We start from the raw sequence: 113,255 nt of genomic DNA, 5'->3' as shown, positions 1-113,255 counted from the left end.
GGACCTCTTCGGGGCCGGGATCAGCAGCGTAGGCGGTTCGCGCGCCGGCTCTATCGGTCACAGCGCCGGCCTGGCCGCCGACTTCATGATCAAGGATTATTCCTCGGCCGCCGGCATCGAGGCGGGCGACCGGATGGCCAAGTACTTGGTGGAAAACCACAAACGGCTGGGCATCAGTTACCTGATCTGGCGCGATGAGCTGTGGCTGGCCGAGGACGGCCAATGGGGACCATATTCAACCAGTGGCTGGGGCAAGCACCTGGAATCCTCGCGCGGATGGAACGACACCACGCGGCACATGGACCACATCCACGCTGAGATCTCTGCCTCCCGGGCCAACAAGTAATTTGTCGGAGCCCAGGTTGGCCTCGGGGCAGGGACAAGGCCTGCTTCACGGGCGATGAAAACCCTGCTCGGCACCGGTCCTTCGCCCCGGCAACCGCCGACGTTGTGCGACCGGGCCGAGGCGCCGCCGCAATTGGCGACCGCTTGGCCCTGCGCGTAGCGGGGGGAGGGCTGCCGTGGATTCGCCAAGTGCGGTGCGCTTCGATACGTTCGAGAGAGGACCCCCCAAGCCCACCTTCCGCCATGGCAGGCCTTCGCCTATCCGTACGCCACGTCACGACGGGGGAGGAGGCCCCAATCCGGAAGGAACCGGTGTCTCGAACATGACGGATACACCCGCAACACCCGCCAAGGCCAAGCTGCCGTGGTTCTGGATCCTGCCGATTCCGGTCGCCCTGGTCCTGGGCATTGTCATCGGCATGCAAATAGCGGGGTCCGGAGGTGCCGGGCCGGCACCGGCCGCCGCGGTTGCCCCTGAAAGCCCCAGTGAACCGGAGCCATCGGCCACCGGGCAACGAATCAACGTGGAGCGGCTCGACCCCGGCGACCCCACGGCGGTCGGCGCACTCGATGCGCCGGTTGTGATGGTGACCTATTCCGACTACCAGTGCGGCTATTGCGCCAAATGGGCGTCGGAATCCCTGCCGGAGCTGCTGGAGGCGTACGTGGATGGCGGCCGACTGCGCATCGAGTATCGCGACATCATGTTCTTTGGCGAGAACTCGCGGCAAAGCGCCGAACTTGCCGTCGCGGCCGGAAAGCAAGGAAAGTACCAGGCCTTCCACGACGCGATCTTCGCCAAGGGCGCCACCGCGAAGGACGCCGACTACTCCGAAGAGGGAATCAAGAAGCTGGCCCAACGCATTGGGGTCGACGCGAAGCGGTTCGTTGCAGATGCGGAGCACGCGGATACTGCCGCGCTGGTCCAAAAGAACCACGACGAGGCCAGCGCCCTGGGCGTCACCGGCACCCCGACCTTCATCGTCAATGGTCGCCCGATCATCGGTGCCCAGCCGCTGGATGTCTTCGTGCGGGCCATCGACGAAGAACTGGGCCGCTGAGCGCCGTGGAAATCGGGTTCGCCTATGCATTGATCGGTGGAATGCTTGGCGTACTCAGCCCCTGCAATGCATTGTTGCTGCCGGCGTTCTTCGCCAACATCGCGACCTCGCGTGCCAGGCTCCTGAGCCTTGGTTCCGTGTTCCTGGCGGGCCTGCTAGCCACCCTGGTCCCGCTCGGACTGGGTATGGGATGGCTGGGCGGAACCTTCACCATTGACCGCGGCGTCTTGCTCGGCGGAGCCGGATGGGTGCTTGTTGCCCTGGGGCTGCTCTCGGCGTTTGGCGGAGGGATAGATTTTTTCCGTCTGGTTCCGGGCCGGCCCCGGCCCGTCGCCGGATCGCTCGCCGGCACATTTGCCCTGGGTGCCGTTTCCGGCGTGGCTGGATTCTGCACGGGCCCGGTGTTGGGCGCGATCCTTACCCTCGCACTGTCTTCCGCGTCCCCGGCCCGCGGCGGAACGCTGTTGGGGCTTTACGGCCTAGGCATGGTGCTGCCGATCATGTTCATTGCCCTACTGGTCCGCAAACTCGGCCACCGTTCCCTTTCATGGATGCGAGGGCGGCGATTCCGTGTGGGCAGGTTGCGCCTGCACACGACCTCCTTGGCGATGGGGGCGGTCACCGTGCTCGTTGGTTGGATCCTCATCTTCACCAATGGCATGGCCGCCGTGCCCGAGCTGTTGCCCTCGAACTGGATCGCCGCATTTGAAAACCTGGGAAGGCAAGTTGACGCAGCCGTTCCGTCGTGGGCCTGGACGGCACTGGTCGGCGCATTGTTGCTGATCGGGTGGCTTCGTGCCGCCGTCCGCAGGACCAGCGGAACGGGTGGCGCCGACGCCTCGAGAGACCCGTCGGCAGGCAGGTCCGACCCCGATGAAGGCGTCCCGGAATTCCGCTAGCGATGCCCTCCGCGAGCATTTCCGCTGATAAGCTGGAGTATCGAATCTATGTTCTAGGAAGGGCGGGGTCTATGTTCGGAATGGACCAGCCGCAGCCGCCGCCCCCGCAGCCGGAATCCCAGGGGCCCGTTGGAGCCGTTGAGGCCATGGGGTTTCCCTCGCCGGCCAGGGACTACTACAGCGGAGGAATCGACCTGAACCGCCTCTTGATTCGGGACAGGACGTCGACATTCCTGATGCGGGTCTCCGGGAATGCCATGGCCTCTTCCGGAATCAGCCACGGAGACGAAGTCATCGTGGACCGGGCCTTGGCCCCACGCGACGGATCGGTGGTCATCGCCGTCCAGGACGGCGAGCTGGTCATCCGCCGCCTCGTGTCCACCCGCGGCACTATGGTCTTATGCAGCGACGAGCAGCCGCAGGAGCGGGCCGAGGCCGTGACCGAGGAAACCACCATTTGGGGCGTGGTCACCAGATGCCTGCACCATGTTTGAGTCGTCGGCGACCGAACCGAGAGGGGCGCGCGCCACGTCACCTGGAGCGCATCGACGTGCGTAGCCACACCGCTGCCAAATGCCCTGTGCCGGGTGAGCGGCATTGGTCCCGGAGCGAACCTTCGGCAGGGGAGGCCCGATGACCGACCGGATCGCGCTCGTGGACGTCAACAATTTCTATGTTTCCTGCGAGCGGGCCTTCGACCCCAAACTCAACGGCAGGCCGGTTGTGGTGCTTTCAAACAACGACGGCTGCGTTGTCGCGCGCTCGCAGGAGGCCAAGGACCTGGGCATCACCACGGGCGCACCGTTCTTCCAGGTCAAGCAATTCATCCAAAGCCATGGCATGGCCGTGCGCTCGAGCAACTACGAACTGTATGGGGACATGAGCGCCCGGGTCATGGAGGTCCTCTCGCGGTTTGGCACCTGGCAAGAGGTCTACTCCATCGACGAGTCCTTCCTGGGCATCCAAGGCAATCCCGACCAGCTCGGTGAGCTGGCCACACGCATCCGCGCGGCCGTGGGACGAGGGGTAGGGGTTCCTGTCTGCGTGGGAGTGGCCCCGACCAAGACCCTGGCGAAGTTCGCCAACCACGTGGCCAAGCACAATACGCATCTGGGCGGTGTGTGCTCCATGGACTCCATGGATCCGGGCCTCATCGAGAACATCCAGTCCCGCGTCCCCGTCACCGACCTGTGGGGAGTCGGAGCCCGCACCGGTACCAAACTTGCCGGGATGGGCATCGCCAGCATCGCGGACCTCAAGGCAGCGGATGTCACCGAGATCCGCAAGAAGTTCTCCGTGGTCCTCCAACGCACGGTCCTGGAACTCAACGGAACCCCGTGCATTCCCCACAACGAAGAACGCGCCGACAAGCAGCAGATCATGTACTCGCGGTCCTTCTCCAGCCCGGTGAGCACCATCGAGGACATGGTCGAGGTCATGTCGATCTATGCCCAGCGGGGTGCGGCCCGGCTGATGTCTGATGGGCTTTGGGCCACGCTACTCACCGTCACCGCAGGGACCAGCCGCTTTGCCGGAGGGGAAGCCTCGTTTCCGTCGGTGACGCTCAAGCTTCCCTCACCGACCCAGGACCCAATCCTGCTGACCCGCCTGGCCGTTGGAGCCATGCGCGAAATCATGCGGCCCGGCGCCGCATACGTGCGCGGAGGAGTCGTGCTTTCCGCCTTGCAGCCCGACCCCGGGCAGGCCGCCTTCGGAATCTTTGAACAGGACATTTCGACAAAGCATGTCGGCGACGTACTGGGTGCCGTCAAGGCCAAATTCGGGAACAAATCCATCGGACTCGGTTCCGGGGGACTGGCAGTGGAACCGGGCTGGTCGATGAAGCGGGAGTTCTCCTCGCCCAAGTTCACTACCGATTGGGCGGAAATCCCCGTGGTGAAGGCCTAGCTGTCTCGGTCTCGGACGGAGGCACAGATTTCCTCCGGGCAGCCCTGCCAAGTCTTGGAAAAGAACGCCACGATTTCCAGTCCGCGTTCGAAGCGGTACTTCACTGCCGGTCCGCCGTTCACAGCGCTCGCCGAGCGCCGGATACCCATGAGGAAGAACTCGCACACCGACACGTAGTTCCACAGGTCCATGGCTGTATCAATGACTTCGTCGTGGGTCATCCATTCCCGGTCTTCGACTACGGCTTCTGCAAAGTCGAGCACGATTTTCCGGTCAACGGCATGGTGCTGTCCGCAATCGCACCATTCAATACCGCGGGACGGCATCTGCCAGACATCTGGAACCAGCTCGGTGTCGGACGGTTCTTCCGGGGCATGCCGGCGGGAAATACCCGACTGCAGCGTGCCCTCAGTGGTCGTCGTTCTGAGGAGTGCGCTCGGTGCCAATTGGTTCCTCCTTGAAATGTCCTGTGCCCAGCATAGGCTTGCCCTCCGACAGCTTGGCCGGGTGCCGGGGAAACTGCGTCAGGCGGCAACAAGAACTTTCCATGAAATCGACCCGGTTGAAATCCCCGTGGCAATCCCTGGACGGGGAAGACGTCGAGAACAATGAGTGTCTCGTCACGATTGGTGGGTCTGGGTGCCACCGTCCGCGCATTTTTCTGGCACGCTGAAGGTGGTTGAGAAAAGAGGCTGCGCACCATGAGCATTTCACGAGCAAAAATTTCCCTGCGGTGCAGGATATTGCCACTGGTGGTCCTTACAGCACTGGTGTTGGCCGGTTGCACCCCTTCCCCGGCACCGGCACCGACAGACAGCGCCGGTACGTCGGCGCCCGGGAACACCGCCCCTTCTTCCAGCCCGACCCCATCGACGGACCCGAACCAGAGCCAGACAACACCCGGCAACGGACCCACGTCCGCCCCGCAGCAAAGCGCCGCCGAAAAGACCCTCGATTCCATGGGCCTGGAAGAAAAAATCGGGCAGGTTCTCATGGTCGGCGTCCCGGCCACCGGAAGCAGCTCGGCCGACCGGGCGGTCATTGCGGAGCATGCCCTGGGGAATTTCTTCCTGAAGGGCAGAAGCGGCGCCGGCAACACGACAACGGCCGCAGTGGTCGACAAGGTCGAATCCACCATCTCCAAAACCCTGTCGGCGGATATCGACCCGTTTGTGGCAACCGACCAGGAAGGCGGCTCGGTCCAGGTCCTGAAGGGCAGTGGCTTTTCAACCTTGCCGGCCGCACTGACCCAGGGCGGCTGGGCCACCCAAACGCTACGTGAGGAGGCCTCTGACTGGGGCCAAGAACTTGCTGAGGCGGGAATCAACGTCAACCTTGCACCGGTCGCGGACACTGTCACTTCGGCCGCGTTCGCCCCCTCCAATGCGCCCATCGGATACTGGAAACGTGAATACGGGTACGACCCAGATACCGTCTCGGCGGCTTCCCGCGCATTTTCCGCCGGGATGCTGGCGGCTGGTGTGGACCCGGTGATCAAGCATTTCCCCGGCCTTGGCCGCGTCACCAAGAACACCGACACCACAAGGAATGTCACCGACACCCGGACCACCCGGCACGACGCCTACCTCAAGCCATTCAAGGACGGAATCGCCGCCGGCAACGACTGGGTAATGGTCTCGAATGCCTACTATGCCAAGATCGACGCCAAGAACATCGCTCCGTTCTCCTCGACCGTCATGCGCGGGATGCTGCGCGAGGACCTTGGGTTCGACGGAATCATCGTTTCCGACGACATGTGCGAGGCCGCGCAGCTGGATCCTTGGGCCCCCAGTGCCCGTGCCTTGCGCTTCTTCGAGGCAGGAGGCACCATGATGCTCTGCGTCAATGCCGGCAACATGCCGGCCATAGCCAAGGCGTTGCATGCCAAGGCGAGCAAGGACCCGGCTTTTGCCCGCATCATCGACTCCGCGGCACTGCGGGTGCTCGAGGTCAAGGAACGCCGCTAGGGGCGGCCCTCCCGGCCTCGATCCTGCGCCCACGTGCGGGTGTCGTCAACCATGGGATCCGAGCAACGAAAGCAGGGCGGACTCCGGCCTGAAATCCGTCTGGCCGGGACAAATGAGCGCGGCCGCGGCACCGGTGGCCGGGGAGGTGAAGACGGCGCTCCTGTAGCCGGGCCCGGATCCTCCATGCCCCCAGAGCCCCAGCCCGGCGTCGATCATGACACCGGCGCCGTAGCGCGGTTCTTTCCAGGGTGCCGGCGCCTGCACGGGAACCGAATCCATGAACGCCGCGCGCGCGGCGTTGGACAGTGCCGACGGGAAGAGCGGGTTGGATTCCGCGAAGAGATCCCCGAACCCCAGTAGATCCGCGGGTGTGGAGAAGGCCGCGCCGGCTGGTCCCGCCCACAGGGTCGAGTATCCGGAAGGGGTCAGCGAGGTTTCGGGTTTCGGGTTCCGGGTAGCGGGTCGAGGTCATGTCCGCGGGCTCGAAGATCTCCCGATGCAGGTATTGGCCCAGGGACATGCCCGTGATTCCCTCCAGCATGGCTCCCAGGTACCAGTATCCCGTGTTGCCATAGGAGAATGTGCCAGGCGTCTCCCGGGTGCTGGCTGCGGAAATTTCCTCCAGCTCCCAGGGTTCGCCGGGATCCGCGCTGATGGCGCGCTGGTAATCCGGGTTGGCGGTGTAGTTGCCCAGCCCCGCGGTGTGCGTCAGCACTTGGGCGATCGTGCAGCCCGTTGGGGCACCGGGCAATCGCGAGGCCAGGGGATCGGCGAGTGTGAGCAGCCCGGCATCGACGGCACGCAGGACGCCGGCGGCAACGAACATCTTGGTCACGCTGAAGACCGGCAACGGCTCGGCGGGACCGGAAACCTGTATGCGGGCCCCGTCCCGGGGGCCGCGATAGGCCGCCACCGAACCGGTGGGAAGCTGCCGGAGAAGGACCTCGAAGGCCAACGCGTCGTCCATGGCTCCGAGCCTAGTCCCGAAGGCCGTCGGTATAGCGGAAAAGGCGCGGCCCGGGGCCGGGACAGCGAATGGAATTCCACTGTCCAGGCCCCGGGCCGCGTCCTTGGGTGCCGATCGTTCATTCGGCACCGTTGGTCCGTGCTACTTGCGAACCTCCACATCCACCAGCTGGGCGCGATTGCCAGAGGCGTTGTGCAGGTGCAGGAACAGGGCCTTGGCATCGGTGGCTTCCGGGGCGACGGTGGCGGTCAGCTTGTTCTTGTCCAAGTCGGCAAACACGGTTCCGGCACCGGCGAAGGACAAGGCCGGGGCGATCGCATTGAAGTCGATCCAATCGGTCTCGTCCACCGGGGCCAGGGCACCGGATTCATCGGAGTTGTAGAAGGAGTACGTGCTCACGCGGTAGGAAATCGGGGCACTGGATCCGTCCAGTCCCAGCGCCGCCAGCGACACCGGGAAGCCTGCCACGTTGGTGTCGAAGGTGTTGGAGTCCACGTCACCGGTCAGGCCGTTGAGCAGCTGCAGGTCCACCTGTTCGAAGGACTGCAGGCTGTAGGTGGCCACCAGGTCCGCGTCCAGTTCGTCAGCGTAGGTGTTGAAGGTGACGAAGTCGGCCACCGAGTCGCCGTTGGTGTCGATCTCGATGTTGACCTCGGTGGCGCCGGCCAGGTGGGCCCAGTTGCCCCAGGTGCTGACACCGAAGTTCAGCAGGCCGTCGGCTGCTCCCGTGGTGGGGGCGGTGGACGCCGCTCCGACGTGCTGCAGGTCCATCTCACGGGCCCCGGGAACATCGTCGGTGCTGTCGGGCAGGCGGTCCGAGGAGGCGCCGTGCTCGAAGGCAGAGACCAGCGAAACCACCTGGGTGTCTCCGGAACCTGCGCGGATGTCGTCGCCGGCCATGTCGATGGTGCCGGAAGTCGCGCCCTTGGCGAACTTGACCTTCTTGGCCGCCATGTCGGAGACCAGCTTCGGTGCTGCATGCACCGGGACGCGCAGCGTCGGGGCCGTGGAGCTGGAAAGCTCCACGCGGCCCGAGACATCGGCGACCCAGGCCCGCGGCAGGCCAAGCTGGGCCCGGTCCATGGTCGGATCGATGGTCTTGGCGTACTTGCGTGCGTCGACGTTCAGGGTGACGTTGACCTTGGTGCTGGCCCCGGCCTTGAGCGTGACCGTGTTCCGGTCCAGGCTGTAGCTTGCGCCGGGGATCTTGGTGGCCGGCACGTACTTCACGTTATAGGTCTGGGTCTCATCGGACTTGTTGACCACGGTGATGGACTTGGTGGCTTTGTACTTGTTCTTGTCCACCTCGATGACCCCGAAGACCACGGTGGTCAGGTCCGGATCGTCAGTGGCGTAGGCATAGGCCGGGGTGCTGATCGCGGCGTCCGCCACGACGCGGCCGGAGCCCACGCGGTTGGGCCCGTAGGCCTGGCCGTTGGCGGCGAGGATGTCCACCGTCGCGGTGTTCATCACGATGGACTTGACCTCAAGTGCGGTGTAGTCGCCGCTGCCGGCCACGAGGGCGGCAATGCCCGCGGTGTGCGGGGTCGCCATGGAGGTGCCGGACTTGACGGCCGGGCCGGTGCCGGTTCCGACACCGACGGAGCCGATGAGCGTGCCGGGGGCCGCGACGTCGGGCTTCACCACGCCCTCCGAGCCGTGCACTCCGCGTGAGGAGGACGAGTTCAGGGTGTCCCCGAGTCCGGACTCGCTCGATGCGGTTCCGACCATGGCCGGGTCAAGGGTGACGTTCAGCGTTCCGGCCTGGGCCGCGGGACGCAGCTGGTCGGAGTAGGCCTTGGTGAACTGCGCTCCGGGGATCGTGGAATTGCCGGCGATGCCTGCCTCGAAGACCGAGACCTCGGCGTCCAGGATGACGCCGGTGGCACCAGCGGCCTCGGCGTTGTTGAAGCGGGTACCCGAGCCACAGGGGAACTCGAGGTTTTCGCTCCACTGCAGCCAGACCCACTTGCCGGTCAGGGAACCGGGCTCAAAGGCGGTGCAGCCGAAGGCGTTGGCGGCCGGGGCCATGATGACCTCGCCGGTGAGCGTGGCCGGGTCGGCGGTGGTGTAGTTGAAGTTGGCCGAGTATTGCCCGGCCGCGGTTCCGGCGACGTCGGCAGGGGCATTGACGGTGATGCCATCGAGGGTGACCCTGGAGGCCACGGAATTGGCGACGGTGAGCGAGGAGCGGGCGTTGCCCGGCGAGCCGCCGACGTCGGTGACGTCCCCGGCGTTTCCGGAGGCCACGACCGAGAGGATGCCCAGGTCGGTCAGTGCGTTGACGATGTCGTTTTCCGGGTCGTCCGCGGGTGCATGGTCCGAACCGAGCGACATGTTTACGACCTGGGCGCGGTCATCGAAGTTGCCGTCGTTGTTGGGATCCAGGACGTAGTCAAGGGCCTGGCCGACCACGGCGGAGGAGCCGCCGCAGCCAAAGACGCGGATACCGACCAAGGCGGCTTCCGGTGCGCTGCCCGGGCCGATGCGCATGCCCGCCACCTCATCGGCGGTGAGCTTGGTGTAGTCCCCGGTGAACGTGCTCCCGTCGGCATTCACGCCGTTCCCGGCGGCAGACCCTGCGACATGGGTGCCGTGGCCTGAGGCTGCGCAATCCAGCGGGTTGGAATCGGGACGGGGAACCGGCTGGTAGTCCGGTGCGCTCGGGTCGGCGTTGTAGTCATCGCCCACCAGGTCCCAGCCGCCGATGAACTTGGCCGGGTCATACAGCCCGGAGTCCCTGGCCGGCAGGACATCGGAGGACTTCGCCTCGGAGTAGGCCTGGAGTGTGCCCGGGCCGCCGAAGCCGGCATGCGTGTAGTCGATGCCGGTATCCAGCACCGCGATCCTGATGCCCTCGCCTGTTTCCTTCAGCGCTGTCCACGCCTCGAGGGCGCGGGTGTCGATGTCGGCGTTCTTGTTCTCCTGCGTCTTGGGCACGATCGCGGTGATCTTCTTGACGTCGGGACGCGCGGCCAGGGCGCGCAATGCCTCGGCGTCCCCGCGCAGTGCCACGCCCGGAAGCGAATTGGTGGTCGTGTAGATGACATCGGCCTTGGCGGCCTTGGCCGCAGACTTGCCCTTGGCCTTGATGCCGTCGCGGATTTCCTTGACCTTGGCGGGGTTCTTGACCGACTTGCCCCGCGGGGCTTTGGCGCTTTCCGGCTGGGTCGCTTCGAAGGCGCCTTCGCCCTCGAACTGCACATAGACAGAGACTTCTCCCTTGGCCACGGACAGGGGGCCGGAGACCTTCAGGTCCTTCAATGCCTTGGGGGCGAGTCCCCCCAGGGATGGTGAATCCGACCCTGGTGCCGGGTCGATCGTGGGTGGTGCCGCAAGGGAAGGGACGGACATGGTGACGGCCAGGGCAAGCCCCGAGGCCGAAGCCAGGATCGTCCGCGCAAGTCTGTGACGACGCGGGTTGGACATGGTTCTCCTTGTATCCGAAGGGAGTGACGCGGGAGGAAACCCATGGCTGCTTATCGGTGTCCGTCCCACGCATATCTTATGTGAGCCGAGGCACATATCAAGGGGTTGTTTGAGATTTCCCCGAATGTGTCCCGGCAAAGTGTCGGCGGGGATCGATAACCTGTGGTCAGTCGGCGAACCTCTTGGGGAGGTTGGCCGCCCGGAGCGCCGGCACTGCGTCCGGAAACGTGCAGATGGCATCGGGCAAGGACGCCGTCGAAACGGTTTTCGGGCTGGATGCCGGTGTTCCGCGGGCGTTTTTTGGGGAAACGCAAAAGCGCTGGTCCCGTGCATGCACGGGACCAGCGCTTCAACCAACCTGCGGTGTGTGAAATTCCTAGCGCGAGCCGCCCTGCCACAAGGCATCGAAGGGGGCTGCGGAGGAAACGCGGTTCTTGATGCCCTCGGTGACAAAGGCCTTGGCGTTGCGTGCCGCCTGCAATGGCGACTCGCCCTTGGCCAGCTCGGCGGTGATGGCCGCTGCCAGCGAGCAACCGGCACCCGACACGGCGACTTCCCCCACCTTCGGGGCGGACAACACCTCGAGGGTCTCGCCGTCGTAGAACACGTCCACGGCATCGCTGCCGGAGAGTCGGACACCGCCCTTGGCCAGCACCGCCGCACCGGAGAGCGCATGGATCTTCTTGGCGGCCTCGGTCAGGTCCTCGACGTTGTTGATGCTCATCCCGGAAAGGGACTCGGCCTCGAAGTGGTTCGGCGTGACGAACGTTGCAAGCGGCAGCAGGGTCGACTTGAGCGCTTCGTCGGTGTCCAGGGCGTGGCCCGGTTCCTGGCCCTTGCAAATCAACACCGGATCCAGCACGACGTTGTCCCATGCCTGGTCCTTGAGCGCGGCCGCAACCGTGTTGATGGTGGCAGGGCAACCCATCATGCCCAGCTTGACGGTCTTCAGGTCCCCGGCATAGCAAGTCTGGATCGCCTCGAGCTGGTCGGCAATCACCTGCGTCTCCACCGGCACGAAACGGTGGTTCCAGTTGTCCTTCGGGTTGAAGGACACAATGCAGGTCAGGGCAACGATCCCGTAGGTGCCCAATTCCTGGAACGTCTTCAGGTCGGCCTGGGCGCCGGCGCCGCCGGTTGCTTCGGAGCCGGCGATGGTCAGGGTAACGGCGGGACGGATCCCGGTGGAGGCAGAAGTCATGCATTCATTTTAGGCGGTTTCCCGCGGGGCCCACACGCACGGGGTTGTCCGGTGCCGCGCCGGGCACAGTAAACGGGAACTAAGACCTGGTGAAGGTGGTCAGCTGGGTCGCATTTGACCATCCGGCGCCTCGTTCGGAACGCGTGCCGGCGGCGGTGTCGGCTGCGGTGACCATGAAAAGCACCGGCAGCCCCTGGCGTGCCGCCGTGGCGGCAAGGTTCGCAAGGATCGCGGCGCGGAACTGCTCGACATTGGAAGTGGCGGTGATGCTTGGGTCGCACAGGAGCGCGAACCCCTCGGCGAAGCGGATCCGGCCTCGGCCGACAGGAGCGTCGAAATCCGCGATTTCGACCACGTCGTAGTCGTTCATGGGGGCCTCGAATAGGCTTGCCGTTTCCGGCAGCACAGCCACCTGCTCCACGTCGTTGGCAAGCGCCACCAGCAGGACGCGCCGATCGCTCAGGCTCCAGCCCCGTGCGGCAAGTTCCCGGCTCGCGACCCCGTCCGGGGAACCCAGGAACGTCAGCCTGGTCTGTCCCTGATGCCCCGAAAGCCCTGGATCTCCCAGCAGGGTGGGCAGTTCCTCGGGAACGGGCCAGGTGCTGATGATTTCGTAGTCGCTTCCGTCTTCGGCGATGCTATGCAGTCGTCCGGCTTCGTCGCGGACCACCGTGCGGTCGCGAATCAGGGCAAAAGCATGGACCCAGGGAGGAAGGTTTGAGGACTCGAATGGCATCTGGCGGCTCCTGTTCCATGGACGGGCAACGGAATGGCGACTCGGGACACAAAATGAGCGCTGATCTGTGGCGACCGTTGCGTTTCGCGCCCCGTGCGAGGCTTCACCTCCGACTCTACGCCTGAAGCTGCCGAATCCGGGGTTGCCCGTTCGGCAGGGCAGGGAATTGGAAGAGGGAGAGGCCTAGGTTGCGGTGCGCACCAGAGAGAGCACGTCGTCGAGGATGCTGCGGACCACGGGCATTCGCGAGAGCACTACCAAGCGCGCGACCACCGGGGCAACGTTCTTGATGAGCCGCAGGCTGCGTGCGGCACCCGGGGACGAGTCGTAGGCCCAGAAAAGGAGAATGCCCCGTTGAACCAGCCACAGCAATTGGGGCAGTTCCGTTCGAATGGCCAACGGGGGCAGGGGCCTGCTGGCCGTCACCACCTGGCGCCACAATCCGAGTTCCATGGCTCGCTGGACATTGCCGAGCTCTGCGTTGGAACCGGAAAAGGCCGTCCGAATAAACGCGGGTCCGAACTCGCGGAAGGGCGTCATGATGTCCAGGCCTTTGCCCAACGCAATGCGCAGGTTCGTCTCGAGGTTGTTCCCTGGCACCAACAATGGCCAAGTAGCCGTCCGGTGCTCCTCGATTAGCTGGCGGAACAACTCATGGACGATGGCGTCCTTGGAATCGAAATAGTAGTAGGCATTGCCCAGGGAAAGCCCGGATTCCTGGGCAATCGAGCGCATTGTGGTCCCTGCGAATCCCTTGGCGGCGAAGAGCCCAATGGCCGTGTCCAGCAGCAGCTGGCGCGTATGGGCGCTCTTGGCGGTCGGCTTTCCCACGGAGCTCCTTTCCACGCTGGGCATTGGTCTCAATCATAGCCAGTTTTGAACGCGTTCAAAACCAAGATCTCCGGTATGCAGGCCTTGAAAGGCCCAATGCGATGGCTCTATGGGGCCCCGGGATCGCGAAAGCGCCAAATCGGAGGCAGCGAAGGCATGGGATACTTGAAGCTCAAGTGCTAATACAGCGAGTGGTCCCCACGACCCCGATTTCCTTGGCTGCGTCGATCGCGGCGGGAGTCGTTGCGCCGGGACCGGCTTGGCGAACCACTTCTTCGATTGGGAATCACCATGGGCGAAAACACCGCCTCAACAACACAACGTCCGAAGGCCCCGCGTGCCATTTTTGCGTCCGCGGGAAGCCCCTACTTTTCGACAGTGCTTGCACTGATGGCCGTCGTGGTCATCCTTTCCAACGTCGGTGCCGCCAAGGGCGTCACCTTCGGCCCCATCGTCACCGACGGAGGGTTCTTCCTCTTCCCCTTGGCCTACATCCTCGGTGACGTCATTTCCGAGGTCTACGGATTCAAGGTCGCCCGCCGCGCCATCATCACCACCTTTGCACTGGCGGCCTTCTCCACCCTGTGCTTCTGGATCATGATCCAGCTGCCCGCGGCCGAATGGTACGACGGGCAGGAAGCCCTCGAACGCACGCTGGGCCCGGTCTGGCTCATCGTGCTGGCCTCGCTGCTCGGCTTCCTGGTCGGGCAGACCCTGAACTCCTGGGTGCTGGTGAAGATGAAGGAACGCTTCGGCGAACGCGGGCTGGTGGGCCGCCTGATGAGCTCCACCGGGGTGGGCGAATTCGCCGACACCCTGATCTTCTGCTCGATTGCCGCCACCGTCATCGGAATCACCGACATTCCCACGTTCATCAATTACGTGGTGGTCGGGTTCGTCTACAAGACTGCTGTGGAGTTCCTCTTTGTCCCGGTGACCACGCTGGTGATCCGCTGGTTCAAGCGCCGTGAACCCAGCTACGAGCTGCATGCCCCCGTGTCGGACGGCGTCGCGTAGGCAAACCGCAACACGAATACGGAGGCGGTGGCCTCTTCGCTTTCACTTGGCGAAGGAGCCATCGCCTTTTCGATGCTCCCGGGGCATGGCACGCGCGGTATTGGATGATCAGGGTGTTTGGCCGTTGGACAATGGCGGCACCGGCACGTTGCGGTGATTGCGTCCCCGGCTGCGCCTATTCTGGGCACATGGAACTACTCACGGCCGCCGGGCTGAGCTCGGCCGCGGGACTGAACGCGTATATTCCCCTGCTCGTGCTGGGGTTGCTGAACCGCTTCACCTCATGGGTGGCGCTGCCCGAGGGATGGGGCTGGCTTTCCAACGGCTGGGCGCTGGGAATACTGGCGGTGCTGCTGGTCATCGAGGTCGTGGCAGATAAGATTCCGGTGGTTGACTCGGTCAACGACGCACTGCAAACGGTGGTGCGCCCGGCCTCCGGCGGACTCGTCTTTGCCTCCGGCGTCGGATCCGAGACCGTTGCCGTGGCCGACCCCGGCGACACCTTCGGCTCGGCCCAGTGGGTGCCGCTGCTCATAGGCGCGGCGATCGCACTGGCGTTCCACCTGCTCAAGTCAGGGTCGAGACCGCTGTTGAACCTGGGCACGGCCGGGGTTGCCGCCCCGGTGGCGAGCACCGCCGAGGACGGGGCATCGCTGGGCCTGAGCCTGCTGGCCATCGCCTTGCCCGTGCTGGTCCTGCTGGTAGCCGTGGGGCTGGCCGTGCTGTTGCTTATTGGCGTTCGCAGGCTGCGGCCAAGAAAGGGCAGCCCCGCGGGCTAGGCCCGCTTCGGCGGCTTAGGCGGAGACGGTTTCCAGGCCCTGCGGGTCCGGAGCGCCGGCGTAGTAGCGGGAGTGGACACGTTCCTTAAGCTCGTAGAAGGTGCCGTCCTCGATGGCCGCACGGGCGTCGTCGACCATCTTCACCACGAAGCGCTCGTTGTGGATGGAAATCAGCGTGTGGCTGAGAAGCTCCTTGGCCTTGAAAAGGTGGTGGATGTAGGCGCGCGTGTAGTGCTGGCAGGTGTAGCAGTCGCACTCCTCGGACAGGGGAGTGAAGTCAGTCTTGTATCGCTGGCCCGAAAGGTTGAACCGGCCGTGGGGAGTGTAGAACGCCGAGTTGCGGGCCACCCGGGTGGGGGAAACACAGTCAAAGGTGTCCGCGCCGTTCTCGATGGCCGTGAAGAGGTCGTCGGGCTCGGAGATCCCCAGCAGGTGGCGCGGCTTGTTCTCCGGAAGTTCCTCGGCGCACCAACCCACGATGGTGCCCAGGTTTTCCTTTTCCAGCGCGCCCCCGATCCCGAAACCGTCAAAAGCCATGGCGCCGAGGTCCCGGCAGGCCTGGCGGCGCAGGTCTTCGTACTGGGCGCCCTGGATCACGCCAAAGAGCGCCTGGTAGTCCTTGCCCACGCGGGAATCGGTGAGGTTGAAGTGCTCTGCCACGCAACGCTCGGCCCACAGGCGGGTGCGTTCGAGCGACTCGACCTGGTAGCCGCGGGAATTCTGCAGCGTGGTCAGCTCATCGAAGGCGAACATGATGTCGGCGCCGATCTTGTGCTGCACGTTCATCGACACCTCCGGGCTGAAGCGGTGCTTGTTGCCGTCGATGTGGCTCTTGAACCAGACGCCGTCGTCATCCACGTTGGCCAGGCGTTCCTTGCCCGGGGCCACCGCGTCGTCGGGACCGGACTGGTCCACCGATTTCATGTCGATCACCTTCTTGAATCCCGAGCCCAGGCTCATGACCTGGAATCCGCCCGAATCGGTGAAGGTGGGTCCGGACCAGTTCATGAACTTTCCCAGCCCGCCGGCGGTGTCAAGGATGTCGGCCCCGGGCTGAAGGTAAAGGTGGTAGGCGTTGGCCAGCACCGCCTGCGCCCCAAGTTCGGCCACGGATTCGGGCAGCAGGGCCTTGACCGTCGCCTTGGTACCAACGGCAATGAATGCCGGTGTCTTGATCTGCCCGTGCGGGGTGGTGATCACGCCCGTGCGTCCGTTGGACACCGAACCGTCGGTGCGGGTCAGCCGGGTTCCGACGTCGAAGGAGAACTCGTCCTGGCGCGGATGGGGGGCAGTGGCATCAAAAGAATCGTTCGGCACCTACCTAGTGTGCCGCATGCCCCCGGCATGGCGGCAAAAACCGGCGCGTGCGGTGGCTCACCCCGCGCTATTCCTTCCCTCACAAGAGCCGCCTTCGAGGGGATTCGCGGCGTAGCGTTGGACGAAGGTGTAAGGAAATGCAGGACCGAGAGAACGGCGACGAACCACACGCATGGGCAAGAACTTTGATGGATTGCTGACCCTGGGGCCGGCACACAACGACCACTGGATCGCGTTGCGCACGGCCGTGGGGATCTTTGTTCCGCTCTTTGCCCTGCTGGCCATCGACCGTCTGGACCTGATGGTCTTCGTGATCTTTGGCGCCTTCACAGGTGTTTACGGCCGGGTTCCTGGCTACGCAAACCGGCTAGTGGCCCAGTCAAAGGCCGGCGGCCTGTTCCTGGCGGTGATCCTTGCCGCCGCGCTGGCCTCGCACTACCTCGTAAACCACGACGACCCTGCGGCAAGTGCCTGGATGATCGTCGGGCTTACGACAGTGGTTTCCGGGATTTGCTCGGTCCTCACCGGGTTCCTGCAATTGCGCCCCGGCGGGTCGCTCTTCCATATCTTTGCCTTCGCTGCCATCGCCTCGATGCCGCACCAGCCACCGCTGGCCGAATCAATGGCCGCCGCGCTGGGCGCGGTACTGTTCGCGATAGTCCTGGGATTCTCCGGGTCGCTCTTCGCCAAGGGGACATCCTGGGGCCCGTACCTCGCCCCGGCCCCGCTGTCGCGGCCCGTTCGCCTGGCGATCTGGAACGAGGCGCTGCTGTACCTGCTCGCTGCGGGGCTGGCCGGATCCATCGCCAACCTGCTGGCCCCGGCGCTGTCCACCGGTCACAGCTACTGGGCCATGGTGGCGGCTGTCGTGCCGCTGGTGGGCCACACCACCAGGCACCGCGTGCGTCGCGGCGTCCACCGTATCCTTGGCACGCTCACCGGGTTGGTGTTGATGGCGGCCATCATCGCCTTCGCGCCGCCCGTCTGGGTGCTGCTGGCCATGATCGGGCTGCTGCAGTTCGCTGCCGAGATGTTCATAGCGCGCAACTATTTTCTGGCCCAGATCTTCGTCACGCCGCTGGCCCTGGTGGGTGTCTCCTTCGGGACGGGGTTGAACAACGTGTTGCTCTACGACCGGATGCTCGAAACCATCATCGGAGCCCTCGTGGGCATGCTGGTGGTGCTGCTCGGATCGCTTTACGGGGCCTGGTTCCGCCGCCGCCTGCTGCCCGAAATCGGTTAGCAGGCGGCGCCGTTCAGCATGTTAGCGGACGTAGCCGACGTGGGCGAGCGCCTGGCGAACCAAATTCTCCCGGCCGCCGGCGAACTCCTCCTGGATGCTCGGGCTCAGCGCCTCCTCGGGCGTCAGCCAGGTTAGTTCAAGCGCGTCCTGGCGCGGGGAGCATTCGCCGCGCACCGGCACGATGTAAGCCAGCGCAACGGCGTGCTGCCGTTCGTCGGTCAACCCGGTTTCCGAGGGGGACGGGAAATACTCCGCCACGGTGAAGGGTGCCGGGGACGGCGGCAACTGTGGCATGGCCATCGGCCCCAGGTCCTTCTCGATGTGGCGGGTCAGCGCCGCACGGATGGTCTCTCGGTACATCACACGGCCCGAAACGAAGGTGCGCAGCATCCGCCCTTCGGGATCGGCCGTCAGCAGCAGGCCGATCTCGGTGACATAACCGAGCGGATCCAGGCGCACCGGGATGGCTTCGATGTAGAGCATGGGCAGCCGGGCGCGGGCCTCGTAGAGGTCTTCGTCGGACAGCCAGCCGGGATAGGGATCCGGAGTGCGAACGTTCATGTCTCCATCTTGTCCCATCCGGGGGTCGGCGGGCCACGTCGCGGACCGTGTTGTGTGATTCCGGGGATGTTTTTCACTTTCGGGAATCAACCGTCGCCCCCCGACGCTAGAATGAAATGTTCCGCAAAAGCCCACCCCCCACTTTTCATGGAAGAGGCCACCGACCGTGACCGAGACCGGCACCAAACTCAACCCCAAGGATCTGGCCACCATCACGGTGCTGATCGTTTCCGCGTTCGTGGTGATCCTCAACGAAACCATCATGAACGTGGCGCTGCCGGTGCTCATGCACGAGTTCAAGGTCAGCGAGGAGGCCATCCAGTGGCTTGCGACGATCTTCATGCTCACCATGGCCGTGGTCATCCCGGCCACAGGTTTCCTGCTCCAGCGCTTCAGCACCCGCGGGGTGTTCATGCTGGCGATGGGATTGTTCTCCCTGGGCACGCTGCTGGCCGCCGCGGCCCCGGGCTTCGGCCTGCTCTTGGTTGCCCGTGTCATCCAGGCTTCCGGCACGGCGATCATGATGCCGCTGCTGATGACCACGATCCTGGACCTGGTGCCCGCCCACAGGCGCGGGGTCATCATGGGCAACGTGTCGATCGTGATTTCCGTGGCCCCGGCCATCGGCCCGACCATCTCGGGTCTCATCCTGCATTCGCTGTCGTGGCGCTTCATGTTCCTGATCGTCGCGCCGATCGCCTTGGCGGCACTGTTCATTGGTGCACCGCGTCTGAACAAGGTCGCCGAGGCCTCCACGATGCCGCTGTCAATCCCCTCGGTGTTGTTGTCCATCCCGGCCTTTGGCGGACTGGTCTTCGGACTCAGCCGACTCTCGGCCAACGGGCTGGACGGGCAGACGCTGTCCATCTTGGTGGTTGCAGTGCTCTCGCTGGTGGCCTTCACCATGCTGCAGCTGCGCCTGCAGAAGAAGAACCATGCGCTGCTTGACCTGCGCACCTTCACCTACCGCCCCTTCACCCTGTCGCTCTCGCTGATGGTGCTGGCCATGGTGGCGCTCTTCGGCGTGATCATCCTGCTGCCGCTGTACCTGCAAAACGTGCGCGGCCTGGACACCCTGGCCACCGGCCTGATGCTGTTGCCCGGCGGGCTGCTCATGGGTCTGCTGGCCCCGTTCGTCGGTCGGCTCTTCGACCGGGTTGGCCCGCGCCCGCTGATGATCCCGGGAACCGTGATCCTGGTGCTGGTGCTCTTCGGCTATTCGCGCCTGCTGGGCGCCGAGACCGCCCTCGGCGTGATCATCGCGCTGCACCTGACCATGTCGCTGGCGCTGGCGCTGATCTTCACCCCGGCGTTCACCACGGCACTGAACCCGCTGCCGCATTCCCTGCATTCCCACGGCTCCGCGGTGCTCTCCACCCTGCAGCAGCTGGGCGGCGCTGCCGGAACCGCATTGCTGGTCGGCGTCCTGGCCTCGCGGATCGGCGCAGGTGCCGCGGCCGGAACCGACCCCATCCAGGCCCAGATCAACGGCTTCTCCGCCGGCTTCCTGGTGGCCTCGATCTGCGCCGTGGGCATGGTGGTCATCGCCCTGTTCCTGACGAAGGCCAAGGTGCCGGCCACGGACGCCGCCGAGCAGCACGCGCACTAGGAACCAGCGCCCGGGTACCGGGTTTCCGTTGGACGGTTCCCCTGTCATTCCCCCCTTTTTTGCGGGGGATGGCGGGGGAAGCGTTGTTTAAGCCGTGCCTTCCCGTGACGGATCAGGTCACGACCTCCCCGGTGGGGCGCCCCTCCGGATCAAGCATCCAGCCCATGCGCTTGAAGGAATGCACACCCACGCATGCCTCGATGATGTCCACTCCGGGGACCCGGTCGGCCAGCCTGGCCTCGAGGTCGGCAATGTCAGCCGGGGTGCGCAGCTGCATCGTGAACGTCATGTTCGATGCGCCCGTCGTTGAGGCACAGAGCCGCAGGGTCCGATGCTCCATCAGGAATGCCGCCACGGCATCGGCCTTGCCGGCGGGAATTTTCGCGAACCATTGCACGGTCAGCGGGTAGCCCGTGTAGTGGCTCGCCAGCTCGCAGCGCAGCGTCACCATGCCGGTGTCCAGTGCGGTCTTCAGTGCCCTCCCGGTGGTCGAGGGGTGCTGGCCGGTGGCCTGCGCGATCTCCGAGGCGGTGGCCCGGCCATCGTGCATCAACACGCGCAGCATGGGCCACAACGTGTCCGGGATGATGGTCGGCTGCGCCAGGGGCGGGTGGTTGAGGCGTTGCAGCTGGGCTTGTTGGGCGCGGGAGAGCACATCCAGCCGCCACACATTTCCCGTGGCGTAAAGCTTGGTGCACAGTGAGACCTTGGTGCGCTGGACGCCGCGGGCCGCCTTGATGCGCGGGAGGATTTCGCGGGCCATGGTCAACCAGTCGGCGGCCAGGCAGGTGAGCCGGAAATCGGCGCTGCTGGTGGCGTCGTCAACCGTCAGCACCTCCGTGATTGCGCACAGGTCCACGCGCGCCTCATCGACCAGCGCCGGGTCCGCCACGATCTCGACGAATGCCGTGCAATGCTGCTCGGGGTGGCCGCCGAGGTGTCCCAGGATCCAGGCCATGCGGTCCTCGCGCAGCCGATTCCAGCGGGCGGAGAGGGTTGCCGGGTGCCGTCCGAGGATCGACCCCAGTTCGGCCCAATTGGCCCGCGGCGCGATTTGCAGCGCATGCACGAGCTGCAGGTCCTCGGCCGGTAACTCCATAGGATCCCCTTTTCCTCATGCGCAAAAAATCGTGGTTTCAAGACCGGTTTGTGCAATTATCCGTGAATCTTTCTCCATTATCCACGGCATGCCCCACGCTCGATAGTGATGTAGCTCACCGGCTCGGTGGGCTCGGAATCCCAGGAAGAGACCACACGGCATGAGCACCGCCACCACCGCAATCCTGCAGGACGCACGCGAACTCGAACCCGAGATCGTCCGCCTGCGCCACGCGCTGCACCGCGAGCCCGAAACCGGCCTGCAGCTGCCACGCACCCAGGAGCGCGTGCTGCAATGGCTCGAGCCACTGGGATACGAGATTTCCCTGGGCACCGACCTCACCTCGGTGACCGCCGTGTTGCGCGGCGGAGCCGTCGATGCAACTGCCGGCGAGCGCCCAGCGGTGTTGTTGCGCGGGGACATGGACGGGTTGCCGCTGCGGGAGAAGTCGGGCGTCGAGTTCGCCTCGCAGACCGGCGACACCATGCATGCCTGTGGACACGATCTGCACACCGCGATGCTGGCCGGCGCCGCCACGCTGTTGGCCGAACGCCGCGACTCCCTGGCCGGGGACGTGGTGCTGATGTTCCAACCCGGCGAGGAAGGCTGGGACGGGGCAGGGCACATGGTGCGCGAGGGCGTGCTGGAGGCCAGCGGCAGGAAGGTCGATGCGGCCTTCGGCCTGCACGTGATGAGCTCGATGGGATCCACCGGCGTCTTCACCGCCAAGCCCGGCGCAGTGATGAGTGCGTCCGACGGCTTGTTCGTGACGGTGCGCGGCGCCGGCGGGCACGGCTCGGCGCCCTTCGCCGCGAAGGACCCGGTCACCGCCGCCGCGGAAATGGTCACCGCCCTGCAGGTCATGGTCACCCGTCAATTCGACGTCTTCGATCCCGTGGTGATCTCCGTGGGAGTGCTCCGGGCCGGGACGGTGCGCAACATCATCCCCGAAACCGCCTACTTCGAGGCGACCATCCGCTCCTTCAGCAACGCGGCGCACGATGCGCTCCAGGCCTCGGTCCCCGCGTTGCTGCAGGGCATCGCCCGGGCCCACGGGCTGGAGGTCGATGTCGAATACCGCACCGAATACCCCACCACGATCAACACCGAGGCCGAGACCCATTTTGCATCTGCCGCGGTGCGCGAGCTCTTCGGCACCGATTCCTTCGCCACGATGGCCAGCCCGCTGGCCGGGTCCGAGGACTTCTCCCGGGTGCTCAACGAGGTTCCCGGCGCCTTTGTCTTCCTCTCCGCGCTGACCCCCGGCGTGGATGCCGCGTTGGCCCAATACAACCACTCCCCGTATGCACGTTTTGACGATTCGGTGTTGGGTCGCGGTACCGCGCTCTACACGCAGCTGGCCACCGCCAAGCTCGCTTCCCTGGCTTCAAACTAACTCCCGCCACACTCCCACACAGATCTAGGATCCAACGCCCATGAGCATCAAGGAACAGCTGGCCCCGGCCGGCAGCACGCAGAGCACCGGACAGGCCACGCACGGCGTCTCCGGCCAGTCCACCCGCAAGACCCTGCTGGGCATTGGCGCCGGCAACGCCGTGGAATGGTTCGACTGGGCCATCTACGCCACGTTCGCCTCCTTCATTTCCGGCCAGCTCTTCTCCAAGGCCGACCCGACCTCCGCGTTCCTGGCCACCATGGCGATCTTCGCCGTCGGCTTCGTCGCCCGCCCCTTCGGCGGTGCCTTCTTCGGCCTGATCGGCGACAAGGTCGGCCGCAAGTCCGCCATGACCATGGCCGTGGGCCTGGCCTCGGTCGGTTCGCTAATCATCGCGATCACCCCGACCTACGCCAGCATCGGGGCCGGCGCCTCGCTGATCCTGCTGGTGGCCCGGCTGCTGCAGGGCCTGGCGCACGGCGGTGAGATGCCCAGCGCACAGACCTACCTCGCCGAGGTGGCCCCTGCCCCGAGGCGCGGGTTCTACTCCACGCTCATGTACTTCTCCGGGACCGCCGGCATTGTTGCCGGAACGCTGCTCGGGGCCATCCTGACAGTCGTGCTGACCAAGGAACAGATGGGTGCCTTCGGCTGGCGCATCCCCTTTGCCGTCGGTGCGTTGATGGGCCTGTACACGCTGATCATGCGCTCGCGACTGAAGGAAACCGAGCAGTTCGAGGAGCAGAAGTCGGCCAAGGCCGCCGCCGCCAACAAGGGACCCTCGGTCATCTCGCAGATCATGGCCAACTGGCGCCAGGCGCTGCGCGTCATCGGACTGACCGTCGGGCTGACCGTGGTCTACTACATCTGGTCCGTTTCGACCCCTGCCTACGCGATCGCCAACCTGAAGATGGATCCGGCCACCGCGCTGTGGACCGGCGTCGCCGCCAACCTGGTGTTCATGGCCGCCCTGCCGTTCTGGGGCAAGCTTTCGGACCGCATCGGCCGTCGTCCGGTCCTGCTGATCTCGGCACTGGGTGCCGCGGTGCTGCAGTTCCCGATGTCCTCCCTGGTGCGCGGTGAGGCCTGGCAGCTGTTCATCGCGATGTCGGTGATGCTCATCTTCATCGCCGCCTCCGCCTCGATCGTTCCGGCCGTCTACGCCGAGCTGTTCCCCACCGCGATCCGCACCATCGGCGTGGCCATCCCCTACGCCATCGCCGTGGCGGCCTTCGGCGGCACCGCTGCCTTCCTGCAGGCCGGGTTCAACGCCTGGTTCGGCATCCCCACCGGCGGAACGGTCTTCGCGATCTACTCCATCGTCCTACTGCTCATCAGCGCGCTCACCATCTACAAGATGCCCGAGTCCGTGGGCAAGGACCTGCGCGGCTAGCAACCGCGCCGCGACGCTGAAGAACCCCCCTCATCTAGGTGCGGGCCACCCGGGAATCCCCCTCCCGGATGGCCCGCACCGTCTGCGTGGGCGGGAAATGGCGGTCCTGTCGGTGACGCGCGTGCCGGCGCAGCCGGCCGAATGCCCCGCACCGGTGTGACTACCAGTGGGCGCGCCAGTACTGGGCGGCGAAGGGCACCTGTTCGCGCGGTGCACCCAGCTCGGCGGCGGCAACCGCCGGCCAGTTCGGGTTCTTCAGGGCAGCACGGCCGATAGACACCCCGTCGGCGGAACCGGTGACCAGCACCTGTTCGGCCTGCGAGGGGTCCTTGATCATGCCCACGGCGCTCACGAAGGCCGCCGGGACCGCCTGCTTCACGGCGGTGGCCAGCGGCACCTGGAAGCCCGGGCCGCTGGGCCCGTGGTACTTGCCGATCCCCGCGCTGGACAGGTCGAAGGCCGTGACGCCCAATTCGAAGGCCTCGGCGGCGAAGCGCGCGGTGTCCTGGATCCGCCACCCTCCATCGACCCAGTCATCCCCGGAGAAGCGGATCGCCAGCGGTTTGTGGGCCGGCCACGTCGCACGCACCGCGGTGATCACCTCGCGCGCATACCGGGTGCGGTTCCCGAAGCTTCCGCCGTATTCATCCGTGCGGGTGTTGGTCAGCGGCGAAAGGAACTGGTGGATCAGGTAGCCGTGCGCCGCATGGATCTGGACGACATCGAACCCCGCTTCGTCGGCCCGGCGCGCTGCCTCGGCCCAGTCCCGGATCGATGCGGCAATCTGCTCACCGCTCATGGCGACGGGGGAGTCGAGCCCGAAGACATCGGTTTCCGAAGGGGCGGCGGTTTCCCACCCGCCGTTCTCCTCGCCGAGGCTGCCGACCTCTCCGGCGGCAGCGTGGTGCGGCAGCCAGGCATGCGTCGAGGCCTTGGCACCGGCATGGGCCAGCTGGATGCCGGCTGCCGCGCCCTGGGAGTGGATGAAGTCGACAATGGGGGCCCACGCCCGGGACTGGTCATCGTTCCAGATGCCGGCATCCCTATCGCTGATGCGTCCCTGGGCGGTGACCGCGGCGGCCTCGGTGAAAACCAGGCCGAAGCCGCCGGCGGCGCGGGCACCCAGGTGGGCCAGGTGCCAGGTGTGCGGCACGCCGTCGCGATTGGCGACCGAGTATTGGCACATGGGTGCCAGCACGGTGCGGTTCCGAAGCGTCAGGCCCGGGCCCGTCGGCGCGGCAAGGTCGACCGGAGTAAAGAGTTTGCTCATGCCCGGTGGCAACAGGTGCGCCGTCCGGGCTATTCCCGCGGTGCCGGGCTTTGGGCATGGTGGTGGCGTTCGGCGACCCGCAGGTCCCCGCCATCCGGGTGCGCTACCAGCAGTGTCCGGCCGTGGGTCCCCGTGGCGAAGCGCGGGCGCAGTCCGGCGGCCTCCAACCGCGCGGCCAGGTGCCCGGCGTCGCCGTCGATGCCGAATTCCAGGTCGACCCGGGTGGCTGCGGCGGGACGCAGGTCCACGTACCCGCCATGTTTGGCCCTGAAGTGCGCTCCCGATGCTCCTTGCCCACCGGGGGATTGAATCGCGCCGATGTTTCGCAGCGTCTGCGCGGAGCCCGGCACGTCGGGAGTGTTCCATACAGCCAGCACGCCGAGCGAACCCGGCGTGGACTGAAGCCCCGAGCCGGCGGTGACATTGGTGTCCACCGGGGTGGCCGTGAATTCCAGCCGGTCATCGGCGGTGATCTGCCCGATGGGTCCGGCGTCCGTGGTGCGCAGAAGCACCTCGGTGCCGTCGCTGCGGGTCCACCGCGCAAACTTGTCCAGGTCTCGCACCTCAAAGCCCAGTGTGACAGTGAAGGCCGGTGCCGGGCGGATGAGAACGCGTCCCGAGCCGGCGGCAAGGCACCGTTCGCCGGAAATACCGTGCTGCAATTCCGCAAGGCCAAGGGCCAGGAGCAGCTCGGCCCAGGCCCCTGCATGCGGGGTGCCCACCACGGGCCTGACACGCAACATCAGTGCCGTTCCAGGTACTCGGCCAGGGCTTTTTCGACAAAGGCCGACAGGCTGCTGCCGTCGTCTACGGCGGCGTGCTTCACTCGGCGCACCAAGGGGGCCGGAAGATAGACGTTGAATTGGATTTTGTCTGTGTGCTCGTCCCTGCTCGGTGCCATGTAACGGATGCTAGCAATATAGCCCTCATTGCCACAAGGGCCCCCGCCGCTTGCCCCCAGTGGGGGTGGAATGATGGGTCCATGGCGATCCCATTGGAAGAACTGTTGGTGCCCGATGCCCCCGCGTGGCGCGCCTGGCTGCAGGAGCACCACGCCAGCCATCCGGGCGTGAACCTGGTGCTGCACAAGAAAGGCGGAACCACTACAAGCCTGACCTACGCGCAGGCGCTGGACGAGGCCCTGTGCTTCGGCTGGATCGACGGCCAGCGCAACGCGCGCGACGAGCACAGCTTCACCAACAGATTCACCCCGCGCACCGCGCGCAGCAAGTGGTCCGCCAGGAACGTGGAACACGTCCAGCGGCTGGAGGCTGTCGGCCTGATTCAGCCGGCGGGGGCCGCCGCGGTCCAGGCGGCCAAAGCCGACGGGAGGTGGGACGAAGCCTATGCGGGGCAGGCATCTGCGCAGCTTCCCGCCGATTTCCTCGAGGCGGTTTCCGGATTTCCGCGGGCGCAGGAAACGCTGGCAGCCCTCGGCGCCAGCGAGCGATTCGCCATCTACTACCGATTGCACATCGTCAAGGGGGATGAGACCCGGCGGAGGAAGATCGCCGACTACGTGGCCCGGCTCGATGCCGGGCAAGGGATCTTCTAGCTTTCGGCCCCATAGCGCCGCACGAAGTTGCGCAGGATCAGTGCCGGCCACTCCACGAGTGCGGCCATCGCCTCGTCGTGCAGCCGCTGGGCATCCTGCGGGGGGAAATAGCCCGCATCGCGGTAGATCAGGATGCGCTGGGCCAGCCCGATGGGATCGAGCTCCGGGTGGAACTGGGTGGCATAGAGATTGCTCTTGACCCGGAACATCTGCACGGGACAGGCAGCCGAATTCGCAAGCAACACCGCCGTCGCCGGCAACTGGGTGACCGCCTCCTTGTGTCCCACGAAGGCATCGAATTCCTCCGGCAGCCCGGCCAGCAGCGGATCGCGGCGTCCCTGGCCGGTGAGCCTGATGCGCGAGGTGCCCACCGGCTCGCCAAAGTGCGTATCGATTCTCCCTCCCTGGTGGGTGCCGAGGGTGCCAACGCCGTAGCAGGCGCCCAGGAACGGGAAGTCCTCGGCCACCAGCACATCGAGCAGCCGGGAAAGGTCAGCCTCGCAGCGCAGCTGCGTCGCTGATTTCGTTGACGGATGGTCCGAGGCATTGAAGGGGCTGCCGCCCAGGATGATGCCCGGGCAGTCCTCCAATCCCAGCCGGTCAAGGGAACCCAGTGGTTCGCGCTCCAAGCGGATGACGCGCAGCGCATCGGCATGGAGCCCGCTGGCGTCCAAGACGCCGCGCACCTCGTCGGACGCGGCAAGGTCGTGTTCCCTCGTCGAAATCAAGATAAAGCGGCCCATGGCTGCAGTCTACGTGCCGCATTCGACTTGACGAGCCGGTGGCACCCTTCTATCCCGGCGCTTCCCCGTCTAGTCTGAAGTGAGTTAATGGCCACTAACCCAGCGGAGGTCGGCGCCGAGCGCCGGCCGGCAGCAGGGGGGCTGGTCCACAGCAGCGCAGACGAAGGGAATCGCACCATGCTCATTACCGACTCAGTCGCCTTGGTCACCGGGGGAGCCTCCGGCCTCGGGGCCGCCACCGCACGGGTGCTCTACGACGCGGGCGCCCAGGTGGTGCTGGTTGACCTGCCCTCCCCGAAGGGCGAGGAAGCAGCGACGGCACTGGGGCAGCGGGCCAGGTTTGTGGCCGCAGACGTCACCGACGAAGCGCAGGTCAAAGCCGCCATTGCCGCAGCCGCGGACATGGGAAACCTGCGCATCGTGGTCAACTGCGCCGGAGTTGCCACCCCGGGCAAGGTGCTGGGGCGCGAGGGCGTGCTGCCGCTGGCCAATTTCGAGAAGGTCATTGCCATCAACCTCACCGGCACCTTCAATGTGGTCCGGCTGGCGGCCGAGGCCATGGCGGCAACCGACCCGGTCATCGACCCGGCCACCGGAACCCCCGAGCGCGGGGTCATCGTCAACACCGCCTCGGTCGCCGCCTTCGACGGGCAGATCGGCCAGCCCGCCTACTCTGCCTCCAAGGGCGCCGTCGCCGCGATGACGCTGCCGCTGGCCCGCGAACTGGCCCGCCACTACATCCGGGTCATGACCATTGCCCCGGGCATCTTCGAGACCCCGATGATGTCCTCGCTCTCCGCCGAGGCGCAGGCATCGCTCGGTGCCCAGGTGCCGCACCCGGCACGTCTGGGCAAGCCGGCCGAATACGCTGCCCTGGTGGAGCACATCGTGGCCAACCAGATGCTCAACGGCGAAACCATCCGCCTGGACGGGGCCATCCGCATGGGACCGAAGTAGCCGGACCGCGGAGCAAACCCCTCAGCGGGGCATGAGCTCCCCGGCGCGCACCGGAACCTCGAGCCGGTTACCCGGCACCGGCGCCGGGCACACCGCATGGGGTGAGAATGCCATGGGGTAGTTCAAGGTGCGGTTGAAATCAATGGCGACATCCCCGTCCGTGCCGGGGTCCTTGACCGTGACAAAGCGCCTGGGAGCCGTCTGCACCCCGTTCGTTTGGTCCCGGAATGCCAGGGTCAGTGAACCATCGGCGTTCCGGGAAGCAGCCAGGGACGCGCGGTGCCCGGCCAGCTCGAATTCGACCTCGCCGACCAGTTCTGTCCTGAGCCTGGTGTCGGAACGGAAACTGTCGATCGGCACCACCTTCGGGGCGTGGAATGCGGTGTAGCGCCCGGGGACGATGAAGGTCGGGTCGTGGTCGAAGACCGGCACCCCGGTGAAGGCCTTCAGCCGGGGATGGGTGCGCTCGCGGGTGCGGATCATGTACCTGCCCCCGCGCACGCCCAGTTCCACCAGGGTGTCACCGTGGCGGATGAAATGCATGGACTCGCCCTCGTGCAGGGACTTGGCCAACGTACCGTGAACCGGGTCGCCATCCGGGGTGGTGATGGAGTCCCATACCTCGAAGCCCGCGGTCGCCCCGCTGGCATCGGCGCTCCAAACTCCCGGAACCAGGTCCAACGGGCGTGGAACCTCGGGCAGCCACTGGTAGCTGCTCAGTGATAGCCACCCGAACGGGACCGCCAGGCCTTCGTCGCGCATCCTGCGCCATTGCGTGAATTCCTCCGCTGCATCCATGGAACCAGTCTCCCACCTTGTCCGGCCGCAGCTAGGCTGGTCAAGCGTTGGCAATTTCCCCTGCAGTCGTTGGCACTTCTCGACAGCGGCAGGCGGCCGCCAAACGCCCGGGGGATTTCGGCCGGCGGATGGGGAACCGGTTGCCCGTCCGGGGACCGGGCTCCGGGATTCGACCCAGGTACGTGCCCCGCACCCCAATGTCGTGCGCAAGACATGGGCGGGGCTCTCCCGGCGCCGCCGGTGGCCTGCGCAGATTCCGTCAGCCGCCGGCAGCATGTTTTCCCTGGCCTTCCACGGCCGTCCACACCCCTGTGTCGGCGGGTCCGAAGTGTCGGTGGCCGAGCGCAGCATAGGGGATATGGACGAGTCCTCATCCACGACCATGCGGGATTCCGGTTCCCCGGAACCCGGGAGCGGTGGCGCCCCGTGACCATCTCCGGCGTGAGCGTGAACGTCCCGATGCCCCCGGGCCTGGCCCGCCTGTTCACCCTCGCCGACACCGCCGCCACCCATCTGGTGGACCGGGGCTTCACCGCGGCCACCTTGGACCGGCTCGCCGCAGGCCTGGATGACACCGGGCGGCGGCTGCCGGCCAGCGCCCACGTGGCCGCTGTCCGCCTCGGCTTGGTGCCGGTGCACCGGAAGGGCGTGCATGTGCCCTCCCGGGTGGACCGGATGATCCAGGTCGACGTCGTCGCCGTCCTGCGGACCCTGGCCGAGCGGGACACCGCTCTCCAACGTCTCATCGCCACCGGGCACATGGCCGCCACCCACCCGAAGGTCCGCGCCGGGGTTGCCAAGAACCTGGGCCGCCAGGTGGCGCGGCATCTGAAGCACCACCCCGGCGCCGCGATCGCATCCCTGCGCCTGCCGACACTCCAGGACGCCCCTGCGCCCGGGCACCGGCTGGACCTCGGCGCAGTGGACAGGCAATTCGCGACGATGAGCCTGGACGCTTCGGGCGCCTCGCTGGTATTGGTCCTGCGGCTGCCCACCCGGGCCCGGCCGACCGGCCGCGGGCACTGGGTCGCGACCGAGATCGTCCTGCCGATCCCGCGGCACCTGCGTGACCGGCCAATCACCAAATGGCACCTGCCCACCATCACCATCCACCCCACCAAGCCAGGGATGGCCCGCTTCCATCTCGCCTATACCGAACCGGATGCCCCGATGCGCGAGAAATCGACGCCGATCACCTCCGTGGTGGGTATCGACTGGTCGCCGACGGCCCTGGGCATTATGTCCCACGTCGTTGCCGGCTCCGACGGCTTGGTCTCCGCGTTCGAGGGCCACCGGTACGGGGACCGCGGCCTGGGCACCAAGCTCCTCCGGCTCCAGACCGAGGGCGACATCCTGACCGGGAAGATCGCCCGCACCGGGCACCTGGCCGGCGGGCTCGAGGATTCCTCGCCCCTCCGCGCCAGGCTGGAGGCGAAGGTTGCCACCTGGAAGCAGCTGCGCACCAATCTCGGGGCCAAGCGTGCCCGGGTCAACCGGGAGCTGGCCTTCCACTTCGCCGGCTGGGCCACCGGATACGCGGCCGAGGCCGGGGCCAGCAGCATCGCCATCGAGGACCTCTCCACCCTGGGAGCCGGCGGCATCGGGCGCAGAAACAACAACCGCGTCGCCCAGTCCGCACGCCGCAGGGCCGTGCAGGCCACCACCCACCTCGGCACCCGGGCCGGCCTGGAGGTCATCGAGGTCCCGGCCCGGGGCACCAGCGCCCACTGTCCCGGCTGCGATGCGGAGCTGACGCGCCCCGGCGGCTACCACCGCGCACGCTGCCGGCCCTGCGGGCTGGAGGGAAACCGGGACCAGGTCGCCGCGGTGAACATCGCCAAGCGCGCCATCGCGGGCCAGGACGGGATCACGGTTGATCGTAAGACCGGGCGCAAGCGCATCCGCAAGGCCGCCCACCAGCCGGTGAAGCGCGTGCGGCGCCCCAAGAACGCCCCCACCCCCAGGAGGACCCGCCACAAGCCGGTCAGGCACAAGCTGGTGCGGAACGCCGTGGCACCGAAGGCGGTGAAAACGGCCACAATCATTTTTCCTGCACCCCCAGCGTCGGTGTGGGACACGGAGAAGCCCCCGGGCACCCGTGAGCCACGGTTCCCTGCCCCCGATGCCCTAGTATCAGGGAATGACAGAGACCCGTAGACGCTTGTTTCCATGCCTTCCTATCGCGCCCAGCTGAACATCATGGGGCTCCGTCCCGGGCACGCGCCCGAAGCCGTTATGGACACCGCCGTGGCATCGCTGGCCGGCGGCCACCATGTGGATGCGAACCAGCTCGACGTGGTTGCCGGGGTACCGCGGATCACCGTGCGCTACACCGTGGAGGACGACGGGAACCCGGACATGCGCGCCGTTGCATCGGCCGCTGCCATGCGCGCGGCGGTGGAAAGGGTGGCGGTGAGCGAAAAGCTCGTGGTGTTGCGCCGCACCCGTGGACGCTGGATGACGCTGCGGCGCTAGGCGTGCGGCAGGATCTCGCTTCCTAGGAAAAGTCAGTCGGCTTGCCGCGGGCGGCGCGGTGCTCGGCATGATGGATTTGGTAGCGCCGATTCTCGGTTGCCAACAGCACCACGAAACCGGCCATTCCCGCGAGGATGGCGATCCAGATGGAGTTGTTGGTTCCCAACACCCGTGGCACGAGCAGCCAGAACATGCCCCAGCCAAATCCCATGGCCATGATGATGCGCCCGCGCTCGGTCATGGACAGGCTCGCGGCGGCGTAGGCCAGGACCGGAACCAGGAGCGTGGAGATCCAGATGCCCGCTCCGCCGGCACCCCAGGACTGCAGCATGTTCATGAAGGCGGACGCCAACACAATCATGCTGAAACCGGTCATCAGGCTGACGGGGGCGTCGGTGAACATCCGTTCGCGCTTGGTACGGGCGGTTTTCAGGTTCAGCTCGCGCACTGAGGTGTACAGGAACCAACAGCTCGCCGCGGCAAAACCGAACGCGGGGAAAAGCCAGTCGTTCACGGCGCTGAGCATCCACAGCACATTGCCCGCGCAGGCAAGCGCGAACCTATTGCCGACGGCGCGTTGGCGCACCGCGGAGCGCTGCGAGGGCGCCCACGAGTAGGCTGCACCCGCCACCGCCCAGAGCAGGATGACTGGCCAGATCAGGTGCGCACTGGGAGCCAGCGACAACAAGGAGTAATTGGATCCCAGCGACTCGACAGTGCCGGAGGACAAGGTTTCCAGGCTGGCCAGCGACACGGCCGCCGCCGCCACGGTGGCAGCGCTGCCAAGGATTCGACGGCGCATGTCCGATCGTTCCTCGACAGGGTTGGGGCCGGTCTCCGGCAGGACGTAAGGTGCCTCGTAGACCGGTTCGGCCGTGGCCTGTTGCTGGTCTATTGCGGCCTTGGCGCTGGCAACCAGGGCCGCAAGATGCTCCGGATCCATTGGCGGGGCCGGAGTGGCGGCCACCGAGGTCCCGGAGCCGGAAACCACAATGTCTTCACCGGGAGCGGCGTCCTCCGCTGGATACCAGTCTGTGGCAGGACCGGGAACCAGGTTTCCGGCATGCAATTCCGGCTCTTCGTGCACCGGGGACTCGACGGCTTGCGCATCATCGGTTTGGAGGGGGTCGGAGGCATGGAACCTCGCCGCTTCGGCACCCCTGGCGCGGTCCTCGGACTGTGTCTGGGCTGCCAGCCGTGCCTCGTCGGCCTGCCGGGCGGCGGCATCCAGCTTGGCCTGGTGGGCAAGGCGCGCGGCGTCACGCTTGGCGGCTTCCGCCTTCGCCTCGGCCCGGGCGACCTCCACCAACCGTTCTTGTTCCTTGAGCTCTGCGGCCTTGGCCCGTTCGACGCGCAACCGATGCCACCGCCTCTTGAAGGTGGCAGGGGCTGCGTAGATCCTGTCGCCCAGGCGTTCAAGATTTGGCGCGGGCAGGGAATCCAGCCAATTGTTCAGTCCGCTGAAACCGCCAGCGATCGTCTTGGCGGGAACAACGGTTGCGTCCTTGTCCTTCGAAGATTGCCCGTCTGTCAGGTGGCGCAACGGAGACTCACCGGGTGCCTGTTCCGTGGGCTTCTTGAGGACTTCATCCACGGTGTCGGGTTCGGGGACGGAGCGATGCGGCACGGGCTTGGAAATGCGATTCGAGAGTTGTTCCTTGGCTTCTGCGGGTTTAACCGGGGCGGTCTCCCCGGCTTCACGGACCAGATCGGTGGGGCCAGACGGCGTGGGGGCGATGTTGCTTTTGGCACCCGACTTCGGTGTTTGGCCCGAGGCTGACGGACCTGCAGCCTTGGGCGGCTTCGTTGGCTTCGTTGGCTTCGTCGGTCCGGTCTTGGCCGGATCTGCTTCGCTGGCTTCGGGGGTCTTGGCCTGTTCGGGCTCCGTCGGTCCGGTTTTGGCCGGATGCCCCTTGTCGGAAGTCGAGCCCGGGTTCTGCGATTTGCTTGACGCGGCGGAGGTCTTGGTATTGGAATTGTTCATGTTCAGCTCCTTCATCGCCGCGATGCATTTGGCGCATCTGCTCATCGGATGGCTTCCAGCGTACCCAACATCCCGCAGGTGATGCCCACTTCCCACGCCCGGCCGCTCGACCGGCAAAGGTGAGCTACGCCATGGCCGCTGGCAGAGCCTCGGAGACCAACCCTTCCGGTCCTGCTCAGGAGGGAGATTCGGAGAGTTCCAGTTTTGAGGTGTAACGCGACCGTGTCCCGGAGAGAGGGTCGATGAACGAAATGCTGCGGGCCAGCAGCTGCAGCGGGCGGGCGTAGTCATCCGCGGCCAAGTCCAGCAGCGTCGGGTAGAACGGGTCGTTGAGGATTCCGAGTCCCAGGGCCGCCAGGTGCACGCGCAGCTGGTGGGTCTTGCCCGAGTGCGGGCTCAGCCTGAATTTGGCGACCCGGAGCCCGGCAAAGTGCCCGTTCGAGGTCCCGGTGCCCATCAGCTCAATGAGCGACTCTGCGTTCGGTTCCCCCTGCTCGACCAACGAGCGCAACTGCCCCTTGATCTTGCTCATGCGGTTGCGATACACCAGCGGTTCGCGCGCCAGCGTGTCGAGGCGGTTGCGCAGTGCGGCTGCCGTGAGCAGGTCGTTTCCTGGTCCGGCCGTTCCGTCGACCGCGTTGCCGCTGCGTTCCTCCGCGCTGCCGCCGAGCCCGCCGGTGCCCAGGACCTCGCCGGCCGGGCGCCCCGCGATCGGCTCGAGCGCCGAAACCGCCTCGTAGGTCTTGGAGATCTCGCGGCGTTCGAAGAGCGTCTGGTAGGCACCGCGGGTCTCCGGGTTGGTGGAGAAGAGCAGGATTCCTGCCGTTGCCCGATCCAGCCGGTGCATGGGGATCAGCTCCGGGTTGCCCACGCGGTTGCGCAGCCGCACCAGGGCTGACTGCTGGATGAAGCGACCGCCGGGGGTGGTGGGCAGGAAGTGCGGCTTGTCGATGACCAGCAGGTTTTCGTCGTGGTGCAGGATCGTCTCGGTGAAGGGTATGGGTTCCTCGGCCGGCAGGTTTCGGTAATACCAGATGAATTCGTGCGCGCCCAACGGCGTGTGCTCATCCAGGGACTCCCCGTCAATGCCCACGACCTCGCCCTGTTGGAAGCGACGTGCGATGCCCTGGGCGTTGACGTGCCCGAAACGATGCAGCATGTATTCGCACACCGTTGCCCACTGGCCTCCGGAAGGCACGCGCAGACGGGTTGCATTGACACCGTTGCGCACGGGAAGGGGAGAAGTCATGGCCATGCACACCAGTCTTCCACGTGTGCACGGCCTGCCCCGGTGTGGCAGGGAGCTCCGTCAGCGCGTACGGCCGCCGCTGGGCACGTAGGAGCCCTGGCAGGAGGCACAGAAGAACACATCGCGTTCGGCGCTGCGCGTGGATTCGGCCAGCGATTCCTTTTGCAAGGTGCCACCACAGCGAAGGCACGCCTGGCCGGCACGGCCATAGACCCAGTATGGGTTCATCCCGTCGGAGCCCGTGGTCACCCGCCGTGCGCGGTCCTTGTTGGCATGCAGCAGGCGGTGGGCAATGTCGACCATATGGCCCAGGTCCTCCACCTCGCCCGCCGGGGTGCGTGGGTGCACCCGGGTGATAAAGAGCAGCTCGGAACGATACACATTGCCCAGCCCGGAAATCAGGCGCTGGTCGAGCAACGCCAATCCAATGGGTCTCTCCGGGTCAATGAGCAGTCTGCGCAGTGCTTCGTCCGGATCCCAGGAATGCCCCAGCGGGTCCGGGCCCAGGTGGCCAATGACTTCAACCTCGTCGGTGGTCCGCAACACGTGCAGGAACCCGAGCTCGAAGCCCACCGCGGTGAAGGCCTTGTTGCCCAGCACTGCGCGTGCCTTGAACGCCGGGGACCGCCAGCGCTCGCCGGTGGCATAGACGTCCCAGTGACCCTCCATGAGCAGGTGCGAGTGGATGCTCAGCGGAGGGGCGGATACCTTCACGGGCGGGCGGGTGCGGATGAGCAGATGCTTGCCGCGTGAAACGACCGACTCCACCATCCAATCCACCAAGGACAAGGTTGCATGGGCAGGCACGCGAAAATCGCTCACGCTCAAGGCCCTGCCCCCCAGAGCGGCCTCCAATCGACGGGCCGTGCGAAAAACTGTATCCCCTTCGGGCATCGCTAAAACCACCAATCCTGCTAGTAAGGATGCACTTGCCCTCAAGTATCAAGTGACCTAGACCACCCAGCCTAGCCGGTGTCGGTGAATCACGGGTGGAAACCGCGAAATTACCTAGGACCTAAAACGCAGTCCACTAGGGCTCGAATAGAACCCGGCACGACGCAGGGCCGTCCCGACGGGCGTTTCGAGAACAGGTTTCCCGTTGATTTTCTCGATTCCCAGCTTGGCGATGGCTGCACGTCGCAGCACAGCCACCAGCTCGGTCGCGATGGCATCAAGCACCGCGGGATCCGCGGCTACGGAATCCTGGTCCCCGGACAGGGCGCCGAAGCCCAGCACGGTCTTGCCTCCGCGCTCCACGTACAGGGCCAGTCCGCCGTCCAGCAGCACCACCAGCGCGCCTGCCTTGCGCCCGGGGCGGTGCCCGCCGGGGGCCTCCGGCCAGCCCAATGCCGCCCCGTACGGGTTGGCCGGGTCGGTGGCCGCCAGGGCCAGCGCCACCGGAGGCGCCCCGTGTCCGGGTTCGCGGACCAGCGCGCGGAGCCGGTCGATGGTCGCGGAGGTGGAGAACTGGGCGGCGCCAAGCCGCTCCACGAAGTAGCCGCGGCGTGTGTGCCCAGCCTCCTCGAGTCGGCCCAGCACCCGGTAGAGCTGTCCGAATCCGCCGGGCACCGATTCGGCGGCGACCGAGCCGCGGGTCACCACCCCGTAGCGTTCGAGCAAGAACTCGGCGGCTGCGTGGGCGCGGATGGTGGTGTCGTTTTCCGGGGCGGGCAGGGCGGCCCAACGTCCGGAAGCCGAATCGGGGAGTTGGCGGCGGCCGGACACATCGACGGCCCCATCCGTACGGGAAGATCGCAGCATCGCCATGCGCCCCAGCCGGGCGGTTCGCGCCCGCGGGGCCAGTGCCGGCACGCGGTGCGCGGCCTTGCCACCGGAGAGCAGCTGGCGGATCGGCGCCAGGGTGTCGGGAGCGACGGCCGAGGCCCAGAAAAGTTCCCACAGGGCCTCGAGCACTTCCGCGGAGGACGGTTCGCTTCCCGACGCCGTGCCGGAACCGTCCGGGGGTGCGACGGCCAGCAACCGCGCCAGCTGCGGCACGAAGTAGGCGCCGGAGGAACCCAGCACCGAGAACAGCGCGGTGGCCAACGGGCCCAGAGCCGAGGTGTCGGGCAATGGCAGGCTCAGCGGCGCGTTCTCGGCAGTGTGCAGGGCGATCCAGCCGTCGGTTCCGGCCAGCGCCCCGGCGCCGGAAACCAGCACCTCTCCGGCGCTCATGAGTTCGTCAAGCATCGCGGGCCGGTAGTCACGGACGCGGGCGGGCAACACGTGGGATTCCAGCGCGGAGGCCGGAACCGGCACCCCGGCAAGTTGCTCGATGACCGCCAGCACCCCGTCGATCCCGTGCAGCCCGGTCCCGATGCCCTGCCAGCCCGGCAGGAACCTCGCGAAGGTTTCCTGGTCCACGGGTTCGACCTCGGCCCGCAGCGCCGCCAGCGAGCGGGTGCGGATCATCCGCAGCACCCCGGCATCGCAATACTCGGTGGCGCTGCCGCCGGTTGCCGGGGCCCCGAGGAGCATTTCGGCGGGCCGGAAGGCCCCGACCATGACCCGGGAATCCGCCACCAGCCGCTCAAGCACGGAAACCACCACCGCGACGCCCAGGCCCAGTGCGGCGGCGACGTCCCCGGCGGTGAAGGGCCCGTGGGTGCGGGCAAAGCGCGAGACCAGGTCGCCCACCGGGTCGGCCACCGGGTCGATGAAGGCCAGCGGCACGCCGTGCGGCAAGGGAACCCCGAGTCCGTCGCGCAGCCGCGGGGCATCCTCGATGGCGGCGAACAATTCCCTGCCGCCCAGGCGCACCGCAAGGGCGCGGTTGGAGCGGACCAACTGCTCCAGGTATCCGGCGGCGGCTTCCACCGCGTCGGCAACGGAAGCGGCTTCGTCCTCGTGCCGCAGCCGGTCCGCCACGGCCTGGGCGTCCAGCGGGCCGAGCAACCGCAGCAGGTCCGCCGCTCCCTCGAGCCCGGCCAACTTGCGGTTTTCTGCCGTGCGCTGGAGCTCGTCCTGGGTGCGGGCGATGACCTTGGCGTCGAGCAGCTCGCGCAACTCGGTGCGGCCCAGCAACTCGCCCAGCAGCGCCGGGTCAAGGGACAGGGCTGCGGCGCGGCGCTCGGCCAGCGGCGAATCACCCTCGTAGAGGAACTGGGCGACGTAGCCGAAGAGCAGCGACTGGGCGAAGGGGGAGGGTGTGCGGGTCTGCACCTCGCGCACCGCGATGCCGCGCGAACCCACCGCGGCAAGCAGGTTCTTCAGTGCGGGAAGGTCGTAGACGTCATTGAGGCATTCGCGCACCGTTTCCAAGATGATCGGGAAATCCGGGTACTTCCGCGCCACGTCCAGCAGTTGGGCGCTGCGTTGGCGCTGCTGCCACAGCGGGGTGCGCTTGCCGGGGCTGGTACGCGGCAACAGCAAGGCGCGGGAGGCGCATTCGCGGAAGCGGGAGGCGAAAAGCGCCGAGTTGCCCACCTGCGCGGTGACCACGTCCTCGATTTCGTCGGACTCAAAGAAGAAGAGTTCGGCACCCGGCGGTTCATCGTCCATCGCCGGCACCCGCAACACGATCCCGTCGTCGGCTGCCATCGCGGAGCCGTCCAGCCCGTAGCGCTCGTGCAGCCGCGCCCCGACGGCCAGCGCCCAGGGAGAATGCACGGGCAGCCCGAAGGGCGAATGCAGGATGACCCGCCAGTCACCGAGCTCGTCCACGAACCGCTCGACCACCAGCGTCTTGTCGCTGGGGACCACCGTTGTGGCTTCCGCCTGGGCTCCCAAGTAGTTCAAGAGATTCCCGGCGGCAAAGGCATCGAGCCCAATGCTTGCCAGTTTCTCCCGCGAGGCTTCGGCGGGCAGGTTGACCAGCTCGGAAGTGAACTTGCCCAGCGCCTCGCCGAGTTCCACCGGTCGGCCCTGGGTGTCGCCCTTCCAGAACGGCAGCTTTCCCGGCTGTCCGAAGGCCGGGGAGACCAGCACCCGGTCGTGGGTGATGTCCTCGATCCGCCAGCTGGTGGCCCCCAGCGCGAACACGTCGGTGACGCGGGATTCGTAGACCATCTCCTCATCGAGCTCCCCCACCCGGCGTCCGCCCTTGGCGCCGTCCTTGCTGGAGGAATCCTCTGAACCGACAAGATACACACCGAAAAGTCCGCGGTCCGGGATCGTGCCGCCGCTGACGACGGCCAGTCGCTGCGCGCCTGGCCGGCCCATGAGCACCCCGGCGTCGCGGTCCCAGACGATACGCGGTCGCAGTTGCGCGAACTCGTCCGAGGGATACTTGCCCGCCAGCATTTCCAGTGTCGCGGTGAACGCCGCGCGCGGCAGCGAGGCATAGGGTGCCGAACGGCGGACCGTCTCGAACCAGGCCTCCACACCCACGTCCTCCAGCGCGCATGCCGCCAGCGTCTGTTGCGCCAGCACGTCCAGCGGGTTGGCGGGGATGTGCAGCTTTTCGATCTTGCCCTCGCGCATGCGCGAGACGGTCAGTGCGGTGCTCAACAAATCCGACCGGTGCTTCGGGAAGAAGGTGCCCGTGGAAGTCTCGCCGACCTGGTGCCCGGCGCGGCCCACTCGCTGCAAGCCCGAGGCCACCGACGGCGGGGACTCGACCTGGATCACCAGGTCAACCAAGCCCATGTCGATGCCCAGTTCCAGGGAACTGGTGGCCACCACGGCCCGCAGCACCCCGGTCTTTAGATCGTCCTCGATGTTCGCCCGGGTTTCCTTGGACACCGAGCCATGGTGCGCGCGGGCCAACGGTGCCACTGCCCCGCCCTCCGGGACACTGGTGGCGGTCGTTCCGGCCTGGGCCATCATGGCAGCCGGCATCCCGGTGCCCGGCTGGACCCGCGCCGCTGGCGTGCCTGCACCCATCTCGGCTCCGGTGGAACCGATGTCCTCCGGCGCGAAAGTTGCCTCGACGTCCGTCCCCGCCGTCCGGGATTCGTGGATCTCGTTCAGCCGCCCGGTCAGCCGCTCGGCCAGCCTGCGCGAATTGGCAAAGACGATGGTGGAGCGGTTCGCCTCGATCAAATCGACAATCTGCTCCTCGACATGCGGCCAGATGCTCGCCTGCGGGGCCAGCCCGGAACCGGGTCCCAGATCGTGGGCGGACGCGGCGGCGGGCAGGTCGGTCATGTCCTCGACCGGTACCCGCACGCTCAGTTCCCAGGTCTTGGTGATCGGCGGGGCGATGATGCTCACCGGGGCGGTGCCGCCCAGGAAGCGGGCCACCTCGTCGCGCGGTTCGACGGTGGCGGAGAGCCCGATGCGTTGGGCGGGGGCAGGGAGCAGGGCATCGAGGCGCTCCAGGGACAGCGCAAGGTGGGCCCCGCGCTTGGTGCCGGCCACCGCATGGACCTCATCGATGATCACGGTGTGCACGCCGGCAAGGGATTCGCGGGCCCTGGAGGTGAGCATCAGGTAGAGCGACTCGGGGGTGGTGATGAGGATGTCGGGCGGGTTGGTCACCAGCTTGCGGCGTTCGTTGGCCGGGGTGTCGCCCGAACGCACGCCGACCGACACCTGGGGCACCGCAAGCCCAAGGAGCGCGGCGGTGGCCTTGATGCCCACCAGCGGGGCGCGCAGGTTGCGCTCCACGTCCACGCCAAGTGCCTTCAACGGCGAAATGTAGAGCACCTTGGTGCCGCCGGATGTGGTCTCGGCCTTCTTGTCCTTGGATGCCCCCGATTCCAGTCCCGGGAGTGCGGGGGCCGTGATCTCCGTGGCGGTGCGGGCAAAGGAATCCAGGGCCCACAGGAACGCCGAGAGCGTCTTGCCGGAACCGGTGGGGGCAACGACCAAGGCATGCCGGCCGGTGGAAATCGCGTCCCACGCTCCAATCTGGGCGGGCGTCGGCGCGGCGAAGGCTCCCTCGAACCAGGCCCGCGTCGCGGGGGTGAACCGCTCTAGGACGTGCGCCGCTTCAACATTCTTAGCCATCGACCCCAGCCTAAGCGCTCGCAGGGTCAATTAGGGGCCCGATTACCGCAGGGGCCCGGCTAGACGTGGTGGTACTTGCCGCCACCGGAGATTTCCTGGGCTCGGTAGAGCTGCTCGGTGAGGATCAGCCGCACCAGCTGGTGCGGGAAGACCAGTTTGGACAGGCTCCAGACAAAGTCGGCGCGGGAATGGACCGTATCGTCGACCCCGTAGGCGCCGCCGATCACCACGGTGACGTTCCGGGAAGTGTCGAAGGGGCGCTGCAGGGTCTTGGCCAGGGCCGGGGAATCGATGTTCTTGCCCCGCTCATCTAGCAGCACCAGGAAATCCCGGGAATCGACCTTCGCCAGGATCCGCTCGGATTCCTCGGTGCGGGCCGAATCCCCCTCGCGTGCCGAGTGGGGGAGCAGCTGCCACTTGAGGTCGAAGGGCTTTTTCATGCGTTTTTCGTAGCGTTCGATGCCCTCGGTCACCCAGGATTCATGTTTCTTGCCGATGGCCAGCACGCGAATTGTCATGGAACCATCTTCCCGCATGCCGGCCCAACCCTCCGGCACGCGGGGAGGAGGGCCGCCGCTTCGGGCCGGGCCAAGGCACGGACGTTAGGCTGGATTTCATGAATTCACCGCGCCGGACCGGGAAGAACCGCCAACATGCCGGGTCGATCCTGGTTTTTTCCCTCGCCATTTTGCTGGGGCTTTTTGCCGTGGCACGCCGCATCTGGGTTTCGGCGCGCGCCGGCGGGGTGCCCAGCGCCTGGGACATCCCGGTCCTTGAATGGATGGTGTCGAACCGGAATGCGGCCACGACGGACGCGGCCTGGTTCTTCACCATCATGGGGGACACCCCTGCCATGACCATTCTGGCGTTGTGCATCGCAGTCCTGTTCTCATGGCGCACCCGTGGCGTGTGGCCGGGAGTGCTCATCGCCGTGACGGCCGCGGGCTCCGTGGCGTTGACGATCGTGCTGAAGGCCACCCTGGGCCGGGCGCGACCTTCACTGGACAGCGTTCTTACCCCGCTCCCCGCGTCCTTTGCCTTCCCCAGCGGCCACGCACTCAATTCCATGGCGATCCTGGGGGTTGTCGGATACCTGTCGATCCTCATTCTGCGCGCCCTCTGGGCGCGATTCCTGGTCCTGTGCACCTTGGCGTGCTTTGTGTTGGGTGTGGGATGGAGCCGGATCTACCTGGGGCACCACTGGCTGACCGATGTCCTGGGCGGATTGCTCATTGGCGGCGCCTGGGCAGCTGTCGTCATCCTCCTGCATCACTTCGTGCTGCTCAGGAACCGCCGCACGGTCAGGTGGCTGCAACTCTAGGTTCCAGTGACTTGCCCCTGCGGCACCCGATGGTTTTTGGGGCACGGTCTTCCCTCGAACCAACGCCGCCAACGGGCGTAGGCTGACATGCATGAGGGTGAGTGTTCTCGGCGGCAGCGGAAACATGGGCAAGCGGGTCGTCGGCCTGTTGCAGGAGGCCGGCCACGAGGTGGTGGTTGCGAGCCGTTCATCGGGCGTTGACGCCTACACGGGATTTGGCTTGGCGGTGGCGCTGCGCGGTGCCGATACCGTGGTGGACTGCCTGAACATGACATCGGTCAACGCGCGAGCCTGCATCGATTTCCATGAAACGACGGCCAAGAACATCATTCGCACCGCGGAGCAAGAAGGCGTCAAGCACCTGGTGTGCATCTCGATCATCAATGCCCGCAATCCGGAGGTCAACCGGCGCATGGGCTACTACCGGGGCAAGGCCGCGCAGGAGGCCCGCTACCAAAACGCCAAGATCCCCACCACGATTGTTCGTTCCACCCAGTGGTTCGAGCTCGCTGAAACCTTGCTGGACCAGATGAAATTCGGGCCTGTGGCGGTGGTGCCGCATATGCATTGCCAACCGGTCGCGGCCGATGCGGTGGCGCAATTGGTTGTTTCCATGGCCGAGGCGGGGACCCAAGCACCCGCCGGTGTCGAACTCGCCGGTCCGGAGCCGCGCAACATGGCCCACCTGGCGCGCCTTGTTGCCAGGCGCAACGCCGCCGCGAACGACCTTGGGCCGCATCCCCGCGTGATTGGCGTCCCGGTGCCGGGAATGAAGGCGTTGAACGGCGGGCTGCTCCCCGCCGACACCGTCCGTACTGATCACACGACCTTTGAGCAGTGGCTGGCCAACGGCCGCAGAGCCTAGGTTGCCCTCCCAATCACGCCGCTCCTATGCGAGCCGGAGTGGCCGACCGCCGAGCTGGACGCTGACTTCCTGTCCCCACGAGGCGGTGAGGCGGTCCTGCTCCATGCCGTCGCCAAACACCACCAATTGGTCCGACGCCACGGTGAGGCGCAGCGGTTCGTTCGCTTCAAGCACGCCTTCCGTCAGGGACGTCCCCGTGATGGGGGAGGGCCACGCTTCGCGGACGAACCACGCCAGCCGGGGGTCCGTCGGGTCCGGCAGCGTCCGACCTCCGCGTTCGAGGGCTATGGAGGCGCACCAACCTGTGGCGCCCGTTCCGGTGGAGACGATGAGCCCGGACGAGGACTGCCGCTCGGCCCGTCCGTCCGGCGTCGTGAGCTGGTAACGGGCAGACTGGTGGGAAGCGTGCCCGATGAAAATCTCGTTGAGCCCCGACAATTCCTGTCCGTCGTCGAGCCGCGCCGTCACCATGGCAAGTTCCCGGCAGCGCAACGCTATCCGGTCCCCGCTCGGGGCGGCGTTCTGCAGCAGCCGAGCGACATCCGCGGGGGCGTGCCGGACCAGTACGCCCGGATTGACTCCCGGTTCCGGGTCGATCCCGATGACGGGCTGTCCGGTGAGGTACTTGGCCACATTGGCCACGAGCCCGTCCTGGCCCACGACGGCGATGATGTCCTCGGGCGCAAGCATGAACCTGCTCAAGTCCGCCCGTTCCACCTCGGCGCGGCGCCAGTCGGCCGGAACCCCGGCGCGGACCGTTGCCAGGGCCGCCGCAAGCAGCTCGTGGCGCTCCTGGACGGCGGCAATGGTGCGCCCCCGGGTGCGGAGAAAGAACTCTGCCTGGCCGAGGGTGGCGTGCCGGTCCAGGAGCTCTTCCAGCTCGGTTCGACGGTGGACGATGACGAGGCGGGGGGTTCCCACGGCCAGGCCTACTTTCCGCCAAGGGCTGCTGCGCCCGGTTCCCGGAACAGCCCTGCAAGGGCCCCGCTGAGGAGGTCCGGGGTGACGGTCAGGTTGCCGATGTTCGGCAGCGATCCGGCGGCTTCGCGGAATGCCAAGGCCAGCAGGGTGGCCTGGTCCATGCCCCGGTAGACCTCCATGGCGGCGGCCTCCCGTGCTGCTGCCGCTTCGCCAACCAGCCGGACCTGGTTGGCCTCGGCGACGGCGCCGATTCCCTGGCGTTCGGCTTCGGCATTGGCTTGGATGAGGCCGGCCGCGGCTTGTTCCTCGGCCTCGCGCCGGGCGTTGGCGCCCTCCTGTGCCACGAGGTGTTCGCGACGGGCGGCCAGTTCGATCTGGCTGGCCATCTCGTTCTCCGAGATGGTCCGTTCGCGTTCGACGGCCACTGCCCGTCGCTCGTACACGGCCCGGTCGGCCTCGGCCTGTAGTTGTTCGCGGACCGGCGTTTGGAGGGCCCGTTCGACGTCGGACTCCGGTCGGACCGCGAGGACCTGTACGCCGAGGATCTCGATGCCGGTGGACACCAGCCGGGTATCGGCGCTCAGGGCCTCGGTGAGGAGGTTGCGAAGCTGGCTGACGCCGTGTTCCAGCGACTGGGCGAGCGTGGTGGTGGCGATGTGGTCGATCGCGTGGCTCTGGCAAAGCTGGCCGATGATGGTGGCCACCTGCTCCTTGCCGCCGGCCGTTGCCCGGCCCGCCTGCTGAAGGCCGAAGTCGAGCCGACTGGCCACGGACACGGGGTCCACAAAACGGTAGGTGACGTTGGCCTGGACGCTGACGTCCTGGTGGTCGCGGGTGATGGCGTGGAAGAGCGTGGGCAGTTCCTGGTCGTCGACGGGGACCTCGCTGAGCACGGATGACGCCGGCCGAAACCAAAACGCCTGGCCCACACCCTGGTGCCTGATAGCGCCCTTTTGCAGGTGGACGACGTAACCGGTGGGGCTGCCCAGGAAGTGGCTGATCCAGGGGTGGCGCTTGATGGTGGCCATGGTGGGGGTGCTCCTTAAACTTCACTATTTGTCGTCACTTTGACGATAAGACGAGCATAGAGTGCCTTCTGAATTATTGTCAACATGACGATAAGTATTTATGATGAGTGCATGCTTGAATCCCATCCGGAGCCCACGCGCTTCCCGGTGACGGTGGACGTCGTCGCACTCACCGTCCGCGCCGATGCCCTGAACGTCCTGCTGATCACCCGCCTCATCGAGCCGTTCCGCGGCAGGCTCGCGCTACCGGGTGGGTTCGTGCTGGCCGGGGAAGACCTGGTGGAAGCTGCTGGCCGCGAACTGGCGGAGGAAACCGGGGTCGAGCAGGTCCCCGGGCACCTGGAGCAGCTGCAGAGCTACGGGCCGAAGGGGCGTGACCCGCGCGGGGATGTGCTCACCGTGGCCCACCTGATGCTGGCGCCCAACTTTCCCGTATTGTCCGCCGGAAGCGACGCCGAGCACGCCGCTTGGTACCCGGTCAGCCACGTTCTGGACGGGGAAACCGAACTTGCCTTCGACCACGGGCGCATCCTGGCCGATGCCGTGGAGCGTGCGAGGTCAAAGCTCGAGTACTCGCCGCTGGGGGCGGCTTTTTGCGGAGAAGAATTCACCATAGCGCAGCTCCGTGCCGTGTATGAAGCGGTGTGGGGCACCCGCCTGGATCCCCGGAACTTCCACCGCAAGGCCACGGGAAATCCCGGTTTCCTTGAAGACACTGGTCGGATGACCGCCGGCGACGCCGGTCGCCCTGCGGCGCTTTTCCGGCTCGCGCCGGCGGCCCGTTCTGCGGCGGGAGAACCAGTCCGGGCGGTGCTCAACCCGCCGCTCATGCGGCCTCGCCCTTAATGGACGGCGTCGCCGACAAGAACTGTGAGCGTTGCCCCCCCGGCGTCGCCAAGCAAGGAATCTCGCGAGAATTTTGTTGCCGTTGCGTTGCTGTGAGGTCAATTCCGGGCAAAGCAAAAGGCCCCGAATCCCTTGTTTAGCGGGGATTCGGGGCCTTTTTCTGGCGGTGACGGTGGGATTTGAACCCACGGTACGGGGTTACCGTACACAACATTTCGAGTGTTGCACCTTCGGCCGCTCGGACACGTCACCAGACCAGAACACTCTACCGGGTAAATGGCCCACAACAAAAACGAGCCATCATTCGGGGCAGAATGTAGCCATGACGACGAAGAGCGAAACGCCGCAAATTCCCCAGGAGAAGCTGACCCCGCAGGTGCTGCGGACCTGGTCGTGGCACCGTCAGGGACTGGACGGTTCGCTGGCGGGATGTGATTCCGCGACCGTCCTGGACCGCGTGGGCTGGGCTCGGTCGATCGGAGGCGCCAACACCTACCTGACGCTCTTTGCGCGTGCAGGCATCCGCCGCCCCGAGGCCGACGCGGTGCTCGCCGCGCAGCACATCCATGAACTGCCCACCGCGCGGGGCTGCACCTACGTCCTGCCCGCCAAGGACTATGCCTGGGGGCTGCAAATGGGGCACGCCTCGGCGGAGGCCGCGGTCAAGGTGCTGGTGCGCCTGGGCATGGAGCGGGAAGAAGTCGAGCAGCTGGCCGAGGACGTGCTGCAGGTCCTGCTCCGGGCTCGGGACACCGCCGAGGAGGCCCTGGACCCCCGCGGGCTGAAGGAGATCCTGGGCGAGAAGGTCCGAAGCATGGGCGAGGAAGGCAAGAAGAAAGGCGCCAGCACCACTCTGCCCGCAGCTCTCGGGCTCCTGCAGGCCGACGGACGGATCCGCCGCGTGCCGGTGAACGGGCGGCTGGACCAGCAGCGCTACTCCTATGTGGCCTGGGAACTTCCTGCCAGCGGCGAATCCGACGAAGCGGTCAGGGCGCGGATGCTCGAGCGGTTCTTGGGTTGGACGGGTGGGGCCACGCTGGGACAGATCCGCTGGTTCACAGCTTTCACCGTGGCCCAGGCCAAGAAGGCGCTTGCGGCCACCGGGGCCGTGGAGGTCTCCACCGCGGCCGGCGAGATGCTGTGGATGCTGCCGGAAGACGTGGACGAACTCGCAGGGTTCGAGCCACCGCAGAGCGAAGACATCCAGCTACTGTCGGGCTCCGATTCGCTCGTGTTGCTGCGCCGGAACGCGGCAGACCTGTTCGATGAAACGGGGTCCCAGGCAGTGCAGGGGATGAGCGGGTCGGCGTTGGCCGCCGATCTCTCGGACCACCCGATCATGGACCGCGGCCGGATCATCGGCTTGTGGCAGTACGACCCGGACGGCGCCCGGATTGCCTGGTGGACGTTCGCGCCCGCGAGCGCCGGCGTGCTGTCGCGCATAGCGCAGGTCGAGAAATGGATCACCGAGGACCTGGGGGACTTCAGGTCGTTCAGCCTGGATTCGCCCAAGTCGCGGGCGAAGAATATTGCCAGACTCGATCAACTGCGATGAGCATGATCATCAGAGTATTGAATCCCCGATTCGCGACAGGAGCTTGAATATGTTGATTGCCGGGAAAATTCCGTTGAGGTCGGTCATGAACCGTTTGGCAGAAGATCGGGCGGTCCTGCATTCGGAAGGCGACTTACAGCATGCCTTTGGGTGAGCTATCTGGGAGATTGATCCACAGGTCCAGGTGCGCGCCGAAATACGACAACAGGGCATCGCACCCGTCAGGCAGGTTCTTGACATGTCGTGTTCAACGTCCTCTGGCAGAACCGCGATTGAGTTCAAATTCCATCCCGGGTCCGGCCGAGGGAAAGATCGTTGGGGCGACGAGTTCGTCCATCGCCAGCAAGGTGCTGATGATGTGTTGCGTCATGGATTCGTCAAAGACATTTCCCGGCTCGAGAGCTTTTGCAAGGACCCACGGTGGAGCAACGGTCTGGCGTTGCTGGTTTCGAACGTTCCCGCGCTGTGGAACGAACCGACGAGGGCCAGCCATGAACGCCAAGACCGAGATTTCCGGTTGCATGAAGGGACAACGCTCCAGAAAACTCTCTCGTGGGCGGGCCAGCAGGAGCACAGCAACGCGCTTACCCTGCAAGGAAGCTACGAGCTACGGTGGCGGGATTATGCCCCACCGGTCGAAGGAATAGGGCAGTTCAGGTATCTTGCTGTGGAAGTTGCCGGAGTCAGGGACCAGAAATCCTGAAATGAGCGTGGGGCTAGCGCTTCGCCCGGAAAAAGTCTGTAAGCAGCGCCGCACATTCTGCCTCCCGCACCCCGGGGTAGACCTCGACCCAGTGGTTCAGCCGCGGCTCGCGCAGGATGTCGAACACCGATCCGACGGCGCCTGCCTTCTCGTCCCAGGCACCGAAGACGACCCGGGGGATGCGCGCGAGCACTATGGCCCCGGCACACATCGCGCACGGCTCGAGGGTGACCACCAGAGTGCAGTCCTCCAACCGCCAACCATCCCCGGCCCCGGCGTCGCGCAACGCCTGGGCCGCGGCACGGATGGCCACGAGCTCTGCGTGGGCCGTGGGGTCCCCGTGCGCCTCGCGCTCGTTGCGACCAGTGGCCAGCACCTTTGCGTCGGGGCCAATGACCACCGCGCCGATGGGAACGTCGCCGGTGGCCAGGGCGGCACGGGCCTCGTCCAAGGCCAGACCCATGAGGTCGCGGTAACTGGGCTGTTCAGGATTCACCCGGCCAAGTCTAGTTCCGGTGCAGGCACCCCCGCTGCCTGCTTGCGCCGGAAGTCGGCCGACCAGCTGCCGGAACTCGTGGCTAGCCGGCGTTAGGCAGGACGATGTTGTGGTTGAGGCGAAGCCTGTTGTGCGGGTCGTAGCGGCGTTTGAGCGCGGTGAGCCTTGCGAGCTTTTCGGCCCCGTAGAGGCCGAGGGCATCGAAGCCGCCTGGCACGTGCTCATCGCTGCTGGAAAAATTCACGTACTCCCCGCCGTGCGTGAAGGGTTGCATCTCACGGTGGAAGCCGCGGATGAAAGCCACATGGTGGTTGTCGCGTTCCTTCCCGTTCCAAAACCCATAGATGTTGAGCCAGAAGGGGGATCGCCGGTCCCCGAATGCCGTTGCTTCCGGGCGAACCCGTCCCATGGCGCCACCCATGACGTGGATGTCGAAGCCCATGCCCGGCCAGTCAAGTTGCTGCGCTCGGGCAGTGAACACATTGATGGCCTCGTCCGAGAGGTCGTCCAGTGCCGTGTTCTTCCAGTACGCGCGCACGCCCTTGGGGAACATCTCGTCCACTACGGACTGCCAGTCGGGCCACGAAACGGGGGAGATGTCCTGTTCCTCGGTGGGCGCAGCCGCGAGGAATTCCTCGATGCAGGCCGCTCCGGCCGCATGATCCGGATCGGCCCAGAGGAATCCGACGATGAGCACGCTACTGTTGCCCAACTCCCACTCGGGCGGCGGCACCATGACCGTGACAATGACCGTCATCTGGTCCGGGAGACCGGCGGACCAGTCGCGCACGGCGCGAAGGGCATGCTTCCACTGTTTTGGACGGTAGATCAGGTTCCCGGCATAGAGGGTTTCCGGCAGCGGGTGGGCCTTGAACGTGAACTCGGTGACGACCCCGAAGTTTCCGCCGCCTCCGGTGAGCCCCCAGAGCAGGTCGGGATTGGTGGTGGCATCGGTGTGGACCAACTCGCCCTCCGGGGTGACGAGGTCCGCCGCCAAGAGGTTGTCGACGGTCAGTCCTAGGGGCCGGGTGAGCCAGCCGAAGCCACCGCCCAGACACAGTCCGGCCACGCCGGTCTTAGAGACGACCCCCACGGGGACCGCCAGCCCATGGGTGCTGGTAGCGCGGTCGAGTTCACCCAGCAGTGCCCCTCCGCCGGCTCTCACCCGTTGCTGCGCTGGATCCACCTCCACGGTGTTCAGGGCCCGCATATCGAGCACCAACCCGTGCTCGACGGTGCCGAACCCCGCCACGTTGTGCCCGCCGGAACGAATCGCCAACGGCAACCCGTGCTCACGGGCGAAGGCCAGCGCGAGGGACACGTCCGCGACGTCGGCGGCGCGGACCACCAGCATGGGGTGCCTGTCGATCATGGCGTTCCAGACGGTGCGGGCCTCGCCGTATTCGGGGTCGGCGGCAGTGAAGAGCAGTCCGTGCAGTGACGCCGACAGCGACCGCAGTGCGGATGCCGGAAGCGGGTGGGTGATGTCCATGGTGCCAGCTTCGTGTTGTGTCCGGGTCGAGACCGGCCCGGTCTGTGGCCCATTCTCCTCGCGGCCCAATGGCCGGTCAATGGCGGGAATCACCCGAAGCCGGAATGTGAAAACCGGTAAACGGGCGCATTCGGCTGGTAGATTTTGGTGCATGCGCGTACAGGTAATCGACCACCCATTGGTGGCCCACAAGGTATCGGTCCTTCGAGACAAGAACACCCCGTCGCCGGTCTTCCGGCAGCTGACCGACGAGCTGGTGACCCTGCTGGCCTATGAGGCAACGCGCGAAGTCAAGACCGTCAAGGTCCAGGTTCAGACCCCGGTGGCGATGACCACCGGCATCGCCTTCGCCAAGCCGACCCCGTTGGTGGTGCCGATCCTGCGCGCCGGCCTGGGCATGCTCGAGGGCATGACCCGCTTGGTTCCCACCGCCGAGGTCGGATTCCTGGGCATGGCCCGCAACGAGGAAACCCTCGACATCATCACCTACGCCGAGCGTCTTCCCTCCGATTTGACCGGACGCCAGGTGTTCGTGCTCGACCCGATGCTGGCCACCGGCGGCACGCTGATCGAATCGATCAAGTTCCTCTTTGACCGCGGAGCCGCGGATGTCACCTGCATCTGCCTGATCGCCGCCCCCGAGGGCCTGGCTCGTCTCGAGGAGGCCTACGGCGACAACGAGAAGGTCCACCTGGTGCTGGGCGCCCTGGACGAGAAGCTCGATGAGAACGCCTACATCGTTCCCGGCCTGGGCGATGCGGGCGACCGCCTCTACGGCGTGGCACACTAGCCGCATCCGGAACAGCGGCGTCCGGCCGGCAGGGGAAACAAATTCCCTTGCCGGCCGGACGCCTTTTTCGTGCCCTGGGGACGGTGCCCGGACTCAGGCCTTGGTCGTCTTCGGCGGGGTCGAGGGCTTGGGCGGCACCGCGGGCGGCAGCGGCAGGCGCACCTCGAAGACGGTGTTTCCGGGAACGGAGGAGACCGTGATGGTCCCGTCGTGGGATTCGACGATGGCCTTGGCAATGGGCAGGCCCAGTCCGGTGGTGCCGTCCGCTCCGGAGCGTGCGGCATCCGCGCGGGTGAAGCGCTTGAACACCAGCGGCAGGAAGTCCGGGGCAATGCCTTCTCCGGTGTCGCTGACCCGCAGCACCGCCTGGTGAGTGGCGGCGTCGCGGCGGACCTCGACGGTGACGGTGTTGCCTTCCAAGGTGTGCTTGCGGGCGTTGCCCAGCAGGTTGGTGATGACCCGGCGCAGAGCCGAAGCATCGCCCGAAACCACCAGCGGGGTCGCGGGGATCCGGGGGGTCCAATGATGGGCGGGAGCCGTAATGGCAAAGTCCTCGGTGATTTCGGCGGCCAGCTTGCCCAGATCGACCGGGGCCTTTTTGACCTGGTGCTTCTCATCGAGCCGGGCCAGCAACAGCAGGTTTTCCACCAGGGAGCTCATCCGGGTGCTCTGTTCAAGCACCCGCTTCAGCGAGCGTTTCCCGTCGTCGGAGAAATGCTCGGTGGCGCTGATCAACTCGGTGTATCCGCGAATGGCCGAGAGCGGGGTGCGCAGCTCGTGGGAGGCGTCGGCCACGAACTGGCGCATCTGTGCCTCCGAGGCCTCACGCACGGCGAAGGCGGCGCCCACGTTGTCGAGCAGGGCATTGAGGGCCCTGCCAACCTCCCCGGATTCGGTGCCCGGAATGGAGTCCTCCGGGGCGACACGTGCCTCCAGGGCGGCGGTGCCCGATTCGAGTTCGGCGTTGGCCACGGAGGACGCCACGGCCGAGACCCGCTGCAGCGGAGCCAGGGAACGGCGAATGATCATCGAGCCGATAAGCCCGATGGCAATCAGCCCGGCCAAGGAGATCGTCACGGTCAGGATGCCCAGGGAAGCCAGGGTCCGCTCGGTGGGCGCCATGGGCAGGCCGGTGATCAGGACTCCGCCGGAACCGGGATCGTGCTGGGCCGAGAGCATGTAGTCGCCGATGCTCAGGTGGTGGACGACCGGTGGTGCATCGATCTCCACTGAGGTCAGCGGCTGCACATCGGTGTCGGTGATGTCCTTGCGCTCGCCGGTCTTGGAATCGAGCACTGCGCCGGAGAACAGGTAACCGGAAACGATCTTGGCATTGAGGGTTCCGGATGCCTGCCCCGGGGCAAAGGGCGATTCGGTGGATGGCTTGCGGCCATTTTGCGCTGAATAGCTGGCGGCGCGGTCGGCGGCGAACTCCAATTGTTCGTGCAGTTGAGCCGTAAGGGACTGGCGCATTCCGGCATTGAGCAGCAGGCCAATGACGGTGCAGATCAATGCCAGGGAGCCAATCAGGGCGAGCAGCAACTTGCGCTGCAGGGGGAGGTGGCCAAGGCGGTGTCGCAGGCCGAGATGCAGCGGGTCCTTTTCGGGAGGGTTCCCGGCGGGAAAGGCGGCTTCCTTGCCATTCTGGTTCGCGGCCTGCATCGAGGGCGCCTCGGTGGGCCGGGGTTCCGGTGCGCCGGAGGGTGGGGAGGGTCGTGCAGGTTGGGTCATGATGCCGGCTTGAGCATGTATCCAGCTCCACGCACGGTGTGGATCATGGCCGGACCATCGGCTTCGATCTTTTTGCGCAGGTAGGAAACATAGAGTTCGACAATGTTGGCCTGGCCACCGAAGTCGTAGTGCCAGACATTGTCGAGGATCTGGGACTTCGAGACGACTCTGCGGGCGTTGACCATCAGGTAGGAGAGCAGGTCGAACTCGGTCGCGGTGAGGCTGATGGGGACCCCGGCGCGCGTGACGTCGTGGGAGTCGGAGTTCAGCACCAGATCTCCCACGACCAGCTCCGCGCCGTCAGCCGCGGTGGCGCCCGAACGCTCGACAAGCTTGTGCAGGCGCAGCAACACCTCTTCGAGGCTGAAGGGCTTGGCCACATAATCGTCGGCACCAATGCCCAGGCCCTCGATCCTGTCCTCGACCGCGTCCTTGGCGGTCAGGAAGAGCACAGGGACCTCGGGCAGGAAGGTACGGACCTTGCGCAGCACCTCCGGGCCCTCAAATCCGGGCAGCATCCAGTCCAGCACCAGGACATCCGGGACCGATTTGCGGGATGCCTCCACCGCGGAGGGCCCGTCGTGGGCCACGGTGGCTTCCCAACCCAGCATCCGGGTGCCCATGGAGACCAGCTCGGCCAGCGAGGGCTCGTCGTCGACAATAAGTACCCGGATGGCTGTACCGTCCGGGTGGGTCAGGCGGGGCAGTTGCGTGGGAGAAAAGCGGGAATCTGGCATGTCTTTAACTCTCCATCCGAGGTTTAGGCCGGCCCTGTGGCCCGGCTGTGTGCGCGCTGTGAGGCCTGGTGGTTCCAGCCTAAGGCCTGCAGTTGGCGGCATCTTGGCGCGGGGGCCATCGGCGCCCGCAGGTTCATTGCCTGAGACCCGGTCCGGGTGTAGGTCGGGGATTCCAAACGCCGTGGGACTACCGATTGATCACATTGACCGATGGTGTGGAAAAGATGGCGCATAACGTCGAGCGGAGAGTCTGCATTGCGCAAATCTGTACAATGTGATGATCGACACGTTAAGCGCTCGATGTCTCACATCGTGGACGCAATCCCAGTTTGTTACTTGCGGGTTCCGAATATTACGAGGAAACTAGAAATTGTGAATAGCGCAGCAACAACACCTCAGGGCCTCTTCGGAGGCATGGCGATGACTTGTCGCCAGTGTTGTTGTCGAATGCCCAGCTGAGCGACCGGAACCCTCCGGCGCTCAGTGACACTCGCATCGCTCCCATTGCTTCGCACCGGCGAGGTAAGCGGAGCACCTAAGCATTCGCGCCATTCCGTGGCATTCACACGAGTTAGAGGTAAAGCATGTCGGTAACGTCCGGATACGTCCATGTCTCAATCCGCAACGCCCAGTCCCGCGCCGCCGCAGCGCAGCGCAGCACTGCTCCCGGCGGTTATGCCCCGGCCGGCTATCGCCAACTCCATGCCGTGCCCGCGGCGCAAGAGCCTCGCCCGATGACAGCCCCAACCCCGGTTGTAGCCCCCAGCGGCACCCCTGGACCACAGCCGGTATCCACCGATACCACTGCCCGCGGGTTTGTGCTCTACGTCGGCTTGGACGAATCGGTGGCGCAGGCGCAGGGAACCTCACTGGGCAAGCTTGCCACGCAGGTCCGCGCCTTCCTGGCCACGCTCTCTCCCGAAGCACAGACCCACGCGGCCGTCGCACTGGCCCCGACCAGCGCACAGGGCGAGAACATCGACGTTGTGCGCCAGGCCCTGGGGGATCCCACGGTCAACCGCCGCCCGCGCGTGGATTCCCGCCCGGCGGCGCCGCGCCCCTCCGGCGTGCTGATCGACCTGTCGCGCCGCGAGGTCCACCTGGACGGCGAGACCCTGAATCTCACGTTCAAGGAATTCGAACTGCTGAACTACCTGGTGGAGAACGGCACCCGCACCGTGGGACGCGACGAGCTGCTGACCAACCTGTGGCGCAACGCCGAAGAGGTCCCCAACGAGCGCACCATCGACGTCCACATCCGTCGCCTGCGCTCCAAGCTGGGACGTCTGGCTAACACGGTGCGCACCGTGCGCGGCCAGGGCTACCGCTTCTACGAGCACCCCGAGGTTGTCGTCTGGGCCGCCCCGGAGTACACCATCTAAGTTCATTTATTGTTCCCTGCGGGGGCGCTGGCATCCACGGGTGCTTGCGCCCCCGCGGTCGCTTAAATCCTGGGGGAGGCCTGCGGCCCCCGTGCGCCCTAAGCTTGGATGCATGAGCGAACACCATCTGAAGCGTCTCGTCTTGTTGCGCCACGCCAAGAGCGACTACCCACTGGGGGTCAGCGACCACGACCGGCCGCTGGCTGCCCGCGGGAACCGGGAGGCGCCGGCCGCCGGGGTCTGGCTGCGCGAGAATGACGTGGTGCCGGACTTCATCGTGCTCTCCGACGCCCAGCGGACCCGCGCCACCTGCGCCTGGGTGATCAGCGAACTGGGGGAGAAGGCACCCACGCCTTACCTGGACTCGCGGATCTACGGCGCCTCGAGCACCAGGCTGTGCGCGATCATCAACGAGACCCCCGAAACCGTCACCACGCTCATGGTCATCGGCCACCAGCCGGTGCTGCAGGAGCTGGCCATGCGCCTGGCCTCGGTGGACTCGGACGAGGAAGCGGTCTACGAGCTGGCCATGGACTACCCGACACTGGGGCTGACGGTGCTGCAGTCCGAGAAGCCCTGGGCGGAGATCGACGGCCGCGACATGCGGGTGACCAACTTCGTGGTCCCGCGCTGACCCGTGAAACCCCGCGATACCCTCCTTGCCCTGTTGGTCGCCCTGCTCTGGGGACTGAACTTCCTGTTCATCGACCTGGGGCTGCGCGACACGCTTCCGCTGGTGTTTGTGGCGCTGCGCTTCGCCGCCGTCGCCTTCCCGCTGGTGTTCTTCGTTCCCAGACCCAAGGTCGGCTGGAAAGTCGTCGCCGGCATCGGGCTGGCCATGAGCGCCGGGCAGTTCGGGCTGCTCTTTACCGCCATGCACCTGGGACTGCCGGCCGGGCTGGCGCCGGTAGCGCTGCAGGCACAGATGTTCTTCACCATCGGGCTCGGCGCCCTTTTCCTGCGGGAATACCCCACGCGAAAGCAGGTCCTCGGCTCCATCCTGGGCATTGCCGGGCTGGTGGTGGTGGGCTTTGGCCGGGTTGCCTCGCTGCCCCAGGGCGCCGCACTGGCCGGCGTCCTGGTGCCGTTGCTGATCTGCATTGCCGCCGGTTTCGCCTGGGGCGTCGGAAACGTCATCTCGCGTTCGGCCTCCGGCGCCTCCGGGTTGGGGCTGGTGGTGCACTCGGCGCTCTGGGTCCCGTTGCCGATGCTCGGCCTTTCGCTGCTGCTCGACGGGCCCGCCGCCGTGGGCGAGGCGCTTGCCACCCTGGGCCCGGAGACGTGGTGGGGTATCGCCTTCACCGCAGTGGTGGCCTCGCTGGTCGGGTACAGCATCTGGAATACGCTGCTGGGCAAGTACCCCACCGCCAAGGTCGTGCCCTATACCTTGCTGATCCCCGCCATCGGGATGGGCAGCGCCGCCCTGGTGCTCCACGAGTATCCCAATGCGCTGGAAATCACCGGGGCCGCGGTGCTGGTGCTGGGGGTTGCCGTCGGGACGTTGCGGTTTGGCACGGCAAGGCCCGAAGCGGCGCCCGCGCCGCGGGAGAGCCCGGAAAACGACACCGTGGCGGAACACACGTGAGGAAACGGATGAGAGTTTTCCGGGGCCCTGAACCCCGGGTTCACGGGTCCCGAACCGGCGAACATGAGAACGCGTGAGGCGATTATGAGAACGCCCTCATCGACCGTTCACCCTTTGCTCATTTGGGCCGCTTTGACTAGGAGCAACGCAAGCCACCGAGCCCCTTGAAAAGGAACCCAGCAGATGAGCATCAGCCCCAGCCTTGAAACCGAAACCTTCGAAGCCAACGAAGCCCTTGCGGCGGCCGAAGGCCGACTGCGCCACTTGAAGCTCGATGCACAGCGCGCGCTGAAGATCCGCGCCGCCTACACCACCCGCTTCGTGGCCACCGAGTTCTCCAAGCACCCCGGGGACTTCCACCTCATCGCCGGGGCGGAAGTCACTCCGCAGCCCGGAGACGTGGTCATCGCCCGTGTCGCCGAAATCGGCAAGCACACCCGCCTCGAGTCCCCGGTCTCCCGCCGACAACTGATGTTCGTCGGCCAGGAAATCATGGTCGCCTACGGCAACCGCTACGCACCCGACCAGTTCCTGGCCCACGTGCCGGATTCGCTGGAAGCCTGCCACCTGGTGGCCGGCGGCGGCCTGGCAGGGTACGTCACCGAGATGCACGCCTCGATCGATGCAGCCACCGCCATCGAGCCCCTCGGCCTGCTGGCCACCAAGAACGGCGTGGTCAACCTGCGCGACTTCGCGCCGCTGCAGGTCGGCACCCCGTCGCTGGCAGCGCTGCGCGCGGTGGGCACCGTGCGCCCGCCGGTCATCGCGGTGCTGGGCACCTCGATGAACTCCGGCAAGTCCACCACCTTGGGCTGCCTGGTCAACGGACTGTCCAACGCCGGGCTCAACGTGGCCGCGGGCAAGGCCACCGGCACCGGGGCGGGCAACGACCCGAACCTGTTCATCGACGCCGGCGCGTTCCCGGTCTGCGACTTCACCGACTTCGGCTACCCCACCACCTTCAAGCTCGCCTACGAGCAGGTCCGCGACCTGCTGGCCGCGATGATCAACGAGCAGGCCGCCTCCGGCGCCGACGTGGTGGTCATCGAGATCGCCGACGGGCTGTACCAGGGCGAGACCTCCCGGTTGCTGCGCGACCCGCTCTTCGCCGCCTACGTGGACACCGTGGTGTTCTCCGCCCAGGACGCCCTGGGTGCCCGGGCCGGGCTGGACGTGCTGCAGGATGCCGGCGTGCCGGTCGCCGCGGTCTCCGGCCTGCTCACCGCCTCCCCGCTGGCCACCGCCGAGGCCGCCTCCCGGCTCGACGTCCCGGTCATCGACACCTACGCCCTGTGCAACCCCGAGGTCGCCACCGCCCTGATCCCGGTGCGCGCCGCCTCACTGTGAGCGGCCTCGAGACCCTGAGGCAGGGGCAGCGCGGACCAACCACGCAACCGCTGGACATCGTGCCCGCCGCCAACGAACGCGAACCGGCCCCGCGCCTGCCGAAGCTGGTCACCGGGAAACGCCGCGGACTTTTTGCCGCGCTGCTGGCCCTGGCCATCGGCTGCGGCGCGCTCGGGGTCGCCATCGCCCTGCTGGTCGGCGCACTGGTGGGCGGGGGCGCGGTGCTGCCGATGTCCCTGGGCATCGGGGCACTGATTCTGGTGCTGGGCTACGGCCGCTACCTGGAACGGGTGCTGGCCGAAAAGCTCGGGCAGCACTACGTGGCCCAGCTGAGGCTCTCGCTGATCTCCCACTCGTTGCTGGCCGCCAAGATCCCCTCGGTGGGCATCACCGTGGCCCGGGCCAGCAACGACCTCTCCTCGGTGCGCAACTGGGTGGCCCAGGGCATCGCCCCGCTGCTGGCCGGCATCCCGCTGGTGCTCATTTCCATGGCCGGGCTCTGGATGCTTCATCCGGTGCTGGCACTGGCACTCGGGCTGCCGGTGCTGGTGCTGGCAGGTGCGCTGCTGTTGTTGGCGAAGCCCGCCTACGAGCGGGCGCGGATCCTGCGGCGTCACCGCGGGAACCTGGCCGCGCGCATTGCCGACACCGTCGCAGCCTCCTCCGCCGTGGTGGCGGCCGGCGGAGTGGCACGCGAGCTTTCCCGGGTGGAATCCAGCGGCAACAAGGTCGTGGACGCCGCGGTGTCGCGGGCCAGGCTGGCGGCGGTGCTGCGCGCCTGTTCGCTGGGCATGCCCCTGCTGGCCACCGCCGTGGTGGTGCTGGTTTCGCGCAACGCCGCCCTGGACGCCGGACACATCGCCACCGCACTGACGCTGCTGGGGCTGTGCGCAGCCCCGGTGGGCGAGTGGGGACGCATCGTGGAATACCGGCAGAACTATCGGGCGGCGTCCCGGATCATTGCCCCGCTGTTGCGGGAGGAAAGCGCACTGTCCGCGGACCCGGTGCTGCGCCAAAAGGCACAGCGGGCCGCGGCGCAGATCCAGGCCTCCCGGGTCGAGGGGGTCTGGCTGCGCGGCGTGGACATCGACGGCAGGCCGGTCCCGGAGCTGCGGGCCGAGCCCGGCGAACGGATCCGGATTACCGGAGCCGACGCGAAGTTGCGCGGGGAGCTCTTCAGCGTGCTGGCCACCGCGCGCACGCAGGCCGGCCCGATCCTCGGTGACCTCAGTGACGAAGTTGCCCATCGCGGGCAGTGCTACGTGGTGGCCGGCGTGATTCCCGGGTCGGTGAATGAAAAGAAGCGCCGCCGGCTCATTGGTGCCGCCTTCGCCTCGATGGTGCCAGAACGCGGCACCTTGCTGCGCGCCCTGCGCTACCGCCGACCCGACGCCGATCCGGCCAAGGCGCTGGCGCTGGCTGCGCGTCTGGGACTGGACGCGGCATCGCTGGAGCACGGCCAGGACACACACTTGCGCCGCGGCGGGGCCCCGCTTGATGCCACGCAGCGCGCGGGACTCATGGTCGCCCGCGCCATGCTCGGCTCCCCGCCGTTGCTGTTGCTCAATGAGATCGACGGCCACCTGGACGCAGCCGCCCGCGGGCAGCTCGAACAAATGCTCGACGGGTACCGTGGCGTGGTGATCTTGTGCTCCGACTCCGAGTGGTGCGCGGGATACCGCCAATGGGACCTGGACGGCCCGGCGGACTGATCGAGGACCGGCCGGGGAATCAGCGCAGGGGAGCGGTGAAGGCCATCGCTGCCCGGACGCATTCCTCGACGCTCCGCTCCGGGTGGAAGACCTGGCGGTCCCGGCCCAGGATGAGCGTGGCCCCGAACAACGCGGTGGCCAGCGCGTCAAGGTCGGGCACCGGATGCCCGGCCGGGGCCGCGTCGGCCAGACGGGACAGGGCCGTGCGGACCATCCCGATGACGTCGTTGCGCATCTGCGCCAGCGCCCCTGCCCATTGGCTGTCGGACTGCCATTGCTCGGAAATCCAGAGCTGCGAGAAGGCCGGGTATTCGGCAATGAATTCCAGGGCCTCGGCCACCATCAGCCGCAACCCTTCTTCCGGGTCCTGATGCGTGGTGCCGGAATCGAGGCGTTCGAAAAGGATGGCAATGCCGTAGTTCAGCAGCTCGCCAATGAGTTCGTTCTTGGATCCGAAGTTGTAGTAGACGGTGCCCTTGGAGACTCCCGCGGCCTTGGCGATCTCATCCACGCTCACCTGCTGGTGACCGCGGGTGCCGATCAATTCCATGGACGCGGTGAAAAGCCGGTGCTTGGAGTCGGTCGCGCGCACCCGGGGCCGGGGCGTGGTGTTCTGGGTCATGCGCTTAGCTCCGGGTGCAGGGTTTTCAGGGTCCAGGTCTTGTGCAATCGTACCGCCACGGTGCTGGCCACCAGACCCAGCACGGTGTAGCCGGCCAGCCCCGCCACGATGGGTCCGAGCACCGAGAGGTCGGCCCCGTACATCAGGTGCCGCAGGCCCGTGACCACGTGTCCCATGGGCAGCCAGCGGTGTGCCACGTGCAGTGCCTCGGGGGTGGTTTCCCAGGGGAAGGTGCCCCCGGAGGAGACCAGCTGCAGCACCATGAGCACCAGCACCACCATCTTGCCCGGGGTGCCGGCCAGCGCGCAGATGCCCTGGATGATGGCGGTGAAGGCCATGGAAGCCAGCAGGAACAACCCCCAGGTCATCCACGGGTGGGCGGTGTCCAGCCCCAACCCGTAGAGGACCACGGCGTAGAGGATGGTGCCCTGGAGCATCGAGATGCCCAGGAAGGGCAGCCAGCCGCCGATCGCGATCTTCCAGTTCGCGGCGTTGGAGGCCAGCGCGCGCTTGGTGATCGGGCGCATGATCTGCACCAAGATGAACGCGCCGATCCAGATGGCCAAGGTCATGAAGAACGGGGCCAAGCCCTCGCCGTAAACTCCGGCCTTGGCCTGGTCGGTGCGCTTGATGTCCACCGGGTCCCCGATGACCGAGGAGACCTGTTCCCGTGCCGAGGCATCCGGGTTGGGCACCTCGGAGGTTCCGTCGGCCAGCTTGGTGGACAGTTCCCCGGAGCCGTCGCGCAGTTCGGAAGCGCCGTCGCCCAGCTCGCCCACGCCGGTGCCCAGTTTCTTTACGCCCGAGGCCAGCGCGCCGGTTCCCTCGTGCAGGGTGTCGGCTCCCTCTGCCAGCGCACCTGCGCCGGAGTCGAGCTTCTTCGCCCCGGCCAGTGCATCGTGTTGTCCCTCGGCCAGGGTGCCCGACCCGTCGGCGAGGGTCTGGGCGCCGCCGTTGAGCTTGGACGCGCCGGCAGCGGCATCGGCAATGCCCGTCTTCAGGGCAGGCATGGCCCCGGCCAGCTGATGGGTTCCGTCAGCGAGCGTGGACAGCCCGCCGGAGAGTTCCTTCGCGCCGGCGGCGACATGGGCCGACCCGTCGGCGAGCGCGGAGATCTGCGACCGGGCGGTGGTCAGCTGCTTCTTGGTGTCGGCGACCTGGTCGGCCACGCCGCTGGAGGCCGCCGCGTCGGTGACGTCCTTGCGCAGGGTCTTTGCCTGCTCGGGGGTCAAGACCCCGGCCTCGACCAGGGTGTCCAGCCGGGTATCCAGCGTGTCGGTGGCCGAATCAATGCGGCTCTCGGCATCCTTCTCCAAGGCCGTGAGGGTCTCGGCCGCCTCCGTGACCTTGTCATTCAGGGCTTTGTTGCCGGCAGCGACCTGGGCGGCGCCGGAGGAAAGCTTCTTCGAGGCGTCGGCGGCCTTTTGCGCCCCGTCATCGAGCTGCGCCGTCTTGGCAGGAAGCGAGGAGGTCTTGGACTTCAGTTCCCCCAGTCCGTCGTCGAGGTCCTTGGTGCCCGCGGCCAGGGTTCCGGCACCGTCGGCAAGCTTGTCCGCGCCGTTGTCCAGCTTCCTTTGCCCTGCCACCAGCGAACCGGTGCCATCGTGCAGGGCATCGGCTCCATCAGCCAGATCTCCTGCACCGGAGTCGAGCTTGGTCGCCCCGTTGCCCAGTGTTTTCGTGCCATCGGCCAGGGTGGTGACTCCGTCGGAGAGCTTCACCGTGCCGGTGTGCAGTTCCCCGGCACCGTCGGCGGCCTTGGCCATGGAGGTGTGGATGTCCGAGAAGCCGGTCAGCAGGGCGTCGGCGGTCTGGGTGCCGACCTCCTGGGCCACGGTGTTGTGGACCTGCCCGGCGAGCTTGTCGGCGAAGGTGCCGACCATGTAGTTGTTGGCGTCGTTGGTGGTGATCTTCAGGATGCCCTGCTGGGCCTTCTCGAAATCGCCGGGGGAGGCGAGGTTGGCGGAGAAGTCCTGGGGGATGGTCATGGCGAAGGCGTAGTCGCCGGCCGCGACGCCCGCTTCGGCCTCGGCCTCGGAACCGACCACGCTCCAGCCAAAGGTCCCGTCCTCAAGCAGTTCGGCGGTGACGTCGTCGCCGACCTTCAGCTCCTTGCCGTCCTGCGCGGAACCGGCATCGAGGTTGACGATGGCCGCCTTGACGTTGTGCAGGTGTGCGTAGGGGTCCCAGTTCGCGTAGAGGTACAGGGCGCCATAGAGCAACGGGACCAGACACATCGCGATGATGGCGATCCGCGGCAGGCGTCCGGAGGTCATGCGCTTGAGTTCGGAAAGGGCAAGGCGCAACGTGGTCATGATTCTTCCTTCGGTGCGGTCAAATGCGTGGTGGTTGCCGCGGCATCGGTGTCATCGGCGAGGCTTTCGGCAGTCGCGGGGGAAGCTTCGGCTACCGGTTCCTCGGGGTTCTCCCGGGGTGCGGCGTTCTCCTGGTCTTCCGTATCGGGGTCCGCCGCGGGTGCCGGAGCAACCGCCAGCTTGTCCTGCACCCGGCCAGCCCAAGCCGTCGACCCGCCCCAATTCGCCGGGATGCGCTGGACGACGGCCACCACGGCCGGGGCGCGGCGTCCGGTGGCCACCGACACCAGGTAGCGGAACCAGTCATCCTCGGGAATGCCGTGGCGGTCGGGGGAATCAAAGACCAGCACCTCGACGCCGCGGTCCTCGAGCGCGAGGTGGGTGAGCAGCGCGAGACGTGCGAGCGGGTCGATGGCGTCGAGCCATTCATTGGCCAGCTCGTCCATGTGGTGCTTCGTCATCCAGGCGTCGATGCCGCTGCGCCGCCAGATCGGCCCGGGCTGCAGTGCCAGGTCCTCGGCCACGAGGTCGCGGACCTTGAGGTGCGCCTCGGGCTCGTTGACTTCCGGAGAGTCGACCAGGGCGCTGATGCGCCGCACCGACCGCAAGGAGGTGTTTCCCGACCAGCTCACCGTTCCCTCGGTGGGGCGCATGCGGGCACTGAGGCCCAGTGCAAGAGCGGTGCGGGTCGGCTGGGGTGCCGCCTGGACCAGCAGGAGTTCGCCGCGCGCAACGGTGAGGCTCGTTGGATACAGCAGGGGCAGGTGGCGGCCGGCAATGGCCAGCCTATCGGCGATAAGCACGATTAGAGCATAAACCGAACTGACCGGTCAGTTCAAATAGTGTAGGTGTCTGGTTCGCCACGAATCCCGTTCCTCGGGTGGGCCAATGACACAATCAAGCATCTTTTGGCCACCGGACTCCGCAGGGACAGGGACGCGGGAGAAGATGGGGATATGGGCAAGAGATTTTGGGTTGGCGGCTATTCCCCGGACGGCGGCGGGACGAGCCTGGGCATCCGGGCCATCGAGATCAGCCGCGGATTTCTCACAGATCTCGGCCTCGCCCACCCCGCTGATTCACCTTCGTGGCTGGCAACCCACCCAAAGCTTCCGGTGCTGTATGCGGCCCTGGAACACCGCGGGGAGGTCGCCGCGTACCGAATCCTGGACAAGGACAAGCTTGAGCCCCTGGGCAAGCCCGTGGCCGCCGGTCCGATGGTATGCCATTTGGCCGTCGCCGGCGCCGGAACCGTGTTGATTGCCAGCTGCTACGGAGACGGACGGGTGCTGGCGTACCCGATCAAAACGGACGGCTCGCTGGCCAAGCCCACCATTGCGCCGGCGTCGACCGACCCCTTTGCCAGCCCTGGTCACCACCCGAGAGCCTCCCGTTCTCACCAAAGCACGGTGCTGCGCTCCGGCAAGATCGTCACCACCGACCTGGGCCACGATTCACTGCGAATGTGGGACCTGGTGGGAGGGGAGTTGCGGCTGCACCGGCAAGTCGCCTTGCGCAAGGGGGACGGCCCGCGCCACCTGGTGGAGCATCCATCGGGGCTCATCTATGTGGTCACTGAACACAGTGCCCAGGTCATTGCGCTGGCCGTCAACGCTGCGGGTGAATGGCAGGAAGTGTCGCGCGAATCCCTGGGCGACGGCATCCTCGCCGGCGAGCACTTTCCCGCTGAGATATCCCTGGACCGGCACACCAACAAGCTCTACGTAGGGGTGCGTGGAGCCCGGGCCATTTCCGTGCTGGAGCTGAAAGGCGGACGGCCCGTCGTCCTGGGAACCGTGCCTTGTGCGGGCGAGTGGCCGAGACATCATCTGCAGGTAGGGAACTCGCTATTGGTGGCCAACCAACTCTCGAACACCATAGAAGTCCTCGGATTGGATCCAGAAGACGGCTTGCCACTCAAGCACCTGAACTCGCTGGCACTGGACAGCCCCACCTGCATCGTCGCGCAAATACCGAGCTAGGAGAGCGGCGACCAGGCCGACTCCCGGCGGGAGCCGTGCGGGCCGATGGCCGGGCTTCGGTATTGTGTGTGGCGGAACCAGGGGTGCCGCGGCATCCCGCCGATCGCCGACCTCACGGGAAGCCGAGAAAGTAAGACATGGAAGGGACGCCATGAACCGCTGGTCGCGCGCACGGTGGTGGCTATTGGATTACGCATATGCCGGTTGGCGGCAACTCCTGTCGTCGGTCCGCCGCGAAAGTCCCGCTTCGTACCGAAACGGCGACGCGTCCCTTCCTGCCATTGTGTTGCTCCCCGGAGTGTACGAATCCTGGCTTTTTCTTGAGCCGGCAGCCTCGCGGCTCAACGAGGCAGGGTACCGCGTGTTCACGGTCCCGGAATTGGGAATCAACAAGCGTCCGGTGCCCGAGTCCGCGCAGATCGTGCGGCGGCGCCTCGCAGATCTTCACCGGGAACATGGGATCAACGAGTGCCTTTTGCTGGCCCACAGCAAGGGCGGCTTGACGGGCAAGCACGCAATGCTCGACGTGCTGCTATCGCAGAAGACCGAGATGAAGCCGGCGCCTGGCTCGGAGATTCAGATCCTGGGTCTGGTGGCCATTGGAACGCCATTTGCCGGCTCCATCTATGCCAAATACCTGTTCTCGCGCACGCTACGCCACTTTTCGCCAACGAACGCAGTCCTTGTCTCGCTCCAAGCGCAGGAAGAGGTCAATGACCGGATTGTTTCCATTTATCCGGAATTTGATCCGCACATTCCCGTTGGTAGCGCCCTTGTCGGTGCGAGGAACGTGAAGCTTCAAGTTGCAGGGCATTTCCGCTCGCTGAGCGAACCGGTCGTGCTGGCTGCCGTCGATGATGCCGTGGCTTTCCTGGCACTGGATACTTGATGACCGGAAAGCGGCAGTCGAACCGGAAATGAAGAGAGCCGCAATCTTTCGATTGCGGCCCTCTTCATGTGAGTGCGCCCAAAGGGATTCGAACCCCTGACCTTCTGTTCCGTAGACAGACGCTCTATCCAGCTGAGCTATGGGCGCATATTCGGTTTTGATCCTGCCTCGCGGCTTGACCTCGAACAACTATACATACCTTTGGCGTGCTGGTCGATTCAAACAGGATATTCGTGCGCGAACTCACGCTTCCCGTGGCGGTCCGGGGCATGGACTCCTGAACCTGGGGAAGCCGGCTTCGAGTGGAAGCCGTTTCCTTGGGGCAAGGCGGCGGGCCGGATTCGACAATAGTGGTGTTGATGGCTACCTGGCCGATGAGCCTTTCATGCGCAAAAGAGGTGACGAAAGGGGCGGCGCAAGAAAAGCGAGAAGTGGTGGTCACGTCCGTGGAGAACACCGCCGAGCCGCAATCCCATCCTGTACCGAGGCAGGCTTCATCGGCGACAGGTTCGGTGACTGCGCGAACTCAAGGCCAGCGGCCTGGCCGGTGATTAAAGCAGAAAAGCCACGATTTCTCGTGGCTTTTCTCGTTGGTGCGCCCAAAGGGATTCGAACCCCTGACCTTCTGTTCCGTAGACAGACGCTCTATCCAGCTGAGCTATGGGCGCATATTCTGTATTTGGTACCAACCTCGCGGTTCGACCTCGAATAACTATACAGAGGAATGTCGCCCTCGCAAAATCCAGGGGCCTTCGAGGTGAAAGGTTTCGGGGAGGCATTTCATGAAGTGTACCGGTCTACGTGACCTTCGTCACTTCTGGCGTTTAGGGGCAAATGGGCAAAGCCCGAAATGCCGGGGTTTTCGGCTTAACTAAATCATTTTCCGGGTTTTTTGGCGATATGGGTCACAGGGGCTCCGAAGATCGGCCCCATAGCATCGACATATTGCAAATTCAGCCCAATGGAGGGAATGGACATGAGCGAGAGCTCGGACCAGAAGGTCATCGACGCAGCACCGACAACGCATTCAAAGCTTGCCGCTTGGGTGCAGGAAATCGCGGAACTGACGAAGCCTGACCATGTCTATTGGGTGGATGGCACGCAGGAGGAGAACGATCGCCTGACCGCTGAACTGGTTGCCGGTGGCACGCTGCAGAAGCTCACCGATCCTTCGTTCCCCAACTCCTTCGCTGCATTCTCGGATCCCAAGGACGTGGCCCGGGTCGAGGAACGTACGTTCATCTGCTCGGAAAACGAGAAGGACGCCGGCTTCACCAATAACTGGGAAAGCCCGGTCAAGATGAAGTCGATGCTCAAGGGCCTGTTCGATGGCGCCATGCGCGGTCGAACCATGTACGTCATCCCATTCGTCATGGGACCGCTGGACGCAGAGCAGCCGCAGTACGGCGTTGAGCTCACCGACTCCGCCTACGTTGTCGCATCCATGCGCATCATGGCCCGCATCGGCAACGACGTCCTGCGCAAGATGGAAGCAACGGATGCGTTCTTCGTCCCCGCGCTGCACTCTGTCGGCGCCCCGTTGGCTCCCGGCCAAGACGACGTGGCATGGCCGTGCAACGAGGACAAGTGGATCGTGCACTTCCCCGAAGAGCGCTCCATCTGGTCCTACGGCTCGGGCTACGGCGGAAACGCCCTGCTGGGCAAGAAGTGTTACGCACTGCGCATCGCCTCGGTGATGGCCCGCGACGAGGGCTGGCTGGCCGAGCACATGCTCATCCTCAAGCTCACCAACCCGGAAGGCAAGAGCTACAACGTCGCTGCCGCCTTCCCCTCCGCCTGTGGCAAGACCAACCTGGCCCTGTTGGATCCGACCATTGACGGCTGGAAGGCCGAGACCCTGGGCGATGACATCAACTGGATGCGCATCGGCAAGGAAGGCGAGCTTCGCGGCGTCAACCCGGAATACGGCCTGTTCGGCGTCGCTCCGGGCACCGGTTGGTCCACCAACCCCAACGCCATGCGCGCCATCACCAAGGGCAACTCGATCTTCACCAACGTCGCGCTCACCGATGAAGGCGGCGTGTGGTGGGAAGGCATGACCGACGAGGCCCCGGCGCACCTGACCGACTGGTTGGGCAACGACTGGACCCCGGATTCCGGCCGCGTCGCAGCACACCCGAATTCCCGTTTCTGCACTCCGATCTCCCAGGTCGACATGCTGGCCCAGGAGTACTACAGCCCGGACGGCGTGGAGATCCACGCGATTCTCTTCGGCGGACGTCGCAAGACCACCATTCCCTTGGTGACCCAGGCACGTAGCTGGACCAACGGCATCTTCATGGGCTCGACCCTGTCCTCGGAAACCACGGCTGCAGCCGCCGGCGCCGTGGGCGTGGTTCGCCGCGACCCGATGGCCATGCTTCCCTTCATCGGCTACAACGCCGGTGACTACCTGAATCACTGGGACTCCATCGAATCCAAGGCCAACCCGGAGCGCCTGCCCAAGATCTTCCTGGTCAACTGGTTCCGTCGCAACGCCGAGGGCGGCTTCGCGTGGCCCGGGTTCGGGGACAACTCCCGCGTGCTGAAGTGGGCCATCGATCGCATCGAGGGCAAGGCCGACGCCGTCGAGACCCCCATCGGATTCGTGCCGACCGGCGACTCGGTCGACCTGACCGGGCTGGACATGACCCCAGCAGACGTCGACGCCGCAGTGGCAGTGGACAAGGGCGAATGGGCCACCGAGCTGGCCAGCATCGAGGAATGGTACGCAAAGTTCGGCGAGGCGCTTCCGGCGTCGCTGCGCAGCGAACTCGATGGACTGAAGGAGCGCATGGGGGCCTAGGCTTCCCCGCGCAGACAGCAGTTCTCCAGGGCCCCGTTTTCATCGCCCGCCTCCCCGGTTACGGGAAGGCGGGAACGATGAGGGCGGGGCCCTTCCGCTACCAGGCGACAAGGCCTGCCTTTCTCGTCATCGTCGGTGGTGGGGCACGTCTTTGGCCGATGGGATCCGTTATTAAGTGCGTGGCTGCTGGAACAATCCCCTAGGGGATGTGTCAGGATGAAAGCATGATTCTTGCGCGTTTGATCCTCGGGCTCTTGAGTTTGGCGCCCATGACCGGGTACGAACTGAAGAAGCACTTTGACTCGTCCATCAATCATTTCTGGAACGCCGACAAGGCACAGATCTACCGCACCCTGGCCCAACTGGTGAAGGACGGCCACGCGACCGTGACCACCATTGCCCAGCGAAACTACCCTGACCGCCAGGAACACCACATCACCGATCAGGGTCGCCGGGAGCTCGTGGAATGGCTGGGCGGCGAGGTCACCGCCCACACGCCTCGCGAGCCGTTCCTGGCTCGGGTGTTCTTTGCCGCGGAACTCGATCGCGACTCGGTGTTGGGGCTGATCCAGTCCCGACGCGAGGCGACGCAAGAGGTATTGGACGACTACCTCTCCCAGCGTGAGGACATTGACATGAGAGCAGCAGCCGACCGCCGCAGCTTCCTGATGGCGGCAACCCTGGACAACGGAATCCGCCACGCATCGGCCGAACTCGAATGGCTGGACGCCGTGACGGAGTACCTGCCATGAGCCGCCACGAGCATCCCTCCGACGGCGATGCCGGAACCGACGAGGAATTCGTGGACCGTTCCCTCGCGGACGAGCCCACCGCTGCCGGCAAGTCGGCCAAGGCCCCGAAGGAAGATCGTGCGGCCAAAGCGACGTCCTCGAAACGCGAACCGAAGGAACACAAGCCGCGTCCCGAACCGCAGCCAAGGGCCAAGACTGCCGCCAAGGACGCCGTGAAGCCCGAGGCGGAGAAGGCCGTGCCAGTCACTGCCGAGGCGCCGAAGCCCCCGGCCGAAGCCGCCGCCGTGCAGGAACCCGCGAAGCCCTCGGGTGAAGAGCCCCGGACCGCTGTCCGGGACAAGGCCTCCGACACCCAAAAGCCGGTGCGCCCCGCCAAGGCCCCGAGGCAATCCAGGCCGACGGTCCCGCACACGCGTACCGAGCCCGGGGCAGCGGCGGCACCGGGCACCGAATCAAGGCAGGCTTCCTCACCGGCACCGCGTGATCCCGGCGCGTACCCGGAGTTCCATGCGCCCACACGCCCGCGCAGGGACGGCAAGGCCGCGCAGACCATCGTCTTCCTGCACGGCGGCAACGTCGCGAACTGGACCTGGGACCCCCAGGTGCGGGCCTTTGGGGACTACGAGGTCCTCACCCCGCACCTTCCCGGCTTCGGCGCCCGGGCCCAGGAGGACTGGGCGGGGCTCGACAGCGCCGCCGACGACGTGGCAGCCGTCATTGCCGACGAGGTCTCCAACGGCGGTGCCCACCTCGTGGGCCTGTCCCTGGGCGGTGTCGTGGCACTGCGCGTGTTGGCCAGGCACCCGGAACTCGTCGAATCGTTGCTGATTTCCGGCGTCCCGGCCGCAGGAGTCTCGGCTTCCATGCGGACCATGAGCCGGATGCAACTGCGCCTCTTTGGCAGCGAATGGTACTGGCGCTTCCAGGCCGGCGCCTACGGCATGGTCGCCGACGAGAAGGAACTCTTCACCGAACACGGCACGCACCTGCGTGCCGACAACATGCGCGCCATCATGGACGAGGTGGATCCCGGCGGCGTCCCGGACAAGCTCGGGAACTACAAGGGACCGGTACTGGTGATTGCCGGAAGCAAGGAACCGAAGCTGGTGGCCAAGTCCTTCCCGGCCTTGGCCCGCGCCCTCCCGCAGGCCGAGTTCCGCACCGCCGTTGGCATGCACCACCAGTGGAACATCGAGGATCCCATCCTCTTCAACGCCACCGTGCGGGCCTGGATCGAAAAGCACACCGCCCACCCTCGCTTGCAGGAGCCCGGACAGTAGGATCACGCGCTGCTCCCGGATGGCTGCAGGAGCCCGAAAATCGAAGGCCGACACCGAGCGATCGGTGGCGGCCTTCGCCATGGCCGGAACGGGCCTGAACGTGCCTATTGAGATCTCGCCCGGGGATTTTGGATCTCTAGCTTTAAAATTCCTGTCCGTCGACCTTGAATTTGCACTACTGACTAGGCGAATTTCGACACCGAGTCTCACTTTTGCGAAGTCGTCGATAGGCTCGGGATACTGTCGATAATCGGTTCGAAGAGATTCGAACAGGGGTCTGACCCGACGGCTGCTGGCTATGAGAATCGAATCCCTGCGAAAGGCCACTGCTGATGACCAAGAAACCTGTAGTACCAACACACGAAACCATCAGTAAAGCTGGCGATGGGCTCGAAATTACTGGCATCATCATTTCGACACTTTGCCTTGTGGTTGGAGCTCTCACTCTTCTTACTTCCGGGAACGGCGTTCCGTTTATTGGGATCACATTCGGTCTGCTGCTAATGATCACCGGATACACGAAAAAGACATCGGCGGCGACGATGGCGATGTTCATCATTGCGACTGACAAGAACGAACGCGAAATCGCAAACAACAAAAGTGCGAATGAGTAAGCCTTTGGAAGGTCCGTAGCCCGTTCACCACGGGAAGCGGTTGCCGTCGTCTAATCGAATTGGTCAGTTCTTGCACAATCGCGAAGGCCGCCACCGAGTTATCGGTGGCGGCCTTCGCCCCCCCAAGCGGGTTCCGCTGATATGCCTATCGCCGCGGGACCCGTGGCTTCCCAGTCGTTAGGCGGCGAGCCACAGATCGGGGCCGAAGACCTCGTAGTGGATGTTCGTGGCGGGGATTCCCGCGTCGATGGCCTGCGAGCGGACCGCGCGCATGAACGGCAGCGGGCCGCACAGGTACAGGCGGGCATCGGTCGGCAGCTGCAGATTGGCCAGGGACATGTAGCCCTCGGTGGCTTCGGTGTCCTCGGCCTTGGCGCTGATGTCCTCGAGCCACAGCTTCAGTTCGGCGTTGGGCAGGGACTCGACGGATTCGAGCATCTGCTCCTTCAGCGCCCAGGCATCCTCGGTGGCCTCCGCGTGCAGCACCATGACCTGGCGGTCAGAGCCTGCCGCGGCCAGGGTGGCCAGTGCGGAAGCGCTCGGGGTGCAGCCGATGCCCGCTGTGGCCAGGATGATCGGAGCGCCGGTGGTGTCGATGACCAGGTCGCCGTAGGGGTTGGAGAGCTCGATGACGTCCCCGACGCTCAGGTGCTGGTGCATGAATGGGGAGACCTCGCCGCCGCCGTCGAACTTGGTCGTGATCACGCGCTCGGTGGTGGAGGTGACGGAGTCGCTGAGCGTGTACTGGCGGCACTGGCGCAATCCGTCCAGCAGTGGGACGCGGACCGAGACGAACTGGCCGGCCTTGGCGACGGTGACCGGGGTGTCGTCTACCGGGATGAAGCGGAAGGTGATGGATCCTGTGCCGGCGGCTTCCTTGGACACAAGCTTCCAGTGGGTCCAAATCTTGTCGTTGGCCTGCTTGGCGTAGAGGCCCTGTTCGATCTTGATCAGCGCGTCGGCCATGAGCCAGTAGACCTCGGTCCATGCCTCTGCGACCTCGGGGGTCACCGCGTCGCCCAAGTCCTCGACGATCGCGGCGAACAGGTGCTCGTACACGATCGGGTACTGTTCCTCGACGATGCCCAGCGAGGTGTGCTTGTGGGCGATTCGGGACAGAACGGCCTCCGGCAGGGTGCCCGGGTTGTTGACCAGATGCGTGGCGAATGCGGCGATTGATCCGGCTAGCGCCTGTTGCTGCATACCATTCTTCTGGTTTGCACGGGAGAAGAGTCCGTCCAGGAGCTCCGGGTGGGCTTCGAACAAGCGCTCGTAGAACTTGGGAGTGATGTGGGAAATACGTTCGCCAATGATGGGTAGCGTGGCTTCGATGACCGGGCGGGACTTCTCGGAAAGCATCTTGTGGCTCCTGACGGAGGGTGATCGTTATCTTGCATCTAATATGCAAGATTGATAATTCAGTTCTACACGGAGTAGAAGTCGGATGCAAATCGGCCTGTCGGTTTGTGGGCCCGGGAGCGGTTCGCGGACAGCCTGGACGGGAGCACCCCGCCCCAAAATATGAGGCGGCAGGCGGTTAGGGGAGCGCCGGGAAGGGGAGCAGTACGCTGGCGGAAGGCGAGGTGAGATCCCTTACGCACAAAAGGTCGAGCTCGGCATAGAACGCCTCCCGGGCCCGTCGAAGGGCACCGCGGAGCTTGCATCCAGCGAGCAGCGGGCAGGGGGTGCCGGCTTCGGAAACGCAATCGACGACATCCTCGCGGCCGTCAAGGTCGCGCATCAGGGTACCCACGCGCAGCCTCAGGCCCTGGTCGGTGATTTGCGAACCGCCATAGCGTCCTCGCGCCACGTCCAGGGCGCCGCGGTTGCGCAGTTCCACAATGGCCTTCGCCACGTGGTTGTATGGCACCCCGATTTGCTCGGCGATTTCCTTGGTGGTGACCTGTTGGTCGCGACGGGAGCCGAGAAACATCAAGGTGCGCAGGCACACGTCCGCAAAGGCGCTGAGTTTCACGTGTTCCATTGTCGCAGGTGTTGGCCCTCCGTGCCGCGGGCTGTGCCGAGGTGCACAGGGGCAGCCGGTGTGCGACATCTGGTTTCCCTGAATACCTGTACAAAGACCTTTGGCCCGGAGCCCGGATTGCCGGGTTCCGGGCCAAAGGCAGGAAAGCAATGGAAGGGGCTAGGCCCAGACCTGGATCTGGCCGCCCTCGGCGCTGGGCTCGGAGAATTCCCAGATGCCGGTTTCCGGATCCGGCGCGGTGTACGGCTGCACGATGGCAATCGAAGCTCCGGCGCGGTGTTCGGCCAGTACATGGACCGCGTCCATGCCGTCATCGAGCAAGGTGACATCCGAAACGAAGGCGACGGCATTGAAGGAATCACGCTGGTCGGCCAATAGTTGGACCAGGTCCTTCATCATCACCTCGGCGTCTATGTCGGCTTCGGGATCGTCCAGGTCCTCGGTGGGCTGGACGGCCAGCAGGCGCAGTTCGGGCTCGGCGTTTTCTTCGGTGGCGGGCTCAACGGCGATGGCGAAGGGAAGGAACACGCCCTGTTCCTCCAGCTGCTCGCGTGCGACACCCAGGGCGGTGCCCAGGACCTTGTTCAGTTCCGCCTGGGCGGCTTCGTCGAGTTCAGTGATCTTGTTTTCGGGGGTGCTCATGCGTTGCTCCTGACGATATCCAGAACTCCGTCACGGACGAGTTCCATGGTCTTTCGGTCAATGGCTTCCCCGTTGTAGCGGAGGAAGGGTTCGGTGTTGGAGGGACGGAGGTTGAACCAGAACGAGCCATCGGCTGCCGTCACGGTCGTCCCGTCCATGGTACCCACAACGGTCTCTCGATCCGCCAGATCCGGATGGCAGGGCGGACAGACCAGGCCAATGCGATCGGCGTTGTGTTCGTACCCGTTGGCAAATTCGGCGAGCACGCGGGCCACGGCGCCTGCCTTGTCCTCGACCTCGGAGTTGATCTCCCCGGAGGAAACATAGGGCTCGTACTCGGCGGCGAAGTCGCTCAGTGCGGTGTCCTGGTGGCCCAGTGCCGCGAGCACATGCATCGCGGCGAGCATGCCGGTGTCAGCGTTGTAGAAGTCGCGGAAGTAGTAGTGGGCGGAGTGCTCCCCGCCGAAGACCGCACCTTCGGCGGCCATGACGGCCTTGATGAAGGAGTGGCCCACGCGGGTGACCACCGGGCGGCCGCCGGCCGCGGTGACTGCCTCGGGCACGGCGCGGGAGGTGATCAAGTTGTGGATGACCACCGGCGTTTCCTCGCCCGCTGCCTGGGCGCGCGCGATCTCGCGCACCGCCACCAACGCGGTGATGGCAGAGGGGGAGACAGGCTCGCCCTTTTCGTCGATCACGAAGCAGCGGTCGGCGTCGCCGTCGAAGGCCAGGCCGATGTCGGCGCCGTGTTCGAGCACCGCGGCCTGCAGGTCGCGCAGGTTCTCGGGTTCCAGCGGATTGGCCGGGTGGTTGGGGAAGGTGCCGTCGAGCTCGAAGTACATCTCGATGATTTCCAGCGGCAAACCCGGCAGCAGGGTGTCGCCCAGCACCGCGGGGGTGGTGAGCCCGCCCATGCCGTTGGCGGCGTCCACCACGACCTTCAGCGGGCGGATGCCCGACAGGTCCACCAAGGAGCGCAGGTAGTCGGCGTAGCCGGCTAGCACGTCGAGCTCGCCGACGGTGCCCTCGGGGGCCTCGGTGGACACCGGAAGGCCCTCCTCGAGGTAGCTCTGTGCCAGGTCGCGGATGTCGAAGAGCCCGGTGTCCGAGGACACCGGCACGGCACCGGCCTTGGCCATCTTGATGCCGTTGTAGGCGGCGGGGTTGTGGCTGGCGGTGAACACCACCCCGGCGCAATTCAGCGACCCGGCGGCGAAGTAGAGCTCGTCGGTGGAAATCAGCCCCAGCATCTTCGGGTTGGCGCCGCGGTAGGCTGCCCCGCGCGCGAAGGCGGCGGCGAACTCTGGAGAGGAAGGGCGCATGTCCCCGCCCACCAGGACGTCCTGTCCGGCCAGGCCCAGCACGTCGACAAATGCGGCGCCAATGGCCTCGACCGCCTCGGCCGTAATAGTGGCCCCGACGATGCCGCGCACGTCGTAGGCCTTGAAGGACTCAGAAAGATCGATTTCCACACTCACATCCATGAGCTTATCGGGTTGGCGTGGTGCGGCGCGGATTTGAGTCATCGAAGGTGAGTAGTTCCATAGGGCGCGATTGCCTCCGGTGCGGGCAAGTGTCGGCGGACACTGGAATACTGGGGGCCATGGACGCCTACACACCCAGCATCGATTCGGACTTGCGCTCCGCTGCCACCGCCATCCTGCGTTCCTTGGTGGGCAGGGACGACGCCGATTTCCACGACGGGCAGTTCGAGGCCATCGAGGCCCTGGTTGCCGGGGGACGCCGCGCCCTGGTGGTGCAGCGAACGGGCTGGGGAAAATCGGCCGTGTACTTCGTGGCATCGCTGCTGCTGCGGGCCCGCGGCGCCGGGCCGACGCTGATAGTCTCCCCGCTGCTTGCGCTGATGCGCGACCAAGTGGCCGCGGCGTCCCGTGCCGGGGTGCGGGCCGAGGCGATCAACTCCGCAAACGCCCTTGACTGGCAGTCAATTGCCCAAAAGCTCGACAACGACGAGCTGGACGTGCTGCTGGTGTCCCCGGAGCGGCTGAACAACCCGGTCTTCCGCGACACCCAGCTGCCCGCGCTGGTGGCGCGGATGGGGCTGTTGGTCATTGACGAAGCCCACTGCATCTCCGACTGGGGCCATGACTTCCGCCCCGACTACCGCCGCATCAAGGACCTCATCCACGCGTTGCCCGGCAGCGTCCCGGTGCTTGCCACCACCGCCACCGCCAACGAGCGGGTGGTCCACGACGTGCAGGAGCAACTGGCCGTGGGCGGTGCCGAGGTCTTCACGCTTCGCGGGTCGCTGGCCCGCGAATCCCTGCGCCTTGGGGTGCTGCGGCTGGCATCGCCCCGCTCGCAATTCGCCTGGCTGCTCACGCACCTGAACGACTTCCACGGCTCGGGCATCATCTACACGCTGACGGTCTCCGCGGCCGAGGACATCACCCGGCTGCTGGCCGAGGCCGGACACAAGGTGCTGGCGTATTCGGGACGAACCGACACCGAGGAGCGCCACCGCGCCGAAACCGCGCTTAAGAACAACGAGGTCAAGGCGCTGGTCGCCACCAGCGCGCTGGGCATGGGCTTCGACAAGCCGGACCTTGGCTTCGTCATCCACGTCGGGGCGCCCAGTTCCCCGGTGGCCTACTACCAGCAGGTGGGCCGTGCGGGACGTGGCAGCATCAACGCCGACGTCCTGCTGTTGCCGGGCCCGGAGGACCGAGAAATCTGGCGCTACTTTGCCACGAGCTCGATGCCGGACGAGCAAAAGGCGCACGCCGTCCTGCAGGAACTCGGCGCCACCCAGGGCCCCCTCTCGGTTCCCGCGCTCGAGGCCCGCGTCAACATCAAGCGCACCCCCCTGGAACTGCTGCTCAAGGTACTGGCGGTGGACGGGGCCGTGGAACGAGTCTCCGGCGGGTGGATCCGCTCGGGTGCCCAGTGGTTCTACGACGCCGAACGCTACACCCGCGTTGCAGCAGCACGCGTGGCCGAACAAAACGCCATGCTCGACTACGAGAACCTGAAGACCTGCCGCATGGAATTCCTCGCCCGGGCTCTTGACGACCCGGCCGCAGCACCGTGCGGCCGTTGCGACAACTGCGCAGGCGTCTGGTTCAGGGACGACATCCAAGACTCGGCCAAGGACTCGGCACAGACCGCGCTGGGCAGGGTAGGCGCATTGGTTGAGGCCCGCCGGATGTACCCCGGCGGAATGGAAAAACTTGGTGTGCAGCTCAAGGGCAAGATCAAGCCTGAGTTCCAGGCCGAGGACGGCCGCGCGCTGGCGCGCCTGACCGACTTGGGCTGGGGCGGCCGGTTGCGTGCGTTGCTGGAAAATGCGGATGAACCGGATGCACCCATTTCACAGGCCATGCTCGATGCCTGCGTGAAGGTCCTGAGCGAGTGGAAATGGTCCACCCGGCCGGTGGCAGTGGTTTCCATGCCGTCGCGGACCCGACCGCAATTGGTTGGATCGTTTGCCCAGGGCATCTCGACCATTGGGCGGCTTCCATATTTGGGACAGCTCGAATACCGGGATCACGGACCACGCGGCGGTTCGGGCGGAAACTCCGCCTTCCGGCTCGCCGCTGTCTGGGACCAATTCGTGGTTCCCGGCGAAATGGCCGAGAAGCTTGCCGGAGCACCCGGACCGGTCCTGCTGCTCGATGACCTGGCAGACAGCCGATGGTCGTTGACCGAAGCGGCCAGGATTCTGCGCGAGGCAGGTGCCCCCGGGGTGCTTCCCTTCGTGCTGGGAGCGGCGGGCTAGCAAGCCCCGGAATCGGTTCCGGAAAGGCGCCAATCCGGCCTTGTCCAGCTGGTGTGTGGTTCCCGTAAGAATCCGCGTCATCCAGCTCTGTATAAGCCTCGATGGAGCTCCTACAATGAGGCGAACGCTGAGTCATGAAAGCGTTTGCCCCAATCCAAGGAAGTGTTGCTATGGCTGAATTCATGGACGTGCACAATCACATGCAGGGCTTGTCTGCGGCGGATCTGAAGGCTGCGCACGCGGCCGATCTCGCCATCCAGGACGAGGAAAACGTGCAATTCAAGAAGGCATGGGCTGATCCGGAAAGCGGGAAGATTTTCTGCCTGTCCGAAGGTCCCTCGAAAGAAGCGGTCCAGCGGGTCCACGAGCGGGCAGGCCATCTGGCCGATGAGATCTACGAGGTCCCGTTGGTGGTCTGATCCTCGGTGCCGAGGTGGACTAGGGAGCCAGGCGCTGGCTGGAGCGCAATGCGGGTCGTGATGCAGCCGATTTTCGGCGGCTTCACGACCCCTGTGCATGGCCGAGGACGGATGGGGAATTTTCGGTCCCTCGGATGTAAACGTGCGGGGGTGGAAAGTCTCGCCGACACCGGGCACCGGGGCCCGGGCCGACACAATCCGGCAGCCGCCTAGTTCCGCACTGTGTCCCGCGGGGCCGTAGGCTAGAGTCATGGAAATTCTGCTTTGGGTCGTCGTTCCGCTGCTCATTCTCGGACTTGCGTGGATCGGGCTGAAGAAGCTGCGCATCAAGAACTCGGCCGAGGTTTCTGCCGCAATCACCCCGGAATCGGCCCAGGCAGCCGCAGCGCAGCTGACAGCAGAGGGTCACCGAGCCGTCTACAAGTCCTTGGCCCAGGGCGACTTCATGGCCGCAGTGCAAAACTACAAGGCCATGACCGCGGCCGGGTACAAGGCCAGCATCATTGCCGTCCGCAGTCTGGAGCGGTTCCCCCAAATCCGTAAAGATTCCGCCGGCGGACCCACGATTTCCCAGCAGGTCGAAGCCGAACGCCGGGCAGAGGAATCCGAAATCTCTGAACCGCAGACCGGCGCGGCCACCGAAATCCCGCTGACGCCGGAGCCCGCCATTCCTGCCGTTGAAGGCGGGATGGACGAACACATAGCCGGGCCGGAAAACTCCGACAAATCCGATGACCCTTGGGTGGTGCCCAGTGAATGGGCCAAGGAATTCGGCAGCGAATCGGAACGGACTTCCACGCAGTTCAAGGTCGCCTATCTGGTGGACGGCGAATCCCGCGAGTTTGCCAGCGAGGACTTGCCGCCTGCCGAGTACGACCAGTTTCTTTCGTTGGTGCGCGACGAGGATCTTCCGGGAGCCGCGGAGCTCATTGCCAAGCACTCCGGTCTGGAGCAAGCAGAGATCCTGCGAATGCTCGCGGCCTCCCCGTTGGGCGGCGGCGAGACGCCAACTGCAAACATCGCAGACTTCAGTTTTGAAGGCCAGGGCCCGGACGGTGCCGTGAAATTCAGCATCAACGACCTTGCCGAACCCGAACGCACGGAATTGCTGGAACACCTGCGCCTGGGCGAGCTTGATGAGGCCACGACCATTGTCGTCCGCCACACCGGTCTGCCCGACGAAATGGTGCGCACGTTGCTCAATGCGTTTGGCGACGGAGACAAGTAGGGGCCGCCGGCGGTGCTGCCGCCGGACCTGGACTTCTGGCCGCGTGCGGTTGGCTCCACCCGGGGCCAGCCGAACGCGGTTTCTTCTTGTCCGAACGCCCCTCTTCCGGCCGCGGGGGAAAGACGAAAAAACCCCCACCGAAGTAGGGGTTTTTCAGCGGACACGGGGAGATTTGAACTCCCGGTCGAGTTTAACCCCGACACTTCATTAGCAGTGAAGCCCATTCGGCCGCTCTGGCACGTGTCCGTTTTGCTGTTTCCAGCTCCCCTAGACTACCCAAAGCTGGGGCGGCACACAAAACGAGGGTTTTTGTGTGGCCACAAAGCCCCGGGATCCGTGGATTTCGGACGCCAGTGACACCGCGTGGCAGGTAGCGTTGGCCCCATGAAAGCCACCAGACTGGTCACCATTGCCGATCTCGACTACAACTCGTCCAACAAGGGACGTATTTCGGTGACGGCCCGGCTCGCTATCGTTCTTGACGCGGGACGTGACGTACTTTTGTTGGATGATCGCGGTTGGTCTTCGACCGCGACGTGGTCGGAGGCGTCGGAAGAGGACATCAGGGAAACCGCATTGGTTGCGGTTGGACCGGATGAACCGTCCGGCGACCAGACTGAAGAAGAAATGGCGGCGGACTATTGGGAGTACCTGGGCGAAATCCTCGAGCGGCAGGATCTGGACATTGATCCCGCCGAACTCCGGGAACTGCCTCACGAGGTCCGGCTGAGCCAACGCCTACTCAAGCGCATCGGCGCGGCAACCGACACCGCGGCCCATGAGGACCAAGGTGTAACGATCCGGCAGTCTCGGCTCAACCGCTGACATGCCGCCAGAGGAACTCATAGCTGGTGGCTAGCATGGTGGCAGAGGCCTTGTTGTCGCTGGCCCCGGCATGGCCACCATCGAGAGACTCGTGGTAACGAACGTTGCCCACACCCATTCCCATCATCTTCGCCGCCATCTTGCGGGCTTGCACCGGTCCGACCCGGTCGTCGCTGGTTGCGCTCCAGATGAGGGAGGCCGGGTACTCGATACCCTCGGGGAGGGCATCATCGAGTCGGTGGTAGGGGGAGAAGGTCCGCACGAAATCCCAGTCCCCGGGCACATCCGGATCCCCGTACTCGGCAATCCATGAATGCCCGGCCGCAAGGCGGGTGTAGCGCCGCATGTCCAATAGTGGAACGCCGCAGGAGATCGCCCCGAAAAGCTCCGGGTAGCCGGTGATCATGTTTCCCATGAGCAGCCCGCCGTTTGAGCGTCCGGTGGCGGCCAGGTGCTCGCGCGAGGTGACACCCCGGGCGATGAGATCGCGGGCTATGGCTGCGAAGTCCTCGTAGGCGCGGTGACGGTTCTCCCGCAAGGCGGCGCGATGCCAGCGCGGGCCGTACTCGCCGCCGCCGCGGATATTCGCCACCACATAGCTGCCGCGCCTGCCCTCTGTCGTGCGGCGGGTCAGCCAGCCAGGTCCCAGGGCGCCCAGGTAGCCCGGGGTCAGGCTGGTCTGGAACCCGCCGTAGCCATTCATCAGCACCGGGTTCCTTCCATCGAGCGGCAGCCCGCGCGGGGACACCTGGAAATATGGGACCCGGGTCCCGTCATCGGAAATTGCGAAGTGCTGGGAGACCTCGAAGTCGCCGGCCTCGAATCGGGCAGGAGCGCTTTTGACGACCTGGGGAACAGCCGGACCCTCCGTGTCGGGGGCGAGGCTGACGGTTCCGCGGGCCAGCGTGGTGGGCGTGAGGAATCCGGTGAGCGTCAGCCAGAAGTCATCACCGCATGCGGGGCCTTCGTCGTCGACGGCCGAAATGCTGAAGCTGTGCAGCGGGGAGCCGATGTCCAAGGGATGCAGCGCGAAGTCGTTTGCCGGATCGCAGACGATGATCTGTGAGGAGACGTCCTGCAGGACGTTGAGGAGAATGTGGTTTGTCGTGAAATCGATGGACTGCAGGGACGTGGATGAAGTGGGAACAAAGATTTCACGCAATGTGGCCGCACCGGTCATGAAATCCCCAAGATCGGCCAACACGAGCGATCCCGGAATGTAGGTGGTTCCGTCGCGGGTCCATGCGGTCTGCGGGGAGAACAACACCCATCCACGGTGCAGCGAGACGCCCACATCGGTGGGGACGTCCAAGTGCACCCATTGGTCTCCTTGGCGCACGAACGTCTTGGAATTGTAGAAGTCGATGACGTCGTGGGCGACGTCGCGTTCGAAGCCCGGCGTCGAATCGTGGGAGACATAGGCCAGGACGTGTGACTGGTCAATGGCGAAGATTTCCTCTGCAACGGCCAGGTCCTGTCCGCGGACCAGCCGTCGCACGGTGCGGGCGTAGGAGGATAGGGTGAGCGATCCCTCGCCGACATCGGTGGCCACGTACAACGTGTCGGCATCCGCCCAAGACACGTTGGTCTTGGCGACGGGCAAGTCGAAGCCGCCCGGGACGAAGGCGAGGGAGGGCAGGTCGAATTCCCGCACTCGCACTTGGTCGCCTCCGTCGGGGGAAAGCTTGATCAGGGCCCGAGCGTACTCTTCACCCAGTGCCGGGCGCAGCATCTGCGCCCCGGAGAAGACCCAGTCGATGCCTTCGGCCTCTGCCAAGGCATCCACGTCGAGCAGGAGTTCCCATTGCGGATCGTCCTGCCGATAGGACTCCCAGTCGGTGCGTCGCCACAAGCCCTTGGGGTGCTCCGAGTCGCGCCAGAAATTGTAGTAGTGCTCCCCGCGCTTGGTGCCCATCGGGATCCTGTCGGAAGCATCCAGGATCTTGAGGATTTCTTCCTGGGTGGCGGCGAAATCCTCGTCGAAGAGCTCCGCTTCGGTGCGGGCGTTCTGTCCGAGCACCCAGTCCATGGCGCGCTCTGAATCCAGCTCTTCCAGCCACAGAAGCGGATCTGTGGGGGCGTCAGTGACAGGCCGGGGCACATCTGTTCGAGCAATCGGATCGATTGCTTGGGTCGTGGAAGTATTAGGCGGTTCGGTGAGAGTTGTCGGCGCGGGCGTATCCAGGGGAGGGGTGCTCATATGGACAGTCTAAGGATGCGGGCTGGATGTGTGCTTCGGGTTCGTAACCGATTCGTTACTCAATCCCTGATGAGAATCGCTTTTTTGTCCGGGTTAGTGGGTAGGTTGGGCACTGGGTCTTAGTTTCGTTGAATAGGGGAAATCAATGCAATTCGGAGAACGGCTAGCGGCGCTGGCAGCAAAGATTCAGCAACAACGCACGATCATCGAAACCGAAGAAGCGACGAAGAACGCTTTCATCATGCCGTTCATTTCGACGATCCTTGGTTATGACGTTTTCAATCCGCTGGAAGTTGTCCCCGAATTCACGGCCGACATCGGGATCAAAAAGGGCGAAAAGATCGATTACGCAATCATGCTTGAGGGCGAGGTCCAGATCCTGATTGAGTGCAAGCGATCGGTCGGTGGCCTCAAGTATGAGCATGCATCTCAGCTTTACCGGTACTTCGCAGCAACCACCGCACGGATCGCGATCTTGACCAATGGCGAGGTCTACCAGTTCTATACCGATCTTGATGCACCGAACAAGATGGATGCGAAGCCATTCTTGATCCTCGACATGAATGACATCGACGAAACGTTGATCCCCGAACTGCGCAAGCTCTCCCGCGACGCCTTTGACCTTGAATCCATCGTCAGCGCAGCCGAAGAATTACGTTATGTCGGGGAAATCAAACGTGCCATCGCGGCGAACTTCCAAGAGCCAACGGCCGAGTGGGTCAAATTCCTCTCTGCGGGCGTCTACGGGGGCCAGTTTACGCAACGGGTTCGCGAGCAGTTCACGGGCCTCGTTGCCAAGGCAACGAAACAGTACCTTGCGGATCAGGTGAATGATCGGCTCAAGGCAGCACTCGGGGAGCCGAACATCCCCATGGTCACCGCGGCGGCGGCAGCGGCCAGCGTAACCAGCCAACCCGTGGCCGAGGCAGACCTCGAGCAAGACGATGGTGTCGACACGACGCTGGAAGAGATCGAAGGCTTCCACATTGTTCGAGCCATTGTTTGCAAAACCGTCAAGGTCAACCGCATTGCGCATCGAGATGCGAAGTCCTATTTTGCGGTTCTGCTCGACGACAACAACCGCAAGCCCATCGCCAGATTGCATTTCAACAGATCGCAGAAGTACCTGGGTCTGTTTGGGGAGGACAAGGCTGAGACGCGCATCCCCATTGAGAGCCTGGACGAAATCTACATGCATGCCGATGCCCTGCGGGCCACCGTCGAAAGCTATGAAGCGGCCTAAGCGATCCTGCCAGCGGTGCGGACCCTCGCTTCGCTTGGGCGCGGCCTTCAAATGCTGCGCCCAAGCGAAGCGATGGACCGCAACAGCAGACTAGGCTGAATCCGTGAGTGAGAAGAATAATTCCGGTCGGGAACCGTACGTCATAGCCGTTGTGGGTGCAGGGCCCAGGGGGACCTCGGTCCTCGAACGCCTGGCGGCCGAGTTGCGGCGCACCCAGAGCCACTCACGCAAGATCACTGTGGTGGTCTATGACGTCCATGACCCGGGTGCCGGTCATGTCTGGTCCACGGCCCAATCCCGACTCTTCTTGATGAACACCCCGGCAGGGTTCCCCACGGTGGCCCCCGTCCGCACACACCCGGACGAGCCGGGGCTGAGCTTTGACCAGTGGCGTGCCGCCGGCGGCGACGGAGCGGCGCTTAGCAGCGTGGAAAGAACGGAACTGGAGCAGATGGAACGAGGCTCCTACCCTCCGCGGGCCCTCTACGGCCGCTACCTGCGTCATGTTTTTGACGGATCGGTTGCAGCGCTTCGTTCCCATGAGGCGGTTTCCGAGGTGCGCTTCGAGCGTGCAGAGGTCACCGCGCTGCACCGCGGGGAGGCCGACTACTTGCTTCAGGCCCACCCCGTCGATGGCACCCGCCCCCACCCGCGGCGGTCGGGATCCGAGTTCGAACTGCGCGCCGACGCGGTGGTCTTGGCCCTGGGACATGTTTCGGCACGACTGAACCCGTCACAGGGGGCCATGGCCCAGGCCGCCGATGATGCCGGACTGCTCTACCAGGGCCCGAACGTGCCCGGGGACGTTGCCTGGGACAAGGTGCCGGGCGGGGAGACGGTATTGGTACGGGGCCTGGGACTGAACTTCTTTGACGTGATGGTTGCCTTGACGGTGGGACGCGGGGGCCAATTCAACGAAATCAACGGAGGACCCGGCCGGGCCCTTGAGTATTGGCCCACGGGCCGCGAGCCGCGCATTGTGGCAGCCTCCCGCCGCGGGACGCCGTACCGCGCGAAATCCTGCATCGAGGATTTCATCCCGGGCTCGGTCCGGCTGCGCTACCTGGATGGCGAGGTGCTCGTTCAAAGGGTCGCCGAGGCCCGGATGCTCAACCCGGAAGCAACGGTGCGCTTCGACGCCCACGTGTGGCCGTTGCTGCACCGCGACGTCCTGCTGGCGTACTACAGCACGGCTGCCCGGCGCCATCCCTCCCGCTTCGAGGTGGACCCGGACGAGTTCGTTGACATGCTCACCGAAGCCCTCGATGCCGAGCACCAGGCGGGGTCCCAGGTATGGCTCCAGGAAGCCCGCCGACTCGTGGGGGAGCTGGCTCCGGCCATGGGGTTCCTGGATGTTCCGGGGCTGGGACATCCCTTTGCGGAACAGGGATTCCCTTCCCTGAAGGCATACCAAAAAGCGGTCATGGAATACCTGGAGTACGATGCCATTTCCTCGGTGGAGGGTGAGAAGGACCCACTGAAGATGGCCATCGCCACGTTGAACGCCGGGCGCATGATCGTCAAGGACCTGCTCGCCGAGGGCCTGATTTCCGACGAGTCGCGGCTGGCCGAGGTTCAGGGTTGGTTCGAGCCCCTGGTGGAGGGATTGGCTTCCGGTCCGCCCCTGCAGCGCATCGAGGAACTGGCAGCCCTGGCGCGCGCCAAGGTCGTGGAATTCATCGGCCCGGACCCGGAATTCGAGATCGATGTGCCCACCGGGATGTTCACCGCGTCCTCGCCCTGGGTCGATGCCCCGGCATACACGGCGCGGACGCTCATCGAGGCGATGATGCCGGCCAACCGCGTGCTGCAAACAGATTCGCCGCTGCTGCGGCAACTGCTTGACGACGGGTTGGCGGCGGCCTTCACCATGCGCAACGACCAGGGTGAACCGATCCCGGGCCAGGGCCTTGACGTCGTCGGCGAGCCTTACCGGATGGTCGATGCCCGGGGGTTGGCGCACCGCGCGATCTTCGTGCTCGGGCTGCAGCTGTCCTCGGCCCAGTGGGGGACAGCGATTGCCGCCCAAGCAGGGGCACCGCTTGACGGCGCGGCACGGACGCTCGGCGACGCCCAGGATATTGCCCGCGAGGTGCTGCGGATGAGCCAGGTCAAGGACCTGGTCCAGCCGCGCTAACGACACGGGGGAAGGAGCGGGCGCCGGCGTCCGCACCTTCCCCCATGGCCGAAACCTACTGGGTCTGCTTCACACCCACCAGTTTCAGGGAAGCACCGCAGCAATCGGTGATCGCGGCAACCCGGCCAAACTCCGAATCCTCCGGGCCCTCGGTCACTGCACCGCCGTTGGCCAACACCGTCGCGCAGGCGGCATCCACGTCATCCACTCCCCAATAGGTCACCCAGAATCCGGGGACCTCGGCCGGCAAGAAGCCGGAAGCGTCCATCAGCCCGGCCTGGGCATCGTCGCCCTGCCCATAGGTGGTGTACCTGAATTCAGGGGCATCGGACATGACGTGCATGTCCCAGCCAAAGGTCTTGGAATAGAACTCCACCGCCGCAGGGTAGGCCTTGGAATACAGCTCGTGCCAGGCCGGGGAACCGTGCTCGGAATCGACGCCGAACCCCTGGTGCTCCTGGGGCTGCCACACGCCGAAAGCGGTGCCGCCGGCATCAAGGTAGATGCCCATGTGCCCGTATGGCGCCACGTGCATCGGCGGCATCAGGACCTGGCCGCCGGCGCCCTGGACGTAGGCCTGCGTGGCGGTGATGTCATCGCTCTTCAAATACAGCGACCAGATGTTCGGAATGCCGCCGAACTCGGGCTGGTAGGGGGATAGCCCGGCGACGAGACGCCCCTGTCGCTTGGCGCTGAGGTATCCGCCGTACTCCTCGGAGGTCGGTTCCTCGAATTCCCAGCCAAAGAGGGCTGAGTAGAACTTCTTGCTGGCTTCGATGTCGGTGGTCATGATGTCGGTCCAGACCGGGTTTCCGGCGGGCGTGATATCGCGCAGGGGCATTGTCGAACGCTTCCAATCCTGAGGTTGTACGTTGGTTCGTGATCCGGGAATCCTGCCTGCCCGGTTGATTGGTAGCCTACGCGCGATCACCGCACCCGGACATGGCCAGCACATGAACGTAAAGAGGCGGTTCCCATAGATACGGGAACCGCCTCTTTACATTGAGCGGATGGTAAGAGATTTGAACTCTTGGTACGGGGTTACCGCACACTGGTTTTCAAGACCAGCTCCTTAGGCCGCTCGGACAACCATCCAGACCCAAAAAGTATACGCCAGCCCGCGGCTGCCTTCGAACCGCCACGCCCCGCCGGTCACAAACGGGAGCCGGAATTTCCCTGCCGTTAGAGTGGCCCCAAGAAGGCAAAACGCGGATGCCGGGACCTAAGAAGCATGGGCCGCCGGGAAAGACCTGCGATCGAAGCAAAGGAAAACGGGAGAAGACCATGACCACGATGCAGGCCATTGAATACCGCGGTGCAGGCGGTCCCGAGGTGCTGGCCGAGACCGAGCGGCCCATGCCGGTCCCCGGGCCGGGGGAAGTGCTGATCAAGGTGGCGGCGTTCGGGCTCAACCGTGCCGATGTGCAACAGCGCAGGGGCGTCTACCCGCCGCCTCCCGGTGCCAGCGACATCCCCGGACTTGAGGTGTCGGGCACCATCGAGGCGCTGGGGGAGGGGGTCGTCTCGGCCGCCATTGGCCAGCGGGTGTGCGCGCTTCTGGCCGGGGGCGGATACGCCCAATACGTGACGGTGCCCGCCGGGCTTGTCATCGAGATCCCGCAGGACGTGGACCTGGTCGACGCCGCGGGCTTCATGGAGGTCGCCGGGACCGTGGTGTCGAACCTCTTCCTGGAGGCCGGGCTCACCGCGGGCAGCACCGTGCTGTTGCACGGCGGGGCCGGCGGGATCGGTTCCATGGCCATTCAGCTGGCGGCCGCTGCAGGGGCCAAGGTCCTGGTGACGGCCTCGAGCGAGGAAAAGATCGCCCATTGCCTAGCGCTCGGCGCCTACGCGGGCATCAACTACCGCGAGGAGGACTTCGCGGCACGCACCCTGGAGCTGACCGACGGTGCCGGGGTGGACGTGATCCTGGACGTCGTGGGCGCCAAGTACCTGGCACAAAACGTGCGCATCCTGGCCACCGGCGGGACCCTGGTGGTCATCGGCCTTCAGGGCGGGGCCAAGGCGGAACTGGATATCCGGGCACTGATGACCAAGCGCGCCAGGGTCATGGGCACCACGCTGCGCGCCCGTCCGCTGGAGCAGAAGGCGGAAATCGTCGCGGCAGTGAGGAAACACGCGCTGCCGATGCTGGCCCAGGGCACGCTGGATCTGTCGATCGACCGACGTTTCCCCTTCACGGAAGCCCGTTTGGCGCATGAATACTTCGATTCGGGGAACCACACGGGGAAAATCATCGTAAAGTTCTGAAACTGTTTTTCCCACGGGCTACGGTGTATCTCAGGGGGCGGTGTCGTGGACCACTAAGGTCCGCGGCGCGCGCCCAAAGGATCACTCGCATCGTCCGATCCATCCGTCACGTGAGAGGAAAACATGAGCACGTCTCAACCTTCAGCTCCAGAGCTTCCCCCGGCAGGTGTCGACCCGCAAGTTGCGGAGGCCGAGGAACGTAAATGGACGCCAGCCAAGATTGCCCTGTGGGTGGCGATTTCGCTGCTCGGTGGCGTCGCCTGGGCCATCCTGGCATTCTCCCGCGGGGAGACCATCAACGCCATCTGGTTCGTCTTCGCGGCGGTGTGCACCTACCTGGTGGCCTACCGCTTCTACTCCAAGTACATTGAGCGCAAGATCGCCAAGCCCAATGACTTCCGGGCGACCCCTGCCGAGTACAAAAACAACGGCAAGGACTTCATGCCGACCGACCGCCGTGTGCTTTTCGGGCACCACTTTGCGGCGATCGCCGGAGCCGGGCCGTTGGTCGGTCCAATCCTTGCCGCGCAGATGGGCTACCTTCCGGGCACCATCTGGATCATCATCGGCGTGGTGTTGGCCGGCGCGGTCCAGGACTACCTGGTCATGTTCTTCTCGATGCGCCGCGGCGGACGTTCGCTGGGGCAGATGGCCCGCGAGGAGCTCGGCGTCATCGGCGGCACAGCCGCACTGATTGCGACCTTGGCCATCATGGTCATCATCGTCGCCATCCTGGCCCTGGTGGTTGTCAACGCGCTGGGTGAATCGGCCTGGGGCGTCTATTCGGTTGGCCTGACCATCCCGATCGCCCTATTCATGGGCGTGTACCTGCGCTTCATCCGCCCGGGCAAGGTCATGGAAATTTCCCTGATCGGCTTCGTGCTGCTGATGTTTGCCATCATTTCCGGTCGCTGGGTTGCCGAATCCGCCTGGGGTGCCGAGCTCTTCCACCTGGACCGCACCACGCTGGCCTGGTTCATCATCGTGTACGGCTTCATTGCCGCGGTGCTTCCGGTGTGGCTGCTGCTGGCCCCGCGCGACTACCTCTCCACGTTCATGAAGATCGGCGTCATCGGCCTGCTGGCAGTTGCCATCATCGTGGTCCGCCCGGAGATCACTGTTCCGGCGATCTCCGAGTTCGCGGGCTCCGACAAGGGCCCGGTGGTTGCCGGGCATCTCTTCCCCTTCCTCTTCGTCACCATCGCCTGTGGTGCCCTCTCCGGGTTCCACGCGCTGATCTCCTCGGGAACCACCCCGAAGATGGTTGAAAAGGAACGCCAGACCCGCTTCCTGGGCTATGGCGGCATGCTCATGGAATCCTTCGTGGCCATCATGGCCCTTGTCGCGGCGATCTCCATCGACCGCGGCATCTACTTCGCGATGAACTCCTCGGCTGCGGCCACCGGCGGCACCGTTGAGGGCGCCGTGGCGTTCGTGAACTCCCTGGGGCTGTCGGGCGTGAACCTGACCCCGGGCATGCTCACCGACCTGGCGGCGGGCGTGGGCGAGGAATCCGTGGTGTCGCGCACCGGCGGCGCACCGACCCTGGCCGTGGGCATCGCCCACATCATGAACCAGTGGTTCGGTGGGGCCTCTATGATGGCTTTCTGGTACCACTTCGCCATCATGTTCGAGGCCTTGTTCATCCTCACGGCCGTTGATGCCGGAACCCGCGTGGCCCGCTTCATGCTGCAGGACACCATCGGCAACTTCATCCCGAAGTTCAAGGACACCTCCTGGCGTCCGGGTGCCTGGGCGTGTACGGCGATCATGGTCGCCGGCTGGGGATACATCTTGATCCTCGGGGTCACCGACCCGCTGGGCGGCATCAACACCTTCTTCCCGCTCTTCGGCATCTCCAACCAGCTGCTGGCGGCCATCGCCCTGGCCGTGGTCATGACCATCGTGGCCAAGCGAGGGAACTTCAAGTACCTGTGGATCGTGGTGCTGCCGCTGGCATTCGCCACCGTCGTCACGGTGTACGCGTCGTTCCTGAAGATCTTCTCCCCGGTCCCGGCCGTGGGCTACTTCGCCCAGCACAATGCCTTCAAGGGCGCACTCGAACGCGGGGAAACCACATTCGGCACCGCCAAGAACGTCGAGGCCATGGAGGCAGTGGTGCGCAACACCGGCGTCCAGGGCTGGCTTTCGGTGATCTTCCTGGTGCTTTCGGTGATCGTGATCATCACGGCCATCATCGCCACCATCCGCGCCTACCCCAACGGCGGGGGAACCGACACCGAGGATCCGGAGATCCCTTCAAGGATCTACGCCCCGAGCGGACTGGTTTCCTCCCCGGCGGAGAAGGAGCTGGAGCAGGCCTGGAAGCAGGTTCCTCCGGAGCAGCAGATGGCACGCGGGGGACACTGACCATGGAGGGCACAGGCGGAACCCCACCGGTTGGCGGCACCTCGGTGCTGGCGCGCGGACTGTCCGCAACGGGCAACATCGCCCGGGGGATCGTGCGCTACCTCGAGGGGGTGCTGGGGGCGGACAAATACCGGGTGTACCTCGAGCACCAGGCCCGCACGCACCCGGGCGTCGCTCCCATGGGCGAACGGGAATTCTGGCGCGACTACTCCGACTGGCAGGAGAAGAATCCGCAGGGTCGGTGCTGTTGACCAGCTTTCCGCGCATCAGTGCGTAAGTGCCGCGGGGCCGGTGGACACGTTGTCCGCCGGCCCCGCGTCCGTTGGCCCGCCTGTGTGCGGTGCCGACCGGGATCGCCCCTGCGGGCAGTGCCGACCGGGATCGCCCCTGCGGGCAGTGCCTGCGGGCAGTGCCTGCGGCCAGCTTCGATCCAACAAGGAAATCTCCCTGCCGGACCGGGGATTCACATGGCAAGATGGAGCCATGAGCGAGCACAGTGAACAGATCCCCGATCCCAACGCTGCATCGAACACCCTGACGCCCGATGAGGTGAACGGCCCATTCCAGGCTGCGGCCGAGGCCGGCACCCGCCCCGGAGCCTTGCCAATGGGTCCTGCAGCGCCCGGTCCCGGCCACGCCCCGGGCGCCAAGGAAGGCCACGCGGCGGGCAAGGACAGCGCACACGTGATGAGCATCGGGGAGCCGGCCAAGCTCATGCGCATTGGCGGGATGATCAAGCAGCTGCTCGAAGAGGTCCGCTCGGCACCACTGGACGAGGAAGCCCGCGCCCGCATGGCCGACATCCACGAACGCTCCGTCCACGAGCTGGAGTCCGGGCTGTCCCCGGAACTTGCCGAGGAACTCCATCGCATCCGGCTGCCCTTCGCCGACGGAGAGACGCCCTCGGAGGCGGAACTCCGCGTGGCCCAGGCCCAGCTGGTCGGCTGGCTCGAAGGCGTCTTCCACGGCCTGCAGGCTGCCATGGCCGCCCAACAGATGGCCAACCAACAACTCGCCCAGCGCATGGCCATGCGTCAGCTTCCCCCGGGCACGCAAGTGGCCCCAGGAATCGTCATCAACGAGCAGGGCGAGCCCGAACGCATGGCCCAAGGCGGTCCGGGCGCGGCACCGGGCCCGCAGGGTCCCGCACCGGGCACGGGAACCGATGGCGACGGCGGGTTTGGGCAATACCTCTAGACTTGAAAGTGGCAACACGGGTAACGACTTGTTCCTCGGGCAACCAGAACCACCGGGGGACATCATGGCGACAACAAAGGCAAACACGTAGATGGGGCTGTTCTCCTCGGCACGCGGCGCACGCCGCGACAACAAGGAACTCGGCGACGGGGTCTGGCGCCGGGCCTATGACAGGTTCGGGCGCTCCCTGGATCGGGTGCACCAGGTCCTCGAGGGCATCGAGGACGACGACCTCCACAACGCCCTGATCCTGATCGCCAACCACCTGGCCGAGCTCCAGGGTCGGGTGCGCTTGGTGTGCGTCGCCGCCCAGGCCAAGGCCCCGAGCACCGGCGAAGCCGTCCCGCACGAGCTCTACGCCGTGCACCGCCTGCTTTCCAAGGCCGCGAACGACCTGGCGACCACCGCACAGGTGGCGGCCATGGCACGCCTCGACGGGGAGCGCTGGGGCTATGCGTCGGCGGGCCTGGAGAACGTTGCCATGCGTGCGGATCTGGTGGCCGACGGCATCAGTGCGGCAGAGGCCGAAATGGCCAAGCACTAACGTTCCCGGCTGCGGGGATTTTGGTTTCGCCCAGCGCTGATCAATGCCGGGTCCGGCAATTCCGGTCAATGCACGGTGGCAGGATGGGAAACATGACGAACCTCGTATCCCCAGAGCTCACATTCCACGACGGCAACACCATTCCCCAGCTTGGCTACGGGGTATGGAAGGTCGAGGACGACGTCGCGACTGACGTGGTCGTCCAAGCTTTCGCCGCCGGATACCGCCACATCGACACGGCCCGCATCTACGGCAACGAGGAGGGCGTCGGCCGCGCCATTGCCGCCACCGACGTGCCCCGTGAGGACATGTTCATCACCACCAAGGTCTGGAACGCCGACCAGGGTTACGACTCGACCCTGGCCGCCTTCGACGCATCCATGGAACGCCTGGGCCTGGAGTACCTTGACCTGTACCTGATCCACTGGCTGCAGCCCAAGCAGGGAAAGTACGTGGACACCTGGCGTGCGCTCATTGACTTGCAGAAGTCCGGCCGCGTGAAGTCCATCGGCGTCTGCAACTTCACCATCGAGGCGCTCGCCGAGCTGGAGGAAGCCACCGGAGTGCTGCCGGTCATCAACCAGGTCGAAACCCACCCATACTTCCCGCAGGCCGAATTGCGCGAGTTCGAGGCTTCCAAGGGCATCCTGCACCAGTCGTGGTCGCCCCTGGGGCAGGGCAACAAACTGCTTAACGACCCGGCACTGGTGGCCATCGCAGAAAAGCACAACGCTTCCGTCGCCCAGGTCGTCATTGCCTGGCACCTGGCCCTGGGCAATGTGGTCATCCCGAAGTCAGTGACCCCCTCGCGGATCGTGGAGAACCACTCGGGCCTGGGCGTGGAGCTGGACGCCGATGACCTCGCCGCGATCAACGCCCTGGACAAGGGCACCGAGGGCCGCATCGCAGCCGATCCGGCCGTCAGCGACTTCGCCTAGTCGGCAAAAAGGCTCCCCGGCAACGGAACAGCGTCAAGTCATGTGTGTGGGGACCCGTCAACGGGTCCCCACACACATTTAAGACGTGGTCTGCTCCCCGGCCGTCCGAGCTGCGGCGCCCTGCGGATTCGGGGCAAAAATCGCCAATTTCCCAAAAAATTTCTTGTTGCGCGGGCGATGGAGTGATGCTAAAAAATTAATACCCGCAGCCACACGGGGCAGCGGGATCGGCAAACGACAAAGCTGTGAAGGAGAGAACAATGTTGATGCGCCCAGATCCGTTCCGTGAAATCGACAAGCTCGCCCAACAGGTTTGGGGGACGACGGTTAGGCCGGCGGTCATGAGCATGGATGCCTGGCGTGAAGGTGACAAGTTCCGGATCGAGTTTGACCTCCCGGGGGTAAACCCCGATTCGATCGACCTGGATGTCGAAAACAATGTCGTGACAATCAAGGCCGAACGAGGTGCACTGGGCGACGAGGTCGAAATCCTTGCCGCCGAACGCCCTCGGGGAGTGTTCAGCCGCCAGCTGGTCCTGGGGGAGAACCTCGATACGGAGAACATCGACGCCAGCTACGACGCGGGTGTGCTGACCCTGGAGATTCAGGTCGCCGAACAGGCGAAGGCACGCAAGATCGCCATTACCAGCAAGGAGTCCGACCGCCAGTCCATCGACGCCTGAGGTCCCGGAGATGGTTCACCTGACGGGGACGGCGCGCTCCCGACATCAGTGACTGCGGGTGCTGGCCAAACGGCACACCGCGGCGCCCTCCGGCGCACCGTCGGGTCGGGGTTGGCGCCGTCCCCTTGGAAGATGGTCCCGATTCCCGGCGGGGGACGGGACCATCTTCGGCATCCCAGTTGCCGCCCGCGCCCGACCCCGGCGCGAAGATTTGAAAGGCATTGCCGTGGAGTCCCTCAACCCCTATGCGGTGCTTCGCCTGGATCCGCGGGCCAGCGCCGCGGAGATCGCCCGTGCCTACCGGGCCCAGATGCGCCTTCACCATCCCGACACCAGGCCCGGGCCTGACGGCCCGGAGCAAGAAGCGCTGGAGCGTTCCCGGCTCCAGTCGGTGATGGACGCCTATGCGGTCCTGGGCAACGCCGCCGCCCGGTCGGCGTACGATCGCGAACACCTATCCGCCCGCCGGGCCGCGGGGCCGGCGAGGGCCCGGCGGGTATCCCGCTCGACCCGGCCCGACGTGGTGGCTGGACCACTGGTCTGGACCCCGCCCCCGGAAAGGAAGATGCCGTAAATTCCTGGCATCGTTACGATGCGCCGCTGCTGCCCGTGTTCCTCGAGCGTTTTGAGACGCGATGGGGCCAGGGGACGGCGCCGTTCCTGGGCCAGATGTGTGGCCGTCATCGGAGGAAGACCTGGTCGGCCCCCCGACAAACCGAGTTCTGGTATTACTTGCTCAAGGCCGTCCGGGGTCATGGGAACGACACCTGCGTTCGAGAGTTGAATGCCTGTACGCACGATATTCAACGTGGGGGGCCTTAGGTGGTGCCCAGAAGGCGTGCTGGGTGGCTCATTCTGGCGCATCGCTGGTTGTGCAGTCGGCTACGGCGAAGGCTGAAGCTTGGCCGTTTTGAGGTGACCAGGAAATGAAAAAGCCCCGGTTTCCCGGGGCTGGATCAGAGCCTCCTGCCAGAATCGAACTGGCGACCTTTTCATTACGAGTGAAACGCTCTACCAACTGAGCTAAGGAGGCACCGTGGCGCGCGAGCACCACAAGTGAACACTTTATAGGAACCTGTCCTCGGCGGTCAAAACGACGCGATGGGAACGTGCCTCAGCAGGTCAATCCGTCGGCCGGGACAGTGCCGTCCAGGAAGTAGGACTCCACGGCGTTGGCGATGCAATCGTTGGAACGGCCATAGGCGGTGTGGCCGTGGCCCTCGTAGGTCACCAGCGAGGCGGAAGAAAGCTGCTCGGCCAGCGCCTGGCTCCACGCGTAGGGCGTGGCCGGGTCCCCGGTGGTGCCGATGACCACGATCGGAGCGGCGCCCTCCGCAGTCAACGCGCCGGGCTTGCCGGTGACGGGGTGTTTCCAGTCCTGGCAGCCCACTGCGCCGTAGGCCAGGTACTTGCCGATCGTCGGGGCCGCCTGGGCCAGCTCCTTGGCCTCGGCGCGCATCGTCGGGATGTCCGCGTCCATGGGGTAGTCGAGGCAGTTGATGGCGCTGAAGGCGGCGGTGCCGTTGCCGGTGTAGCTCCCGTCGGACTCGCGTCCGGCGGTGAGGTCGGCGAAGTACTGGATGTCATCGACGTTCCCGGCCATCACGTTGCGCAGTGCCTCGGTGAGCATGGGCCATGTGGAATTGTCGTAAAGCGGGACGATGAACCCGTTGACGAAGTCGATGATCGGGACGCTGCGTCCGTCGCTGCCGACCAGGGGTTCGGCCTCCACCTCGGCGAAGAGTCCGCGCAGCTGGTCCAAGGCATCCTCGAGTTCGCCGCTGAAGGGACAATCGCCCGAGTCCAGGCAATCCTGCATGTACGCACGGATCTCGTTTTCGAACCCGAGGGCCTGGCCCATGGTGATCTCGTTGTTGCCGAGCGTGGGGTCAAGCGCCCCGTCAAGCACCATGCGACCCACGTTCTGCGGGAAGAGCTGGGCATAGTTGGCACCCAGCGAGGTGCCGTAGGAATAGCCCAGGTAGTTCAGGGTCTTGTCCCCGAGCGCCGAACGAATCACGTCCATGTCGCGGGCTGCCGAAATGGTGTCGACAAAGCCCAGTGCGTCTCCGGTGCGCTCGGCACACAGCGCGGCATACTCGGCGCTGTCCCGGCGCATCTCCTCAATCCCCGCGTCGGAGCCGGGATCGAACTGCTCCGCCCGGCCGGCGTCTTGTTCAGCCGGCTTCTCACATGTGACCGGAGTGGAGGAACCGACTCCGCGCGGGTCGAAACCAACCACGTCAAAGCCGCGCTGCAGATCCTGGCCGAACATGTTCGGGACCGCCTCGCGGACAGTCTCCAGTCCGGAGGCACCCGGGCCGCCGGGGTTCACCAGCAGCGAGCCGGCGGCGTTCTTGCCGCCCGGGCGCTTGTTCAAGGCCAGGGTCATGGTCTCCCCGGACGGGTCGGCGTAATCCATGGGTACGGTCAGCTCGGTGCACAGCAGTACGCCGCCGCAGGAAGCCCAGTCCAGTTCCTGCGTATAGAACTTTTCCAGGCCTGCCGGAATCGCTGCCGAGCCTGCCGGCGCCGAAGTGATGGCAGGGGCCGGGGCGGTTGCCGTGGAACATGCGCCCAACAACAGGGCCGCGGAGCCGAGTGCGGCAATCACTGACAGGTGGCGGCGGGGTGCTCTCATGCGGGTTTCAGGCTCCTTGGGGCGCGGCTGCGCGGAATGGGGGGAAATTACTGGGGGAATGAAGGCTATTTTGTCGGACGCAGGCTGACCATCATGGCTTCGATGGCCAATAGCGGGGCGACGTTGGCGCCAATACGCGCCCTCGCTTCGGCGATGGCATCGATCTTTGCCACCGTGGTCTCGGGCCGCGAGGCGTTGGCGTAGGCATGCAGGGGATCGGAAAGGTAGTCGTTGACCAGCTCGGTGGAGGCGTTCAACTGCACCAGCAGCACGTCACGGAAGAACGTGGTCATGTCGATTAGCGAGCGGTCCAGGGCGTCGTGGGTGGCACGCCGGGCGCGGCGCTTGGCGTTCTCCTCCAGGGCCTTGAACGCGCTGCGCTGCTGGGGCGGCACCGGGGCGTCGGCCTCCAGTCCCAGCGCGGTGCGCAGGGAGGCGGCCTCGGTCTCGGCGCGTTCCGTTGCGGATGCGGTGGCCTCCGCGGTGGACAGCTCCACCAGTTCGGCCGCTGCCATCACAGCGTCGGAGACGGTGCGGATGCGCAGCGGCAGGCGCACCGTGGTGTCGCGGCGGCGGCGTGCCTCCGGGTCGCGGGCCAGCCTCCGGGCGATGCCGATGTGCGACTGGGAAACCCGGGCGGCGAAGTCGGCCTGTTCCTCGGAGAGCCCGTCGCGTCGCACCAGCAACTCGGCCACCGCGGCCCGGGTCGGAACGGCCAGGGACACCGAGCGGCAGCGCGAACGGATGGTCACCAGCACGTCGGCCGGCGAGGGGGCGCAGAGGATCCAGACGGTGTGCGGGGGAGGTTCCTCGATGGACTTGAGCAGCACGTTGGTGGTGCGCTCGGTCATCCGGTCAGCGTCCTCCACGATGATCACGCGCCAGGGCGCGGTGGAGGGCCGGTCCTGCGCCTTGGTGATCAGTGTCCGGACGTCCTCGATCTGGTAGTTGACCTTCTCGGTGGCGATCAGCGCGACATCCGGGTGCGTGCCGGCCAGCACCGTCACGCAGGCCTTGCAGTTCCCGCAGCCGCGCATCGCTGCATCGGGGTGCCGGCATTGCAGGGCGGCGGCGAAGGCGCGGGCGGCGTTAGAGCGACCGGAACCCGGCGGGCCGGTGAATAGCCATGCATGCGCGGGATTGCCCTCGGCGACCGCGCGGCGCAGCGCGGTAATGGCCTTGTCCTGTCCCGGCAGGTCGTCCCAGACATCCATGCTCAGGCTCCCGGACCGTTGAGCCGTGCGGCAACGGCCTCCGTGATGACGGCGGCCAGCGACTGGACGCCGGTGGCGGCATCCAGAACCAGATAGCGGCTTGGCTCGCGGGCGGCGAAGTGCACGAAGGCATCGCGGATGCGGGAGTGGAACTCGTCGGGTTCGGATTCGAGGCGGTCCTCGGCCAGCGGCTTGCCGTCGGCGCCGACGGTGCGGCGGGACCGGCCGTCGGCCGGGGTGACATCGAGCAGCACCGTCAGGTCCGGCTGCAGCCCGCCGGTGGCGAAGTCGTTGATGGAACGCACGGCGTCCTCGCCGAGCTCCCGGCCGATGCCCTGGTAGGCCAGGGAAGAATCGACGTAGCGGTCGCAGATAACCATGGTGCCGGCGGCCAGGGCGGGGCGGATGACCTGTTCGACGTGGGCGGCGCGCGCCGCCGCGTACATCAGGGCCTCGGTGCGTGCATCGACGGTGCCCTGCCCGTGGTCAAGGACCAGGGAGCGCAGCTTCTCGCCGATCGGGGTGCCGCCGGGCTCGCGGGTGTGCAGCACGGTGTGTCCGCTTTGGCGCAGGACCTGGACCAGCAGGGCGGCCTGCGTGGATTTTCCTGCCCCGTCACCGCCCTCGAAGACGATGAAGCGACCTGCGTTGACGGGGTTTGGCTGCGCGTTGCTCACGCCTTCTAGCCTATCCGCACCGGGCCCCTGTCGGCTCATCCGGTGTGCTCACCTGTACGTCATCGGCTGGGGCGCGGGCCTGGCCAGGGAGTAACCTAAAAATCATGACCCGCCCAGAATCCGCGCCGTGGGCCCCGGACACCGTTGTGGTGTCCGCCGGACGCCCGCCGCACGCAGTTGACCAGCCCGTGAATTCGCCCATCGTGCTTTCCTCCACCTTCCACTCACTGGGGGAGCCGGGCGCCGGGGAGAAGGTCTACGGACGCTTCACCAACCCCACCTGGGACCCGCTGGAAGAAACCATCGCCCAGCTCGAGGACTGCGAACTCCCCGCCCTGGCGTACGCCTCCGGCATGGCGGCGGTGGCCGCGGCACTTTCCCTGCTGCCTGCCGGCGGCACCATCGTCATCCCGTCCCACGCCTACAACGGTTCGCTCTCGCTGGTGGCCGAGCTGGAAAAGACGCTGGGACTCACCGTGCGCCGCGTCGACCTGGCCGACACCGACGCCGCGATCGCCGCCCTGGCCGGTGCGGACATGGCCTGGCTGGAGTCACCCACCAACCCGATGCTCGAGGTTGCCGACCTGCCGGTGCTGCTGGCAGCCGCCCGCGAGGCCGGGGTGCTCACGGTGGTGGACAACACCTTCTCCACCCCGCTGCGACAGCGGCCGCTGCAGCAGGGCGCCGACGTGGTGGTGCACTCTGCCACCAAATACATGGGTGGCCACTCCGACGTGGTCCTGGGCGCCGTGGTGACCCGGAATCCCGCATTGCGTTCCCGACTGCACGGCATGCGGACCCTGCACGGGGCGATTCCGGGTCCGTTCGAGGCCTGGCTGACGCTTCGCGGCATCCGGACCATGGCCCTGCGCCTGGACAGGGCAGAAGCCAGCGCCATGGAACTGGCCAAGCGGCTGGCCGGGCACCCGGCGATTTCCCGGGTGCGCTACCCCGGCCTGCCCGAAGACCCCGGTCACCAGCGCGCGGCTGAACAGCTCGAAGGCTTCGGGGCCATCGTGGCCATCGAGGTCGCCGGCGGCGCGGAAGCCGCCGATGCGATGCTCGCGAACCTGTTGCTGTGGACCCCGGCAACCTCGCTCGGTGGCGTGGAGTCCCTGGCCGAGCGGCGCCGTCGCCACCCGGGTGAACCCGGCACTGTGCCGGAAAACCTGGTGCGGCTGAGCGTCGGCATTGAAAATGTCGAGGACTTGCACGCCGACCTGACCGCGGCGCTGGGCCAACGCGGCTAAGCTGAATCCATGAATCTTGCGCACTTGTTCGAGTACTATCTTCTGCTCGCGCTCGGTATCCTGGCCGCCGTGATTGCCCTTGTGGCGCTTTTTGACGCAGTGCGGCACCCCGCGGCCAACTTCCAGCGCGAAAACAAGCGCAGCAAGCCGTTTTGGATGGGCATGACAGCGGCCGCGACCCTGGTCTGCGTATTGTCGGTGCTCGGCGGTGGCGGCGGCGGGATCTTCCAGCTCGTTGGCGCCTGCATCGCTTGCGTATACCTGGCGGACGTCAAGCCCGCGGTGTCCGGCAAGGGCGGCTACTCCTACTAGGTGCGCATCCGGCGCGCGCCGCTTGGGTGGCTAGTCCCGGCGCCGGATATCGGCCGCCAGTTCGATGATCTCGAGGCGGTCGGCCGGGCCGGCCACCAGCAGGATGCGCTCTGCCGCCACGGGCCCCAGGACCCTGAACAACCGGTCGGGGGAGAGCGTTGATTCGGCGGCATCGTGGCGGCGCAGCACCGTGACGTTGGCGCCGGTGTGTGAGCGGATCGCCGCGGCGAGCTCCTGGGCATCCTCTCCGGCCACCAGCATGACCTCCCGGATGCCGCGCCCGGGTTCCGTCGCGGCCTCGTCCCCGGCGCCCGCAGAGCGGGCGTGCCGCCAGAGCACGAAGTGGTAACCCGCCACCAGCCCGGTGGCCACCAGCAGGCCCAGAGGTGCGCGGACGCGTTCGAGCAGGCCGGCGCCGCCGGAATCCCCGAGCATGAACTCGAAGAGCCGGAACCCGATCACCAGCAGCGTCACCAGGGCCACCACGGCGCTGATCCCGAAGACCAACACCAGGTAGATCCGCCGGCCGCGCGGGTCGGCGGGCCGGGTCGGATGCCAGGTGAACCACCACAGCGGCCCACCAATGGCCAGCGAGCTCAGGCCCGCCAGCAGCAGCTCGGTCGGGTCGGTGCCGCCCAGCCGCGTGGTTGCCGTGGACAGGGCCGCATTGACGACGACGCCGATGCCCGATGCCGCCGCAGCCAGCGCGATCCCGGAGACGGCCAGCCCGGCAGCTGCGGGAACAGGTTCGGGCCGGTTCCCTGCGGTCCTGGCGTGGTAAAGCCAGGACAGCGTGCCCAGCAACGCAGCGGCCAGGGCCTCGGGTGCCGGTTCCAGCAGCACCGGCAGCGGATCGCTGCGGTCAAGGCCCATGCGCAGCAGCACGAACAACAGCACGCCGGCTCCGCCCAGGGCCAGGATCGCGGACCCGCCGACGCCGACGGCCACCAGGCCCACCCCCGCCAGCTTGGTGTGCAGCTCACGGGTTCCCTCGCGGATCCAGTGCCACCACCAGACCAGGATCCCGCCCGCTGCCCACACCAGCAGCGCCAGGGCGGCGCGCCACCAGGGAGCACCGATGACCGCCAGCTCCCCGTGCGTTCCCAGCGCCTGTTCGAAGAGCACGGCAAGCGCGCCCGTTCCGGCGCCCAGGCCGATGACCAGTCCCATGACGGTGCCGAGCACGTGCGGGACCTTCGCCAAGGCCAACGGCCCCCGGGTCCGGTGGTGCAGCATCCACCGATGCCAGACCCACACCGCGGCCCAGGACAGGCCGCTGGCCAGGGAAGACTTCCAGGAACCGGTGTCCCCGCCCGCCAGCGCTGCCAGGGCGCCGACGCCGAATCCGGTGGCGGTGAGCAGGGAGGTTGCGTACATGGCAGAGACGTAGATGCCCCACGCCGTGGCGCGGCGTTCGGCAGGATCGGCCAGCAGGCGCCATGACGCCCAGAACACCACTGCACCCAGCGGGCCGCCCACCAGGGCCAGTGCCATGGCAAGGGCCAGCGAGGATGAATCGTTGAACGCGATCGCATCGCCGGCGGTGAACAGCATGCCCAGCAGCCCGCTGACGCCGGAGGCGGCGAGGGACACCAGTGCGAACAGGAGCAGGTAGAGGATGACGCGGCGCAGCGTGCCCAGCGCGGGGGCGGCGGGGCGTATCGCGGTGGTGTTGCCGGTGCTCATGGCGCGATGCCCTTCTCAGGGCAGACAACCAAAGGCCACGGGGCGTCGGAGACCAGCCACTTGCCTTCGACGAGTCTCAGGTCAAAGGATTCCTCGCTGGCGTATTCGGCGCTTCCGAACGGTCCGCCGACATTGGCATAGGTAATGGACACCACCACGTCGGCAGTGGTTTCGCGTTCGGTGGTGGACACCAGCGCGACCCGGATGTTCCGCTCGGGGGCAGCGGCGTCGAACTCCTCGCAACTGAAGTCCTGCCCGGGGTCGAGGTAGCCCGCCGCGGCGACCTCGTCGCCGCCGATGACGGCGGTGACATAGCCCTGCACGACCCCGGCGGGGGTGGTGGCGTCAAGTGGTTTCGGTGCCCCGCGGGTGAGCACGACGACCAACGACAAGAGCACGAGTGCTGCAATCACGCACAGCAGCAGGAGCAGCGGCTTCCCGATCCGTGAAACACCTTTGACCATGGAACCAGTATGGGGCCGCAAGGGGTCGATTGCACCCATCCTTGGCGCGGGCAAAATCCGTGGCTGGCTAGTTGAGTTCCGCATAGGCCAGGGCTCCGGTGCGCGGGGCAACGGCCGCCCATTTCACCGTCAGCTCGCCCAGGCGCCAGCGGGCGGCCGAGTCGCAGATCGGCCAACCGGATTCACGAAGGGCACGGCACATGGCCACGAAGCGCTGCTTGTTGCCGAAGGATGCCAGTGGTGCGGCGGAAAGCCACGCGGCATCTGCCGCGGCGAGGAAGTCGTGGATGCGTTCGCCGTCGATGTTGCGGTGGATCAGTGCCTTGGGCAGGCGCTCGGCCACGTCGGACGGGCGGGCGAAGGCACCGAAGCGCAGTGAGATGGTGAGCGTCTGCGGGCCGTCCTTGGTGACGGCGACCCACGAGCTGCGCCGGCCGATCTCGTCGCAGGTGCCCTCGATGAGAACGCCGTTCTCTGTCAGGCGCCCGGCCATGGTCTTCCAGATGCCAGGGACGTCGGCCTCGTCGTATTGCCGCAGCACGTTGAAGGCGCGGATCACGGTGGCCTGGGCTGCAATGGGGATCTCGAAGCCGCCCAGGAGGAAGTCAAGGCCCTCGAGGTGCAGCGCGGTGCCGCGGGCGACCCGTTCGGGTTCGATCTCGATGCCGACGACCCGCGCCAGGGGGGAAACGGAACGCACGCGGTCGAAGAACTCGACGGCGGTGGCCGGAGACGCGCCATAGCCAAGATCCACTGCAATGGGCGGTGCCCCGGTGACTCCGGGGCGTAGGCGCCAGCCCTGGGGGCCGGTCATCCAGCGGTCGACGCGGCGCATGCGATTGGGATTTGTGGTCCCGCGGGTCGTATTGCCCAGCGGGCGACCGGTCAGCGACCGTCCGCCGAGCCGAGTCGCTTTCTGAACCATTGACTTAAGGGTAAGGCTGGCGGGAACGCGACCCGCGCGTGTCACGGAATAAAGTAAGGCACTTCACTCGCCCTAGAATGGGGTACATGACTTACACCCTGATCCTGCTGCGCCACGGGCAAAGCGAGTGGAACGAAAAGAACCTGTTCACCGGCTGGTACGACGTCACGCTGACCGAACAGGGCCGTGCCGAAGCCGTTCGCGGCGGGCAGCTGCTCACCGAGGCCAAGCTGGCCCCGGCAGTCCTGCACACCTCGCTGCTCAAGCGCGCCATCATCACCGCCAACCTGGCCCTGGAGTCCGCGGACCTGTCCTGGATCCCGGTCAAGCGCAGCTGGCGCCTGAACGAACGCCACTACGGTGCGCTGCAGGGCAAGGACAAGGCAGCGACCCTGGCCGAATACGGCGAGGAGCAGTTCATGGAATGGCGCCGCAGCTACGACACCCCGCCGCCGGCCCTGTCCGACGACTCGGAATTCAGCCAGATCAACGATCCGCGCTACGCCAACCTGGGCGACGACGCACCGCGCACCGAATGCCTCAAGGACGTCCTGGATCGCATGCTCCCGTACTGGGAAGACGAGATCAAGCCGGACCTTGCCGCGCACAAGACCGTCCTGGTCACCGCGCACGGCAACTCGCTGCGCGCCCTGGTCAAGCACCTCGACCACATCAGCGACGAGGACATTGCCGGCTTGAACATCCCCACCGGCATCCCGCTGGTGTACGAACTGAACGAGGACTTCACCCCGGTCACCCGAGGTGGACAGTACCTGGACGCGGATGCCGCTGCCGACGCCATCAAGGCCGTCGCCAACCAGGGCCGCTAGGGTCCACCGCTTCCCTCCCTGCAAGTGGATTTACGGGGCTGGCTGACCGCGGGCCCCACTGTGTCCCGGGCCATGGAAATACGGTCGCGGAGACCGTCGGGAATGTTCGACTGGTCACAAAATCTGCGCGGGGGGCGAAAAATGGGAAATTGGCACTTGCGCACACGGGTTCATGCTGTACTGTGTCGTCTCGACGTACCCCTGAATCACGTAAGGATTGCATTTCGTGGCAACTGATTATGATGAGGTCCGGCCAGACGTAGCCGAGGCCCGTAAGGCCTCCCTTGAAGCGGTTAAGTCCGCAAACGCTCCCGACGCACGTAGCGTGTCCCGAGACCTGGATGAGGAAGACACCTCGGATGGTGTCGAGCTGGCGGGTGCCGACCTGTCGAACGAGGAACTGACGGTCACCGTCGTTCCGCAGAAGGAAGACGAGTTCCTCTGTGGCTCCTGCTTCCTGATCCGCCATCGCACGCTGCTGGCGCGCGAGGCCAACGGCGTGGCATACTGCCGCGACTGCGAAGGCTAGGCCAAGCAACGCCCCAACGCCTAGAACGACTGCCGCTGCATCAATTTTCCCAGGCCGTGCGCCCACTCCCCGAAGACGTCGTGTCTTCCACGGAAAGACGCCCGTCCCCACGGGAAGGCATGTGGCGGTTTGGCGTTTAATGCGACCTGGCCAAAACGCGAAAAACGATGGCCCCGCCGTTTCCGGCGGGGCCATCGTGCGTGGTGGCACCGGCGGAAAGCCGCGGTGCCGCCGGAGGCATGTTGCCTAGAAGACGCTGATGTCCGGATCCCATTCACCGGTGACCAGGTAGGAGACCTTGCGGGCCACCGATACCCCGTGGTCGCCAAAGCGCTCGAGATAGCGGCTGGTCAGCGTGACGTCGGCTGTCGTCGGCCCGGAGTGGCTCCACTCCGGAGCTGCGACGGCCTTGAAGATCGAGGAGTGCAGTTCATCGATCTTGGCATTCAGTTCGATGATTTCCCGGGCAATGGCCAGGTCGCGGGTGTCCAGCAATTCGCCGACCTTGACGGCGATGGCGATGTCGAGCTCCGCCATTTCCTTAAAGGTGGGGGCGATGGATTCCGGGACCACCTGCTGCGGGAAGCGCAGGCGTGCCAGCTGGGCCACGTGTCGGGCCAAATCGCCCATGCGCTCCAGCGAAGCACTCATGCGCAGCGATCCAACGATCATGCGCAGGTCCGAGGCCACCGGACCCTGGAGGGCCAACACGTCGATGGCGCGTTCGTCGAGCTGGTTCTGCAGGAAATCGATCTTGGCGTCCTCGGCGATGACTTCCTGGGCCAATTCGATGTCCGCATTCGTAAACGACTCATAGGCACGTTCCATGGCCGTGGCCACAAGACGGGACATCTCGATGAGCTCTTCTCCGATTTGCTGCAGATCGGCATGGAAAACCTTGCGCACGCGGGCGTCCTTTCACTTACTGTTTGTCGCCGTGTCCGGCACGGACGACGGAACTGTTCATGTCCATTGTTACAGCACCAGGTGAATGGGCCGGGCGCATGAGGTGAACGTTTCGTGAATGAGTCGCGTCATGAGCCGGTTTGGCGGAGGAGAGCGGTTGAACCCCGGCTAGGCTAGGAGGCGTGAATGATGTCTTGCTTTCCCTCGTTGCGGGCCTCGTCGGGTTGGCCCTGGGCATTGTGGGCATCATGGCGTACCGCGGTTCGATGCGCTCCCGCGGCGGCCTGCCGGTGGTCGGCGAGCCGACGCTGCCCGAAGGTTCCGCCGAAGTCCTGTCGGTGATTGGCCGCGCCTTTGTCATCCTCGACGAGGTCGACGGGGTGGTGCGTGCGAACCCCGCCTCCTATGCCTATGGGCTGGTGCGCGGGCACACGCTCATCCATGATGAATTGCGCACCCTCGCCCGCAAGGTCCGCGCCGACGGGGTGATTGCCGAACGCGAGTTCGAGCTCCCCCGGGGCACCATGGGCGCCGCGAGCGTGATCATCCATGTGCGGGTTGCCCCGCTGGGCGAGGAATACATCCTGCTGCTTGCCGATGACCGCACCGAGATCACCCGCACCGCCGCGGTCCGCAATGACTTTGTGGCCAACGTGTCCCACGAACTGAAGACCCCCGTCGGGGCGATCTCGCTGCTGGCCGAGGCCATCGACGGAGCCGCCGACGACGAAACGGCCGTGCGTCGCTTCACCGCCCGGTTGCACAAGGAATCGGCCCGCCTGGCGGCGCTGGTCCAGGACATCATCGAATTGTCCCGGCTGCAGGGCACCGACGTGGTGCTGATGGGTGAGAACATCGACCTCAACGAGGTGCTGGCAGAGGCCGTGGACCGCAACAAGTTGCCGGCGGAGGAAAAACGCATCAAGATCTCGGTCGGCGGCTCGGTGAACCAGCCGGTCTTCGGAGACCGGGACCTGCTGATGACGGCGCTGCGCAACCTGATCGACAACGCCATCCGCTACTCGCCCGAGGACACCACCGTGGGCGTGGGCCTGCGGGAGCGCGACGGGCTTGTCCAGATTTCCGTCACGGACCAGGGCCCCGGCATCGCCCCGGACGAGCAGGACCGGATCTTTGAACGCTTCTACCGCATTGACGCGGCGCGCTCCCGGCACACCGGCGGAACCGGCCTGGGGCTGAGCATCGTCAAGCACGTGGTGGCCAACCACGGCGGCGAAATCACCCTGTGGTCCCAGCCCGGCCAAGGGTCGACCTTCACGGTGCGCCTTCCGATGCTTGAAGAAACCGGCGAACAAGACGAGTCGCTTCCCTCGAGGAACGACCATAAACACAAAACGGCCAATGCGCCTGGCGCGCTGCCGGAAGGAGGACGGGGATGACCCGTATTTTGCTGGTTGAGGACGAGGAATCGCTTTCGGACCCGTTGACGTACCTGCTGGAAAAGGAGGGCTTCGAGGTCCGCGTGGCCGACAACGGGTTGGATGCCGTCACCGAGTTCGAGCGCCACGGCGCCGACCTGGTACTCCTTGACCTGATGCTGCCGGGCCAGCCCGGGACCGAGGTGTTCCGCCAGATCCGCACGGTCTCTCAGGTGCCGGTGATCATGCTGACCGCCAAGGACTCGGAAATCGACAAGGTCGTCGGCCTGGAGCTGGGTGCCGACGACTATGTCACCAAGCCATACTCCTCCCGGGAACTGGTGGCCCGCATCCGCGCGGTGCTGCGCCGCCAGGGCGAGGGCGACGAATTGGTGTCCAACATCGTTGCCGCCGGCCCCGTCCGCATGGATGTGGAACGCCACGTGGTCTCGGTGCGCACCACGGAGGTGCCGATGCCGCTGAAGGAATTCGAGCTGTTGGAGATGCTCCTGCGCAACGCTGGCCGGGTGCTGACCCGCGGGCAGCTGATCGACAGGGTCTGGGGCTCGGACTACGTGGGGGACACCAAGACCCTCGACGTGCACGTGAAGCGCCTGCGCTCGAAGATCGAACCGGAGCCGGCGACCCCGGTCCACTTGGTCACGGTGCGCGGCCTGGGCTACAAGTTCGAGGCATAGCGACCGCCTGAAGGCAGCATGGCAACGGGCCCGCGGGGCGTCAGGATTGACGCCGGCGGGCCCGTTGCCGTTCGTCGTCATGGTGAGGCGGAGGCCGCGGCGCGAATTCCGTGCGTGATTTCGCGGATCTGCCGGTGCCTTTCCAGACGCCGAAGGCGATGGGCCCGGAAGAATTCTTCCGGGCCCATCGCCTTCGCTGTTTATGATTTCTCGCCGTCGCCGCTGGGGCGCCGAAGCCGCCTTAGTGTGCGGCGGGCTTCTCGGACGGGGTCAAGTGCTCAAGGCTCTTCGGGTCAAATCCGCCCGGAACGTATTCGCGGTACTCCTCGAGGGTTCCGTCGATCACCGGGATACGGACCTCGTCGGAGCCCGAGCCGATGCTCAGGGTCGCCTGGGCCAGTGCGCCCGGAAGCACTCCGGTGGAAGGCACGGTCTTCGCGTTTTCGGTCTTCTCGAGGGACACGACGGACTTGGCCGGCACATCGATGCTGACCGAACCGGAAGCAAGCGTTACTTCCAGCTTCTGGGCAGCATCGGTGCTGTTGACCAGGGAGCCGAGCAGTCGGGCCTCGTCGGTGGCGCTCTTGGTGACGAGCATCAGGTTGCGGACTTCGACGTCGCCGACGTTAAGAACGATTCCATCGGATGCGGCGTACTGGAAGGTCGTTGCCTGCTCGTTGATGGCACCACAGCTGGTGACACCAAGGGACAACATGGCAAGGGCTGCTGCGGCAACGACGCGGCGTCCACGGTTCTTCTGTGCGGTCATCACGGCACAAACTCCTCAATCAGGTTCGAGTTCGGGTGAGCTCGTGGGCACACGGGATGCACCCGAGGGAGCCACTCTCGCCCCCTAGCCTAATGGGTTTTGTCGCGAATGTATGATTCGGCCACCGGCGTAAGAGTCATCAATGCGCTGATCACAGCCATGAAAGGACCCGAAACGACTGCTTTGCATAGCAGGAGATCGGCCGCTTGGGAAGACCCAAAACCCCGCCATTACAAGGGAGTAGGGGAGCCCCCCGAATCAATTTGCCAAACAATCGTGGTAAACTAGGTAGTGGGAAAGGGGTTTATCCACATGGTTTTTGAGGTTGGCGAGACAGTTGTCTACCCGCACCACGGTGCAGCAATGATCGAAGAGATCAAAATGCGCACCATCAAGGGCGAAGAGAAGATGTATCTCAAGCTTAAGGTTGCCCAGGGTGATCTGACCATCGAGGTTCCGGCAGAAAATGTCGATCTCGTTGGTGTGCGCGATGTAGTTGGTCAGGAGGGTCTGGATCACGTCTTCGACGTGCTGCGGGCCGAGTTTACAGAAGAGCCTACCAACTGGTCGCGCCGTTACAAGGCGAATCTGGAAAAGCTTGCTTCCGGCGACGTAATCAAGGTTGCAGAGGTCGTTCGCGACCTGTGGCGCCGCGATAACGACCGCGGACTTTCCGCAGGCGAAAAGCGCATGCTTGCAAAGGCCCGCCAGATCCTGATCAGCGAACTGGCCTTGGCCAAGAAGCTCGATGAGGAAAAAGCAGAGAGCGTGCTCGACGAGGTTTTGGCCTCTTAGCAGCCACGAGTTCTATTTGGTTTGAACCCCGGTGGGGGTCCTGAACACCGTAAGGCGTTTCGGACCCCCACCGGCATTTAAACGCCGCTGGCCAGTCAGCGCGGAAGGGTCGCTGGAACACCGTTAGGCTGGAAGGCGTGAATGCCCCAACTTCGTTTAGCGAGCAAGAGATCCAGCAGACGGCAGTCATCGTGGTGGCCGCCGGCTCGGGGACCCGGCTCGGCTACGGCATCCCCAAGGCACTGGTCCCGTTGGCCGGCCGGTCGTTGCTCGAGCATGCGCTGGACCGAATCCAGCTCGCCGGCTGCGCCGCCCAGGTCATTGCAGTACTTCCGGAGGACGAAGCGGAACTTGCTGCCATCGCGGCGAACCATCCGTTGCGACCGCACTGCGTGAGCGGCGGAGCAACCCGCAACGACTCGGTGCGTGCCGGACTCGCGGCGCTGGAACCCGGGACCGAACGCGTCCTGATTCACGACGCAGCCCGCGCGCTGACCCCACCCGAGGTCTTCCTCCAAGTCCTGAGCGCACTTCTTGCGGGGGCACGGGCGGTGATTCCGGTGGTGCCGGTGGTGGACACCATCAAGCAAGTGGCCACCGATCCGGGACGCCAGCCGCACGTCACCGGCACCCCGGCCCGCGATCTGTTGCGAGCCGTCCAAACCCCGCAGGGTTTCCACGCACCCACCCTGTTGGCGGCACACCAACGAGCCACGGGATGGGACCGGGCCAAGGCCGAGGCCATCACCGACGATGCGATGCTCATGGAAATTTTGGGTGAGCGTGTCGATACCGTCCCCGGTGCCGCGGCGGCCCTGAAGATCACCACCAAGCCGGACCTCGTCCTGGCCGAATCCATGTTGCCGGTACACCCCTCGAAGGAATCCCCTATGCCCCCGCACTCTGGCGGCCAACAGCCCCCGCTGATCCCGCGCACCGGCATCGGCATCGATGTTCATGCCGTCGCCGATCCTGCCGAATCCCGGGCCATGTGGCTGGCCGGTCTCCATTTCCCCGAGGACCAGGGCCTGTCGGGCCACTCCGACGGCGACGCGGTTGCCCACGCCGCCTGTGACGCGCTGTTCTCGGCCGCCGGCATCGGGGATTTGGGGGCACACTTCGGCACCGACCGTCCCGAATATGCCGGGGCCTCCGGAACCACGTTGCTGGCCGAGGCCGCGCGCCTTGTGCGTGCGGCGGGATTCGAGATAGGCAACGTTGCGGTCCAGTTCGTGGGCCGGCGTCCCAAGTTCGCCGCCCGCCGGACGGAAGCCGACGCCGTGTTGAGCCAGGCGGCCGGTGCCCCGGTCAGCGTCACCGCGACCACCTCCGACGGCCTGGGGTACGAGGGCACCGGCGCGGGAGTCACCGCCTATGCCACCGCTTTGGTCTATTCGGTGCGCTGAAAAACGCCGTCGCGGCGCACCGGGTGTTTGCCCACCTCGGATAACCTGTACAGGTGAGCATCCGTTTTTATGACACCCAGCAGGCAACGACCCGGGACTTCGTGCCCCTAACCGAGGGCAAGGTCGGGCTGTACTACTGCGGCGCCACCGTCCAGGGAATGCCGCACGTGGGACACGTACGCAGCGCCATCGCCTTCGACATCCTCACCCGTTGGCTGGAAAACCGCGGCTTCGAGGTCACCGTCGTCCGCAACGTCACGGACATCGACGACAAGATCCTGGAGAAGTCAGCTGCCTCCTTCGCCGAGGACTTTGAGGAAAACGAAGACTATTTTGCCCGCGAGCAGTGGTTCGCCCTGGCTTACCGCTTCGAGCAGGAATTCAATGCGGCCTACGACACCCTGGGGGTGCGCCGTCCGACCTACGAACCGCGCGCCACCGGCCACATCCCGGAGATGCACCAGCTCATTGCCCAGCTCATCGAGGCAGGCCATGCGTACCCGGCGCTGGATGACTCCGGCGACGTCTACTTCGACGTCCGTTCCTTCCCGGCCTACGGCTCGCTGACCCACCAGAACGTCGATGACATGCAGGGCGCCCCGGATGCAGACCCGCGCGGAAAGCGCGATCCGCGCGACTTCGCCCTCTGGAAGGGGCAGAAGGACACCGATCCGGCCTCTGCCTCCTGGCCCAGCCCCTGGGGCACCGGCCGTCCCGGCTGGCACCTGGAATGCTCCGCCATGGTCACCAAGTACCTGGGCACCGCCTTCGACATCCACGGCGGCGGCCTGGACCTGCGCTTCCCGCACCACGAGAACGAGATGGCCCAGTCCATGGCCGCCGGCCACGACTTCGCCAACTTCTGGATGCACAACGGCATGGTCACCTACGAGGGTGAAAAGATGTCCAAGTCCGTCGGCAACACCATTGCCCCGGCAGAAATGCTGGAAATGGCAAGCCCCCGGGCCGTGCGCTACTTTCTGGGCCAGGCGCACTACCGCTCCCAGCTGGATTACCGCCCCGATTCCCTCGCCGAGGCCACGTCCGCGGTCGAGCGGATAGACACCTTCGTGTCCAACGCGCTGGACCGCATCCACGGCGTGGGTCCCACCGAGGACTTCTCGATCGACATGCACCACTTCGAGGTGACCGAGGCCTTTGCCGACGCCATGAACGATGACCTCAACGTGCCACAGGCACTGGCGTCGCTTCATGAGACGGTACGCCGCGGCAACACCGCGCTGGCAGCCGGTGACCTCGAGGCGGCCGACGAAGCCATGCAGCAGGTCATGGCCATGACCTACACGCTGGGCCTGGACGACACCATCGAGGCCGGCGGCTCCGCCGACGCCGCACAGTCAGCCGCGCTCTCGGTGCTTGTTGCGGCTCAATTGGCGGACCGGGCAGCCGCCCGCGAGGCCAAGGATTGGGCACGATCGGATGCCATTCGCGACACCCTGGCCAAGGCCGGAATCGTGGTTGAGGATTCCGCGGACGGCGCCCGCTGGAGCCTGAAAGCGTAAGTTGCCACACAAAGGGCAAGGAATATGCCTTCCTTGTCGCTAAAATGGGCGGGGCGGTGCGTGAAATCGCCGTGCCGTCCGCCCCGATCCTAGGAAAACACCATCATGTCTGCTGCACCAAGGCGTTCCGGCGCCAAAAGCAAGAGCAAGAAGGGCCCCTCCGTCGGAACCGGCGGATATGGCCGCAAGGCGCTTGAGGGCAAGGGCCCCACGCCCAAGGCCGAGGACCGCCCGTACCACAAGGCCTTCAAGAACAAGGAGCTTGCCGAGCGCTCCGCGGCAAAGCGAGGAACCTCCAAGGGAGGCCCCGCCTCCCGCGGCCGCAGCACCGGCGGACGCTCGAAGAACAGCGAAGAACTGGTCACCGGACGCAACTCGGTCGTCGAGGCCCTGCGCGCCGGCATTCCTGCCAAGGCGCTGCATGTGGCCATCCGGATCGACATGGATGAGCGCGTGCGTGAATCCCTGAAGATCGCCGCGGAACGCGGTATCCCCGTGATGGAAACCGGCAAGCCGGAACTGGACCGGATGACCGACGAGGCAATCCACCAGGGCCTGGTCCTGCAGATCCCGCCGTACGATTACGCCGATGCGCTGGAAACCGTCAAGGCCACCATCTCCAAGCACCGCAAGGGCTACGTCAAGAACGCCCCGCTCTTCATTGCACTGGATGGCATCACCGATCCGCGCAACCTCGGTGCGATCATCCGTTCGGCCTCGGCCTTCAACGCCCACGCCGTCATCGTTCCCGAGCGTCGCTCGGTGGGCATGACCGCATCGGCATGGAAGACCAGTGCCGGTGCCGCCGTGCGCGTTCCCGTCACCCGCGCCCCCAACCTGACCTCCACGCTCAAGGGCATGAAGGAAGCCGGCGTATTTGTCATCGGCCTGGACGGCGACGGCGACGTCTCCTTGCCGGATCTCGGCCTGGCCACCGATCCGCTGTGCATCGTGGTGGGGTCCGAGGGCAAGGGCCTGTCCCGCCTGGTGCGCGAGAACTGCGACATGATCGTCTCGATCCCGATCAACTCCTCCATGGAGTCGCTGAATGCATCGATGGCCGTGGGCATCACGCTTTACGAGGTTTCGCGCAAGCGCAGCGCCTAAGGCACCGTGCACCGGGCCCCGCCCGGATGGCACTAGAATTTCATGAAAGTGGTTCGACGTTTCTGGCAAGGATTCGTCGGGCCACTTTCTTCGTTAACGAGCCTTGCCCTACTTCACCGGCCTCTACAGGTGGCTATTCCCAAGCCCACCGATTCTCGATAGCGTGAGGTGAATCGGAACCCCAGGTGCCGACAAGCAAGATGGGGCACCCCGGAACGATGCAACGAGGGGGATGGAAAAAGCCATGGGTCAAGCGGAGCTCGACGCCGACGACTATGCGCCGCACCGGCTAGAAGAATCATTGGGAGCGCCCTTGCACGTACGACCCGAGGTCCTCGAAGCGGTTGAACGGGGAGAAGACAAATCCCCGCACGCGGTCCTTGGGCCCCACCTGAACCTGTTGGGGCATGTGTGCGTCCGGACCTTGCAGCGCGATGTCCTGGCCATCAACATCCTGACCGCGACGGCCACGGTACCCATGCTTCGCGAGCACGGAGACCTCTGGGTGGGGTTGATCGAGTCCAAGGACATTGGCAGAGTTCCGGACTACCGGATCCAACGCATTGAGCTCGGGGGAGTCCGCGTGATCGATGATCCATATCGGCATACACCCCGTTTGGGTGAGCTGGAGCTCCATCGCCTGCGGACCGGAGGAACGCAGGTGCAGGAACTCTTGCTCGGTGCACATCCACAGCACTACTCCTCACCCATGGGGGACGTGGAAGGCACTGGTTTCGTAGTCAGGCAGGACGAGGCCGTTGCCGTGCGGGTTTGCGGCGATTTCAACATTTGGAACGGTTCCGCCCACGCCATGCGCCAGCTTGGCCATAGCGGGATCTGGGAAATCTTTATTCCTGGCGTTTCGGTCGGCTCCAAGTACCGATTCGAATACCTGGAGCCCACCGGCACATGGGTCGAGTATGCAGATCCTGTTGGCCACTATTCGACCGAGGATCCCGACACCATATGTGTGGTCCAACCAGAGGGGTTTGAGGCCTAGATCTTAGGTCAGACACGGGGACGGTGAATCCCAGACATTAAGCGGTAATTCCTATGGGCCAGCTCACAAAAAGTATTCTGGCTTGTTTTGGTGATTCCCTGGTGCCGAGGGATGGAAATTTCCCGTCTTTGCGGGGTTTCTGGACCCCTGGCGGTGAGGGTTCCTGCCGTTTGGACATTCGGGCCGGATGCGCGTAGAGTTATTTCTCGCACCGAGCACCGCAACGTAGCCCGAAAGGGTGAAGCGCGGAGCCGATTGCAAAGAATTCCAAA

At 65.7% G+C, this 113,255-nt stretch carries 99 protein-coding genes, 6 tRNA genes and 1 pseudogene (1 of these 106 running past the window's edge); 57 read left to right on the top strand and 49 right to left on the bottom strand.

Going from position 1 to position 113,255, the window contains the following annotated elements:
* From ACIPUB_RS07340 to ACIPUB_RS07320, 5 genes are all read left to right on the top strand, one after another.
* Positions 1-346 carry part of the coding region annotated (locus ACIPUB_RS07340; RefSeq protein ID WP_407606783.1) for an SH3 domain-containing protein on the top strand (this coding region is incomplete at its 5' end). 675 nt of the annotated region lie to the left of the window's left edge, so 346 of the 1,021 annotated nt are shown.
* Positions 347-668: 322 nt separating this feature from the next.
* On the top strand, positions 669-1,406 hold the full coding sequence (locus ACIPUB_RS07335; protein ID WP_407606782.1) for a DsbA family protein: 738 nt from the start codon (positions 669-671) through the stop codon (positions 1,404-1,406).
* 5 nt (positions 1,407-1,411) lie between these two features.
* Positions 1,412-2,305 carry a cytochrome c biogenesis CcdA family protein gene (locus ACIPUB_RS07330; protein ID WP_407606781.1) on the top strand — a complete coding sequence of 298 codons (894 nt, stop codon included), beginning with the start codon at positions 1,412-1,414 and terminating at the stop codon, positions 2,303-2,305.
* 71 nt (positions 2,306-2,376) lie between these two features.
* Positions 2,377-2,799: a LexA family protein gene (locus tag ACIPUB_RS07325; protein WP_407606780.1), complete on the top strand. Its 423-nt coding sequence runs from the start codon at positions 2,377-2,379 to the stop codon at positions 2,797-2,799.
* A 139-nt stretch (positions 2,800-2,938) separates the two neighbouring features.
* The gene (locus tag ACIPUB_RS07320) at positions 2,939-4,213 is read left to right on the top strand and encodes a Y-family DNA polymerase (RefSeq protein ID WP_407606779.1); all 1,275 of its coding nucleotides are present in this window, start codon (positions 2,939-2,941) and stop codon (positions 4,211-4,213) included.
* Here the strand turns inward: ACIPUB_RS07320 and ACIPUB_RS07315 are convergent.
* Positions 4,210-4,659, bottom strand: a complete 450-nt coding sequence (locus ACIPUB_RS07315; RefSeq protein WP_407606778.1) for a hypothetical protein — start codon at positions 4,657-4,659, stop codon at positions 4,210-4,212. The two genes, ACIPUB_RS07320 and ACIPUB_RS07315, sit on opposite strands and share 4 nt — an antisense overlap.
* A 255-nt stretch (positions 4,660-4,914) precedes the next feature.
* Here ACIPUB_RS07315 and ACIPUB_RS07310 point away from each other — a divergent pair, with 255 nt between their 5' ends.
* Positions 4,915-6,180, top strand: coding sequence for a glycoside hydrolase family 3 N-terminal domain-containing protein (locus tag ACIPUB_RS07310; protein WP_407606777.1), 1,266 nt, complete (start codon positions 4,915-4,917; stop codon positions 6,178-6,180).
* 45 nt (positions 6,181-6,225) lie between these two features.
* Here the strand turns inward: ACIPUB_RS07310 and ACIPUB_RS07305 are convergent.
* The 5 genes and pseudogenes from ACIPUB_RS07305 to ACIPUB_RS07285 form a co-directional block, all read right to left on the bottom strand.
* Positions 6,226-7,147 (bottom strand): annotated as a pseudogene (locus ACIPUB_RS07305) (serine hydrolase domain-containing protein).
* A gap of 141 nt (positions 7,148-7,288) precedes the next feature.
* Positions 7,289-10,576 carry a S8 family serine peptidase gene (locus ACIPUB_RS07300; RefSeq protein WP_407606776.1) on the bottom strand — a complete coding sequence of 1,096 codons (3,288 nt, stop codon included), beginning with the start codon at positions 10,574-10,576 and terminating at the stop codon, positions 7,289-7,291.
* A gap of 376 nt (positions 10,577-10,952) precedes the next feature.
* A complete protein-coding gene (thiD, locus tag ACIPUB_RS07295; RefSeq protein WP_407606775.1) occupies positions 10,953-11,777 on the bottom strand; it encodes a bifunctional hydroxymethylpyrimidine kinase/phosphomethylpyrimidine kinase in 825 nt (274 codons plus the stop codon).
* Between the two features lie 79 nt (positions 11,778-11,856).
* Complete coding sequence (locus ACIPUB_RS07290; RefSeq protein ID WP_407606774.1) at positions 11,857-12,513, bottom strand: hypothetical protein; 657 nt, start codon at positions 12,511-12,513, stop codon at positions 11,857-11,859.
* 183 nt (positions 12,514-12,696) lie between these two features.
* Positions 12,697-13,344, bottom strand: coding sequence for a TetR/AcrR family transcriptional regulator (locus ACIPUB_RS07285; protein ID WP_407606773.1), 648 nt, complete (start codon positions 13,342-13,344; stop codon positions 12,697-12,699).
* 291 nt (positions 13,345-13,635) lie between these two features.
* Between ACIPUB_RS07285 and ACIPUB_RS07280 the strand changes: the two genes are divergently transcribed.
* Positions 13,636-14,361, top strand: a complete 726-nt coding sequence (locus ACIPUB_RS07280) for a queuosine precursor transporter (RefSeq protein ID WP_407606772.1) — start codon at positions 13,636-13,638, stop codon at positions 14,359-14,361.
* 188 nt (positions 14,362-14,549) lie between these two features.
* A complete protein-coding gene (locus ACIPUB_RS07275) occupies positions 14,550-15,140 on the top strand; it encodes a DUF4126 domain-containing protein (protein WP_407606771.1) in 591 nt (196 codons plus the stop codon).
* Positions 15,141-15,155: 15 nt separating this feature from the next.
* Here ACIPUB_RS07275 and tgt read toward each other — a convergent pair whose 3' ends face one another.
* The gene (gene tgt, locus ACIPUB_RS07270; RefSeq protein WP_407606770.1) at positions 15,156-16,457 is read right to left on the bottom strand and encodes a tRNA guanosine(34) transglycosylase Tgt; all 1,302 of its coding nucleotides are present in this window, start codon (positions 16,455-16,457) and stop codon (positions 15,156-15,158) included.
* Positions 16,458-16,629: 172 nt separating this feature from the next.
* Between tgt and ACIPUB_RS07265 the strand changes: the two genes are divergently transcribed.
* The gene (locus tag ACIPUB_RS07265; protein ID WP_407606769.1) at positions 16,630-17,700 is read left to right on the top strand and encodes an FUSC family protein; all 1,071 of its coding nucleotides are present in this window, start codon (positions 16,630-16,632) and stop codon (positions 17,698-17,700) included.
* A gap of 21 nt (positions 17,701-17,721) precedes the next feature.
* On the opposite strand, the gene ACIPUB_RS07260 is transcribed toward ACIPUB_RS07265, so the two are convergent.
* Positions 17,722-18,261, bottom strand: coding sequence for an NUDIX hydrolase family protein (locus tag ACIPUB_RS07260; RefSeq protein WP_264269946.1), 540 nt, complete (start codon positions 18,259-18,261; stop codon positions 17,722-17,724).
* A gap of 166 nt (positions 18,262-18,427) precedes the next feature.
* Between ACIPUB_RS07260 and ACIPUB_RS07255 the strand changes: the two genes are divergently transcribed.
* The gene (locus ACIPUB_RS07255; RefSeq protein WP_407606768.1) at positions 18,428-19,870 is read left to right on the top strand and encodes a DHA2 family efflux MFS transporter permease subunit; all 1,443 of its coding nucleotides are present in this window, start codon (positions 18,428-18,430) and stop codon (positions 19,868-19,870) included.
* 112 nt (positions 19,871-19,982) lie between these two features.
* Here the strand turns inward: ACIPUB_RS07255 and ACIPUB_RS07250 are convergent, their stop codons facing one another.
* Positions 19,983-20,969 (bottom strand): Lrp/AsnC family transcriptional regulator, encoded by a 987-nt coding sequence (locus ACIPUB_RS07250; protein ID WP_407606767.1) that lies wholly within the window; start codon positions 20,967-20,969, stop codon positions 19,983-19,985.
* 160 nt (positions 20,970-21,129) lie between these two features.
* Here ACIPUB_RS07250 and ACIPUB_RS07245 point away from each other — a divergent pair, with 160 nt between their 5' ends.
* Together ACIPUB_RS07245 and ACIPUB_RS07240 are read left to right on the top strand one after the other, a co-directional pair.
* Positions 21,130-22,365 carry a M20 family metallopeptidase gene (locus tag ACIPUB_RS07245; RefSeq protein WP_407606766.1) on the top strand — a complete coding sequence of 412 codons (1,236 nt, stop codon included), beginning with the start codon at positions 21,130-21,132 and terminating at the stop codon, positions 22,363-22,365.
* A 40-nt stretch (positions 22,366-22,405) separates the two neighbouring features.
* Positions 22,406-23,758, top strand: coding sequence for an MFS transporter (locus ACIPUB_RS07240; protein ID WP_407606765.1), 1,353 nt, complete (start codon positions 22,406-22,408; stop codon positions 23,756-23,758).
* A gap of 160 nt (positions 23,759-23,918) precedes the next feature.
* Here the strand turns inward: ACIPUB_RS07240 and ACIPUB_RS07235 are convergent, their stop codons facing one another.
* From ACIPUB_RS07235 to ACIPUB_RS07225, 3 genes are read right to left on the bottom strand one after another with little or no spacing between them, the layout of a single operon-like run.
* On the bottom strand, positions 23,919-25,028 hold the full coding sequence (locus ACIPUB_RS07235) for a tRNA-dihydrouridine synthase (protein WP_407606764.1): 1,110 nt from the start codon (positions 25,026-25,028) through the stop codon (positions 23,919-23,921).
* Positions 25,029-25,057: 29 nt separating this feature from the next.
* Positions 25,058-25,771: a hypothetical protein gene (locus ACIPUB_RS07230; protein ID WP_407606763.1), complete on the bottom strand. Its 714-nt coding sequence runs from the start codon at positions 25,769-25,771 to the stop codon at positions 25,058-25,060.
* Entirely contained in the window at positions 25,771-25,929 is a 159-nt protein-coding gene (locus tag ACIPUB_RS07225) for a CopG family transcriptional regulator (protein ID WP_407606762.1), read from the bottom strand. The genes ACIPUB_RS07230 and ACIPUB_RS07225 overlap by 1 nt, the downstream gene beginning before the upstream one ends.
* A gap of 81 nt (positions 25,930-26,010) precedes the next feature.
* On the opposite strand from ACIPUB_RS07225, the gene ACIPUB_RS07220 reads away from it, so the two are divergent.
* Positions 26,011-26,583: a YdeI/OmpD-associated family protein gene (locus tag ACIPUB_RS07220; RefSeq protein WP_407606761.1), complete on the top strand. Its 573-nt coding sequence runs from the start codon at positions 26,011-26,013 to the stop codon at positions 26,581-26,583.
* On the opposite strand, the gene ACIPUB_RS07215 is transcribed toward ACIPUB_RS07220, so the two are convergent.
* The gene (locus ACIPUB_RS07215; protein WP_407606760.1) at positions 26,580-27,326 is read right to left on the bottom strand and encodes a glutamine amidotransferase; all 747 of its coding nucleotides are present in this window, start codon (positions 27,324-27,326) and stop codon (positions 26,580-26,582) included. The genes ACIPUB_RS07220 and ACIPUB_RS07215 overlap by 4 nt on opposite strands.
* A 177-nt stretch (positions 27,327-27,503) precedes the next feature.
* Between ACIPUB_RS07215 and ACIPUB_RS07210 the strand changes: the two genes are divergently transcribed.
* Entirely contained in the window at positions 27,504-28,283 is a 780-nt protein-coding gene (locus ACIPUB_RS07210) for an SDR family NAD(P)-dependent oxidoreductase (protein ID WP_407606787.1), read from the top strand.
* A 21-nt stretch (positions 28,284-28,304) separates the two neighbouring features.
* Here the strand turns inward: ACIPUB_RS07210 and ACIPUB_RS07205 are convergent, their stop codons facing one another.
* Entirely contained in the window at positions 28,305-29,081 is a 777-nt protein-coding gene (locus ACIPUB_RS07205; RefSeq protein ID WP_407606759.1) for a DUF1684 domain-containing protein, read from the bottom strand.
* A gap of 441 nt (positions 29,082-29,522) precedes the next feature.
* Between ACIPUB_RS07205 and ACIPUB_RS07200 the strand changes: the two genes are divergently transcribed.
* Positions 29,523-31,238 carry a zinc ribbon domain-containing protein gene (locus ACIPUB_RS07200; RefSeq protein WP_407606758.1) on the top strand — a complete coding sequence of 572 codons (1,716 nt, stop codon included), beginning with the start codon at positions 29,523-29,525 and terminating at the stop codon, positions 31,236-31,238.
* Positions 31,239-31,250: 12 nt separating this feature from the next.
* Positions 31,251-31,556, top strand: coding sequence for a hypothetical protein (locus ACIPUB_RS07195; protein WP_407606757.1), 306 nt, complete (start codon positions 31,251-31,253; stop codon positions 31,554-31,556).
* Between the two features lie 22 nt (positions 31,557-31,578).
* Here ACIPUB_RS07195 and ACIPUB_RS07190 read toward each other — a convergent pair whose 3' ends face one another.
* From ACIPUB_RS07190 to ACIPUB_RS07170, 5 genes are all read right to left on the bottom strand, one after another.
* Positions 31,579-33,540 carry a hypothetical protein gene (locus ACIPUB_RS07190; protein WP_407606756.1) on the bottom strand — a complete coding sequence of 654 codons (1,962 nt, stop codon included), beginning with the start codon at positions 33,538-33,540 and terminating at the stop codon, positions 31,579-31,581.
* Positions 33,541-33,715: 175 nt separating this feature from the next.
* On the bottom strand, positions 33,716-34,789 hold the full coding sequence (locus tag ACIPUB_RS07185) for a pseudouridine synthase (RefSeq protein WP_407606755.1): 1,074 nt from the start codon (positions 34,787-34,789) through the stop codon (positions 33,716-33,718).
* A 60-nt stretch (positions 34,790-34,849) separates the two neighbouring features.
* Positions 34,850-35,683 carry a DNA-formamidopyrimidine glycosylase family protein gene (locus tag ACIPUB_RS07180; protein ID WP_264271155.1) on the bottom strand — a complete coding sequence of 278 codons (834 nt, stop codon included), beginning with the start codon at positions 35,681-35,683 and terminating at the stop codon, positions 34,850-34,852.
* A 114-nt stretch (positions 35,684-35,797) separates the two neighbouring features.
* Positions 35,798-40,681 (bottom strand): ATP-dependent helicase, encoded by a 4,884-nt coding sequence (locus ACIPUB_RS07175; protein ID WP_407606754.1) that lies wholly within the window; start codon positions 40,679-40,681, stop codon positions 35,798-35,800.
* Positions 40,682-40,740: 59 nt separating this feature from the next.
* Positions 40,741-41,199, bottom strand: a complete 459-nt coding sequence (locus ACIPUB_RS07170; protein WP_407606753.1) for a 23S rRNA (pseudouridine(1915)-N(3))-methyltransferase RlmH — start codon at positions 41,197-41,199, stop codon at positions 40,741-40,743.
* Between the two features lie 98 nt (positions 41,200-41,297).
* On the opposite strand from ACIPUB_RS07170, the gene ACIPUB_RS07165 reads away from it, so the two are divergent.
* Both ACIPUB_RS07165 and ACIPUB_RS07160 read left to right on the top strand, forming a co-directional pair.
* The gene (locus ACIPUB_RS07165; protein WP_407606752.1) at positions 41,298-42,002 is read left to right on the top strand and encodes a phosphatase PAP2 family protein; all 705 of its coding nucleotides are present in this window, start codon (positions 41,298-41,300) and stop codon (positions 42,000-42,002) included.
* Positions 42,003-42,093: 91 nt separating this feature from the next.
* Positions 42,094-42,867: an SDR family oxidoreductase gene (locus tag ACIPUB_RS07160; RefSeq protein WP_407606751.1), complete on the top strand. Its 774-nt coding sequence runs from the start codon at positions 42,094-42,096 to the stop codon at positions 42,865-42,867.
* A gap of 24 nt (positions 42,868-42,891) precedes the next feature.
* Here the strand turns inward: ACIPUB_RS07160 and ACIPUB_RS07155 are convergent, their stop codons facing one another.
* Both ACIPUB_RS07155 and ACIPUB_RS07150 read right to left on the bottom strand, forming a co-directional pair.
* A complete protein-coding gene (locus ACIPUB_RS07155; protein ID WP_407606750.1) occupies positions 42,892-43,788 on the bottom strand; it encodes a hypothetical protein in 897 nt (298 codons plus the stop codon).
* Positions 43,789-43,796: 8 nt separating this feature from the next.
* Positions 43,797-44,816, bottom strand: a complete 1,020-nt coding sequence (locus ACIPUB_RS07150) for an SPFH domain-containing protein (protein ID WP_407606749.1) — start codon at positions 44,814-44,816, stop codon at positions 43,797-43,799.
* Between the two features lie 111 nt (positions 44,817-44,927).
* Here ACIPUB_RS07150 and ACIPUB_RS07145 point away from each other — a divergent pair, with 111 nt between their 5' ends.
* Positions 44,928-45,662 (top strand): NUDIX hydrolase, encoded by a 735-nt coding sequence (locus ACIPUB_RS07145; RefSeq protein ID WP_407606748.1) that lies wholly within the window; start codon positions 44,928-44,930, stop codon positions 45,660-45,662.
* A gap of 161 nt (positions 45,663-45,823) precedes the next feature.
* Here the strand turns inward: ACIPUB_RS07145 and ACIPUB_RS07140 are convergent.
* A tRNA-Ser gene (locus ACIPUB_RS07140) sits at positions 45,824-45,914 on the bottom strand.
* A gap of 70 nt (positions 45,915-45,984) precedes the next feature.
* Here ACIPUB_RS07140 and ACIPUB_RS07135 point away from each other — a divergent pair.
* On the top strand, positions 45,985-47,217 hold the full coding sequence (locus ACIPUB_RS07135; protein WP_407606747.1) for a DNA glycosylase AlkZ-like family protein: 1,233 nt from the start codon (positions 45,985-45,987) through the stop codon (positions 47,215-47,217).
* A gap of 247 nt (positions 47,218-47,464) precedes the next feature.
* Here the strand turns inward: ACIPUB_RS07135 and ACIPUB_RS07130 are convergent, their stop codons facing one another.
* The 3 genes from ACIPUB_RS07130 to ACIPUB_RS07120 form a co-directional block, all read right to left on the bottom strand.
* On the bottom strand, positions 47,465-47,740 hold the full coding sequence (locus ACIPUB_RS07130; RefSeq protein WP_407606746.1) for a hypothetical protein: 276 nt from the start codon (positions 47,738-47,740) through the stop codon (positions 47,465-47,467).
* Positions 47,741-47,933: 193 nt separating this feature from the next.
* Positions 47,934-48,383 (bottom strand): tRNA adenosine(34) deaminase TadA, encoded by a 450-nt coding sequence (gene tadA / locus ACIPUB_RS07125; RefSeq protein ID WP_407606786.1) that lies wholly within the window; start codon positions 48,381-48,383, stop codon positions 47,934-47,936.
* Positions 48,384-48,498: 115 nt separating this feature from the next.
* On the bottom strand, positions 48,499-49,908 hold the full coding sequence (locus ACIPUB_RS07120) for an FAD-binding oxidoreductase (protein ID WP_407606745.1): 1,410 nt from the start codon (positions 49,906-49,908) through the stop codon (positions 48,499-48,501).
* Between the two features lie 151 nt (positions 49,909-50,059).
* On the opposite strand from ACIPUB_RS07120, the gene upp reads away from it, so the two are divergent.
* On the top strand, positions 50,060-50,698 hold the full coding sequence (gene upp / locus ACIPUB_RS07115; protein ID WP_407606744.1) for a uracil phosphoribosyltransferase: 639 nt from the start codon (positions 50,060-50,062) through the stop codon (positions 50,696-50,698).
* A 93-nt stretch (positions 50,699-50,791) separates the two neighbouring features.
* On the opposite strand, the gene ACIPUB_RS07110 is transcribed toward upp, so the two are convergent.
* On the bottom strand, positions 50,792-52,429 hold the full coding sequence (locus ACIPUB_RS07110) for a sensor histidine kinase (protein ID WP_407606743.1): 1,638 nt from the start codon (positions 52,427-52,429) through the stop codon (positions 50,792-50,794).
* Positions 52,426-53,166: a response regulator transcription factor gene (locus tag ACIPUB_RS07105; protein ID WP_407606742.1), complete on the bottom strand. Its 741-nt coding sequence runs from the start codon at positions 53,164-53,166 to the stop codon at positions 52,426-52,428. Before ACIPUB_RS07105 ends, ACIPUB_RS07110 begins: the two co-directional genes overlap by 4 nt.
* A gap of 584 nt (positions 53,167-53,750) precedes the next feature.
* Between ACIPUB_RS07105 and ACIPUB_RS07100 the strand changes: the two genes are divergently transcribed.
* From ACIPUB_RS07100 to ACIPUB_RS07080, 5 genes are all read left to right on the top strand, one after another.
* Positions 53,751-54,548 (top strand): winged helix-turn-helix domain-containing protein, encoded by a 798-nt coding sequence (locus ACIPUB_RS07100; RefSeq protein ID WP_264271170.1) that lies wholly within the window; start codon positions 53,751-53,753, stop codon positions 54,546-54,548.
* Between the two features lie 112 nt (positions 54,549-54,660).
* Entirely contained in the window at positions 54,661-55,182 is a 522-nt protein-coding gene (locus ACIPUB_RS07095; RefSeq protein ID WP_407606741.1) for a SixA phosphatase family protein, read from the top strand.
* 3 nt (positions 55,183-55,185) lie between these two features.
* Complete coding sequence (locus ACIPUB_RS07090) at positions 55,186-56,133, top strand: EamA family transporter (protein ID WP_407606740.1); 948 nt, start codon at positions 55,186-55,188, stop codon at positions 56,131-56,133.
* 183 nt (positions 56,134-56,316) lie between these two features.
* Positions 56,317-57,480 (top strand): DUF1611 domain-containing protein, encoded by a 1,164-nt coding sequence (locus tag ACIPUB_RS07085; protein WP_407606739.1) that lies wholly within the window; start codon positions 56,317-56,319, stop codon positions 57,478-57,480.
* A complete protein-coding gene (locus ACIPUB_RS07080) occupies positions 57,477-59,192 on the top strand; it encodes an ABC transporter transmembrane domain-containing protein (protein WP_407606738.1) in 1,716 nt (571 codons plus the stop codon). Before ACIPUB_RS07085 ends, ACIPUB_RS07080 begins: the two co-directional genes overlap by 4 nt.
* A gap of 19 nt (positions 59,193-59,211) precedes the next feature.
* Here the strand turns inward: ACIPUB_RS07080 and ACIPUB_RS07075 are convergent, their stop codons facing one another.
* The 3 genes from ACIPUB_RS07075 to ACIPUB_RS07065 are packed head-to-tail and all read right to left on the bottom strand — an operon-like array spanning position 59,212 to position 62,932.
* Entirely contained in the window at positions 59,212-59,814 is a 603-nt protein-coding gene (locus tag ACIPUB_RS07075) for a TetR/AcrR family transcriptional regulator (protein ID WP_407606737.1), read from the bottom strand.
* Positions 59,811-62,129, bottom strand: coding sequence for a YhgE/Pip family protein (locus ACIPUB_RS07070; protein ID WP_407606736.1), 2,319 nt, complete (start codon positions 62,127-62,129; stop codon positions 59,811-59,813). Before ACIPUB_RS07070 ends, ACIPUB_RS07075 begins: the two co-directional genes overlap by 4 nt.
* On the bottom strand, positions 62,126-62,932 hold the full coding sequence (locus ACIPUB_RS07065; protein ID WP_407606735.1) for an ABC transporter ATP-binding protein: 807 nt from the start codon (positions 62,930-62,932) through the stop codon (positions 62,126-62,128). The genes ACIPUB_RS07070 and ACIPUB_RS07065 overlap by 4 nt, the downstream gene beginning before the upstream one ends.
* A 153-nt stretch (positions 62,933-63,085) precedes the next feature.
* On the opposite strand from ACIPUB_RS07065, the gene ACIPUB_RS07060 reads away from it, so the two are divergent.
* The gene (locus ACIPUB_RS07060; RefSeq protein ID WP_407606734.1) at positions 63,086-64,111 is read left to right on the top strand and encodes a lactonase family protein; all 1,026 of its coding nucleotides are present in this window, start codon (positions 63,086-63,088) and stop codon (positions 64,109-64,111) included.
* A gap of 151 nt (positions 64,112-64,262) precedes the next feature.
* The gene (locus tag ACIPUB_RS07055) at positions 64,263-65,000 is read left to right on the top strand and encodes an esterase/lipase family protein (protein WP_407606733.1); all 738 of its coding nucleotides are present in this window, start codon (positions 64,263-64,265) and stop codon (positions 64,998-65,000) included.
* 73 nt (positions 65,001-65,073) lie between these two features.
* Here the strand turns inward: ACIPUB_RS07055 and ACIPUB_RS07050 are convergent.
* Positions 65,074-65,147, bottom strand: a tRNA-Arg gene (locus ACIPUB_RS07050).
* 444 nt (positions 65,148-65,591) lie between these two features.
* A tRNA-Arg gene (locus ACIPUB_RS07045) sits at positions 65,592-65,668 on the bottom strand.
* A 308-nt stretch (positions 65,669-65,976) separates the two neighbouring features.
* On the opposite strand from ACIPUB_RS07045, the gene ACIPUB_RS07040 reads away from it, so the two are divergent.
* The 4 genes from ACIPUB_RS07040 to ACIPUB_RS07025 all read left to right on the top strand — a co-directional run bounded on the left by ACIPUB_RS07040 (position 65,977) and on the right by ACIPUB_RS07025 (position 70,452).
* Entirely contained in the window at positions 65,977-67,806 is a 1,830-nt protein-coding gene (locus tag ACIPUB_RS07040) for a phosphoenolpyruvate carboxykinase (GTP) (protein WP_407606732.1), read from the top strand.
* Positions 67,807-68,030: 224 nt separating this feature from the next.
* Positions 68,031-68,558, top strand: coding sequence for a PadR family transcriptional regulator (locus ACIPUB_RS07035; RefSeq protein WP_407606731.1), 528 nt, complete (start codon positions 68,031-68,033; stop codon positions 68,556-68,558).
* Positions 68,555-69,838, top strand: a complete 1,284-nt coding sequence (locus tag ACIPUB_RS07030) for an alpha/beta fold hydrolase (protein WP_407606730.1) — start codon at positions 68,555-68,557, stop codon at positions 69,836-69,838. The genes ACIPUB_RS07035 and ACIPUB_RS07030 overlap by 4 nt, the downstream gene beginning before the upstream one ends.
* Positions 69,839-70,170: 332 nt before the next feature.
* Entirely contained in the window at positions 70,171-70,452 is a 282-nt protein-coding gene (locus ACIPUB_RS07025) for a hypothetical protein (protein ID WP_407606729.1), read from the top strand.
* A 177-nt stretch (positions 70,453-70,629) separates the two neighbouring features.
* Here ACIPUB_RS07025 and ACIPUB_RS07020 read toward each other — a convergent pair whose 3' ends face one another.
* The 4 genes from ACIPUB_RS07020 to manB form a co-directional block, all read right to left on the bottom strand.
* Positions 70,630-71,811 carry a globin domain-containing protein gene (locus tag ACIPUB_RS07020; RefSeq protein ID WP_407606728.1) on the bottom strand — a complete coding sequence of 394 codons (1,182 nt, stop codon included), beginning with the start codon at positions 71,809-71,811 and terminating at the stop codon, positions 70,630-70,632.
* A gap of 178 nt (positions 71,812-71,989) precedes the next feature.
* Complete coding sequence (locus ACIPUB_RS07015) at positions 71,990-72,427, bottom strand: RrF2 family transcriptional regulator (RefSeq protein ID WP_407606727.1); 438 nt, start codon at positions 72,425-72,427, stop codon at positions 71,990-71,992.
* A 168-nt stretch (positions 72,428-72,595) separates the two neighbouring features.
* Positions 72,596-73,078 (bottom strand): hypothetical protein, encoded by a 483-nt coding sequence (locus ACIPUB_RS07010; protein WP_264271186.1) that lies wholly within the window; start codon positions 73,076-73,078, stop codon positions 72,596-72,598.
* The gene (gene manB / locus ACIPUB_RS07005) at positions 73,075-74,562 is read right to left on the bottom strand and encodes a phosphomannomutase/phosphoglucomutase (protein WP_407606785.1); all 1,488 of its coding nucleotides are present in this window, start codon (positions 74,560-74,562) and stop codon (positions 73,075-73,077) included. Before manB ends, ACIPUB_RS07010 begins: the two co-directional genes overlap by 4 nt.
* A 119-nt stretch (positions 74,563-74,681) precedes the next feature.
* Between manB and ACIPUB_RS07000 the strand changes: the two genes are divergently transcribed.
* The 3 genes from ACIPUB_RS07000 to ACIPUB_RS06990 all read left to right on the top strand — a co-directional run bounded on the left by ACIPUB_RS07000 (position 74,682) and on the right by ACIPUB_RS06990 (position 78,464).
* The gene (locus ACIPUB_RS07000; protein ID WP_264271188.1) at positions 74,682-76,817 is read left to right on the top strand and encodes an ATP-dependent DNA helicase RecQ; all 2,136 of its coding nucleotides are present in this window, start codon (positions 74,682-74,684) and stop codon (positions 76,815-76,817) included.
* A gap of 170 nt (positions 76,818-76,987) precedes the next feature.
* Positions 76,988-77,236 carry an SCO4226 family nickel-binding protein gene (locus ACIPUB_RS06995; RefSeq protein WP_407606726.1) on the top strand — a complete coding sequence of 83 codons (249 nt, stop codon included), beginning with the start codon at positions 76,988-76,990 and terminating at the stop codon, positions 77,234-77,236.
* A gap of 250 nt (positions 77,237-77,486) precedes the next feature.
* A complete protein-coding gene (locus ACIPUB_RS06990) occupies positions 77,487-78,464 on the top strand; it encodes a hypothetical protein (RefSeq protein ID WP_407606725.1) in 978 nt (325 codons plus the stop codon).
* A 157-nt stretch (positions 78,465-78,621) separates the two neighbouring features.
* Here ACIPUB_RS06990 and ACIPUB_RS06985 read toward each other — a convergent pair.
* Positions 78,622-78,710: transfer RNA gene (locus ACIPUB_RS06985), tRNA-Ser, on the bottom strand.
* Positions 78,711-78,848: 138 nt separating this feature from the next.
* On the opposite strand from ACIPUB_RS06985, the gene ACIPUB_RS06980 reads away from it, so the two are divergent.
* Positions 78,849-79,289 (top strand): hypothetical protein, encoded by a 441-nt coding sequence (locus tag ACIPUB_RS06980; protein WP_407606724.1) that lies wholly within the window; start codon positions 78,849-78,851, stop codon positions 79,287-79,289.
* On the opposite strand, the gene ACIPUB_RS06975 is transcribed toward ACIPUB_RS06980, so the two are convergent.
* On the bottom strand, positions 79,279-81,489 hold the full coding sequence (locus ACIPUB_RS06975; protein ID WP_407606723.1) for a prolyl oligopeptidase family serine peptidase: 2,211 nt from the start codon (positions 81,487-81,489) through the stop codon (positions 79,279-79,281). The two genes, ACIPUB_RS06980 and ACIPUB_RS06975, sit on opposite strands and share 11 nt — an antisense overlap.
* A gap of 145 nt (positions 81,490-81,634) precedes the next feature.
* Between ACIPUB_RS06975 and ACIPUB_RS06970 the strand changes: the two genes are divergently transcribed.
* Together ACIPUB_RS06970 and ACIPUB_RS06965 are read left to right on the top strand one after the other, a co-directional pair.
* Positions 81,635-82,732: a type I restriction endonuclease gene (locus tag ACIPUB_RS06970; protein WP_407606722.1), complete on the top strand. Its 1,098-nt coding sequence runs from the start codon at positions 81,635-81,637 to the stop codon at positions 82,730-82,732.
* A 103-nt stretch (positions 82,733-82,835) separates the two neighbouring features.
* Complete coding sequence (locus ACIPUB_RS06965; RefSeq protein WP_407606721.1) at positions 82,836-84,869, top strand: FAD/NAD(P)-binding protein; 2,034 nt, start codon at positions 82,836-82,838, stop codon at positions 84,867-84,869.
* 55 nt (positions 84,870-84,924) lie between these two features.
* Here the strand turns inward: ACIPUB_RS06965 and ACIPUB_RS06960 are convergent, their stop codons facing one another.
* Together ACIPUB_RS06960 and ACIPUB_RS06955 are read right to left on the bottom strand one after the other, a co-directional pair.
* Positions 84,925-85,710 carry a VOC family protein gene (locus ACIPUB_RS06960; protein ID WP_407606720.1) on the bottom strand — a complete coding sequence of 262 codons (786 nt, stop codon included), beginning with the start codon at positions 85,708-85,710 and terminating at the stop codon, positions 84,925-84,927.
* A gap of 166 nt (positions 85,711-85,876) precedes the next feature.
* A tRNA-Ser gene (locus ACIPUB_RS06955) sits at positions 85,877-85,964 on the bottom strand.
* 198 nt (positions 85,965-86,162) lie between these two features.
* On the opposite strand from ACIPUB_RS06955, the gene ACIPUB_RS06950 reads away from it, so the two are divergent.
* The 8 genes from ACIPUB_RS06950 (at position 86,163) to ACIPUB_RS06915 (ending at position 93,446) form a co-directional block, all read left to right on the top strand.
* A complete protein-coding gene (locus ACIPUB_RS06950; RefSeq protein WP_407606784.1) occupies positions 86,163-87,140 on the top strand; it encodes an NAD(P)H-quinone oxidoreductase in 978 nt (325 codons plus the stop codon).
* Positions 87,141-87,263: 123 nt separating this feature from the next.
* Positions 87,264-89,510: a carbon starvation CstA family protein gene (locus ACIPUB_RS06945; RefSeq protein ID WP_407606719.1), complete on the top strand. Its 2,247-nt coding sequence runs from the start codon at positions 87,264-87,266 to the stop codon at positions 89,508-89,510.
* A 2-nt stretch (positions 89,511-89,512) separates the two neighbouring features.
* Complete coding sequence (locus tag ACIPUB_RS06940) at positions 89,513-89,761, top strand: YbdD/YjiX family protein (protein WP_407606718.1); 249 nt, start codon at positions 89,513-89,515, stop codon at positions 89,759-89,761.
* A gap of 232 nt (positions 89,762-89,993) precedes the next feature.
* The gene (locus ACIPUB_RS06935) at positions 89,994-90,707 is read left to right on the top strand and encodes a proteasome activator (protein ID WP_407606717.1); all 714 of its coding nucleotides are present in this window, start codon (positions 89,994-89,996) and stop codon (positions 90,705-90,707) included.
* 91 nt (positions 90,708-90,798) lie between these two features.
* Positions 90,799-91,251, top strand: coding sequence for a hypothetical protein (locus ACIPUB_RS06930; RefSeq protein ID WP_407606716.1), 453 nt, complete (start codon positions 90,799-90,801; stop codon positions 91,249-91,251).
* A gap of 83 nt (positions 91,252-91,334) precedes the next feature.
* Positions 91,335-92,189 (top strand): aldo/keto reductase, encoded by an 855-nt coding sequence (locus ACIPUB_RS06925; protein ID WP_407606715.1) that lies wholly within the window; start codon positions 91,335-91,337, stop codon positions 92,187-92,189.
* Positions 92,190-92,449: 260 nt separating this feature from the next.
* Positions 92,450-92,872, top strand: coding sequence for an Hsp20/alpha crystallin family protein (locus ACIPUB_RS06920; RefSeq protein WP_407606714.1), 423 nt, complete (start codon positions 92,450-92,452; stop codon positions 92,870-92,872).
* A gap of 226 nt (positions 92,873-93,098) precedes the next feature.
* The gene (locus tag ACIPUB_RS06915) at positions 93,099-93,446 is read left to right on the top strand and encodes a J domain-containing protein (protein ID WP_407606713.1); all 348 of its coding nucleotides are present in this window, start codon (positions 93,099-93,101) and stop codon (positions 93,444-93,446) included.
* Between the two features lie 386 nt (positions 93,447-93,832).
* Here the strand turns inward: ACIPUB_RS06915 and ACIPUB_RS06910 are convergent.
* The 4 genes from ACIPUB_RS06910 to tmk form a co-directional block, all read right to left on the bottom strand.
* Positions 93,833-93,905 (bottom strand) — tRNA-Thr (locus ACIPUB_RS06910).
* A gap of 81 nt (positions 93,906-93,986) precedes the next feature.
* Positions 93,987-95,513 carry an alpha/beta hydrolase gene (locus tag ACIPUB_RS06905; RefSeq protein ID WP_407606712.1) on the bottom strand — a complete coding sequence of 509 codons (1,527 nt, stop codon included), beginning with the start codon at positions 95,511-95,513 and terminating at the stop codon, positions 93,987-93,989.
* A 65-nt stretch (positions 95,514-95,578) separates the two neighbouring features.
* Positions 95,579-96,727 (bottom strand): DNA polymerase III subunit delta', encoded by a 1,149-nt coding sequence (locus tag ACIPUB_RS06900; RefSeq protein ID WP_407606711.1) that lies wholly within the window; start codon positions 96,725-96,727, stop codon positions 95,579-95,581.
* Between the two features lie 2 nt (positions 96,728-96,729).
* Positions 96,730-97,443 carry a dTMP kinase gene (gene tmk / locus ACIPUB_RS06895; protein WP_407606710.1) on the bottom strand — a complete coding sequence of 238 codons (714 nt, stop codon included), beginning with the start codon at positions 97,441-97,443 and terminating at the stop codon, positions 96,730-96,732.
* A gap of 65 nt (positions 97,444-97,508) precedes the next feature.
* On the opposite strand from tmk, the gene ACIPUB_RS06890 reads away from it, so the two are divergent.
* Both ACIPUB_RS06890 and ACIPUB_RS06885 read left to right on the top strand, forming a co-directional pair.
* Complete coding sequence (locus tag ACIPUB_RS06890; protein ID WP_407606709.1) at positions 97,509-98,654, top strand: trans-sulfuration enzyme family protein; 1,146 nt, start codon at positions 97,509-97,511, stop codon at positions 98,652-98,654.
* Positions 98,655-98,663: 9 nt separating this feature from the next.
* Entirely contained in the window at positions 98,664-98,966 is a 303-nt protein-coding gene (locus tag ACIPUB_RS06885; RefSeq protein ID WP_407606708.1) for a DUF2516 family protein, read from the top strand.
* 30 nt (positions 98,967-98,996) lie between these two features.
* Here the strand turns inward: ACIPUB_RS06885 and ACIPUB_RS06880 are convergent, their stop codons facing one another.
* The 3 genes from ACIPUB_RS06880 to ACIPUB_RS06870 form a co-directional block, all read right to left on the bottom strand.
* Entirely contained in the window at positions 98,997-100,652 is a 1,656-nt protein-coding gene (locus tag ACIPUB_RS06880) for a DUF5671 domain-containing protein (protein WP_407606707.1), read from the bottom strand.
* Positions 100,649-101,116, bottom strand: coding sequence for a hypothetical protein (locus tag ACIPUB_RS06875; RefSeq protein WP_407606706.1), 468 nt, complete (start codon positions 101,114-101,116; stop codon positions 100,649-100,651). The genes ACIPUB_RS06880 and ACIPUB_RS06875 overlap by 4 nt, the downstream gene beginning before the upstream one ends.
* A 67-nt stretch (positions 101,117-101,183) precedes the next feature.
* Positions 101,184-102,041, bottom strand: coding sequence for a class I SAM-dependent methyltransferase (locus ACIPUB_RS06870; protein WP_407606705.1), 858 nt, complete (start codon positions 102,039-102,041; stop codon positions 101,184-101,186).
* A gap of 86 nt (positions 102,042-102,127) precedes the next feature.
* On the opposite strand from ACIPUB_RS06870, the gene ACIPUB_RS06865 reads away from it, so the two are divergent.
* Together ACIPUB_RS06865 and ACIPUB_RS06860 are read left to right on the top strand one after the other, a co-directional pair.
* Positions 102,128-102,871: a phosphoglyceromutase gene (locus ACIPUB_RS06865; protein WP_264271210.1), complete on the top strand. Its 744-nt coding sequence runs from the start codon at positions 102,128-102,130 to the stop codon at positions 102,869-102,871.
* Positions 102,872-103,097: 226 nt separating this feature from the next.
* The gene (locus ACIPUB_RS06860) at positions 103,098-103,400 is read left to right on the top strand and encodes a DUF4193 domain-containing protein (RefSeq protein ID WP_071214863.1); all 303 of its coding nucleotides are present in this window, start codon (positions 103,098-103,100) and stop codon (positions 103,398-103,400) included.
* Positions 103,401-103,646: 246 nt separating this feature from the next.
* On the opposite strand, the gene phoU is transcribed toward ACIPUB_RS06860, so the two are convergent.
* Positions 103,647-104,306: a phosphate signaling complex protein PhoU gene (phoU, locus tag ACIPUB_RS06855; protein ID WP_407606704.1), complete on the bottom strand. Its 660-nt coding sequence runs from the start codon at positions 104,304-104,306 to the stop codon at positions 103,647-103,649.
* Positions 104,307-104,488: 182 nt separating this feature from the next.
* On the opposite strand from phoU, the gene ACIPUB_RS06850 reads away from it, so the two are divergent.
* Positions 104,489-105,706, top strand: a complete 1,218-nt coding sequence (locus ACIPUB_RS06850) for a sensor histidine kinase (RefSeq protein WP_407606703.1) — start codon at positions 104,489-104,491, stop codon at positions 105,704-105,706.
* Positions 105,703-106,383, top strand: a complete 681-nt coding sequence (locus ACIPUB_RS06845; protein WP_264271213.1) for a response regulator transcription factor — start codon at positions 105,703-105,705, stop codon at positions 106,381-106,383. Before ACIPUB_RS06850 ends, ACIPUB_RS06845 begins: the two co-directional genes overlap by 4 nt.
* A gap of 241 nt (positions 106,384-106,624) precedes the next feature.
* Here ACIPUB_RS06845 and ACIPUB_RS06840 read toward each other — a convergent pair whose 3' ends face one another.
* The gene (locus ACIPUB_RS06840; protein ID WP_407606702.1) at positions 106,625-107,155 is read right to left on the bottom strand and encodes a hypothetical protein; all 531 of its coding nucleotides are present in this window, start codon (positions 107,153-107,155) and stop codon (positions 106,625-106,627) included.
* 309 nt (positions 107,156-107,464) lie between these two features.
* Between ACIPUB_RS06840 and ACIPUB_RS06835 the strand changes: the two genes are divergently transcribed.
* The 5 genes from ACIPUB_RS06835 to ACIPUB_RS06815 all read left to right on the top strand — a co-directional run bounded on the left by ACIPUB_RS06835 (position 107,465) and on the right by ACIPUB_RS06815 (position 112,983).
* On the top strand, positions 107,465-107,947 hold the full coding sequence (locus ACIPUB_RS06835; protein WP_105551679.1) for a CarD family transcriptional regulator: 483 nt from the start codon (positions 107,465-107,467) through the stop codon (positions 107,945-107,947).
* 137 nt (positions 107,948-108,084) lie between these two features.
* Positions 108,085-109,353 carry a 2-C-methyl-D-erythritol 4-phosphate cytidylyltransferase gene (gene ispD / locus ACIPUB_RS06830; protein WP_407606701.1) on the top strand — a complete coding sequence of 423 codons (1,269 nt, stop codon included), beginning with the start codon at positions 108,085-108,087 and terminating at the stop codon, positions 109,351-109,353.
* Between the two features lie 53 nt (positions 109,354-109,406).
* Complete coding sequence (gene cysS, locus ACIPUB_RS06825; protein ID WP_407606700.1) at positions 109,407-110,876, top strand: cysteine--tRNA ligase; 1,470 nt, start codon at positions 109,407-109,409, stop codon at positions 110,874-110,876.
* Positions 110,877-110,981: 105 nt separating this feature from the next.
* Complete coding sequence (rlmB, locus tag ACIPUB_RS06820) at positions 110,982-111,983, top strand: 23S rRNA (guanosine(2251)-2'-O)-methyltransferase RlmB (protein WP_264271218.1); 1,002 nt, start codon at positions 110,982-110,984, stop codon at positions 111,981-111,983.
* A 244-nt stretch (positions 111,984-112,227) separates the two neighbouring features.
* Entirely contained in the window at positions 112,228-112,983 is a 756-nt protein-coding gene (locus tag ACIPUB_RS06815) for a GlgB N-terminal domain-containing protein (protein WP_264271219.1), read from the top strand.
* Positions 112,984-113,255: the final 272 nt, after the last annotated feature.

Source organism: Paeniglutamicibacter sp. ORCA_105, from assembly GCF_045798545.1.
Lineage (GTDB): Bacteria > Actinomycetota > Actinomycetes > Actinomycetales > Micrococcaceae > Paeniglutamicibacter > Paeniglutamicibacter sulfureus.
The sequence above is the reverse complement of the archived record's forward strand: the minus strand, read 5'-3'. Positions and strand labels throughout refer to the sequence as shown.

Bases quoted from the DNA above. Each gene is read 5' to 3' on its own strand.
- ACIPUB_RS06980 (WP_407606724.1), top strand. From the start codon at position 78,849: ATGAAAGCCACCAGACTGGTCACCATTGCCGATCTCGACTACAACTCG.
- ACIPUB_RS07245 (WP_407606766.1), top strand. From the start codon at position 21,130: ATGAGCACCGCCACCACCGCAATCCTGCAGGACGCACGCGAACTCGAA.
- ACIPUB_RS06845 (WP_264271213.1), top strand. From the start codon at position 105,703: ATGACCCGTATTTTGCTGGTTGAGGACGAGGAATCGCTTTCGGACCCG.
- ACIPUB_RS06970 (WP_407606722.1), top strand. From the start codon at position 81,635: ATGCAATTCGGAGAACGGCTAGCGGCGCTGGCAGCAAAGATTCAGCAA.
- ACIPUB_RS07220 (WP_407606761.1), top strand. From the start codon at position 26,011: ATGGCGATCCCATTGGAAGAACTGTTGGTGCCCGATGCCCCCGCGTGG.
- tadA (WP_407606786.1), bottom strand. From the start codon at position 48,383: ATGGGTCTGGCCTTGGACGAGGCCCGTGCCGCCCTGGCCACCGGCGAC.
- ACIPUB_RS06945 (WP_407606719.1), top strand. From the start codon at position 87,264: ATGAGCACGTCTCAACCTTCAGCTCCAGAGCTTCCCCCGGCAGGTGTC.
- ACIPUB_RS07055 (WP_407606733.1), top strand. From the start codon at position 64,263: ATGAACCGCTGGTCGCGCGCACGGTGGTGGCTATTGGATTACGCATAT.
- ACIPUB_RS06995 (WP_407606726.1), top strand. From the start codon at position 76,988: ATGGCTGAATTCATGGACGTGCACAATCACATGCAGGGCTTGTCTGCG.
- ACIPUB_RS07240 (WP_407606765.1), top strand. From the start codon at position 22,406: ATGAGCATCAAGGAACAGCTGGCCCCGGCCGGCAGCACGCAGAGCACC.
- ACIPUB_RS06925 (WP_407606715.1), top strand. From the start codon at position 91,335: ATGGGAAACATGACGAACCTCGTATCCCCAGAGCTCACATTCCACGAC.
- ACIPUB_RS07025 (WP_407606729.1), top strand. From the start codon at position 70,171: ATGACCAAGAAACCTGTAGTACCAACACACGAAACCATCAGTAAAGCT.
- ACIPUB_RS06920 (WP_407606714.1), top strand. From the start codon at position 92,450: ATGTTGATGCGCCCAGATCCGTTCCGTGAAATCGACAAGCTCGCCCAA.
- ACIPUB_RS07195 (WP_407606757.1), top strand. From the start codon at position 31,251: ATGCCTTCCTATCGCGCCCAGCTGAACATCATGGGGCTCCGTCCCGGG.
- ACIPUB_RS07275 (WP_407606771.1), top strand. From the start codon at position 14,550: ATGGAACTACTCACGGCCGCCGGGCTGAGCTCGGCCGCGGGACTGAAC.
- rlmB (WP_264271218.1), top strand. From the start codon at position 110,982: ATGTCTGCTGCACCAAGGCGTTCCGGCGCCAAAAGCAAGAGCAAGAAG.
- ACIPUB_RS07210 (WP_407606787.1), top strand. From the start codon at position 27,504: ATGCTCATTACCGACTCAGTCGCCTTGGTCACCGGGGGAGCCTCCGGC.
- ACIPUB_RS07130 (WP_407606746.1), bottom strand. From the start codon at position 47,740: ATGCAACCGGAAATCTCGGTCTTGGCGTTCATGGCTGGCCCTCGTCGG.
- ACIPUB_RS07145 (WP_407606748.1), top strand. From the start codon at position 44,928: ATGCTTGAATCCCATCCGGAGCCCACGCGCTTCCCGGTGACGGTGGAC.
- manB (WP_407606785.1), bottom strand. From the start codon at position 74,562: ATGGATGTGAGTGTGGAAATCGATCTTTCTGAGTCCTTCAAGGCCTAC.
- ACIPUB_RS07205 (WP_407606759.1), bottom strand. From the start codon at position 29,081: ATGGATGCAGCGGAGGAATTCACGCAATGGCGCAGGATGCGCGACGAA.
- ACIPUB_RS07335 (WP_407606782.1), top strand. From the start codon at position 669: ATGACGGATACACCCGCAACACCCGCCAAGGCCAAGCTGCCGTGGTTC.
- thiD (WP_407606775.1), bottom strand. From the start codon at position 11,777: ATGACTTCTGCCTCCACCGGGATCCGTCCCGCCGTTACCCTGACCATC.
- ACIPUB_RS06835 (WP_105551679.1), top strand. From the start codon at position 107,465: ATGGTTTTTGAGGTTGGCGAGACAGTTGTCTACCCGCACCACGGTGCA.
- ACIPUB_RS06960 (WP_407606720.1), bottom strand. From the start codon at position 85,710: ATGCCCCTGCGCGATATCACGCCCGCCGGAAACCCGGTCTGGACCGAC.
- ACIPUB_RS07180 (WP_264271155.1), bottom strand. From the start codon at position 35,683: ATGCCCGAAGGGGATACAGTTTTTCGCACGGCCCGTCGATTGGAGGCC.
- ACIPUB_RS07135 (WP_407606747.1), top strand. From the start codon at position 45,985: ATGACGACGAAGAGCGAAACGCCGCAAATTCCCCAGGAGAAGCTGACC.
- ACIPUB_RS07105 (WP_407606742.1), bottom strand. From the start codon at position 53,166: ATGCCAGATTCCCGCTTTTCTCCCACGCAACTGCCCCGCCTGACCCAC.
- ACIPUB_RS07225 (WP_407606762.1), bottom strand. From the start codon at position 25,929: ATGGCACCGAGCAGGGACGAGCACACAGACAAAATCCAATTCAACGTC.
- ACIPUB_RS07030 (WP_407606730.1), top strand. From the start codon at position 68,555: ATGAGCCGCCACGAGCATCCCTCCGACGGCGATGCCGGAACCGACGAG.
- ACIPUB_RS07215 (WP_407606760.1), bottom strand. From the start codon at position 27,326: ATGGGCCGCTTTATCTTGATTTCGACGAGGGAACACGACCTTGCCGCG.
- ACIPUB_RS07190 (WP_407606756.1), bottom strand. From the start codon at position 33,540: ATGAACAATTCCAATACCAAGACCTCCGCCGCGTCAAGCAAATCGCAG.
- ACIPUB_RS07165 (WP_407606752.1), top strand. From the start codon at position 41,298: ATGAATTCACCGCGCCGGACCGGGAAGAACCGCCAACATGCCGGGTCG.
- ACIPUB_RS07020 (WP_407606728.1), bottom strand. From the start codon at position 71,811: ATGCTTTCCGAGAAGTCCCGCCCGGTCATCGAAGCCACGCTACCCATC.
- ACIPUB_RS07260 (WP_264269946.1), bottom strand. From the start codon at position 18,261: ATGAACGTTCGCACTCCGGATCCCTATCCCGGCTGGCTGTCCGACGAA.
- ACIPUB_RS07100 (WP_264271170.1), top strand. From the start codon at position 53,751: ATGTCGGTAACGTCCGGATACGTCCATGTCTCAATCCGCAACGCCCAG.
- ACIPUB_RS07310 (WP_407606777.1), top strand. From the start codon at position 4,915: ATGAGCATTTCACGAGCAAAAATTTCCCTGCGGTGCAGGATATTGCCA.
- tmk (WP_407606710.1), bottom strand. From the start codon at position 97,443: ATGAGCCGACAGGGGCCCGGTGCGGATAGGCTAGAAGGCGTGAGCAAC.
- ACIPUB_RS07075 (WP_407606737.1), bottom strand. From the start codon at position 59,814: ATGACCCAGAACACCACGCCCCGGCCCCGGGTGCGCGCGACCGACTCC.
- ACIPUB_RS06950 (WP_407606784.1), top strand. From the start codon at position 86,163: ATGCAGGCCATTGAATACCGCGGTGCAGGCGGTCCCGAGGTGCTGGCC.
- ACIPUB_RS07265 (WP_407606769.1), top strand. From the start codon at position 16,630: ATGGGCAAGAACTTTGATGGATTGCTGACCCTGGGGCCGGCACACAAC.
- ACIPUB_RS06975 (WP_407606723.1), bottom strand. From the start codon at position 81,489: ATGAGCACCCCTCCCCTGGATACGCCCGCGCCGACAACTCTCACCGAA.
- ACIPUB_RS06890 (WP_407606709.1), top strand. From the start codon at position 97,509: ATGACCCGCCCAGAATCCGCGCCGTGGGCCCCGGACACCGTTGTGGTG.
- ACIPUB_RS06875 (WP_407606706.1), bottom strand. From the start codon at position 101,116: ATGGTCAAAGGTGTTTCACGGATCGGGAAGCCGCTGCTCCTGCTGCTG.
- ACIPUB_RS07110 (WP_407606743.1), bottom strand. From the start codon at position 52,429: ATGACCCAACCTGCACGACCCTCCCCACCCTCCGGCGCACCGGAACCC.
- ACIPUB_RS07010 (WP_264271186.1), bottom strand. From the start codon at position 73,078: ATGAGCACCCCCGAAAACAAGATCACTGAACTCGACGAAGCCGCCCAG.
- ACIPUB_RS06815 (WP_264271219.1), top strand. From the start codon at position 112,228: ATGGGTCAAGCGGAGCTCGACGCCGACGACTATGCGCCGCACCGGCTA.
- ACIPUB_RS06865 (WP_264271210.1), top strand. From the start codon at position 102,128: ATGACTTACACCCTGATCCTGCTGCGCCACGGGCAAAGCGAGTGGAAC.
- ACIPUB_RS07320 (WP_407606779.1), top strand. From the start codon at position 2,939: ATGACCGACCGGATCGCGCTCGTGGACGTCAACAATTTCTATGTTTCC.
- ACIPUB_RS06990 (WP_407606725.1), top strand. From the start codon at position 77,487: ATGGAAATTCTGCTTTGGGTCGTCGTTCCGCTGCTCATTCTCGGACTT.
- ACIPUB_RS07040 (WP_407606732.1), top strand. From the start codon at position 65,977: ATGAGCGAGAGCTCGGACCAGAAGGTCATCGACGCAGCACCGACAACG.
- ACIPUB_RS06905 (WP_407606712.1), bottom strand. From the start codon at position 95,513: ATGAGAGCACCCCGCCGCCACCTGTCAGTGATTGCCGCACTCGGCTCC.
- ACIPUB_RS06885 (WP_407606708.1), top strand. From the start codon at position 98,664: ATGAATCTTGCGCACTTGTTCGAGTACTATCTTCTGCTCGCGCTCGGT.
- ACIPUB_RS07300 (WP_407606776.1), bottom strand. From the start codon at position 10,576: ATGTCCAACCCGCGTCGTCACAGACTTGCGCGGACGATCCTGGCTTCG.
- ACIPUB_RS07325 (WP_407606780.1), top strand. From the start codon at position 2,377: ATGTTCGGAATGGACCAGCCGCAGCCGCCGCCCCCGCAGCCGGAATCC.
- ACIPUB_RS07070 (WP_407606736.1), bottom strand. From the start codon at position 62,129: ATGACCACGTTGCGCCTTGCCCTTTCCGAACTCAAGCGCATGACCTCC.
- ACIPUB_RS07175 (WP_407606754.1), bottom strand. From the start codon at position 40,681: ATGGCTAAGAATGTTGAAGCGGCGCACGTCCTAGAGCGGTTCACCCCC.
- ACIPUB_RS07280 (WP_407606772.1), top strand. From the start codon at position 13,636: ATGGGCGAAAACACCGCCTCAACAACACAACGTCCGAAGGCCCCGCGT.
- ACIPUB_RS06870 (WP_407606705.1), bottom strand. From the start codon at position 102,041: ATGGTTCAGAAAGCGACTCGGCTCGGCGGACGGTCGCTGACCGGTCGC.
- ACIPUB_RS07150 (WP_407606749.1), bottom strand. From the start codon at position 44,816: ATGGCCACCATCAAGCGCCACCCCTGGATCAGCCACTTCCTGGGCAGC.
- ACIPUB_RS06900 (WP_407606711.1), bottom strand. From the start codon at position 96,727: ATGGATGTCTGGGACGACCTGCCGGGACAGGACAAGGCCATTACCGCG.
- ACIPUB_RS07085 (WP_407606739.1), top strand. From the start codon at position 56,317: ATGAGCATCAGCCCCAGCCTTGAAACCGAAACCTTCGAAGCCAACGAA.
- ACIPUB_RS07000 (WP_264271188.1), top strand. From the start codon at position 74,682: ATGGACGCCTACACACCCAGCATCGATTCGGACTTGCGCTCCGCTGCC.
- ACIPUB_RS06935 (WP_407606717.1), top strand. From the start codon at position 89,994: ATGAGCGAGCACAGTGAACAGATCCCCGATCCCAACGCTGCATCGAAC.
- ACIPUB_RS07095 (WP_407606741.1), top strand. From the start codon at position 54,661: ATGAGCGAACACCATCTGAAGCGTCTCGTCTTGTTGCGCCACGCCAAG.
- ACIPUB_RS07290 (WP_407606774.1), bottom strand. From the start codon at position 12,513: ATGCCATTCGAGTCCTCAAACCTTCCTCCCTGGGTCCATGCTTTTGCC.
- ACIPUB_RS06880 (WP_407606707.1), bottom strand. From the start codon at position 100,652: ATGAGCACCGGCAACACCACCGCGATACGCCCCGCCGCCCCCGCGCTG.
- ACIPUB_RS07035 (WP_407606731.1), top strand. From the start codon at position 68,031: ATGATTCTTGCGCGTTTGATCCTCGGGCTCTTGAGTTTGGCGCCCATG.
- ACIPUB_RS07235 (WP_407606764.1), bottom strand. From the start codon at position 25,028: ATGAGCAAACTCTTTACTCCGGTCGACCTTGCCGCGCCGACGGGCCCG.
- ACIPUB_RS07185 (WP_407606755.1), bottom strand. From the start codon at position 34,789: ATGACTTCTCCCCTTCCCGTGCGCAACGGTGTCAATGCAACCCGTCTG.
- ACIPUB_RS07250 (WP_407606767.1), bottom strand. From the start codon at position 20,969: ATGGAGTTACCGGCCGAGGACCTGCAGCTCGTGCATGCGCTGCAAATC.
- upp (WP_407606744.1), top strand. From the start codon at position 50,060: ATGCGCGTACAGGTAATCGACCACCCATTGGTGGCCCACAAGGTATCG.
- ACIPUB_RS07160 (WP_407606751.1), top strand. From the start codon at position 42,094: ATGAGGGTGAGTGTTCTCGGCGGCAGCGGAAACATGGGCAAGCGGGTC.
- ACIPUB_RS07060 (WP_407606734.1), top strand. From the start codon at position 63,086: ATGGGCAAGAGATTTTGGGTTGGCGGCTATTCCCCGGACGGCGGCGGG.
- ACIPUB_RS06930 (WP_407606716.1), top strand. From the start codon at position 90,799: ATGGGGCTGTTCTCCTCGGCACGCGGCGCACGCCGCGACAACAAGGAA.
- ACIPUB_RS06940 (WP_407606718.1), top strand. From the start codon at position 89,513: ATGGAGGGCACAGGCGGAACCCCACCGGTTGGCGGCACCTCGGTGCTG.
- ACIPUB_RS07170 (WP_407606753.1), bottom strand. From the start codon at position 41,199: ATGACAATTCGCGTGCTGGCCATCGGCAAGAAACATGAATCCTGGGTG.
- ACIPUB_RS07120 (WP_407606745.1), bottom strand. From the start codon at position 49,908: ATGGACATCACCCACCCGCTTCCGGCATCCGCACTGCGGTCGCTGTCG.
- ACIPUB_RS07230 (WP_407606763.1), bottom strand. From the start codon at position 25,771: ATGTTGCGTGTCAGGCCCGTGGTGGGCACCCCGCATGCAGGGGCCTGG.